General features: G+C 30.2%; 107 protein-coding genes and 2 pseudogenes (2 of these 109 cut by a window edge). 28 read left to right on the top strand and 81 right to left on the bottom strand.

What is annotated here, in order from left to right:
- From lgt to fakB1, 13 genes are all read right to left on the bottom strand, one after another.
- Positions 1-429, bottom strand: the 5' portion of a protein-coding gene (gene lgt / locus CD034_RS02395; RefSeq protein ID WP_002455612.1) for a prolipoprotein diacylglyceryl transferase. 414 nt of this gene lie to the left of the window's left edge; the window shows 429 of its 843 coding nt (coding positions 1-429); it begins with the start codon at positions 427-429; the stop codon falls past the left edge of the window.
- A 3-nt stretch (positions 430-432) separates the two neighbouring features.
- Positions 433-1,368, bottom strand: coding sequence for an HPr(Ser) kinase/phosphatase (hprK, locus tag CD034_RS02390; protein ID WP_002448148.1), 936 nt, complete (start codon positions 1,366-1,368; stop codon positions 433-435).
- Positions 1,369-1,546: 178 nt separating this feature from the next.
- Positions 1,547-4,387 (bottom strand): excinuclease ABC subunit UvrA, encoded by a 2,841-nt coding sequence (uvrA, locus tag CD034_RS02385; protein WP_049432226.1) that lies wholly within the window; start codon positions 4,385-4,387, stop codon positions 1,547-1,549.
- 7 nt (positions 4,388-4,394) lie between these two features.
- Positions 4,395-6,380 (bottom strand): excinuclease ABC subunit UvrB, encoded by a 1,986-nt coding sequence (gene uvrB / locus CD034_RS02380; RefSeq protein WP_002448241.1) that lies wholly within the window; start codon positions 6,378-6,380, stop codon positions 4,395-4,397.
- 268 nt (positions 6,381-6,648) lie between these two features.
- The gene (locus CD034_RS02375) at positions 6,649-6,876 is read right to left on the bottom strand and encodes a CsbA family protein (protein ID WP_002448072.1); all 228 of its coding nucleotides are present in this window, start codon (positions 6,874-6,876) and stop codon (positions 6,649-6,651) included.
- A gap of 5 nt (positions 6,877-6,881) precedes the next feature.
- Positions 6,882-7,529: a YfbR-like 5'-deoxynucleotidase gene (locus tag CD034_RS02370; RefSeq protein ID WP_002448191.1), complete on the bottom strand. Its 648-nt coding sequence runs from the start codon at positions 7,527-7,529 to the stop codon at positions 6,882-6,884.
- 208 nt (positions 7,530-7,737) lie between these two features.
- Positions 7,738-8,628: a CHAP domain-containing protein gene (locus CD034_RS02365; RefSeq protein WP_002448211.1), complete on the bottom strand. Its 891-nt coding sequence runs from the start codon at positions 8,626-8,628 to the stop codon at positions 7,738-7,740.
- Between the two features lie 220 nt (positions 8,629-8,848).
- Positions 8,849-9,962 (bottom strand): peptide chain release factor 2 gene (gene prfB / locus CD034_RS02360; protein WP_100066499.1). Its coding sequence is split into 2 segments (ribosomal slippage): positions 8,849-9,889 and positions 9,891-9,962, totalling 1,113 coding nucleotides; the frame shifts between segments, so codons are not numbered across the junction.
- A gap of 114 nt (positions 9,963-10,076) precedes the next feature.
- A complete protein-coding gene (gene secA, locus CD034_RS02355) occupies positions 10,077-12,614 on the bottom strand; it encodes a preprotein translocase subunit SecA (RefSeq protein ID WP_002448236.1) in 2,538 nt (845 codons plus the stop codon).
- Between the two features lie 462 nt (positions 12,615-13,076).
- The gene (hpf, locus tag CD034_RS02350; RefSeq protein ID WP_002448103.1) at positions 13,077-13,652 is read right to left on the bottom strand and encodes a ribosome hibernation-promoting factor, HPF/YfiA family; all 576 of its coding nucleotides are present in this window, start codon (positions 13,650-13,652) and stop codon (positions 13,077-13,079) included.
- A 60-nt stretch (positions 13,653-13,712) separates the two neighbouring features.
- On the bottom strand, positions 13,713-14,390 hold the full coding sequence (locus CD034_RS02345) for a ComF family protein (protein ID WP_002455616.1): 678 nt from the start codon (positions 14,388-14,390) through the stop codon (positions 13,713-13,715).
- Complete coding sequence (locus tag CD034_RS02340; RefSeq protein ID WP_141567920.1) at positions 14,383-15,639, bottom strand: DEAD/DEAH box helicase family protein; 1,257 nt, start codon at positions 15,637-15,639, stop codon at positions 14,383-14,385. The genes CD034_RS02345 and CD034_RS02340 overlap by 8 nt, the downstream gene beginning before the upstream one ends.
- Positions 15,640-15,771: 132 nt before the next feature.
- The gene (gene fakB1 / locus CD034_RS02335) at positions 15,772-16,638 is read right to left on the bottom strand and encodes a fatty acid kinase binding subunit FakB1 (RefSeq protein WP_002455617.1); all 867 of its coding nucleotides are present in this window, start codon (positions 16,636-16,638) and stop codon (positions 15,772-15,774) included.
- A gap of 140 nt (positions 16,639-16,778) precedes the next feature.
- Between fakB1 and CD034_RS02330 the strand changes: the two genes are divergently transcribed.
- The gene (locus tag CD034_RS02330; protein ID WP_103288098.1) at positions 16,779-17,420 is read left to right on the top strand and encodes a YigZ family protein; all 642 of its coding nucleotides are present in this window, start codon (positions 16,779-16,781) and stop codon (positions 17,418-17,420) included.
- A gap of 64 nt (positions 17,421-17,484) precedes the next feature.
- Here CD034_RS02330 and CD034_RS02325 read toward each other — a convergent pair whose 3' ends face one another.
- Positions 17,485-18,558: a glycosyltransferase family 4 protein gene (locus tag CD034_RS02325; protein WP_049418643.1), complete on the bottom strand. Its 1,074-nt coding sequence runs from the start codon at positions 18,556-18,558 to the stop codon at positions 17,485-17,487.
- A gap of 372 nt (positions 18,559-18,930) precedes the next feature.
- Between CD034_RS02325 and gdpS the strand changes: the two genes are divergently transcribed.
- The 4 genes from gdpS to pepT all read left to right on the top strand — a co-directional run bounded on the left by gdpS (position 18,931) and on the right by pepT (position 22,725).
- A complete protein-coding gene (gdpS, locus tag CD034_RS02320) occupies positions 18,931-20,001 on the top strand; it encodes a GGDEF domain-containing protein GdpS (protein ID WP_002448119.1) in 1,071 nt (356 codons plus the stop codon).
- A gap of 207 nt (positions 20,002-20,208) precedes the next feature.
- Positions 20,209-20,970: a threonine/serine exporter family protein gene (locus tag CD034_RS02315; RefSeq protein ID WP_002448186.1), complete on the top strand. Its 762-nt coding sequence runs from the start codon at positions 20,209-20,211 to the stop codon at positions 20,968-20,970.
- A gap of 16 nt (positions 20,971-20,986) precedes the next feature.
- On the top strand, positions 20,987-21,481 hold the full coding sequence (locus tag CD034_RS02310) for a threonine/serine exporter family protein (RefSeq protein WP_002448047.1): 495 nt from the start codon (positions 20,987-20,989) through the stop codon (positions 21,479-21,481).
- Between the two features lie 14 nt (positions 21,482-21,495).
- Positions 21,496-22,725 carry a peptidase T gene (gene pepT, locus CD034_RS02305; RefSeq protein ID WP_002448057.1) on the top strand — a complete coding sequence of 410 codons (1,230 nt, stop codon included), beginning with the start codon at positions 21,496-21,498 and terminating at the stop codon, positions 22,723-22,725.
- Positions 22,726-22,770: 45 nt separating this feature from the next.
- On the opposite strand, the gene CD034_RS02300 is transcribed toward pepT, so the two are convergent.
- The 3 genes from CD034_RS02300 to CD034_RS02290 all read right to left on the bottom strand — a co-directional run bounded on the left by CD034_RS02300 (position 22,771) and on the right by CD034_RS02290 (position 25,413).
- Positions 22,771-23,895, bottom strand: coding sequence for a glycerate kinase (locus CD034_RS02300; RefSeq protein ID WP_002449068.1), 1,125 nt, complete (start codon positions 23,893-23,895; stop codon positions 22,771-22,773).
- 204 nt (positions 23,896-24,099) lie between these two features.
- Positions 24,100-24,420 (bottom strand): bacillithiol system redox-active protein YtxJ, encoded by a 321-nt coding sequence (ytxJ, locus tag CD034_RS02295; protein ID WP_002449093.1) that lies wholly within the window; start codon positions 24,418-24,420, stop codon positions 24,100-24,102.
- Positions 24,421-24,546: 126 nt separating this feature from the next.
- Positions 24,547-25,413, bottom strand: a complete 867-nt coding sequence (locus CD034_RS02290; RefSeq protein ID WP_103288097.1) for an EMYY motif lipoprotein — start codon at positions 25,411-25,413, stop codon at positions 24,547-24,549.
- Between the two features lie 107 nt (positions 25,414-25,520).
- On the opposite strand from CD034_RS02290, the gene CD034_RS02285 reads away from it, so the two are divergent.
- The 3 genes from CD034_RS02285 (at position 25,521) to CD034_RS02275 (ending at position 27,398) form a co-directional block, all read left to right on the top strand.
- On the top strand, positions 25,521-26,036 hold the full coding sequence (locus CD034_RS02285) for a GrpB family protein (protein ID WP_002455622.1): 516 nt from the start codon (positions 25,521-25,523) through the stop codon (positions 26,034-26,036).
- Positions 26,037-26,129: 93 nt separating this feature from the next.
- Entirely contained in the window at positions 26,130-27,056 is a 927-nt protein-coding gene (gene murB / locus CD034_RS02280; protein ID WP_002455623.1) for a UDP-N-acetylmuramate dehydrogenase, read from the top strand.
- Positions 27,057-27,083: 27 nt separating this feature from the next.
- The gene (locus CD034_RS02275) at positions 27,084-27,398 is read left to right on the top strand and encodes a CHY zinc finger protein (RefSeq protein WP_002455624.1); all 315 of its coding nucleotides are present in this window, start codon (positions 27,084-27,086) and stop codon (positions 27,396-27,398) included.
- A 228-nt stretch (positions 27,399-27,626) separates the two neighbouring features.
- On the opposite strand, the gene CD034_RS02270 is transcribed toward CD034_RS02275, so the two are convergent.
- The 7 genes from CD034_RS02270 to nrdI all read right to left on the bottom strand — a co-directional run bounded on the left by CD034_RS02270 (position 27,627) and on the right by nrdI (position 35,185).
- Positions 27,627-28,661, bottom strand: coding sequence for a ferrated catecholamine ABC transporter substrate-binding lipoprotein SstD (locus CD034_RS02270; RefSeq protein ID WP_002455625.1), 1,035 nt, complete (start codon positions 28,659-28,661; stop codon positions 27,627-27,629).
- A gap of 106 nt (positions 28,662-28,767) precedes the next feature.
- The gene (locus CD034_RS02265; RefSeq protein ID WP_002455626.1) at positions 28,768-29,538 is read right to left on the bottom strand and encodes an iron ABC transporter ATP-binding protein; all 771 of its coding nucleotides are present in this window, start codon (positions 29,536-29,538) and stop codon (positions 28,768-28,770) included.
- Positions 29,535-30,494, bottom strand: coding sequence for an iron chelate uptake ABC transporter family permease subunit (locus CD034_RS02260; protein ID WP_002449066.1), 960 nt, complete (start codon positions 30,492-30,494; stop codon positions 29,535-29,537). Before CD034_RS02260 ends, CD034_RS02265 begins: the two co-directional genes overlap by 4 nt.
- Positions 30,484-31,452, bottom strand: a complete 969-nt coding sequence (locus CD034_RS02255; protein WP_002449086.1) for an ABC transporter permease — start codon at positions 31,450-31,452, stop codon at positions 30,484-30,486. The genes CD034_RS02260 and CD034_RS02255 overlap by 11 nt, the downstream gene beginning before the upstream one ends.
- 184 nt (positions 31,453-31,636) lie before the next feature.
- The gene (gene nrdF / locus CD034_RS02250; protein WP_002455627.1) at positions 31,637-32,605 is read right to left on the bottom strand and encodes a class 1b ribonucleoside-diphosphate reductase subunit beta; all 969 of its coding nucleotides are present in this window, start codon (positions 32,603-32,605) and stop codon (positions 31,637-31,639) included.
- A 113-nt stretch (positions 32,606-32,718) separates the two neighbouring features.
- Positions 32,719-34,824, bottom strand: a complete 2,106-nt coding sequence (gene nrdE, locus CD034_RS02245) for a class 1b ribonucleoside-diphosphate reductase subunit alpha (RefSeq protein WP_002488027.1) — start codon at positions 34,822-34,824, stop codon at positions 32,719-32,721.
- Complete coding sequence (gene nrdI / locus CD034_RS02240) at positions 34,787-35,185, bottom strand: class Ib ribonucleoside-diphosphate reductase assembly flavoprotein NrdI (protein WP_002449085.1); 399 nt, start codon at positions 35,183-35,185, stop codon at positions 34,787-34,789. Before nrdI ends, nrdE begins: the two co-directional genes overlap by 38 nt.
- Before the next feature lie 737 nt (positions 35,186-35,922).
- Between nrdI and CD034_RS02235 the strand changes: the two genes are divergently transcribed.
- From CD034_RS02235 to CD034_RS02220, 4 genes are all read left to right on the top strand, one after another.
- Positions 35,923-36,789: a DMT family transporter gene (locus tag CD034_RS02235; RefSeq protein ID WP_002449096.1), complete on the top strand. Its 867-nt coding sequence runs from the start codon at positions 35,923-35,925 to the stop codon at positions 36,787-36,789.
- Between the two features lie 10 nt (positions 36,790-36,799).
- Positions 36,800-37,300 carry a preQ(1) synthase gene (gene queF, locus CD034_RS02230; protein WP_002449091.1) on the top strand — a complete coding sequence of 167 codons (501 nt, stop codon included), beginning with the start codon at positions 36,800-36,802 and terminating at the stop codon, positions 37,298-37,300.
- Between the two features lie 283 nt (positions 37,301-37,583).
- Positions 37,584-39,089, top strand: coding sequence for an S-Cys-Gly-3M3SH uptake peptide MFS transporter (locus tag CD034_RS02225; protein ID WP_002449073.1), 1,506 nt, complete (start codon positions 37,584-37,586; stop codon positions 39,087-39,089).
- Positions 39,090-39,217: 128 nt separating this feature from the next.
- A complete protein-coding gene (locus CD034_RS02220; protein WP_002449080.1) occupies positions 39,218-40,141 on the top strand; it encodes a diacylglycerol/lipid kinase family protein in 924 nt (307 codons plus the stop codon).
- Between the two features lie 62 nt (positions 40,142-40,203).
- Here the strand turns inward: CD034_RS02220 and CD034_RS02215 are convergent, their stop codons facing one another.
- From CD034_RS02215 to CD034_RS02190, 6 genes are all read right to left on the bottom strand, one after another.
- Positions 40,204-40,740, bottom strand: coding sequence for a 5' nucleotidase, NT5C type (locus CD034_RS02215; RefSeq protein ID WP_002455631.1), 537 nt, complete (start codon positions 40,738-40,740; stop codon positions 40,204-40,206).
- A gap of 94 nt (positions 40,741-40,834) precedes the next feature.
- On the bottom strand, positions 40,835-41,890 hold the full coding sequence (gene hisC / locus CD034_RS02210; RefSeq protein WP_002449088.1) for a histidinol-phosphate transaminase: 1,056 nt from the start codon (positions 41,888-41,890) through the stop codon (positions 40,835-40,837).
- Positions 41,891-42,025: 135 nt separating this feature from the next.
- Positions 42,026-43,540: an ABC transporter permease/substrate-binding protein gene (locus CD034_RS02205; RefSeq protein WP_002455632.1), complete on the bottom strand. Its 1,515-nt coding sequence runs from the start codon at positions 43,538-43,540 to the stop codon at positions 42,026-42,028.
- Between the two features lie 3 nt (positions 43,541-43,543).
- Complete coding sequence (locus CD034_RS02200; protein WP_002449069.1) at positions 43,544-44,500, bottom strand: ABC transporter ATP-binding protein; 957 nt, start codon at positions 44,498-44,500, stop codon at positions 43,544-43,546.
- Between the two features lie 189 nt (positions 44,501-44,689).
- Entirely contained in the window at positions 44,690-46,468 is a 1,779-nt protein-coding gene (recQ, locus tag CD034_RS02195; RefSeq protein WP_103288096.1) for a DNA helicase RecQ, read from the bottom strand.
- 13 nt (positions 46,469-46,481) lie between these two features.
- Positions 46,482-48,362, bottom strand: a complete 1,881-nt coding sequence (locus CD034_RS02190; RefSeq protein WP_049418629.1) for an ABC-F family ATP-binding cassette domain-containing protein — start codon at positions 48,360-48,362, stop codon at positions 46,482-46,484.
- Between the two features lie 111 nt (positions 48,363-48,473).
- Here CD034_RS02190 and CD034_RS02185 point away from each other — a divergent pair, with 111 nt between their 5' ends.
- The gene (locus tag CD034_RS02185) at positions 48,474-49,292 is read left to right on the top strand and encodes a ZIP family metal transporter (protein ID WP_103288095.1); all 819 of its coding nucleotides are present in this window, start codon (positions 48,474-48,476) and stop codon (positions 49,290-49,292) included.
- Between the two features lie 291 nt (positions 49,293-49,583).
- Here the strand turns inward: CD034_RS02185 and ltaS are convergent, their stop codons facing one another.
- The 7 genes from ltaS to CD034_RS02150 all read right to left on the bottom strand — a co-directional run bounded on the left by ltaS (position 49,584) and on the right by CD034_RS02150 (position 56,266).
- Complete coding sequence (gene ltaS / locus CD034_RS02180) at positions 49,584-51,521, bottom strand: polyglycerol-phosphate lipoteichoic acid synthase LtaS (protein ID WP_002449089.1); 1,938 nt, start codon at positions 51,519-51,521, stop codon at positions 49,584-49,586.
- A 406-nt stretch (positions 51,522-51,927) separates the two neighbouring features.
- Positions 51,928-52,932 (bottom strand): 5-oxoprolinase subunit C family protein, encoded by a 1,005-nt coding sequence (locus CD034_RS02175; RefSeq protein ID WP_002449095.1) that lies wholly within the window; start codon positions 52,930-52,932, stop codon positions 51,928-51,930.
- Entirely contained in the window at positions 52,932-53,636 is a 705-nt protein-coding gene (locus tag CD034_RS02170) for a 5-oxoprolinase subunit B family protein (RefSeq protein WP_002449065.1), read from the bottom strand. The genes CD034_RS02175 and CD034_RS02170 overlap by 1 nt, the downstream gene beginning before the upstream one ends.
- Positions 53,637-53,677: 41 nt before the next feature.
- Entirely contained in the window at positions 53,678-53,884 is a 207-nt protein-coding gene (locus CD034_RS02165; RefSeq protein ID WP_002449078.1) for a hypothetical protein, read from the bottom strand.
- A gap of 53 nt (positions 53,885-53,937) precedes the next feature.
- Positions 53,938-54,546 carry an aminotransferase class IV gene (locus CD034_RS02160; RefSeq protein ID WP_103288094.1) on the bottom strand — a complete coding sequence of 203 codons (609 nt, stop codon included), beginning with the start codon at positions 54,544-54,546 and terminating at the stop codon, positions 53,938-53,940.
- Positions 54,547-55,689 (bottom strand): chorismate-binding protein, encoded by a 1,143-nt coding sequence (locus CD034_RS02155; protein WP_002449090.1) that lies wholly within the window; start codon positions 55,687-55,689, stop codon positions 54,547-54,549.
- Positions 55,673-56,266: an anthranilate synthase component II gene (locus CD034_RS02150; protein ID WP_002455637.1), complete on the bottom strand. Its 594-nt coding sequence runs from the start codon at positions 56,264-56,266 to the stop codon at positions 55,673-55,675. The genes CD034_RS02155 and CD034_RS02150 overlap by 17 nt, the downstream gene beginning before the upstream one ends.
- Before the next feature lie 331 nt (positions 56,267-56,597).
- On the opposite strand from CD034_RS02150, the gene queC reads away from it, so the two are divergent.
- From queC to CD034_RS02130, 4 genes are all read left to right on the top strand, one after another.
- Positions 56,598-57,275, top strand: coding sequence for a 7-cyano-7-deazaguanine synthase QueC (gene queC, locus CD034_RS02145; protein WP_002449071.1), 678 nt, complete (start codon positions 56,598-56,600; stop codon positions 57,273-57,275).
- Positions 57,272-57,691: a 6-carboxytetrahydropterin synthase QueD gene (queD, locus tag CD034_RS02140; protein WP_103288093.1), complete on the top strand. Its 420-nt coding sequence runs from the start codon at positions 57,272-57,274 to the stop codon at positions 57,689-57,691. Before queC ends, queD begins: the two co-directional genes overlap by 4 nt.
- Positions 57,691-58,407 carry a 7-carboxy-7-deazaguanine synthase QueE gene (gene queE / locus CD034_RS02135; RefSeq protein WP_049335036.1) on the top strand — a complete coding sequence of 239 codons (717 nt, stop codon included), beginning with the start codon at positions 57,691-57,693 and terminating at the stop codon, positions 58,405-58,407. Before queD ends, queE begins: the two co-directional genes overlap by 1 nt.
- Positions 58,408-58,515: 108 nt before the next feature.
- Positions 58,516-59,124 (top strand): hypothetical protein, encoded by a 609-nt coding sequence (locus CD034_RS02130; RefSeq protein WP_002449079.1) that lies wholly within the window; start codon positions 58,516-58,518, stop codon positions 59,122-59,124.
- 45 nt (positions 59,125-59,169) lie between these two features.
- On the opposite strand, the gene CD034_RS02125 is transcribed toward CD034_RS02130, so the two are convergent.
- The 9 genes from CD034_RS02125 to norA all read right to left on the bottom strand — a co-directional run bounded on the left by CD034_RS02125 (position 59,170) and on the right by norA (position 69,706).
- The gene (locus CD034_RS02125) at positions 59,170-60,153 is read right to left on the bottom strand and encodes a glycosyltransferase family 2 protein (RefSeq protein WP_049431241.1); all 984 of its coding nucleotides are present in this window, start codon (positions 60,151-60,153) and stop codon (positions 59,170-59,172) included.
- A 126-nt stretch (positions 60,154-60,279) separates the two neighbouring features.
- The gene (locus CD034_RS02120) at positions 60,280-61,119 is read right to left on the bottom strand and encodes an aldo/keto reductase (protein ID WP_049431243.1); all 840 of its coding nucleotides are present in this window, start codon (positions 61,117-61,119) and stop codon (positions 60,280-60,282) included.
- A gap of 112 nt (positions 61,120-61,231) precedes the next feature.
- Positions 61,232-62,602, bottom strand: coding sequence for a hemolysin family protein (locus tag CD034_RS02115; protein ID WP_002449560.1), 1,371 nt, complete (start codon positions 62,600-62,602; stop codon positions 61,232-61,234).
- Between the two features lie 892 nt (positions 62,603-63,494).
- Positions 63,495-65,465, bottom strand: coding sequence for a PTS fructose transporter subunit IIABC (locus CD034_RS02105; protein WP_002449586.1), 1,971 nt, complete (start codon positions 65,463-65,465; stop codon positions 63,495-63,497).
- 5 nt (positions 65,466-65,470) lie between these two features.
- Positions 65,471-66,391, bottom strand: a complete 921-nt coding sequence (gene pfkB / locus CD034_RS02100) for a 1-phosphofructokinase (protein ID WP_002449570.1) — start codon at positions 66,389-66,391, stop codon at positions 65,471-65,473.
- A 2-nt stretch (positions 66,392-66,393) separates the two neighbouring features.
- Positions 66,394-67,149 (bottom strand): DeoR/GlpR family DNA-binding transcription regulator, encoded by a 756-nt coding sequence (locus CD034_RS02095; protein WP_002449563.1) that lies wholly within the window; start codon positions 67,147-67,149, stop codon positions 66,394-66,396.
- Between the two features lie 148 nt (positions 67,150-67,297).
- Positions 67,298-67,753 (bottom strand): Cys-tRNA(Pro) deacylase, encoded by a 456-nt coding sequence (gene ybaK, locus CD034_RS02090; RefSeq protein ID WP_172457931.1) that lies wholly within the window; start codon positions 67,751-67,753, stop codon positions 67,298-67,300.
- A gap of 154 nt (positions 67,754-67,907) precedes the next feature.
- Complete coding sequence (locus CD034_RS02085; RefSeq protein ID WP_002449552.1) at positions 67,908-68,384, bottom strand: hypothetical protein; 477 nt, start codon at positions 68,382-68,384, stop codon at positions 67,908-67,910.
- Positions 68,385-68,542: 158 nt separating this feature from the next.
- Positions 68,543-69,706, bottom strand: coding sequence for a multidrug efflux MFS transporter NorA (norA, locus tag CD034_RS02080; protein ID WP_103288091.1), 1,164 nt, complete (start codon positions 69,704-69,706; stop codon positions 68,543-68,545).
- 223 nt (positions 69,707-69,929) lie between these two features.
- On the opposite strand from norA, the pseudogene CD034_RS11350 reads away from it, so the two are divergent.
- Positions 69,930-70,320 (top strand): annotated as a pseudogene (locus tag CD034_RS11350) (PPC domain-containing DNA-binding protein).
- Between the two features lie 255 nt (positions 70,321-70,575).
- Entirely contained in the window at positions 70,576-71,193 is a 618-nt protein-coding gene (locus CD034_RS02070; RefSeq protein WP_002449567.1) for a DUF1361 domain-containing protein, read from the top strand.
- A gap of 129 nt (positions 71,194-71,322) precedes the next feature.
- Here the strand turns inward: CD034_RS02070 and CD034_RS02065 are convergent, their stop codons facing one another.
- The 3 genes from CD034_RS02065 to CD034_RS02055 all read right to left on the bottom strand — a co-directional run bounded on the left by CD034_RS02065 (position 71,323) and on the right by CD034_RS02055 (position 74,182).
- Positions 71,323-72,696 (bottom strand): cryptochrome/photolyase family protein, encoded by a 1,374-nt coding sequence (locus CD034_RS02065; protein ID WP_077699590.1) that lies wholly within the window; start codon positions 72,694-72,696, stop codon positions 71,323-71,325.
- Between the two features lie 140 nt (positions 72,697-72,836).
- Entirely contained in the window at positions 72,837-73,136 is a 300-nt protein-coding gene (locus CD034_RS02060; RefSeq protein WP_002449572.1) for a hypothetical protein, read from the bottom strand.
- Between the two features lie 122 nt (positions 73,137-73,258).
- Positions 73,259-74,182, bottom strand: a complete 924-nt coding sequence (locus CD034_RS02055; protein WP_103288090.1) for a CobW family GTP-binding protein — start codon at positions 74,180-74,182, stop codon at positions 73,259-73,261.
- A gap of 222 nt (positions 74,183-74,404) precedes the next feature.
- Here CD034_RS02055 and mgrA point away from each other — a divergent pair, with 222 nt between their 5' ends.
- Positions 74,405-74,842: a global transcriptional regulator MgrA gene (gene mgrA / locus CD034_RS02050; RefSeq protein WP_002449577.1), complete on the top strand. Its 438-nt coding sequence runs from the start codon at positions 74,405-74,407 to the stop codon at positions 74,840-74,842.
- A 115-nt stretch (positions 74,843-74,957) separates the two neighbouring features.
- Here mgrA and CD034_RS02045 read toward each other — a convergent pair whose 3' ends face one another.
- On the bottom strand, positions 74,958-76,625 hold the full coding sequence (locus tag CD034_RS02045) for an amino acid ABC transporter ATP-binding/permease protein (RefSeq protein WP_103288089.1): 1,668 nt from the start codon (positions 76,623-76,625) through the stop codon (positions 74,958-74,960).
- Positions 76,609-78,252, bottom strand: coding sequence for an ABC transporter ATP-binding protein/permease (locus CD034_RS02040; RefSeq protein WP_103288088.1), 1,644 nt, complete (start codon positions 78,250-78,252; stop codon positions 76,609-76,611). Before CD034_RS02040 ends, CD034_RS02045 begins: the two co-directional genes overlap by 17 nt.
- Positions 78,253-78,539: 287 nt before the next feature.
- Between CD034_RS02040 and CD034_RS02035 the strand changes: the two genes are divergently transcribed.
- The 4 genes and pseudogenes from CD034_RS02035 to CD034_RS02020 all read left to right on the top strand — a co-directional run bounded on the left by CD034_RS02035 (position 78,540) and on the right by CD034_RS02020 (position 81,051).
- Positions 78,540-79,409 carry an undecaprenyl-diphosphate phosphatase gene (locus CD034_RS02035; RefSeq protein ID WP_002455649.1) on the top strand — a complete coding sequence of 290 codons (870 nt, stop codon included), beginning with the start codon at positions 78,540-78,542 and terminating at the stop codon, positions 79,407-79,409.
- A gap of 141 nt (positions 79,410-79,550) precedes the next feature.
- A pseudogene (locus tag CD034_RS02030) lies at positions 79,551-80,003 on the top strand (hypothetical protein); the annotation flags it as partial.
- Positions 80,004-80,026: 23 nt separating this feature from the next.
- A complete protein-coding gene (locus CD034_RS02025; protein ID WP_002449579.1) occupies positions 80,027-80,488 on the top strand; it encodes a YaiI/YqxD family protein in 462 nt (153 codons plus the stop codon).
- Positions 80,485-81,051: an LOG family protein gene (locus CD034_RS02020; protein ID WP_103288086.1), complete on the top strand. Its 567-nt coding sequence runs from the start codon at positions 80,485-80,487 to the stop codon at positions 81,049-81,051. The genes CD034_RS02025 and CD034_RS02020 overlap by 4 nt, the downstream gene beginning before the upstream one ends.
- Before the next feature lie 225 nt (positions 81,052-81,276).
- On the opposite strand, the gene CD034_RS02015 is transcribed toward CD034_RS02020, so the two are convergent.
- The 4 genes from CD034_RS02015 to CD034_RS11540 all read right to left on the bottom strand — a co-directional run bounded on the left by CD034_RS02015 (position 81,277) and on the right by CD034_RS11540 (position 82,965).
- Positions 81,277-81,822 carry a GNAT family N-acetyltransferase gene (locus CD034_RS02015; RefSeq protein WP_002449584.1) on the bottom strand — a complete coding sequence of 182 codons (546 nt, stop codon included), beginning with the start codon at positions 81,820-81,822 and terminating at the stop codon, positions 81,277-81,279.
- 100 nt (positions 81,823-81,922) lie between these two features.
- A complete protein-coding gene (locus tag CD034_RS02010) occupies positions 81,923-82,219 on the bottom strand; it encodes a hypothetical protein (RefSeq protein WP_002449559.1) in 297 nt (98 codons plus the stop codon).
- A gap of 154 nt (positions 82,220-82,373) precedes the next feature.
- A complete protein-coding gene (locus CD034_RS02005) occupies positions 82,374-82,751 on the bottom strand; it encodes an SA0632 family lipoprotein (RefSeq protein ID WP_002449557.1) in 378 nt (125 codons plus the stop codon).
- Between the two features lie 70 nt (positions 82,752-82,821).
- Positions 82,822-82,965 carry a hypothetical protein gene (locus CD034_RS11540; protein WP_330981606.1) on the bottom strand — a complete coding sequence of 48 codons (144 nt, stop codon included), beginning with the start codon at positions 82,963-82,965 and terminating at the stop codon, positions 82,822-82,824.
- 376 nt (positions 82,966-83,341) lie between these two features.
- Between CD034_RS11540 and CD034_RS01995 the strand changes: the two genes are divergently transcribed.
- A complete protein-coding gene (locus CD034_RS01995; RefSeq protein WP_002455652.1) occupies positions 83,342-84,031 on the top strand; it encodes a DUF1129 family protein in 690 nt (229 codons plus the stop codon).
- Between the two features lie 185 nt (positions 84,032-84,216).
- Here the strand turns inward: CD034_RS01995 and CD034_RS01990 are convergent, their stop codons facing one another.
- From CD034_RS01990 to CD034_RS01980, 3 genes are all read right to left on the bottom strand, one after another.
- Positions 84,217-85,437, bottom strand: a complete 1,221-nt coding sequence (locus CD034_RS01990) for a sugar efflux transporter (protein WP_103288085.1) — start codon at positions 85,435-85,437, stop codon at positions 84,217-84,219.
- Positions 85,438-85,483: 46 nt separating this feature from the next.
- The gene (locus CD034_RS01985) at positions 85,484-86,338 is read right to left on the bottom strand and encodes a LysR family transcriptional regulator (RefSeq protein WP_002455654.1); all 855 of its coding nucleotides are present in this window, start codon (positions 86,336-86,338) and stop codon (positions 85,484-85,486) included.
- A 92-nt stretch (positions 86,339-86,430) separates the two neighbouring features.
- The gene (locus CD034_RS01980; protein WP_002449585.1) at positions 86,431-86,988 is read right to left on the bottom strand and encodes a ribonuclease FAU-1 family protein; all 558 of its coding nucleotides are present in this window, start codon (positions 86,986-86,988) and stop codon (positions 86,431-86,433) included.
- 215 nt (positions 86,989-87,203) lie between these two features.
- On the opposite strand from CD034_RS01980, the gene CD034_RS01975 reads away from it, so the two are divergent.
- A complete protein-coding gene (locus tag CD034_RS01975; RefSeq protein WP_049418598.1) occupies positions 87,204-88,307 on the top strand; it encodes a 5-methyltetrahydropteroyltriglutamate--homocysteine S-methyltransferase in 1,104 nt (367 codons plus the stop codon).
- 108 nt (positions 88,308-88,415) lie between these two features.
- Here the strand turns inward: CD034_RS01975 and CD034_RS01970 are convergent, their stop codons facing one another.
- From CD034_RS01970 to CD034_RS01950, 5 genes are all read right to left on the bottom strand, one after another.
- Positions 88,416-88,907: a cupin domain-containing protein gene (locus CD034_RS01970; protein ID WP_049335017.1), complete on the bottom strand. Its 492-nt coding sequence runs from the start codon at positions 88,905-88,907 to the stop codon at positions 88,416-88,418.
- Positions 88,907-89,623: a YebC/PmpR family DNA-binding transcriptional regulator gene (locus tag CD034_RS01965; protein ID WP_103288084.1), complete on the bottom strand. Its 717-nt coding sequence runs from the start codon at positions 89,621-89,623 to the stop codon at positions 88,907-88,909. Before CD034_RS01965 ends, CD034_RS01970 begins: the two co-directional genes overlap by 1 nt.
- Positions 89,624-89,767: 144 nt before the next feature.
- A complete protein-coding gene (locus tag CD034_RS01960; RefSeq protein ID WP_002449574.1) occupies positions 89,768-90,127 on the bottom strand; it encodes a transcriptional regulator, SarA/Rot family in 360 nt (119 codons plus the stop codon).
- A 149-nt stretch (positions 90,128-90,276) separates the two neighbouring features.
- Positions 90,277-92,415 carry a helix-turn-helix transcriptional regulator gene (locus CD034_RS01955; RefSeq protein WP_077699608.1) on the bottom strand — a complete coding sequence of 713 codons (2,139 nt, stop codon included), beginning with the start codon at positions 92,413-92,415 and terminating at the stop codon, positions 90,277-90,279.
- A 301-nt stretch (positions 92,416-92,716) separates the two neighbouring features.
- Entirely contained in the window at positions 92,717-93,385 is a 669-nt protein-coding gene (locus tag CD034_RS01950; protein ID WP_002449555.1) for a Bax inhibitor-1/YccA family protein, read from the bottom strand.
- Positions 93,386-93,829: 444 nt separating this feature from the next.
- On the opposite strand from CD034_RS01950, the gene CD034_RS01945 reads away from it, so the two are divergent.
- On the top strand, positions 93,830-94,624 hold the full coding sequence (locus tag CD034_RS01945) for a LysM peptidoglycan-binding domain-containing protein (RefSeq protein ID WP_002488573.1): 795 nt from the start codon (positions 93,830-93,832) through the stop codon (positions 94,622-94,624).
- Positions 94,625-94,693: 69 nt separating this feature from the next.
- Here CD034_RS01945 and CD034_RS01940 read toward each other — a convergent pair whose 3' ends face one another.
- From CD034_RS01940 to CD034_RS01910, 7 genes are all read right to left on the bottom strand, one after another.
- Positions 94,694-95,698 carry an inorganic phosphate transporter gene (locus CD034_RS01940; protein ID WP_002449135.1) on the bottom strand — a complete coding sequence of 335 codons (1,005 nt, stop codon included), beginning with the start codon at positions 95,696-95,698 and terminating at the stop codon, positions 94,694-94,696.
- 14 nt (positions 95,699-95,712) lie between these two features.
- Positions 95,713-96,330, bottom strand: a complete 618-nt coding sequence (locus CD034_RS01935; RefSeq protein ID WP_002449132.1) for a DUF47 domain-containing protein — start codon at positions 96,328-96,330, stop codon at positions 95,713-95,715.
- Between the two features lie 261 nt (positions 96,331-96,591).
- Complete coding sequence (locus CD034_RS01930) at positions 96,592-98,481, bottom strand: FtsX-like permease family protein (protein ID WP_002488578.1); 1,890 nt, start codon at positions 98,479-98,481, stop codon at positions 96,592-96,594.
- A complete protein-coding gene (locus CD034_RS01925; protein WP_037556016.1) occupies positions 98,471-99,232 on the bottom strand; it encodes an ABC transporter ATP-binding protein in 762 nt (253 codons plus the stop codon). Before CD034_RS01925 ends, CD034_RS01930 begins: the two co-directional genes overlap by 11 nt.
- A 253-nt stretch (positions 99,233-99,485) precedes the next feature.
- Complete coding sequence (locus CD034_RS01920) at positions 99,486-100,526, bottom strand: sensor histidine kinase (protein ID WP_002449136.1); 1,041 nt, start codon at positions 100,524-100,526, stop codon at positions 99,486-99,488.
- Positions 100,519-101,193, bottom strand: coding sequence for a response regulator transcription factor GraR/ApsR (gene graR / locus CD034_RS01915; protein WP_002455663.1), 675 nt, complete (start codon positions 101,191-101,193; stop codon positions 100,519-100,521). Before graR ends, CD034_RS01920 begins: the two co-directional genes overlap by 8 nt.
- A gap of 14 nt (positions 101,194-101,207) precedes the next feature.
- Positions 101,208-102,131 (bottom strand): NAD(P)H-binding protein, encoded by a 924-nt coding sequence (locus tag CD034_RS01910; protein ID WP_049431266.1) that lies wholly within the window; start codon positions 102,129-102,131, stop codon positions 101,208-101,210.
- 93 nt (positions 102,132-102,224) lie between these two features.
- On the opposite strand from CD034_RS01910, the gene CD034_RS01905 reads away from it, so the two are divergent.
- Entirely contained in the window at positions 102,225-102,731 is a 507-nt protein-coding gene (locus tag CD034_RS01905; protein WP_049431268.1) for a GNAT family N-acetyltransferase, read from the top strand.
- Positions 102,732-102,865: 134 nt separating this feature from the next.
- Here the strand turns inward: CD034_RS01905 and CD034_RS01900 are convergent, their stop codons facing one another.
- The 11 genes from CD034_RS01900 to tarB form a co-directional block, all read right to left on the bottom strand.
- Entirely contained in the window at positions 102,866-103,933 is a 1,068-nt protein-coding gene (locus tag CD034_RS01900) for a YkvI family membrane protein (protein WP_002449130.1), read from the bottom strand.
- A 271-nt stretch (positions 103,934-104,204) separates the two neighbouring features.
- Positions 104,205-104,645, bottom strand: a complete 441-nt coding sequence (locus tag CD034_RS01895) for a hypothetical protein (RefSeq protein ID WP_227967701.1) — start codon at positions 104,643-104,645, stop codon at positions 104,205-104,207.
- A 178-nt stretch (positions 104,646-104,823) separates the two neighbouring features.
- Positions 104,824-105,204, bottom strand: coding sequence for a dihydroxyacetone kinase phosphoryl donor subunit DhaM (gene dhaM, locus CD034_RS01890; RefSeq protein WP_070715417.1), 381 nt, complete (start codon positions 105,202-105,204; stop codon positions 104,824-104,826).
- 219 nt (positions 105,205-105,423) lie between these two features.
- On the bottom strand, positions 105,424-106,215 hold the full coding sequence (locus CD034_RS01885; RefSeq protein WP_049431276.1) for an ABC transporter ATP-binding protein: 792 nt from the start codon (positions 106,213-106,215) through the stop codon (positions 105,424-105,426).
- A gap of 186 nt (positions 106,216-106,401) precedes the next feature.
- Entirely contained in the window at positions 106,402-107,235 is an 834-nt protein-coding gene (locus CD034_RS01880) for a YitT family protein (protein WP_049431279.1), read from the bottom strand.
- 513 nt (positions 107,236-107,748) lie between these two features.
- Positions 107,749-108,981, bottom strand: a complete 1,233-nt coding sequence (locus CD034_RS01875) for a NupC/NupG family nucleoside CNT transporter (protein WP_002488576.1) — start codon at positions 108,979-108,981, stop codon at positions 107,749-107,751.
- Between the two features lie 278 nt (positions 108,982-109,259).
- Positions 109,260-111,431: a bifunctional glycosyltransferase/CDP-glycerol:glycerophosphate glycerophosphotransferase gene (locus CD034_RS01870; RefSeq protein ID WP_080978170.1), complete on the bottom strand. Its 2,172-nt coding sequence runs from the start codon at positions 111,429-111,431 to the stop codon at positions 109,260-109,262.
- A 154-nt stretch (positions 111,432-111,585) separates the two neighbouring features.
- Entirely contained in the window at positions 111,586-113,313 is a 1,728-nt protein-coding gene (locus CD034_RS01865) for an ABC transporter ATP-binding protein (protein WP_103288083.1), read from the bottom strand.
- A 293-nt stretch (positions 113,314-113,606) separates the two neighbouring features.
- Complete coding sequence (tagD, locus tag CD034_RS01860) at positions 113,607-114,005, bottom strand: glycerol-3-phosphate cytidylyltransferase (RefSeq protein WP_002449131.1); 399 nt, start codon at positions 114,003-114,005, stop codon at positions 113,607-113,609.
- A 105-nt stretch (positions 114,006-114,110) separates the two neighbouring features.
- Positions 114,111-115,175 (bottom strand): glycosyltransferase family 2 protein, encoded by a 1,065-nt coding sequence (locus tag CD034_RS01855; RefSeq protein WP_002449133.1) that lies wholly within the window; start codon positions 115,173-115,175, stop codon positions 114,111-114,113.
- Positions 115,172-115,343: the 3' end of a teichoic acid glycerol-phosphate primase TarB gene (gene tarB, locus CD034_RS01850; protein ID WP_002449153.1), read on the bottom strand. Its footprint extends 923 nt past the window's final position; 172 of the gene's 1,095 nt are visible here — the last part of the coding sequence; its start codon lies beyond the right edge, outside the window; the stop codon is at positions 115,172-115,174. Before tarB ends, CD034_RS01855 begins: the two co-directional genes overlap by 4 nt.

The raw sequence follows: 115,343 nt of genomic DNA, 5'->3' as shown, positions 1-115,343 counted from the left end.
ATTCATAAAATTGCCCCATCGCCCTATACCTTGAGCTAATATAATGCTTGGTGCAACAATATCTCCAAGTTGAAAAGGATTAAGATTTTTCAATTTACATAGAATAATTCCAGTAATAAAGCCACCTATTAATCCACCGTGAATAGCTATCCCGCCATGCCAAATTTTAGGTATTTCTGATGGATTTTCCATATAATAAGGCCATTGAAATATAACAAAATAAATTCTTGCAACTAGAAATCCGAAAATTGCACAATAAAAAATAATATCTACTAATGTATCTTTATGTAATCCTATAGATTTCAAGCTTTCTTGAGCAATAAAATATCCAATCAATATTCCTACTGCAATAATAATTCCATACCATTTTATCGATAAAGGACCTATATCGATAGCAGTAGGATTGATATAATTCAAATTAAAAAACATATACTATATCCCTTCATTCTGATTCCCATTCTTGAGAATTTCTTCATTTAAACGTTGATTAAATTCTTCAGCTGTATTAATACCCATGATATTTAAACGATAATTCATTGCAGCTACTTCTATAATAACAGCAACGTTTCTTCCTGGTCTTACAGGGATTGTTTTTTTAGTTATTTCCGTATCTAAAATCTTTAACGTTTCTTCATTTAAGCCAACGCGATCATATAATTTATTCTTATCCCAATTTTCAAGATTTATATTTAACCGTATTTGTTTTTGGGTTAGAATTGACCCCGCTCCAAATAAAGTCATGACATTGATAATTCCTAGTCCACGTATTTCTAATAAATGTTCAATTAACTTAGGTGGTGTACCAATCAATTCGTCTTTCGTAATTTCGCGAATTTCAACATTATCATCTGCTACTAAACGATGACCTCGTTTTACTAATTCTAATGCTGTTTCACTTTTTCCGATGCCAGAGTCTCCTGTAATCAATACGCCTACACCATATACGTCTACTAAAACGCCGTGTAGAGAGGTCGTTTTAGCCAACTCATGTTCTAAAAATGTCGTTAATCGACTCATTAAACTTGTCGTAGCATCTTTAGAAACAATCAAAGGTGTCTCCATTTCTTGAGCCGCTTCAATCAGTTCCTGAGGAGGCTCTAATCCTCTTGTCACAATAATTGCTGGGGTTTCAGGACGACATAATTTTCTCATTCGTCCTCGTCTTTCTTCATCTGGTAATAAATTGTAAAATGATAATTCAGTGGTACCTAATAATTGAATACGATTTGCTGCATAATGAGAAAAATAACCTGCCATTTCTAAACCAGGTCTAGAAATATCAATATTTTTAATTGTTTTATTTAATCCTTTTTCTCCAGTAAATAGCTTCAGTTTTAATACTTTAACCAATCTCTCTGTCGTTAACATGAGTTCACCTCAAAATTCCCTTGAATTAATTCATCTCTTATCATATCAAAAATATAACAATATGTTATATAAAAAAGGAGTAGAAAATTATTTTTCTACTCCTTTTTTCAAAACCATTAAAATGATATTCTACTTCATTTATACTCTAAAAAAGCACTATCGCACATTAAATTCTATTTTATTCATCTCGCACTTTATCACGTTCTAACACTGTTTTTAAGTACTTACCTGTATAAGAAGCTTCCACACTTGCAATGTCTTCTGGCGTTCCAGTTGCAACGATAGTACCGCCACCTTCTCCGCCTTCTGGTCCTAAATCTATAATATAATCTGCTGTTTTAATAACATCTAAATTATGTTCAATAATAACCACTGTATCTCCATTTTCCACAAGGCGATTTAATACTTTTAATAATCGACTGATATCGTCAACATGAAGACCTGTAGTAGGTTCATCTAAGATATAAATTGATCGTCCTGTAGAACGTTTGTGTAATTCTGAAGCCAGTTTCACACGTTGTGCTTCCCCACCAGAAAGTGTGGTTGCTTGTTGCCCTAGAGTAATATAGCCTAATCCTACATCTACAAGTGTTTGTAATTTTCTATGAATTTTAGGAATATTTTCAAAGAAATAAGTCGCTTCTTCTACTGTCATTGCTAATACATCTGCAATATTTTTTCCTTTATATGTGACTTCTAAAGTTTCTCTATTGTATCGTTTGCCATCACACACTTCGCATGGCACATATACATCTGGTAAGAAGTGCATTTCTATTTTAATAATGCCATCGCCTTTACAAGCTTCACAACGACCACCTTTAACATTAAAACTAAAGCGTCCTTTTTGATATCCTCTAATTTTAGCTTCATTCGTTTGAGCAAAAACATCTCTAATGTCATCAAATACACCTGTATATGTCGCCGGGTTAGAACGTGGTGTTCTTCCTATAGGTGATTGATCAATATCTATAATCTTATCTAATTGATCAATACCTTTGATCTCATCATACTCTCCAGGTTTAACTTTAGAATTATTAATTGTTTGAGCTAATGATTTATATAACACTTCATTAACTAATGAACTTTTACCTGATCCAGAAACACCTGTTACAACCGTCATTACTGACAATGGAATATCTACATCAACATCTTTTAAATTATTACTTTTTGCACCTTTAATTGAGATTTTACGATTCGTAACTTCTCTGCGATGTTCCGGGACGTCAATACGTTTTTTACCGCTCAAATATTGACCAGTTAAGGATTTCTTGTCTTTCATTACCTTTTTAGGAGTCCCACTTGAGACAATTTCACCGCCATGATTACCTGCACCAGGTCCGACATCAACAAGGTAATCGGCTGCTCTCATCGTATCGTCATCATGTTCAACTACAATGAGTGTGTTACCTAAATCTCTCATCTCTTTTAATGTATTGATTAAACGATCATTATCGCGTTGATGTAATCCGATAGAAGGTTCGTCCAATACATAAAGCACGCCTGTCAATCGTGATCCAATTTGAGTAGCAAGACGAATACGTTGTGCTTCTCCACCTGATAGTGTTCCTGAAGAACGATTCAGTGTTAAATAATCAAGCCCTACATTATTTAAGAATGTTAATCTTGAAATAATCTCAATTAAAATTTGTTTAGCAATCGCTTTGTCTTGCTCTGATAACTCTATATTCTCATAAAATTTGAGTGCATTTTTAATTGAATATTCTACAACTTCGCCAATATTGTATCCACCAACATATACTGAAAGTGCTTCTTTACTTAAACGTTTACCGTGACATGTTTCACATGGAAGTTCAGTCATATATCTACTCATCATTTCACGTGTATATTCTGATGGTGATTCGTGATAACGTCGATCTATATTAGGGACTACGCCTTCAAATTTCATTTTTCTACGACGTGTGCCTCCATTTCGACTATGAAATGAAAACTCAATTTCTTTATCGCCTGACCCATTCATAAGAATATCTTTTTGTCTATCAGTCAATTTTTTATATGGCTTATCCATATTAATTTTATAAACTTCACATACTCGTTTTAATAATGTTGGATAAAAGTCGGAACTTGTAGGCTCCCAAGGTTCAATCGCACCTTCATTTAAAGTTTTATTAGTATCAGGAACAACCAAATCTAGATCTACTGTAAGTCTTTGACCTAATCCATCACATGTTGGACAAGCACCGAATGGGCTATTAAAACTAAACATTCTAGGTTCTAATTCACCTATAGAAAATCCACAAATTGGACAAGCATGATTTTCAGAGAATTTGAGCTCTTCTCCACCAATGACATCAACAGTAAGGTTTCCTTCACCTAGCTCTAAACTTGTTTCTATTGAATCTGCTAATCTTGTTTCTATTCCTGATTTTACAACTAAACGATCTACAACTACTTCAATAGTATGATTTTTATTTTTATCTAGTGCAGGAACCTCGTTTACATCGACCACTTCACCATCGACACGTAATCTGACATATCCCTTTTTGCCAATATCTTCAATTAATTTTTCATGGCTCCCTTTTCTATGTGAAACTAAAGGAGCTAAAATTTGAATTTTAGTTCTTTCTTCTAATTCTAATATACGATCTACCATTTGCTGCACGGTTTGCGATTCAATTTCGATTCCATGATATGGACAAAATGCTTTCCCCACACGTGCATATAATAATCGAATGTAATCATATATTTCAGTCACAGTAGCTACTGTAGAACGCGGGTTTTTACTTGTCGTTTTTTGGTCAATTGAAATTGCAGGTGATAGTCCCTCAATGGTATCAACATCTGGCTTATCCATTTGTCCTAAAAATTGTCGTGCGTAGGCACTTAACGATTCTACATAGCGACGTTGTCCTTCAGCATATATTGTGTCAAATGCAAGTGATGATTTTCCCGACCCAGAGAGACCAGTCATCACTATAAGTTTGTTCTTTGGTAACTCAATATCGATATCTTTTAAGTTATGTGCTCTTGCACCTTTAACTACGATACTTGGACCTTTCATGTAATAATCACCCTTCTGCTTTTAGTTCAAATAACATATCTCTCAATTCTGTTGCTCTTTCAAAGTCTAAATCTTTAGCTGCTTTTTTCATTTCTTTTTCAATATTTTCAATTGTTTTCTGACGTTCTTTCTTTGTCATTTTCTTAGGTACTTCAGTTTGTTGCTTTTCATTTGTTTCATCATTATCCACTGTAGCACTAATGACATCATGTATTTTTTTATTGATTGTTTTAGGAGTAATACCATATTTTTCGTTATGTGTCATTTGTATTTCTCGACGACGCTGTGTTTCATCAATTGCGTACTGCATAGAGTCTGTTATCTTATCGGCATACATGATAACTTCTCCTTTATCGTTACGTGCAGCACGTCCGATAGTTTGAATAAGTGAACGATTTGAACGTAAAAATCCTTCTTTATCTGCATCTAAAATAACTACTAACGACACTTCAGGTATATCAATACCCTCTCTAAGCAAATTGATACCTACTACAGCATCATATGTGCCCATTCTTAAATCACGTATAATTTCTATACGTTCAAGTGTTTTGATTTCAGAATGAAGATAATTCACTTTAATTCCTGCCTCTTTCATATATGTTGTCAAATCTTCACTCATTTTTTTAGTTAAGGTTGTGACAAGTACACGTTCATTCCTATCAATTCTTTCTTGAATTTCACTGAGTAAATCATCAATTTGATTCTTCGTAGGTCGAACATCAATTTTAGGATCTAATAAACCAGTTGGTCGAATAATTTGTTCTACCATTTTATCAGTATGTTCAATTTCATATGGACCAGGTGTTGCTGAAACATAAACGAGCTGTTTAGTTTTTTGTTCAAATTCTTCAAATTTAAGCGGACGGTTATCCATAGCACTTGGTAAACGGAAACCATGATCTACGAGTACTTTTTTACGTGCTTGGTCTCCATTAAACATACCTCTAATTTGTGGTAACGTCACGTGCGACTCATCTATCATTACAAGCCAATCATCACCAAAATAATCAAGTAAAGTATAAGGTGTGGAACCAAGTGGTCTTAATGTTAAATGAACAGAATAATTCTCTATTCCAGAACAAAAGCCCATCTCTCTCATCATTTCTAAGTCATAATTTGTACGTTGTTCTAGACGTTGTGCTTCTAATAATTTATTTTCAGCTTTCAATTCTTTTAATCGCTCTTCAAGTTCTTTTTCAATACGTTCAATAGCGACTTTCATTTTTTCTTCTCTAGTAACAAAGTGGGAAGCAGGGAATATGGCAAAATGTTCTCTTTCACGTATCACTTCACCAGTTAGATAATTTACTTCTCTGATTCTATCAACTTCATCGCCAAAGAATTCCACTCGGATACACATTTCTTCTCTTGAAGCAGGAAAGATTTCTACAACATCTCCTCTTACTCTAAATGTACCACGTTGAAAATCGATGTCGTTCCTTGAATACTGAACATCGACTAATTTTCGAAGAAGCTCACTTCTATCCATTTCCATTCCTACTCGAACGCTAACAACTAAGTCTTTGTATTCTTCTGGATTACCTAAACCATAAATACAACTTACACTTGCAATAATAATCACATCATCACGTTCGAATAAAGCACTTGTAGCTGAATGTCGTAACTGATCAATTTCATCGTTAATTGAGGCGTCTTTTTCGATAAATGTATCCGTTGATGGTACATATGCTTCAGGTTGATAATAATCGTAGTAACTCACGAAATATTCTACCCTATTTTCAGGAAAGAACTCTTTAAATTCACTATACAATTGACCTGCTAACGTTTTATTATGCGCTATAATTAATGTAGGTTTTCCAACTTCTTTAATAACATTACTCATGGTAAATGTTTTACCAGTACCCGTTGCACCAAGTAATGTTTGATGACGTTTACCAGCTTTAACACCTTCAACGATTTTTTTTATGGCTTGAGGCTGGTCCCCTTGTGGTTCAAATTCAGAATTTAATTTAAAAGGATGATGTTCTACCATTCTTTCAAGCGCCTCCTCAGTTTATTTTTATTAATTGTTTATTTCAGTAAAAATAATACTATTTATACTTATTTTAACAAAAAAGCGAATAAAAAAACAAACGTTTGTTCGCTTACGTTTGCCATCATTTTTTATACATATATAAAAGATGAGACACAAATATAAATTCATTTCTATATTTATGCCTCATCTTAATATGTTGACGTATTTTTATTAGATATGTATTAATAATATAAAACAAATGGTATAGTACTGCAATTTTTTTGGCTTAATCTTGATGTTTGTGAAATTCTAAATTATCAATAATCACATAACCAGCTAGGATAGATACTACATCTAAAAATATAATCCATTCATTATGAAAAAATCCTTTATACACTGAAGCGGCAATTAATATCAATGTTACAATAACGCCTACCCATTTACTTCTGGTAATGACACTAAATAAAATAACTAAGATACAAGGAAAGAAAGCAGCTAAAGTATACCATACCATTATATTCACTCATTTCTTCTTCGTCGTTCTAAGATTGTCATTGTTGTTTCACGTAGTTCAGCACGAGGAATAAAGTTTTCCGTAAGCATTTCCGGTATAACGTGATCAATAAAATCTTGTACTGAACTTAAATGATCAAATTGCATTATTGTTTCTAGGCTATGTTCATAAATTTCAAAAAACAGATCTTCCGGATTACGTTTTTGAATTTCACCAAACGTTTCATATAATAAGTCAATTTTATCAGCTACTGATAAAATTTGGCCTTCTAAAGAATCATCTTTTCCCTCTTGAAGTCTTTTACGATAAATATCTTGGTATGGCTTCGGAATTTCTTCATTAATGAACGTATCTACCATTTCTTCTTCGACTTGAGAAAATAACATTTTTAATTCTCTGCTTGCATATTTAACTGGTGTCTTAATATCCCCTGTAAATACTTCTGCAAAATCATGGTTAAGGGCTTTTTCATACAAGCTTTTCCAATCAATTGAATTACCATGATATTCTTCAACTGTTGCTAAGTATTGAGCTATTTTAGTAACTTTAAATGAATGTGCTGCAACATTATGCTCAAAATATTTGAATTTTCCTGGTAATCTTATTAATTTTTCAAGATCAGATAAACGTTTAAAGTATTGATGAACCCCCATAATGCGGTTATACCTCCTTATATTATTAAATAGAAATTATACTTGTATTTATTATATCAATCAATCGTTTAGTAAAAAGTTTTAATTGTGATAATTTCATAACTTTTATTTCTTTTTTTAAACAATACATTGCATTATTAATAACTAAAAAAACATCAACAAAACATAAGCTTTGTTGATGCTTTAACATTATAAATCCTTTGAAAATTTAATGTATAAAATTATAACTAGACGAATTATAAATTGTTCTATTTGTAACATCATTGAAATGACCATTCCAATTCATCTCTGAAACATAAAACGAACCATCATTGTTCACACGTTCTACGATGCCCACGTGACCATAATAACCCGCTGGTGTTTGGAAAACAGCACCTACTTCTGGACGATGATCGACCACTAAACCAGCATTTCTAGCTGAGCTTGCCCAATTATTTGCATTTCCCCAATAGCTCCCTACTGAACGTCCTAATTGTTGTCTACGATCAAATGCATAATATGTACAGTTACCAAAATAATAATGATTACCTTGGTTATTTAAAGCGCTATTATTATAATATACTGGTGCACTTACTGTTTCAGTATTGTAATTATTACTAGTAACATATGATGGAGACGCTACATATGACGCAGTTTCAGCGCTATTATAGCTTAATGGTGCAGTTTCAGTTTCACTTGAATAAGGCGTAGCATATACACTACTATCACTTATCAATTGACTTTCTAATGTTGCTGAACCTTTGTCACTTACTGCGATTAAATCACCAGGATGAATTAACGGTTTTACTCCTGGATTAAATGCATATAATTCATCTAATGTTAAATGATGAGCATTCGCAATGTTGTTTAATGTATCACCAGATTTAACTTCAACAATATCTTTATCAGGTACAACTATTGAAATATCTTTTTCAACTTCCTCATTACCTATATGATTTAATTTTTTTATCTCATCTGCAGTTGTAGAAAATTGTTGTGCCAATGCTTCTACATTTGTTTTTTCTTTAACAATGTGTGTTTGTTGTGCATGTGCTAACGTATTTAAACCTGTAATTGCTGCAATTGAAGCAAATGTTACAGTCATTGATTTTTTTAACATGTTGTCATTCCTTTGCTGTAGTGTATGCTTGTTCATTAATACTTTAGCATAAACAACATTAAAAAAGAGGAATGTTAAAACCTTGTAATATAAAGGTTAAATAACACTCCTAAATTAGTTTAAATTGATTAAATTAGTAATATTACAAGTCACGAATTACATTTTAAAGTTAGATTTATTTAGATTTTAAAATTTTATTTTTTATTAATAAACAACTCAATCAATCATTTTGTGACATCGTTTGTCGTAAATAAGCTTCTATAAATGGCGCAATATCTCCATCCATTACTGCATCTACCTTAGCAGTCTCTTCATTTGTACGATGATCTTTTACCATAGAATATGGATGGAATACATACGAACGAATTTGACTACCCCATCCTATTTCTTTTTGTTCACCACGAATTTCTGCCATTTCACGTTCTTGCTCTTCTAACTTCAATTGATATAATTTAGATTTCAACATTTTCATTGCAGCTTCACGGTTCTTGATTTGAGAACGTTCATTTTGGTTATTCACTACAATTCCGGTTGGATGGTGAGTAATACGGATTGCAGACTCTGTTTTATTGATATGTTGTCCACCTGCACCTGATGCTCTAAATGTATCTACTGTAATATCATCAGGATTAATTTCTATTTCTATCTCATCATTATCAAATTCTGGTATAACATCACAAGAAGCAAATGACGTATGACGTCTTCCAGATGAATCAAAAGGTGAAATTCTTACAAGTCGGTGTACTCCTTTTTCTGCTTTTAAGTAACCGTAGGCGTTATGACCTTTAATCAATAATGTAACGCTTTTTACTCCCGCTTCATCACCTGGTAAATAATCGATGGTTTCTATTTTAAAGCCTTGTTGTTCACCATATCTTTGGTACATTCTTAATAACATGCTAGCCCAGTCTTGAGATTCGGTCCCTCCAGCACCAGGATGCAACTCTAAAATAGCATTATTTGCATCATGTGGACCATCTAATAATAATTGTAATTCAAACTGATCGATTTGTTCTCTGAATGATACAATATCTTGTTCTAAATCTTCTTTGATTTCATCATCATATTCCTCTTGAAGTAATTCCCATGTTGCATCCATATCTTCTAATTTATGATTGAGCTCATAGTAACCATTAACTATCGATTTTAATGCATTATTTTTATCAATAACATCTTGAGCTTTATTTTGGTTATCCCAAAAGTCTGGTTCTGTCATCATTTCTTCATATTCTTGAATATTTGTTTCTTTATTTTCTAAGTCAAAGAGACCCCCTAATTTGTTCTAAATCATTATTATATTCATCAATATTACGTTTGATTTCTGATAATTCCACTATATATGTCTCCTTTATTTATAAATTCTTTAAATAAAATACGAGATCGCGACAAAAGCTTTTAAATGATAAGCAATATACGTCTCGATCTCGCCTAATTATAATTACTTGATATTAATCTTCTTTACCATGGCAATTTTTATATTTTTTACCACTACCACAAGGACAAGGATCATTACGTCCGATTTTTTCACCTTTTACAATAGGTTGTTTTTTTGCTTTTTCTTTGCCATCTTCAGCAGATACGTGTTGTGCCTTGCCAAAATCTGTTGTTTTTTCACGTTCAACTTGTTCGTCTACTTGAATAACAGATTTTAATATATATTTAGACGTATCTTCTTCAATAGCTTGCATCATTAAGTCAAATAACTCGTGTCCTTCATTTTGGTAATCACGAAGTGGATTTTGTTGTGCATATGAACGTAAGTGTATACCTTGGCGTAACTGATCCATTGTATCAATATGGTCAGTCCAATGAGTATCAATAGAACGTAATAAAATCATACGTTCAAATTCAGGCATTTGATCTCCAATTTTTTCTTTTTGGCTTTCATAACCTTTTTCAATTTTAGTCCATACCACTTCAAAAATGTCTTCAGAATCTTTACCTTTAATTTCTTCTTCAGTTAATTCTCCTTCTTGAATAAACACATCATTAACATAATTTATAAATGGTCCATAATCAGGATTATCGTCTTCATCGTTAATATAGTAGTTAATCGCTCTCTGTAAAGTAGTACGCATCATCGCAATAACAATTTCTGAACTATCTTCTGAATCTATAATGCTATTACGTTCATTATAAATAATTTCACGTTGTTTACGTAATACTTCATCATACTCGAGAATACGTTTACGTGCATCAAAGTTATTTCCTTCAACACGTTTTTGAGCTGATTCAACTGCGCGTGAAACCATTTTAGATTCTATTGGCGTTGAATCATCCATACCTAAACGATTCATCATTTTTTGAAGTCTTTCAGAACCAAAACGAACCATTAATTCATCTTGTAATGATAAGTAGAAACGACTATCCCCTTTATCTCCTTGACGACCTGAACGACCACGTAATTGATCATCAATACGACGAGATTCATGTCTTTCAGTGCCTATTACTGCAAGGCCACCTATTTCTTCTACGCCTTCACCTAATTTAATGTCTGTTCCACGTCCAGCCATATTAGTAGCAATAGTAACTGCACCTTTTTGTCCTGCATTGGCTACAATTTCAGCTTCTCTTTCATGATTCTTCGCATTTAATACATCATGACGTATACCGCGTTTTTTCAATAAATTTGAAATGTATTCACTTGTTTCTACTGCAACAGTACCTAATAAAACTGGTTGTCCTTGTTTATGTTTTTCAACCACATCGTCTACAACTGCATCAAACTTTCCTTTTTGACTAATATAAATTAAATCAGACTTATCTTGACGTTGAACAGGTTTGTTCGTTGGAATTTGAGTTACTGTCATATTATAGATATTACGGAACTCTTCCTCTTCAGTTTTAGCAGTCCCAGTCATTCCAGCTAATTTATTATACATACGGAAGTAGTTTTGGAAAGTAATTGAAGCCATTGTTTTAGATTCATTTTGAATTTTCACGCCTTCTTTAGCTTCAATAGCTTGATGCAATCCTTCAGAAAAACGACGTCCAGGCATTGTACGACCAGTGAATTGATCTACAATTAATACTTCTCCATCTACGACCATGTAATCGACATCGCGTTGTAAAGTCACATGTGCTCTTAAAGCAGTATTAATATGACTAATAATATCTACATTTTGAACATCATATAAATTATCAATTTTAAACATTCGTTCTGCTTTATCTGCACCTTGTTCTGTTAAATGAACAGCTTTTGTTTTTTCATCATATTTATAATCTTCATCCGCTTTTAACATCTTAGCAAAAACATTCGCTTGAGTATAAAGAGACGTTGACTTTTCAGCTTCACCTGAAATAATTAGCGGTGTTCTTGCCTCATCTATTAAAATAGAGTCAACCTCATCAATAATAGCAAAATGTAATGGTCTCATTACGCGTTCTTCCGCATAATTCACCATATTATCTCTTAAGTAATCAAAGCCTAATTCATTATTTGTACTATAAGTAATGTCTTTTGCGTATGCTTCACGTTTTTCTTCAGTAGATTTGCTATTTAGATTTAAACCAACTGTTAAACCTAAAAACTCATATAATTCAGCCATTTCTTCACTTTGAACACTAGATAAGTATTCATTGACTGTAATAACATGAACGCCTCGTCCTGCTAAAGCATTTAAATACGTTGGCATTGTCGCAGTTAATGTTTTACCTTCACCAGTTCTCATTTCTGCAATATCGCCTTTATGAATAGCAATACCACCCATAACTTGGACTTTATAAGGTGACATGTTAAATACACGTTTTGCACCTTCACGTACTAATGCAAATGCTTGTGGTAAAATTTTATCTAAATAGTCATTTTGTTTTTTTACATCTTCAATTGCTTGTGCTTCTTCTTGAAATTGCTTTGTTTTATTTCTGATTTCTTCGTCAGTTAAAATCGCCATTTTTTCCTCTAAAGCAAGTACTTCATCAGCTTTTTTACTTAAACGTTTCACTTCTTTCTTATTGCCGTCAACAATTTTTGATAAAAATCCCATTATGTTCGCTCCTTTAGCTAAAAAAACTGTTTGGCCTACAACAATTTATAATATCATTTATAAGTTCAAATTTATACTTAAATACTCATATAAACGATATGCTTAATTGTGTACAATAATTACTTTTATATTTAAACTTTCTTTCTATTTCAAAAAACTTACTATCCTTTAATTTTTAATTACCTCATTACATTAGCATAGCATGATTATACCGTCCATGAATAAGTGTAAAATAGCTAGTTGATAGTAGCTTCATACTCATTCTTCACATTGTACGATACATATAATATTTATTATTCTCTTCTAAATAATAAAAGTACCTGGGACATCAACTTGTCTCAGGTACCTTTAAACAAGGGAGTAGTCATTGACTGAATTGAATACGTGCCTATGTCATGCATTTTCAATTCTAGTCATAGCTCCTCTCATACTTAAACTTTCGTAAAGAACGTCTACATTCAACTATTCAGTTGTTTCAATCAGACCATATTTACCATCTTTACGTCGATACACAATACTTGTACCATCTGTTTCACGATCTGTAAAAATGTAAAAATCATGCCCTAATAAATCCATTTGTAATACTGCTTCTTCAGAATCCATTGGTTTTAAGCTAAACTGTTTAGAACGAATAATTTCTATTTCATTCTCATTTGATGATTCAGAAGTCGCTTCCACATCCTCATTCACTACTGTTTGTTGCTCAGCAATAAATGGTTCTGGTTCTCCATTATCTCTATTCTTACGATTCACACGCGTTTTATATTTACGAACTTGACGTTCTAATTTGCTTGTAACTAAATCAATGCCTGCGTATAAATCGTCGTGTCGTTCTTCAGCTCTCAATGTAACATTTTTTAAAGGAATTGTTACCTCGATTTTAGTAGCTGAATTTTGATACGTTTTAACTTTTACATGTGCAACTGCATTTGGCACATTATTAAAATAACGTTCAAGTTTACCAATTTTTTCCTCAATATAGTTGCGGATAGCATCTGTAATAGTGAGGTTATCTCCATGAATTTCAAATCTAATCATAGTTATCTCTCCTTTAACCTCTAATATTGGTATTCTTACTATTATAATATCATGTTTAAGTCATCTTGAAAACGCAAACACTTTGAATTTTCTGACTTTTTTATTACATAATACACTCCCCGCATAATGAACTGTCAAACCGGTAGTATAGATATCATCAATCAGTAAAATATTTTTATTCGTAATATCTATATTTTCTTTAAGATAGAACGGATTGTCAGCTTTAAATCGCTCTCTTTTTCCAAGTCTTGATTGCTTAGGTCGTGAACGTGTCCCTAATAATTCTATATAGCTTACCCCCATTTTGTCCAAAACAGTGGTTACTGGATTAAACGTTCGATGTTCATCTCTTTTATAAGGGGATGGGATAGGGACAATATAGTCATATGACGTTTTAGGCAATGTTAACTTTGAAGCTAAAACCTCAGCTAAATAGTAATCCTTCATAAATTTGTAATGATGAATCGTTTCTTTCATTATTCCATCATATTTATATTCACAATACAGTTGTGACATTAGAGTAAATTGTTGATTGAGACATTTACAGTCTAAACATTCATCACTTGCTTTTATTTTATAATTAAGACATCTTGTACATCTTTTTTTATCATTGATATCAAGTTTAATGGCTTGCCATTGTTTTGTGCATGTTTCACAAAATTGTTGTGGTGATTTATAAAAATTAAATATAGATAGTTCTTCGTGAATAGGAGTAGCACACTGAATACATTTATTCATCAATCCACCCTCTTTGAATCCCTAATTTATTCATTTTTGTAATATCTTTTTTAGCCATCAACATTGATATACTCACACCTTCATGAAGAAATAATACCTTTCCTGTGGGAGCTTCTTGTTTACGTCCAACTCTTCCAGCAATTTGTACTAATGCAGCCTTTTCAAATGTATCTGCATTAATTACGATAACGTCTAATTGAGCCATAGTAAATCCACGTTCTAAAATTGTTGTTGTAAAAACAATTCGATGTTTTCCTTCACGAAGTGCTTTCACTTTTTCAAAACGTAAAGCATCTTCACTTGAAATACATATCAAATCTGAAAATATTTTTTTATAGTATTCGGATATCTTAATCATATTTTCTATATTATTAAAAAATACTAACGTAAATCTTTTATGTTCAATCTGATTTAATAACATGTACTTTAAAAAACTTTGAGTACGATTCATATTTAATTTAAAATATTTAAATTTTGGAACTGGTAATGGGTGTCTATGAAAGCGAGCAGGTAACTGTATAATGCGATGTTTTGGTATTTGATGCAGTAAATGTCTAGGTGGCGTTGCAGTCATATAAATCAATGTAGATAGCGGTTTAGCCGCTTGTTTAATAGCATTTTGTAGATGATGATCCATAGGAAGCGGAAATGCATCAACTTCATCGACAAAAATAACTTCAAAGTGATTTTTAAATCGATATAGTTGATGGATAGTACAAATTACAAAATGTCCGTTATATTGTTGTTTACTTGATTGATGCAATACGTCAATATTTTCTTTCAAAAAAACTTCTTTAATACGCTGGCTAATCTCTATTACTACATCTACTCTTGGAGAGATGACTGCTACATTAAATCCTCTTTTACGTGATAAGCTAATACCCTCATATATCATCTCTGTTTTTCCTGCACCAGTTACCGCATATAATAGTAAGTTTTCACAGTTTTCTATAGCAGATAAGATTTTTTCTGATGCATAACATTGCTGTTCAGATAATTTAAAAGATAATGTATATAATCCCTCTGATTTAACATTTTTACTTTTAATGATTTTATATTCAGTAATATTATCCATTCTTCCTAGATGTATACATTGTCGACAATATATTACTTCTTTATTAAGAATAGAGGAAAAATATTGATAGAAATGAGCACTATCTTCATTACCACATTGAATACATCGATATCCTTTTGAACTCTTTACGATACCTAACGTTTTCTCACTGATTATTTCATCTTTTAATTCTATTTCTGAAGATACTAATCTTCCATAATATTTAATATTTCATCACTTCCTTATTAAAATAAAAAAAGTCTAATCGAAAAGGAGATGGGTACCTTAGCCCTCCATGTTCTCACTTTTAACGATTAGACCTTCATCTTATTTGATTACAATTTTTCTTGGGAAATATCCAACTCCGATTCCACCTGAACCTAAATGAGATGCAATGACTGGTCCATATTCACAATATTGAATATTAATGTTTGAATATTTCTCTTTTAATTTAGCACAAAAATCTTTACCCTCTTTTGTTTTATCTCCATTAATCACAAACACTGTTACATCATTAATATTTTTCGCAATATCAAGTGCATGTTGTTCTATAGAATTATAAGCTCGCTTACGTGTACGTACTTTTTCTAAAGGATGAATTTTTCCATCTTCTTCAAACTTAAGCACTGGCTTCATTTGTAAAAGTGTTCCAATCCATGCTTGGGCACCAGTAATACGACCACTTTTTTGTAAATTTTTTAAATCATCAACAAATAAGTATGCACCTGTATCTTTACGAATAGACGTTAATTCCTCAATAATTTCGTTAGGGGTTGCTCCGTCTTCAATCAATTTTAATGTATAAATCACATAGCTGCCTTCAACCATAGAAGCTAATCTTGTATCAAATGTGTGGACTTGAATGCCATCTACCATTTCACCTGCTTGTGTTGCTGATTGATAACTCCCACTAATACCACTTGATAAATTAAAGACGATAACATCTGTATAACCTTTATCTCTCAATTCCTCGTAGTTCTTTATCCATTCACCAATAGCTGGTTGACTTGTTGTAGGAATTGTTTTAGATGCGGCCATTTTTTTATAAAAAGATTCTTTTGAAAGATCTGGATGTTCAGTAAATGTTTCTCCATCATCAAATGTTACACTCAGTGGTGCAACTGGTATCTGATATTTTTCAATAATATGTTTTGGCAGATTCGCAGTAGAGTCTGTCATTACTGCAATTTTCATAATCGTCCTCCTCAATTATACTCACCAGTATTATAAATTATTTTAATAAAAAAGGAAATTCATAATCAATTATTTATCTAAAAGAAAACAAACGTGTATAATAAAATTCATATTAATCATATCGTGGAGGTATTTATCAATTGAGTGATCGTGTTATTACTATAAAAAAAGAACATATTATTGAAAATACAATTAATAAATCTCGATTTATTGCTCATATCAAACCTGTTTCCTCAGAAGATGAGGCTAAGATGTTTATAGAAGAAGTAAAACAAACTCATAAAGAAGCAACACATAATTGTTCTGCATACACTGTTGGCAATCAAATGAATATACAAAAAGCCAACGATGATGGAGAACCAACAGGAACAGCAGGTATTCCTATGCTTGAAATATTAAAAAAACTGGATATTCACAATGCTTGTGTGATAGTTACTCGGTATTTTGGTGGCATTAAACTTGGCGGTGGCGGATTAATTCGTGCATATAGTGGTGCAGTACGAGATGTGATTTACGATATCGGCCGTGTAGAATTAAGAAATGCTATTCCCACTACTGTTACCATTAATTATGACTTAACAGGTAAATTTGAGTATGAACTTGCTTCAACTTCTTTTTTTCTAAGAGACAAAGTTTACACTGATAAAGTGAGTTATAAGATTGATGTTGTAGAAACAGAATACGATTCATTTATCGAATTTTTAAACCGTAATACAGCAAGTCAATATGATTTAGAAATAGATACACCTAAGCAATTACCTTTTGATATTGAAACAAATTAATTAAATTACAAAAGCCAGCAAACGCTTAAGATTGCTGGCTTTTGTAAATAAGTGAATAAAAATATTATTTATGGTTTGTCTTATGGCGAGATGCATCGTCATTTTTTTTAGAAATTAAATTAAGAATAGGACGATAACTATCATCTATTAAACCAGTAAATTCAACGATGAGTTCAATTGTGATGACGATTAAGATAAACATTAATAATACACCTAATGGTTGAGATAAATACAATATAATACTCGATAAACTAAACATAATCGCAATAGAGTATATCAGTAATACTGTTTGACGATGTGTATATCCTAATGCAAGAAGTTTATGATGTAAATGTGATTTATCTGCTTGCATAATGTGTTGACCATTTCTCACTCTTCTAATCATTGCAAATAAGGTATCAATAAATGGTACCGCTAAAATAACAATTGGGAAGAATAAAGAAATAAATGTGATATTTTTAAAACCTAGTAAGGATAAAAAGCCAATAATAAATCCAATCATTAATGCTCCACTATCGCCTAAAAAGATTGTAGCAGGATGGAAATTAAAGAATAAGAAGCCAAGTAACGCGCCAATCAGCAAACTACAAATCATAATGATAAATACATTTCCTTGTAATATAGCTATGAAACCAATGGTAGTTAAACCAATAACTGACACACCTGATGCCAAACCATCTAAACCATCTATTAAATTTATTGCATTTGTTATTGCTACAATCCATATAATTGTAATCGGTATACTTAAAATACCAAAATGAATGGTTGGACCAATTGGAAAAGAAATAAAATCTATGGTAATCCCGTAAAAAACAACAACTGATGCCGCTATAATTTGTCCAATTAACTTTAAAATTGGCTTCAAATCATAAATATCATCAATGATGCCTACAAAATACATAATAATTAAACCAATTACCAAAGGTTTAACTGCCCTCTCTATGGGATGGCCTAACCATAAACCAATAAGAAATGAAAGTAGTATGACAGTACCTCCCATGACTGATACTGGTTTTGTATGTACTTTTCTATAGTTAGGTCGATCTACTAAATTAAATTTAAAAGAAACCTTTATTATAATAGGCGTTATTATTAAACTGATTACCAATGTTACAACAATAAGTAATAAAGTATACATCAGTTCACCTTCAATATATTCCTGTTATTTTTTCATCTATACTATTTAAACAATTATTATCAATTTTTTAAATTAGACTATAGTAGTATATATACTTTTTCAATTTTATATATTATTAGTCTGTTTATTTTCTTCGTAATAATCTATTCATTAAACAGACCACTTTTAATCATGTATCATAAACTAATTAAAATTAATTGTAAATTTTTTGTAAAGATACGTATTTTTTATATCATATCATTTTGTTATAAATTTGAACATGAAAGTCTATCTGAAATTCATAATATATATTTTATAACAAACAACTTAATGACAAATAGTAAGTTTTCACTTACAATTACTAATGGTTAATTTAAAGGAGTCGATCCCAATATGTTTGAAGCAACTATTTACAATATTGCCGTTATGGTAGCTGGAATTTATTTATTCCATCGATTACAATATTCAGAAAATAAAATCATGATATTTTCTAAAGGTTATGTCACAATTTTAATGACTTTGGTGGCATTACTAATAACAGCTTACCCTATTCCTTTTCATCATCAATATCTTATTCGTCTAACTTTTGTTCCGTTACTATTCCTTGGTCGCTATACAAACGTCGGTTACACTTTTATTGCCTCACTTATCATAAGTCTAGTGGATATATTTTTATTCGGAAATTCATTTTTTTATAGCGTCGTTCTTATTATAATAGGTATTATTGTTAGTTTAATTGGGCCGTTTCTTAAAAAAAATGATATTATTGCTTTAATTATTTTAAATGCTATCAGTATTGTTATTATTTTTGTTTTATCTATCTTCACAACTTTATATGATTTAACTGAATTAATTATACTTATACCTATTTCATTCGTACTAACGATTACTTCTGCTGTTACCTTTGTTGATATCTGGCATTTCTTTTCGCTTGTTACACGGTACGAAAATGAGGATAAGTATGATTATTTAACAGGTTTAGGTAATGTAAAAGAATTTGATAGACATTTAAATAAGATTTCTCAAAAAGCCGAAATAGAACATACTAGTCTCGCACTTTTACTCGTTGACATTGACGGATTTAAAGATGTTAATGATACATATACTCATAAAGCAGGAGACGCTGTACTAAAACAAATGTCTCAATTGCTTAAAAATTATGTACCACATCAATTTAAAATCTTCCGTAATGGCGGTGAAGAATTTTCTATTGTCATCTTCGATTATTCTTTAGATCAAAGTGTGAAACTTGCTGAAAATATTAGGATGGCAGTCGAAAAATCTTCGTTCCATTTACCTAATAAGGAAGTTATAAAACTATCTGTATCTATTGGCGTTGGTTATTTATCTCCAGATGAATATAAATCTCAACGTAAAGTATTTAAAGACGCCGATGATATGGTCCATGTAGCTAAAAAAGAAGGTCGTAATCAAGTAATGTTTAATCCTATAATTAAATTATAGACGTTACGATTTAATTTGAGATGGAACGTGGAATTCGAAATGAATTCTGTTGCATCTCTTTTTTATACTCTTTTAACATCTATATTATTTATTTGTTATTCTACTTTTAAAATGACTGATTTAGTAATAAAGTATTAATACAAGCGAAGAATATTATAGATATACACGAAAATCATTATATATTTTAATTATTGTGGGGGTGCTTTTATGAATAATTCAATCACTATTATCGATGAAAATAAGGTGATTGATGTTGTATTAATAGCTGGTCGCATTCTCTTAGAATCTGGAGCTGAAACTTACCGTGTTGAAGATACTATGAATCGAATTGCTCACAGTTATGGTTTAAATGATACATATAGCTTTGTCACATCGACCGCTATTATTTTCTCACTTAATGATCGAACAAATACAAGGCTTATAAGAATTAGAGATCGTACTACAGATTTAGAAAAAATTGCTCTTACAAATAGTCTTTCTAGAAAGATTGCTAAAAATGAGCTAACCATTGATGAAGCTAAATCAGAACTGATTCATCTAAGTAAAGCTTCATTACAATATTCTTTTTTATTGAATTTTTTTGCTGCGGCAATTGCATGTGGCTTTTTCTTACTCATGTTTGGCGGTGTTGTTTCTGATTGCTGGATTGCTATTTTAGCTGGCGGCGCTGCGTTCTTAACTTTTAGCTTTGTCCAGCGTTTCATTCAAATTAAATTCTTTTCTGAATTTGTAGCATCAGCAGTAGTCATTACAATTGCTGTTACATTTACTAAACTAGGCATTGCTACAAATCAAAATATTATAACAATTTCTAGTGTTATGCCCTTAGTGCCTGGAATTTTAATTTGTAACGCTATTAGAGATTTAATGGCTGGCGAGCTACTTGCTGGAATGTCTCGTGGTGTAGAAGCTGCACTAACATCATTCGCTATTGGTGCAGGCGTAGCGATTGTTTTATTAATTCTTTAAGAAAGGCTGTTTATGTATGTTATTTTATCTATTTCATTTTGTTATCAGTTTTATTTCGACGGTACTTTTTTCTATTATATTTAATGCTCCTAAACGACTTTTGCTTGCTTGTGGATTTGTCGGCGCCTTAGCTTGGACAATTTATCAATATACCGTAGATATGGATTTAGGAAAAGTTGGCGCTGCTTTTTTAGGTAGTTTAATTCTTGGTTTATTAAGTCATGTGATGAGTCGACGCTATAAAAGACCCGTGATTATCTTCATTGTGCCAGGTATAATCCCTCTTGTTCCTGGTGGTACAGCATATGAAGCAACACGATTTTTAGTATCTAATGACTATACTCATGCTGTGAATACATTTCTAGAGGTCACATTAATTTCTGGTTCAATTGCTTTTGGGATATTGGTAGCAGAAATTCTCTACTATATTTACACACGTATTAAGCAATTTTATGGTAAAATCAAAGGAAAAACGTATAGAAAATCTTACAATATGAACAATAGAGTCTAAGGGGATGTTTCGTTATGAAAGTACAGATTATAGATAGATTATCAAGATATGTAAAAATAGATACACAATCAAATCCCGAATCGAAATCGACGCCTTCTACTGAAAAACAATGGGATTTATTACATTTATTACAAAAAGAACTGCAAGACTTTGGATTAGAAACAGAATTGGATAATAATGGTTATCTGTTTGCCACTTTAGAAAGTAACATAGAAAAAGAAGTTCCTACGGTCGGTTTCTTAGCACATGTAGATACCTCACCAGATTTTAATGCGACAAATGTTAATCCTCAGATTATAGAAGATTATAATGGTCAACCTATTAAATTAGGTCAAACAAATCGAGTATTAAGTCAAGATGTATTTCCAGAACTTAAAAAATTAGAAGGTCACACTCTAATGATTACAGATGGTACATCTTTACTCGGTGCCGATGATAAAGCAGGTGTTGTAGAAATTATGGAAGCAGTAAAATACTTGCAGACTCATCCAGAAATTAAACATGGTCGCATACGTATAGCTTTTACACCTGATGAAGAAATAGGTCGTGGTCCTCACAAGTTTAATGTGGAACGCTTTAATGCCGATTTTGCCTATACTATGGATGGCAGTGAATTTGGAGAATTACAATTCGAAAGTTTTAATGCAGCAGAAGCAACAATCACTGCCCATGGTGTAAATGTTCATCCTGGTTCTGCAAAAAACGTAATGGTTAATGCTATTGGATTAGTACATCAATTCCATAGTCTACTACCTGCTAATGAAGTACCAGAACGTACAGAAGGTTATGAAGGATTCTATCATTTAATGAAAATAGAAGGAACAGTTGAAAAAGCTTCTTTACAATATATTATAAGAGATCACGATAGAAAATCTTTTGAACTTAAAAAGAAAAAACTTTTAGAAATTCGTGATGATATTAATATTCATTATGAAGGTTATCCAGTAAAAGTAGATATCGAAGACCAATACTATAATATGGCTGAACAAATTAAGCCACATCCGTATATTATTGATATTCCTAAAAAAGTATTTGCAGATTTAGAGATAAAACCAAATACTGCGCCTATACGTGGTGGTACTGATGGTTCTCAGCTTTCATTTAAAGGTTTACCTACACCTAATATTTTTACAGGATGTGGAAACTTCCATGGTCCATTTGAATATGCTTCTATCGATGTAATGGAAAAAGCAGTACAAGTGATTATTGGTATTGCTCAAGAAGTAACACAATATGAAAAATAATAAATAAAAAAAGTTTAGTTCATTCTTTGAACTAAACTTTTTTATTTATTTTATTCCCTTAGCTGTAGTTTTTAATAATCGTAAAGCTTGAACTGTATAATGTCTAATTTGAAGACCCATTTTAAAATCTGTGTATGTTTTCGGCATTTCAATAAATGTATTAAACATGGCTGTTACGCGATGATGATTAAATATATCAAACTTATCATTAGTCGCACAAATTGCAATAGATGGTTTGTGATATTTTTCTGTAAGTTCCGCAATAGTCAATGTGGTTGTTTCAAGCATATGATCTTCTTCTTTTAAACCCTCTCCAAAGATAATTAAATCTGCCTGAGATACTAACTCATCTAAATGTGTAATTTGATTTACTAGTTCATGACTCGTTAAAATTTCTGTGTTGTATAATGCTTTCAACACCGCAGCTATACCGCCACCGGCTCCGCCACGTTCAATAGGTCCTAAAGCAATATGTAATTCATTTTTCATAATCTCATTTAAGTACCAAATTAAATTATCAATTTCCACTGCTTTTTTGTGTGGAATTTGATGGTTATAGCTTAATTTCATAATTTCACTATTTTTTCCATACAACTTACTAGAAAAATCCGTCATCACTTGTAGTCTGACATTTTCCAATGTACTAGGCAGTCCAGAAATGTCAATATGACGAATGAACTTAATCATTTGTGCGCCTTCTCGTGCGTCAAGTTCTCTATTTTCATCATCATAAAATTTAGCTCCTAAAGCTTGTAGCATCCCTACGCCACCATCAAAACTATCCATACCACCTAAAGATATAATAATATGATCTGTGTCCTTGTTTAATGCATCTAAAATAACTTCTCCTAACCCAAAACTAGTACGTTGTTCAATTGCTTTATGACCTTTTGAAAATAAATTACTTTCAATAATTACAGTACCTTCTTCAGTTTGTCCATATATCGTTTCAATCTCATTCATATCGGCATCATGAACATTCACTTTATATTTTGTACCTGAGTGCCAAAGAAATACTGAATTTAATAATTCATGACGTCCGTTAAATAAAGGTACCTGTACAATATCTGCATGATCAATTTGACTTGCTATTGCCTCTTCCACATAACGATTCGCTTGATAACTCGAAATAATACCGTTAAATTCATCCATGGCTACTAAAATTTTCATTCTATTTTCACCTCATGCCACTTTCTATCTTTCTTAAATTCATACGTTATAACTTCACTTTCACATTATACATAGGTTCATCGCATATTTCATTTTTTACATTTTATAAATATAAAAGTCATTTAAAGTGATAAAAATGTAGATATAATAAAGAGCTGGTAACAAAAAATGTACCAGACTCTTAAATCGATATATTTATCTTTCTTACTCTTCAGCTTGTGCTAATGTAGATACATTAATATCACTGTGACTTGCATTCCATACAGCTTTTCCATCTACAAAATAAAAAGCTTGTGGTGATTCATGTTTCACATTTGTCTTTTCAGCAATATAATCAGAAAGTTTTCTTTCTTCTTGAACTACTAGATAATATCCATCTATGTCTCTTTCATATAAAAACTTATTAAATTGATCAAATGCTGCAGCTGAAATTGGACATGTGTCACTATGTTTTAATACAAATACATCGTTATGTTCTTCTAATACTTGTTCAAACTGGTCAATCGAACTCAGCTTTATAGCCATTCTATTCACCTCTAAATTTTTTAACTTTGTCCCTTTTTTTAAATTAAACTTCTCAATGGCTACAATTATACACATTTCATCATATAATGTTAACCAAAAATTTAAATTTAGGTTTTATTCGTTTTGCTATACTTTTTCTAATTTTGTTTTAAAGTTGTGATTTCCCTTACTTAAATCTTTACCCGTTTTAGGTAGTTTCTCAACATTAATTTTTGAAAGTTGATCTTCAATCTTAATAGTTGTTTCACGTGTCTCATAATAATTAAGTAAATTATAGTACATTTCTATCGCATTTTTACGAGCATTGTTTACATGTGAATCTGTAATATTAGTCTGATTTAAATCTTTAATCTGTTTTTGTATCAGTGGTTTTATATGCTCATTAATTGCTTTTGAAGTAGGATAATTATCCTTTTCTAAATATTTTTGAGCAGTTTTTCGTAAATTACGATTATTGTTTTCAATTTTAGATTTTAATAGATGTGCATTTTCTTGATTATTTGTTTTACGTATATCTTTTTCTACTAGTGCTCTATTTATTTCAAATGAATGTGTATAATTTAGAATTTTTTCATTTTCCACAACTGATTGATTATATAAATCTACAAATGATTTAATTTCATTTATAGATTGATGTTGCTTACTCACATGATTTAAATAATCTTTCTTTAATTGACGAGTTTTATTTGTCTTAGCCGGAAGATGTTTAGCTTCTTTTTCATACTCTTTAAACTCAGGCACTAAACGGTGATTTATATTTTTCTGTAGTCGTTCAAATGACTTTTTATTTTTATCTGTTGTATCGGTTTTACTTATATCATTTAAACGGTTCAGCTCTAATTGATTCATCACTTTTTCCACGCTTTTTTGCTTGGTCTCTACTTTAGATAGGTGTTGTTTGAAGCGATTTAAATCTTCGTTATTATTCTCACCACAACCAGAAAGTATCAAACAGTATAGTGAACATAATGAAAGTATTATTAATTTTTTCATTTTTGCACTCCTAACACCCGTATTATACATAAAGTTATTTATATTGAAAATAAATTATGTTATAGTATTTCAGAATTTGTATCATTATTTAATTGAAGGAGTTACATATGTATGCATCTGTTCAATCATTTATAAATTGTACCAACGTCAATGATTATCATCAGTTGTATGAAGACACTAAAGCTCTGTTATTTAACTTGTTAGATTCTCCAGTAAAATTCACACAACATATCGGGGGAACAAAACATTTTTCTTATCCCACAGAACCGATTTTAGATGTTTTAGTTGGAGTCAATAATCTCCATGATATTACCTCTCTTGATGAAAAGAGATTGAATTATGTAGGCTTTTATCGATTACACCATCCTTATAAAAAGAAAGTGATGATGGCAAAATTTGATAATATGATCAATCTTAAGCAAATAATACGATTACACATTATTCAAATAGATACGCCCTTATTCACTCAATATTTAGCTATAGATCACGTACTGTCTACACAAAAACACGTAGCACAGATGTTTTCTAATCAGAAAAATGAATTTATCAATTTAAATTCAACAATCCGATACTACGAAAACCAAAAACAGAAATTTTTTGATAATTTGTATCATACACTTTAATGATATACAAATTGTTTTAAACTCTTTTAGCAAAACATATGTAAAGTTGCTATAATAAAGTTTAGATTATAGAAGAGAAGAAAGGATGTACTTATGTTAGAACAAGAAGACATCTTAAAAGATTTAAAATCTTTAGTACCTGACAATATTATTAAAGTTAATGAACCGTTAAAACGTTATACATACACGAAAACTGGTGGAAATGCAGATTTTTACCTTTCACCTATCGAAAATGAACAAGTACAAACTATCGTACGTTATGCTCAAGAACATCAATTGCCTGTTACATATTTAGGGAATGGTTCAAATATTATTATTCGCGAAGGCGGTATCAGAGGTATTGTGATTAGTCTATTATCCCTTAATCATATTAATGTCTCAGATGATGCAATTATAGCAGGAAGCGGTGCAGCAATTATAGATGTATCGAGAGCGGCAAGAGATCACGTTCTTACCGGCTTAGAATTTGCTTGTGGCATTCCTGGTTCTGTTGGTGGTGCTGTTTATATGAATGCAGGCGCCTATGGAGGAGAAATTAAAGATTGCATCGATTATGCTTTATGTGTAAATGAACACGGCGATTTGATACAACTGACTAAAGAACAATTACATTTAGACTATAGAAACAGTGTCGTTCAAAAACAACATTTAGTAGTTCTTGAAGCAGCATTTACTTTAGAACCAGGTAACTTGAACGAGATTCAAGCTAAAATGGATGATCTTACAGAACGTCGTGAATCTAAACAACCACTTGAATACCCGTCATGCGGTAGTGTATTCCAACGTCCTCCAGGTCATTTTGCTGGAAAATTAATTCAAGATTCAAATCTTCAAGGTCATCGTATTGGTGGCGTAGAAGTCTCAACTAAACATGCTGGATTTATGGTAAATGTCGATAATGGTACAGCAACAGATTACGAGAATTTAATTCATCACGTACAAAAAGTCGTGAAAGAAAAATTTGATGTTGAATTACATCGTGAAGTTCGAATCATTGGCGAATATCCAAAGTCAGAGTAAATTCTCAATGTAAGGAGATGTGAAACAATGCCAAAAGTTTATGGTTCTCTCGTAGACAATGAAACACGTTGTATTCACTATCATACATTGCTTGACATTATAGCGATTAAATTTAAATGTTGTGAAAAGTATTATCCTTGTTACCAATGTCATAACGAACATGAATCTCATAACATTCAGCGTTGGTCAGCAGAAGAATTTCATAAAAAGGCGATACTTTGTGGAGTTTGTCAAAATGAACTCTCTATTCATGAATACATGATGACTGAAACTTGTCCAAGTTGCCAAGCACATTTTAATTCACGTTGTAAATTTCACTATCATTTATATTTTGAAATTTAATACTTAATTTAAATGATATATAGAATAACATATAAAACAAAGTATTTTGACGAGACTCTTGAAGGAACGGCTACAGACTAAAGTTGTCCCCTAACAAAGCGAGCCAACCATACGAAGTATTGTAAATAAAGAAGCCAGTAAATGAATTTATAATAAACTCATTTACTGGCTATTTTTCTAGGATGTATGTCCCACTCTTTTATTCATTCTAAACTTAGTATCCTAGATTTATTTTTTAGTTTTATCAATTACTTTTTCTAACTCATCAATTTGTTTTACTGTTGTTGTTGTTGAACCTGAAGCAAAGTACCATAATTTAGGGTCTAATTCATAAACATTGTTATTTTTAACTGCTTTTACATCTTTAATAACATCATTTTTTAACACTTGTTTAGCTGTCGATTTTCCACCCACAACTGATCCACGATCCATTGCTAAAATGATATCTGGATTATGATTACTGATATATTCATTATTAATATTTTGACCATGTGGACTTATTTTAACGTGTTTATCCGCTGGTTTAAAGCCTAGCGTATTAAATACTAAATCACCAAATCTTCCACCTGGACCGAATGTAGAAAGTTCTCCTTCATTAACTAAAAGATACATTACAGATTTATCTAAATCCTTAGTTTGTTTTTTCATATCTGAAATTTTTTGATCTAATTTTGTATTCATATCTTTTGCTTTATCTTCTTTGTTGTAAATTTTACCTAGATTTTCTGTATTCTTTTTCATATCTTTAATATAATGATCTTCACTTGCACCTACATAGACAACTTTAGCTTTAGGCGCTGCCTTTTTAAACTCATCTAGATTTTTCTGAGTGGCTGCTCTACTTGAAATATAAATAACATCCGGTTTAGCTTCAGCTATTTTATTGAAATTTATTTCTTTTAAATTACCAGTATTAATATATTTATCCTTTTTAAATTCACTTAGAAAACTTGGTAAAGATTCATTATTTTCACCTTTTGGTAAGCCTTTCACTTTATCAGCTACACCCATTTCTTTTAAAACATCTAGTGCTCCATAATCTAGAATAACCGCGTTCTTAGGATTTTTAGGCACTTTCACAGTGTTACTAATTTTTTTACCCTCATTACTACTTTCGTCATTTCCACTTGCTGAAAAGCTATTTTTAATTGAAACTGTATCTTTTGAATCATTTTCATTATTTGATTTATTACTAGAATTATTACTACACGCTGATAATACTAAAGCTAAAGTTAAGACTAAAAATAAGACTGTTTTCTTCATATGTATTTCTCCTTTTATAAGTTAACTTTGGCACTCAATTTTTCAAGTATTTACTTTTATATTTTCTAAGCATCACCCCTTTAAATATAAAAATATTTATCTCATTTTAAAAGATAACCTCATCATAGTATAAACAAATACGTTGGCCTCTAATTTCTTCTACATGAACATCCATTTCATATAAATCACTTAACACATTTGTTTCAATCACACTATCTTTTGGGCCAGATTTAATAATTTCACCTTTCTTTAGTGCAACAATGTAATCTGAATAACAAGATGCAAAATTAATATCGTGGAGTACAATAACAATCGTTTTATTTAAATTGCGACACAATGTTCGAAGTGTCTGCATAATTTGAACTGAATGTTTCATATCTAAATTATTTAACGGTTCATCTAACAAAATGTATTCTGTATCTTGAGCAATTGTCATAGCAATATACGCACGTTGTCTTTGTCCTCCAGATAGTGTTTTTATATTTCTATCTTTGATTTCCCTTAGATGTAGTAAATCAATGGCATATGCCACTTTCTCATGATCTTCTTTTTTCATTCGACCTTTTGAATAAGGAAAACGTCCAAAATTTACAAGCTGTTCTACAGTGATATTCATATCAGTATGATTTGTTTGTTTTAAAATACTTAACTTTTTTGCTAATTCATCGCTTTTATAATCATCAATTAATTTATTTTCAATATTAATTGTACCGTTCTCATATTCAAATAACCGACTTACTGCTGATAGAAGTGTACTTTTTCCTGCACCGTTTGGACCTATCAAAGAGGTTAACTTACCCTTTTGTATATCAACATTTATATCTTTCAAAATAGATTTACTCTGAATTTTTTTATCTAAATTTCTAATCTGAATCAATCTTCATTCCTCCTTTTAATAAGTAAGTATATGAAGTAAATACCTCCAACTAAATCTATAATAAGACTAAATTCAGTGGTAGCTTTAAACATATTTTCTATAATCCACTGAGCTATAAATAAACTAATCCAACTTATAAGAATCGTTGCGGGTAAAATATATTTATGTTCATATGTTTTCATGAATTCATGCGCTAAATTGACTGTTAATAATCCTAAAAATGTAACAGGACCTACTAAAGCAGTAGATATTGATACTAATAAAGCCACTAAAATTAATAAAAGTTTTGTCATTTTTTCATATGATACACCTAAGTTAATAGACTGATCTTTCCCTAGTAATAACACATCTAAATAAGGTCTTAATATAAAAGCAATTACAATTAAAATAATTAAAAGTATACTTGAAATAAGAACAAGTTTAGAATTAGAAGCGTCAAAACTTGCAAACATCGCACTTTGAACGGTTAAAAAGTCATCTGGATTCATAATAAGTTGAATAAATCCAGTGATACTACGGAAAAATGTTCCTAATACTACCCCAACAAGTAAAATAAAATAAACCGAAAAATGTCCTAATTTAAACATGCCTTGAAATAATACTAAAGAAAAAAGAACCATCACTACGAGAGTTAGAAGAAAATTCAAATAAGTATTTGTCACTACACTGGCTTGTGTACCTAATAAGAACACAGGCAAGACTTTAATAAATAAATAGACTGAGTCTAATCCCATAATTGAAGGAGTAAGTAATCTATTCGCAGTGATAGATTGGAAAATAACAACTGCCGTACTAATAGATCCACCAACAAGTAAAATTAAAACTAATTTTCTTATTCGACTTTCAAACTGATATTGAAAAATTTCAAAATCCAAACCTACTAGTAAGTAGAAAGCAGCCATGCAAATTGTAAAAAGAAAGAGAATTAATATTTTTTTATTAGCACTAATTTGCATAATTATTTCTACCTTTCATCAATAAAACTAAGAAAATAATCGTTCCAAATACTCCTATTGTTAAACCAATATTTATTTCATAAGGGTAAACAATTAATCTACCAATAATATCGGAAAACAATACAAATATAGAACCTAGCATTAATGTATGAGGTAATGCATTTTTCAAGTGGTCGCCTCTATACATTGAAATAATATTAGGAACAATTAAACCTAAAAATGGTAATGTTCCAACTGTCACGACAACTAATGCTGTCAATGTTGCAGTGATTAAAAGCGCAATATTTATAATTTGTTCATATTTAACACCTAAATTATGACTAAAATCTTTGCCCATTCCAGCAATCGTAAAGTGATTGGCAAATATATAAGCGATAATTAATAAAGGAATAGCTAAATATAAAATTTCATAACGGCCGCTTGTAATAACAGCAAAATTCCCATTCAACCAATTATTAATACTTTGTAGTGCATTCGTTCTTAATGCTATAAAAGTGGTAAAACTTGAAACAATGCCACCAATCATAATACCTAAGAGCGGGACAAAAATAACTTCTTTCACTTTTATAAAATTGATTAGTTTAACGAATAAAAATGTTCCTCCTAGGCTTAATGCAACTGCAAAAGTCAATTTGATCAATATATGACCTTTTGGGAAAAATATGAGTGAAAGTAATATTCCTAATTTTGCCCATTCCATTGTTCCAGCTGTAGTAGGACTTACAAATTTATTTTGCATCATCTGTTGCATAACTAGTCCTGCTAAAGCAAGAGAACTTCCAGATAAAAGAATACTTATAGTTCTAGGAATACGACTAGAAAATAAAATATTTTTCTGATTATCTGACAAATGAAAAAGATCAGTTATTGATAATTGACTTACGCCAATAAATAAAGAAAGTATACTTAATATCACTAAAATGATTAATAATGTATAACCTTTGAATAGAAACTTCATTCGTAATGCTCCTTAGTATATATACCATTTCCATTGAAAATGATTATCATTTAACTATATATTAAATTGTCATAATAAATTTTTCAATAGTAATACTAATATTCTTTTATTTTTTATAGAGAAATTAAAAAAACTAATTGCAGTGATGATTCTACAATTAGTTTTTCTAAAATTAGTTATTATTCTAATCTTCAAAAATAAAATCTTCGTCTTGTAAAGCTTCCACGTTAAGTGCTAATGTATAGCCGTCTCCTTTTACTGAGAAAAAGTCATGATTTTTTGTTGATGTATCTAATGCGTTTTCAATAATAGGATTAAACTCTTTTTCTTCAAAATAAGGTTCAAATCCTAAGTTTGATAAAGCTTTATTCCCATTATATTGTACATAATTTAAAACATCTTCAGTTAAACCGATATCATCATATAACATATGTGTATACGATACCTCATTTTTATATAGTTCTTCTAACAACTTATACATTTCTTTATCAGCTTTTTGTTTTTCATTTTCTGATAGCTCATTACGTAAACTTTGAGCATCTAAACCGGTAAAAACTCCATGAATTGATTCATCAAGTAAAATTTTTCTAATAATTTCACCAGAAGTTGTCATTTTTCCTTGACCCGCAAGATAAAGTGGATAATAGAAACCAGAATAGAACAAGAACGTTTCTAAGAAAACACTTGAAACTCTTGCCATATATTGATCAAAAATAGAGGCTTCTTTTCCCCAAAGTTTATGATAATTAGAGATAATTTTATCAGATTTATATTTTAAATGAGGCTCTTCAATTACCCAAGTATCTAATAGATAATTTGTTTCACTAGATGGAAGTAACGTTGTAAAAATATGTGAATAACTTTTAGCATGAATTTGTTCCATCATTTGCATAAATGAATAAACTGCTTTTTTACGTAAATCCGTTGTATGTAGCATAATTAATGGCATACCATCATCCGCTTGATGTGTATCTAATCCAGTTAAACCTGCTAAAGCACGTTTAAACGTATTTTTTTCATCCTCTGTTAGTGTCTTCCAACTTGCTATATCCTTTGAAACTTTAAATTCTGTTTCTACCCACATTTGTGAAATGTTTTGACGCCAAAACATATTTGTCATATCTTCTTGAGTATTCCAATTGACGGCCTTCATTAATAAAATCCTCCTCTATTTATTAACCATTACATTATTTAAGAGGATAAGATTAAAATGCTTCTCTATGAGAATAATTTAATCTTTCCTCTAAATATTTATTTCACTATTAATTAAATTGCACAACTTGTACATTCTTCAACACTTAATAATTTATTACGTGTATAGTATAAAGATTTCAATCCTTTGTGATGTGCGTATACGTATAATCGTGACAATTCACGTGTTGAAATTTCAGAATTAACATATAAAATTGTTGAAATCCCTTGGTCCACATGTGTTTGAATTGTTGAAATTAAATCTATAAGTTTCATTTGATCAGTATTAAATGCTGATTTATAGTACCACATTGTTTCAGGTGATAAGAAAGGCATTGGATAAAATGTTTCAGCATTTCCATACGTACGTCGCTCAATTTGATCTACGATTGGCATGACCGAACTAGTTGCATTCTGAACATATGAAATACTTTGAGTTGGTGCAATAGCTAATCGATAAGCATGATATAAACCATATTCTTGTACTTGTTGTTGTAATGATTTCCAGTCTTCTGATGTAGGAATTTGCATATTAGCAAATAATTCTTTTACTTTTTCAAATTGTGGCACGAACTCTTGTGATGTATAAAAATCAAAATATTTGCCACTTGCATAATCTGATTTATCAAAATCTTGATATGCTTCTCCACGTTCTTTAGCAATTTCCATAGAACGTTCAATTGAATAATAGTTCATCATCATAAAGAAAATATTAGCAAAATCTTTGGCTTCTTCAGATTCATAGCCAATTTTATTTTTCGCTAAATAGCCATGTAAGTTCATTACGCCTAAACCTACAGAATGTAACTCATTATTTGCTTTTTTCACACCTGGTGCATTTTGAATATTTGCTTCGTCACTTACTACTGTTAATGCATCCATTCCAGTATGTACTGAATCTCTGAATTTACCCGTTTCCATTACATTCACTATGTTCAATGAACCTAAATTACATGAAATATCACGTTTAATTTCATCTTCAATTCCATAGTCATTAATAATAGACGTTTCCTGTAATTGGAAAATTTCAGTACATAAATTACTCATTTTAATTTGACCAATATTTGAATTCGCATGTACTTTATTCGCATTATCTTTAAACATTAAATATGGATAGCCTGATTGCAGTTGTGTTTGAGCAATCATATTCAACATTTCTCGTGCATCTTTTTTCTTTTTAAGAACATTAGGATTAGCTACAAGTTCATCATAATATTTTTCAATATCAATATCGTCTAATGTCACTCCATATTCTTGTTTTACAGTATGAGGTGCAAACATATAAAAGTCTTTACCTTCTTTAGCTAAATCAAAGAATTTAGATGGAACAATAAGACCAGTGGAAATTGTTGATAGACGTAAGTCTTCATCGGCATTTACTTTTTTAGTATCTAAGAATTCTTCAACATCATAATGGAAAATGTTTAAATATACTGCTCCAGCTCCAGGACGTTGACCTAATTGATCAGCATAACTAAATCCACCCTCTAATGCTTTTGCTACAGGTAATACACCTTTAGCTACGCCTTTAATACCTTTAATTGCTTCACCACGTGCACGTAATTTAGATAAATTGATAGCCACGCCACCACCAATTTTACTTAATTGTTTAGCAGTAGAATCTATGAAATTAATTGAGTTTAGACTATCATCAACTTCTAGTAAAAAACATGAAACAAGCTCTCCACGACGTGCGCGTCCTGCATTTAAAAATGTAGGTGTAGCAGGTTGATAACGTTGTTCAATCATCGCTAAAATAAATTGTTTAGCTTGTTCTTTATTACCATCTGCTAAATATAGAGCAACTATAGCAACATGTTGATTATAGTCTTCTAAGTACTTAGATTTATCATTTGTTTTTAAAGCATAATCTTTATAAAATTTGCTTGCAGACATATAACTAGCAAATTCAAAATTAATAGATTTTGCGAATTCGATAATTTCTATTAAATCTTCTTCGCTATACTTCTTAAATACATTAAAATAAAAATGATTATCTACTAAGTAATGTAAACGTTCAATTTCGCTATCAAAATAAATTGTTTTATCGCTAATTTCTTCTAAGTAAACGTTTAAAGCTTCTTGATCTTTCTCAAGATTAAAAAAGCCATTGTCTTTACGTTTAGTTACTTCATTGTTTAATTCAATATGATTGTACTTTTTCTCGTCCATAATCTTCATTGAAATGCCCCACCTTATCTCTAAATTCGATAACATCTTTATTTGTACCTTGAACCTCAAATTTCATTAATAAAGGCACATGGTATGTTTCAGAAATTGTTCGACCTGCTTTCGCAAAGTTTTGTCCCCAGTTACGATTACCACTAGCAGCAACAGCACGTATATAGGCATGATTAACTTCTAGAAAAGACTGTACTTCCTTAGGAACTTCACCAAAACCAATTGTACCTGTAACTAAAATATAAGGTTCTTCTATACTATCCTTACAATTGTCTTTATTGATTTCTAATACATTTTTAATTTCACTACGTTTTATAAATCTTCGTACATTTCCTGAAAAAGAGAAATAAACTACTTTCATAGGAACGCCCTCTTTCGACAATCTTATTAATTAAAAAGAAGTTCTCTTAGTCTTATAAGAAAACTTACTTTTAGAACGAATATCATTTCGTTAACTTAATCAAGCTAATACTACATATTGTGTTTCTAATTATTAATCTTTAAAAATCATTATTTGTAAATCGTTCATGTAAATAGTGTAGATTCCGAAAAAATCAACCCAAATAAGTGTGAAATTGCTACTAAAATGAATTATTCATACAATCTTTCTATTTTCCTCAAACACAACATATTGTGTCTCAATTCAAAACCCAACACTATATTCTGTGTTTCATTATACATAAATGATATCCTAATTAAAAGTTAATATTTGATGTCAAATGTTCGTGAAATCGGTTAAAGGTGCATCATAGCTATATTAAAAACTAAGAAAATTTTATTTTAGTTTTTTTAAGGTATTTCACTTGATTTTTTGCCTACCATTACTAAACCTTATTTATTCGGGATTTCCAATACATAAGAATGTAAATCGTAATATATTGTTAACCATTTATTAAAAAAATAACTCATTTTTTATATTAAAAGCCGAATAAATTTCTATTTTACGAATTAAAAATTTAGAGTATATCTAACCATATTAAGAACATATGTTCGTTATCATTATAATTTTTCTTTTTTATCTTTGCAAGTACTTATGCATCCACAAATAAATTATGCTAATATATAGACGTTAAATTTTTATAAATGAGGAGATATACTTTGAATCCTAAGGTAAAAGGTATCATTGCTATTTTAATTTCTGCTATTGGTTTTAGTTTTATGTCTGTTTTTTTTAGACTAGCCGGAGACTTACCCGTATTTCAAAAATCTTTAGCAAGAAATTTGGTAGCCATGTTTATTCCATTATTTTTCATAATAAAATATAGGCAACCTATATTGGGTAAAATGAGTAGTCAACCCCTTTTAATGACTAGATCGACGTTAGGTCTTATAGGGGTATTATTAAATATTTACGCTATTGATCACATGGTGTTAAGTGATGCTGATACTTTAATGAAACTTAACCCTTTTTGGACTATTTTATTAAGTTTAATATTTTTAAAAGAGAATATTAAAAGGTATCAAATTATAGCTATGTTAATTGCTATTTTTGGTATGTTATTCATTGTTAAACCAGAATTTTCTTCAACTATGTTCTCTTCTTTAGCCGGTTTATTCTCAGGTATCTTCGCTGCATCTGCATATACTTGTGTACGAGCATTAAGTAAACGTGAAGCACCTTATACTATTGTATTTTATTTTTCATTATTTTCAGTCATCGTTCTGATTCCATTTTCTATTGCAACATATGAACCGATGACAAAGTTACAAATTATATATTTATTAGGAGCTGGATTATCAGCGGCAGTAGGACAAATTGGTATTACATTAGCATATAGTTTTGCTCCAGCAAAAGACATTTCTATTTTTACGTATGCTTCTATATTATTTACTGCATTATTTGGCTTTATATTATTCGGAGAAACACCAGATTTCTATGCATTTATAGGTTATATCATCATTATTGGCGCTAGTTACTTTATGTTTGAAAAAGCACGTAGACAATCTAATACATCTAACAATTAGGAGGCAAATTATGACACAAGGTCGCAATAAAGAAGAATTACAAGATATTACATTATTAGGCAATCAAAATAATAAATATGAATTTGACTATACACCCCAAGTACTCGAAACTTTTGATAATAAACATCAAGGAAGAGATTATTTTGTAAAGTTTAATTGTCCAGAATTCACTTCTCTTTGCCCTATCACTGGACAACCCGATTTTGCTACAATTTATATTTCATATATACCAAATATAAAAATGGTAGAATCAAAATCACTAAAATTATATTTATTTAGTTTTAGAAATCATGGTGATTTTCACGAAGATTGTATGAATATTATCATGAATGACTTAATTGACTTAATGGATCCTCATTATATAGAAGTATGGGGTAAGTTCACGCCACGTGGAGGCATTTCAATAGATCCATATACAAATTATGGTCGTCCAAACTCTAAATATGAAAAGATGGCCGAACATCGTTTAATGAATCACGATATGTATCCTGAAAAAATAGACAATCGATAAAATGTTTTTAACTCCTTTTATTTTTACTAATGTAATATAAAAGGAGTCATTTTTATTCTAGTTTTTTTTAATAAACTATTGCGATTTATTAAATTAAAGCGTATTTTAATATTATCGTTGAAATTTATAAAGATATAGGTCTTTTATTTTTATAAGTTATTATATTTTATTTGACTGAAAATTCTAAAAATTTATATTTTTAAGAAATTTTTGTAAAACTTAATTGTACAATCTTATTTACATAGTAATCAGTCATATTAGGAAAGAAAGGAGTGGGATGTTAATGGCAACAAATAACTCCCATGAACAAACAATTCAATCAATACCACAGAAAGGATTTTTCGGTCATCCTAGGGGATTAGGTGTGCTCTTTTTCGTAGAGTTTTGGGAAAGATTCAGTTACTACGGTATGCGTGCGATGCTCATATTTTATATGTATTTCGCAATACACCAGAATGGATTAGGTATTGATAAAACTACAGCAATGTCAATTATGTCAGTATATGGAGCACTGATTTACATGTCTTCTATTCCTGGCGCATGGATTGCTGATAGAATTACAGGCACACGTGGTGCTACTTTATTAGGTGCTGTACTTATTATTATTGGACATATCTGTTTAAGTTTACCATTCGCCTTATTTGGTTTATTCTCATCAATGTTCTTTATTATTATCGGATCAGGTTTAATGAAACCTAATATTTCAAATATTGTAGGTCGTTTATATCCTGAAAATGATACACGTATTGATGCAGGTTTCGTTATTTTCTATATGTCTGTTAACTTAGGTGCATTAATTTCACCTATCATACTGCAACATTTTGTAGATATACGTAATTTCCATGGTGGCTTCCTTCTTGCAGCTATTGGTATGGCATTAGGTCTTGTTTGGTATTTATTATTTAATAGAAAAAATTTAGGTAGTGTTGGAATGAAACCTACGAATCCACTATCTAAAGAAGAAAAGCGTAAATATGGAATGATTATCGGTATCATAGTAGCAATTGTGATTGTCGTATTATTAGTTACATATTATACCCATACACTTTCCTTCGATTTAATTAGTAATACTGTATTAGTTCTAGGAGTAGCTTTACCAATCATTTACTTTACAACTATGCTTCGTAGTAAAGACGTTACCGATGGAGAACGTTCTCGAGTAAAAGCATTTATACCTTTATTTATTTTAGGTATGTTATTCTGGTCAATTCAAGAACAAGGTTCTAACGTTTTAAATATTTATGGTTTGGAACGTTCTGACATGCAACTCAACTTATTTGGTTGGACAACTCGATTTGGAGAAGCTTTGTTCCAATCTATCAATCCATTATTTATTTTATTATTTGCACCAGTTATTTCTATGATTTGGTTAAAAATGGGTAAAAAGCAACCTTCTTTAGCTATTAAATTTAGTATTGGTACATTACTAGCAGGTTTATCATACATTCTAATTGGATTAGTTGGTTTAGGTTATGGACATACACAATTCTCAGTTAACTGGGTTATTTTATCATATGTAATCTGTGTTATTGGGGAACTTTGTTTATCACCTACAGGTAATAGTGCTGCTGTTAAACTTGCACCTAAAGCATTTAATGCTCAAATGATGAGTGTATGGCTATTAACAAATGCTTCAGCACAAGCAATTAACGGTACATTAGTAAAATTAATTAAACCACTTGGTCAAACTAATTATTTTATTTTCTTAGGCACAGTTGCTATTGTTATTACTCTTATCATTTTAGTTTTCTCACCTAAGATTACGAAAGCTATGAAAGGTATTCACTAATTAAATACAAAATAGTAAAAAATACTTCTAGTTATAACATATAGAAGTATTTTTTACTTATATATTTAAAATTATAAAATTCAGGGTAATTATTTATAATATAATTTTAAATGAAAGTAGGTTGAACTATGGAGCAACAGTATAATCATGGGGTGTTATTTTACCATGAACATAGCGGACTTAAAGATATCTATGATGGATTGGGAGAAGTCGCTAAATCACTAACTCAGTTATGTAAGCATCTTTCAATACAATTAAGTGAAAATGAAGGTAACATTGAAAGATATTGTAAAGAAATAAAAGACCATACTTATAGTAATGATATCGATATCGTTTTTATATTGGGAGGAGACGGTACAGTTAACGAATTGATTAATGGTGTAATGAAATATGATCTAAACCTTCCTATAGGTATCATTCCAGGTGGAACATTTAACGATTTTACTAAAACATTAAACTTAAATCCTGACTTCAAAAAAGCTAGTGAACAATTGTTGTCTTCACATGTTGAGTCATATGATGTTATGAAAGTAAATGATAATTATGTACTTAACTTTGTCGGGCTAGGACTTATGGTGCAAAATGCTGAAAATGTTCAAGAAGGACGCAAAGATATCTTTGGAAAATTAAGCTATGTTGGTTCCACTGTAAAAACACTCATGAATCCCGACCATTTTGACTATACAATGACAGTAGACGACAAAGAATATAAAGGAAATACGTCTATGCTAGTTATAGCAAATGGACCTAATATTGGTGGCAGTCGCATTCCACTTACAGATCTTTCTCCACAAGATGGAAAATTAAATAGTTTTATATTTGAACAACAAAGTTTTAGTATTTTAAACGATATTTTCAAAAAAAGAGATAGCATGAATTGGAATGAAATTACCGAAGGAATTAATCATATTCCAGGTTCTCACATAACATTACGCACTGAACCAACTATGAAAGTAGATATTGATGGAGAAATTAATTTAGAAACACCTATCACTATTGATGTGTTACCTAAAGCAATCAATATCCTTACTTTTTCGAATGATGAGAAATAACAACTATATCATAATCAAAAGGTATGTATGATTGCTTCAAGCTTCATACATACCTTTTTACTTTAATTGTTATTTAAAAACATTGCTTCTACATCTTTCCAGCCATTCACTCGTTTAAAACGTGTTTCATTTATATTATGTGCAGCCGTAAAGATAATAGGTTCTCCTTCGAAAATTTGAAGCTGACGAGGATTATCATCTATTAAATAATCTGTTTTAACAATATTTTTTCTTCCACAAAAAATAAAATGCTGTGGATCTAAAAATGGAAAATATTCTAATAACCATTCATATTTATCATGAAATGAAGTGGGTACGTCCATTGCCGCTGTAGCGATATATACATCATAATGCTCATTAAGTTTTTCTACTGCCTCTTGAGCATGTGGTATCACTTTAAGATGTCTAAAAAACTCTGGCGCTCTTAAAATATCTCTTACTAACCCATCATGTTCAGGAATCACATGGTTTAATTTGTGACCATTTAATGATTCCATTGTAATTCCTAATTTAGTTTCAATATTAACTGCTTCAATAATTGCACCTAAAGTATCTGCTAATACTTCATCCATATCTATTGCTATAGATTTACGTGCCATGCTATCACTTCCTTAGTTATCTTTTGCACATTTTCAAAGTATAGCAAAAAACCTTTAATTCGTCATGAATCGTAATTAAAGGTTTTTCATTAGTTTAATAATTAAATTGTTTTAATACTTCAATCATTTTATTATTTTGTTCTTCAAATCCAATTGTAATACGTACTCCATTAGGAAATGGTCTAGTGATACAGCCAACGTTTAGTAATTCATTATACAATGCTTGTGGCTTATCTGTTACTACAAATACAAAGTTCGTTTGACTAGGTAAAAAGTGTTTACTTTGTTCAATGTCATAAAACTTTTCACGTTCTTTTGCATTTTTTTTAGTAATCTCTTTTAAATAATCTTGATCCTCTAATGCTGCAATCGCTGCATATTCTGAAATTCGTGTCACATTAAATGGTGGACGAATGATATTCCATTTTTCAATAGCTTCATTTGTTGCCACAACATATCCTACACGTAAACCTGCTAATCCATATGCTTTAGAAAATGTTCTTAATAAAAATGCATTATCAAAGCGTTCTTGTAGTTTTAATGTATCAGGATAATCTTCAGCAGTGACGAATTCGAAATACGCTTCATCAATTAAGACTGGCACATGACTTGGAACACGTTCCAAAAATGACTCTAATTCATCATGACTAAAATATGTACCTGTAGGATTATTAGGATTACATAACCATACTAATGAGGTATCAGAATTAACCTCTTTTAAAATGCCTTCCAAATCAAATCCGCCATTTTTTAACGGTACTTTTACAACTTCAGCTGATTCAACAATCGCATTATGATAATATTGTCCAAAAGTAGCTTCACTTGTCACAATTTTATCTCCTGGTGTTAAAACTGCTCTAGAAATCATAAGTATTACTTCATCTAAACCTGCGCCAAATAAAATTCGAGATTCATCAACATTTAAATGCTTACTAATTGCTTTTCGTAATGATGGAGAGCCTGTTTCCGGATAGTAGAATAACTCATCTAAGTGCGCTTCAATTGCTTCTTTTACACGAGGTGATGGTCCATATAAATTTTCATTCGATGCTAGTTTATATAACTCACCTTCTATACCAAATTTTTCTTTAAGTGCTTGCGGTGATAACCCAGGTTGATATGCCGATAATTGTTGTAGTTGTTTTTTCATTTATGATCACTCCTATATAAATTAAGTTACTTTCCTTTTTCACTTATTAATTAAAATAGTACCATAAATTATCGATTTATACTTTATGTGTTAAAAAGCTCATAGATAAAATGTATCTATGAGCTTTTTACAAATTTAATGTGCCAATCCTTCTTTTTCTAAATATTGTTTAGCAACTTTATATGGATCTTCATTTTTCACTGTCACTTTATAATTCATTTCTTGCATTTGTTCATCCGTAATTTTATTTGATAATTGATTTAAAGCTTTTTTAATTTCCGGATGTTCTTTTAGAAACTTTTCTTTAAACATTGGAGCACCTTGATAAGGTGGGAAAACATGTTTATCATCTTTAAGTACTACCATATCATATTGTTTTAATTCAGCATCTGTAGAATACGCATCAATAAGATTAATGTCGCCTTTCTCTACTGCCGTATAACGTAGTTTAGGTTCCATTTGTTTAATATTAGAAAGATTCAAGTTATATTTTTTAGCTACTGCTTTATAACCATCATCTCTATCTTTAAATTCCATAGTAAATCCTGGTTTAAGTTGACCTTGTACTTTACGTAAATCACCAATTGATTGTAAATTATATTGTTTAGCAAAATCTCTTTTAACAGCTAAAGCATAGGTATTATTATATTTCATTGGTTTAAGCATCGTCATATCATATTTTTTCTCTAAACTTGCTTTAGCTTGGTGATATACATCAGCTTCTTTTTTAGATTTTAGATCCTCTTTAGTAAGTTCTCCTAGTACTGTACCTGTAAATTCTAAGTACCCATCTATATCGTCTGATTTTAACGCATTAAATAAGAATGAGGTTTTACCCATACCACTTTTAACGTTAACTGTATCATGTGTTTCCTCTTCAATTAATATTTTATACATATTCGTAATAATTGAAGGTTCAGAACCTAATTTTCCTGCCATAGTAATCGTTGCACTTTTTTTACCAAAGAGTGGAACAACAATAACAAGTAAGATAATTAATAGAATAATACCTAGTGTAATAAGAAGTTTTTTATAAGATAATTTCGCCATATAACGCAATATAAAATCAAATAAAATAGCTAATAATGCAGCTGGAATAGCGCCAATCAATATAAGTGCTGTATTGTTACGATCAATGCCTAATAAGATCAAATCCCCTAATCCACCTGCTCCAATTAATGCAGCTAATGTAGCAGTACCAATAATAAGCACCATAGCTGTACGTATACCTGCCATAATGACTGGCATTGCAATAGGTAACTCGACTTTAGTTAAACGTCGCATTGGTTTCATACCGATACCTTTGGCTGCTTCTGTTAGAGAAGGCTCTACTTCTTTAATACCTGTATATGTATTTCTTAAAATAGGTAATAGCGCATATACTACTAATGCAATAATTGCTGGAACTTTTCCTATACCAAAAATTGGAATCATTAATCCAAGTAAAGCAAGGGATGGAATAGTTTGTAATACCGCTGCGATATTCATTACAACTTCAGATAAACGCTTTGTTTTAGTTAAAGCAATACCAAGTGGTACTGCAATTAAAATTGCGATAAATAAAGCAATAAAAGAAATTTGTATGTGCTCAAAAATTGTTCTTAGTAATTCTCCTCTACGATCATTGAGCGTTGTTAAAAATTCGTTCATGTTTTAACCCTCCTTATCATTTTTAGATAGATAGTCAAAAACATCTTCTCTTCTTAATAATGACTGTGTTAAAGCATGATTATTTTCTACAATGACTGCTTCATGTTTAGCAAGTATCTCGTAAATATCTTGAAGTTTCATACTATCTTTTATAATTGGGTATCCTTGTTTTTCGTCATATTCAGTAAGTGTTCTTGTAAGATTTAGATCGGAGATTTTTGAATTATTGATATCTTTATGCAAGTGATCGCCCATAAACTCTCGAACAAATTGATTTCTAGGATGCTCTTGGAATCCTTCAGGTGTGTCAATTTGTTCAACACGACCATCATTTAATAAACAAATACGATCTCCTAATTTCATTGCTTCTTGTATATCGTGTGTTACAAAAATAATTGTCTTTTTAATTTTCGTTTGTAATTCTAATAAATCATCTTGTAATTTTTCTCTACTAATGGGGTCTAACGCACTAAAAGGTTCGTCCATTAATATTACTGGAGGATCAGCTGCTAATGCTCTTACCACGCCTACACGTTGACGTTGTCCTCCCGATAATTCATCTGGTTTACGATCTCGGTATGTATTTGGATCTAATCTAACCATATCTAATAATTCATCTACACGTCGATGAATATCTTTGTCTTTCCACTTTTTCATTTGAGGAACTTGTGCGATATTTTCTTTAATCGTCATATGCGGAAATAATGCGATTTGTTGTAGTACATATCCAATATCCCAACGCATCTCATAAACTGGATAATCACTCACTGGCTTATCTTTAAAATAAATGTATCCTTCACTTAACGGTATTAATCGATTAATCATTTTTAAAGTAGTTGTTTTTCCACAACCTGAAGGTCCGATTAAAATAAAAAATTCTCCTTCATTAATTTTAAAACTCACATCATCAACTGCAACATTCGTTCCATAACGTTTTGTTACATTTTTAAACTCTATCATCTTGTCACCTTCATTTCCTTCACATCACTATAAAATTTATATTGCTTATTTTCTATTAAATCATGTTTATTGATAAATTCATACTTAATAGATTTAAATACTAATTATTTTTTAACAATAAAAAATAAAACAACTTAAAACATTTTTCTAGCTTCTAAGTTGTTTTATTAAGTCATATTTAATTTTTTGTTAGATATTCGTTTTATATGATTGGATTGTTTCAAGAAATTTAGGACAATAATGTTTTAACTTATAGCTTCCTACACCATCTATCGCAATCATTTCTTGTTTAGATTCTGGTTTACGTTTAGCAAACTCTTCTAATGTATAGTCAGAAAAAATACTCACAGGCGCAATATTCAACTTTTCACTTAATTGACGGCGAACTTCTACTAATTCACTATATAAAGCACGATCAACGCCTTCTATTGTATTAATGAAAACTTTTTCCTTACTTTTATGTTTAAATGGCGTCGTATACACTGTGACATCATTATTCAATAATTCTTTCACACTTTCATCACACGTTAGAATTTCATTATATTCATTTAAAAAGCCTTTAAACCGTAACTCATCAATTAAATGACTTAACTCTGAAGTAGTATAGTCTTTCATCAATCCATGTGTTGTAAGTTGATGATAATGATTGTATTTAATATAATCACTTAATTCTCCACGTAACACTTGAATAATAACATGATAGTTTTCTTGTTGACGCATGCGTGCGATACAACTAATAATCATTTTTGCTTCATTGGTCATGTCATAAGTTTTATTTTGTTGAATGCAATTACTACATTGACCGCATTCCTCTAGACGCGCATTCGGTTCAAAATAATGTACAATTGTCGCTTCTAAGCACTTTTTCGTTTTAGTATACTGAATCATTTTAGTTAGTTTCTCGCCCATTTTATCTTTATAATCATCATCTGCTTGCGAAACAGTAATAAAATATTCATGTAATCCTTTATCTCTTTCACTAAATAATAAAATACATTCACTTTTTAAGCCATCTCGTCCTGCACGACCCGCTTCTTGATAGTATGATTCAAGATCTCCAGGCATGTTGTAATGAATAACATAACGAACATTAGATTTATCAATACCCATTCCAAATGCATTTGTTGCGATAACAACGTTAATACGATCGTATACAAAGTCATTTTGAGCTTCTTCTCTTTCTTTATTTGTTAAACCTGCATGATAAATAACAGAAGCAATATTTATAGATTCTAGAGATTCTTGTAATTCTTCTACTTGTTTACGCGTAGAACAATAAATAATACCTGCTTGATCTTTATGAGCTTTAGCATATTCAATAACAAATTTTTGTCTTTGATATGTCGGATTTACTTTAAAAATGAGATTACGTCTTTTGGTACTTGTTTTAATTTCATCTTCTTTTCGGATATTTAATTTTTCCATAATATCCTGTTGAACTTCGGCCGTAGCTGTAGCTGTAAGAGCTACAATCGTAAAATCTTGAGGTAGTGTAAACACTTTGTTTATGACGCTTTGATAACTAGGTCTAAAATCATGTCCCCATTTTGAAATACAGTGAGCCTCATCAAATGCAATTAAGTTAATATCAATTTGACTAAGCAACTTTAAAAAATAGTTACTTTCAAAACGTTCAGGTGCCACATATAAAAATTGAATGCCTTCAGTGATTAACTTATTTTCAATCTCAGATTGTTGTTTTTTATTTAAACTACTATTTAGATAGGCTGCTTCGATACCCATTGCTTTTAACTGATCCACTTGGTCTTTCATTAAAGAAATCAATGGACTTATTACTATCGTTGTACCACCTAACATTAAACCAGGCACTTGATAACATATTGATTTACCACCACCTGTAGGCAAGACACCTAATACATTATGATGATTTAATATTTTAGAAATTATCTCTTTTTGACCTGGTCTAAACGTATCATAACCAAAATAATGTGACAAAGTTGCTTCCATACTTACATTCCCCTTATTGCTCTTTTATTTCTTCTAATTCACTCCATCTCGTGATGTCTACATCATATGATTGCTCTAGATGTTCTTTTTCTTCATTTAATTCTTTTATTTTAGCGTAGTCAGCGCTCGCTTCTACCATTTCAGTATCAATCTGCTCTAGTCTATGTTCTGTCGTTTCAATACGTTCCATTAGGGCTTCATATTCACGTTTTTCTTTATAAGACAGTCCCGTCTTTTTACGAACGTTTGATTTAGTTTTAGGTTGTTGAGCTTGTTTTTCAAGTATATCCTGTCGATCTTTTTCTTTTTTATAGGCCTCATAATCTTCGAATGTTCCAATAATACGTTCTAATTGGCCATCGTGAATATACCAATATTCTTGTGCTACTTTATTTAAAAAATAACGATCATGACTTACTGTAACTACTGCCCCTCCGAATGTACTAATGTAGTCTTCTAAAATTGTTAATGTTTCAGTATCAAGATCATTGGTTGGCTCATCAAGTAACAGAACATTAGGTTGATGAACAAGCAATCTTAACAAATATAATCGTTTTTGCTCTCCACCTGATAATTTATAAATCTTTTTACCATGAGTAGCACTCGGAAATAGAAATCGCTCTAACAATTGAGTAACTGAAACTGAAGTACCATCTTTTTCTTTTGCCACTTCACTTTCTTCTCTCAAATAGTCAATCATACGTATGTCTCTATCCAAAGTTTCTTCTGTTTGTTTAAAATAAGCTATTTTTACAGTTTGGCCAACTTTTAATTCTCCAGAATAATCAGTATCATCTTGATTTAAAATATTTAACATTGTCGTTTTCCCTGCACCATTTGGGCCAACAATACCAATTCTTTGACCACTTTGAATAATTTCAGTTACATCTTTGAATAATATTTTATTTTGAATCTTTTTCGTTAAATGATCTAACTCAAATACTTGTTTGCCTAATCTAGAATAAGCAAGATTGAGTTGACCTTTATCTTTTTGATGATGAGATTGAACTTCTGTCTCTAAATCATTAAATCGATTAATTCGAGCTTGTTGTTTTGTCGTTCTTGCTTTTGCGCCTGTACGCATCCACGCAAGTTCTTGTTTATAAAGTGCTTTTTGCTTTTCTTGTTGTTTTTGTTCAATCACTTCATTTTCAGCTCTCATTGCAATGTAATCTTCATAGTTTCCTGGATAAGATTTAAGTTTTCCTCTATCTAATTCCACAATACGTGTAGCAATCTCATTTAAAAAATAGCGATCATGTGTCACAAATAAAACTGTATGTGGATATTGCTTAACATAGTTAATTAACCAATTAATTGATTCAAAGTCTAAATGGTTTGTAGGCTCATCTAACAATAACAAATCAGGTTGTTCAATAAGCGTCTTAGCTAAGACAACACGTTTTTGTTGTCCCCCTGATAATTCTTTAACTTTTTTAGTCGTATTATTAATACCTAATTTTGATAAAATAGTTTTAATTTCAGCATTGTAATCCCATGCATGGTGTTGATCCATAAGTTCTTGAGCTTCCATCATTTTTTTAAAATTCGCATCGTTTTGATGTTCTGTATATATAGTCACAGCTTCTTCATATGTTTTAATAATACGTAAAGTATCTGTATCGGAACTTAGAACAGCTTGAAATACTGTCATATCACCATTTAAATGTTGCTTCTGTGAAGAATAACGAATGCGATACTGATTAGGATGAGTTATATCGGCTGAAAAATCTTCATCTAAACTACCAATGACTTTTAATAAAGTACTTTTACCAGTACCATTTATACCTACAAGTCCAATTTTTTCATGTTCAGAAATAGAGAGATTTAAGTCATCAAAAATAACTTTATCAGCATATGATTTATTTAGTTGTTCTATTTTATACGCTTCCATATTTTTACTTCCTTTTTAATATCGAAATTTCAATATATTTCTGATAAGCTTAATTCAGTTCTATATATTATACACCTTTTTAATGCTAAATGATATAAGGAGAAAATAGATATGATAGACTTTTTCGAAAATTTACCACCTTATCTTCAAGCACTTAGTGCCGGTATTATTACTTGGTTATTAACCGCTTTAGGTGCTGCATCAGTCTTTATTTTTAAGACTGTAAACAAAAAAATTCTAACTTCTATGCAAGGTTTTGCCGCTGGAATTATGATTGCTGCAAGTTTTTGGTCTTTATTACAACCTTCCATTGATTATGGTACAAATGGTCATTTACCTGCTTGGTTACCTGCTGCGATTGGTTTTATTCTAGGTGGTGTGTTTATTAGAGGACTTGATGCAGTCATTCCACATATACACCAAAAAATCGGTGATAAAAGTCAATATCGAGAAGGCGTTAAAACTTCTTTAAGTAAAAATGCTTTACTAGTATTAGCTATCACTTTACACAATATTCCTGAAGGTTTATCAATTGGTGTAGCATTTGGTGGAATTGCAACTGGAAATGGACAAGCTACCTTTTTTGGAGCCCTTGGTTTAGCAATTGGTATTGGTATTCAGAATATTCCAGAAGGAGCTGCTTTGTCCATGCCGATTAGAGCCGCTGGTGCAACACGTTTTAAAGCATTTAATTATGGTCAAGCATCAGCAATAGTAGAACCTATTTTTGCAACTATAGGTGCCATTGCAATTATTTTTATCACTCCAGTACTACCTTATGCATTAGCTTTTGCAGCAGGAGCAATGATTTTTGTAGTTGTAGAAGAGCTTATTCCTGATTCTCAATCGGGTAATAATACAGATTTAGCTACATTAAGCTTAATGCTTGGTTTTGTAATAATGATGATATTAGACGTATCATTAGGATAATTAAATTAAAGAATAAGCCTGAGACATAATAAATTGTTTTAGGCGTTTTTTATATATTGGCAGTCAATTCTAGTCTCGGAACTCCAACATAAAAATTTTCAATAAGAAAGTCTACGTCTAACGCAAGTTAAGAATACGTTGCCACAATAAAACGACGAATTCAAAATGAATTCTGTCACACTCCCTTTCTTTTTTGTTTATTTTTAATGCAACTATAAAAAACCCGTAGATAAAACTTATCTACGGGCATTTAATATAGAATGTTTATTTTACACACTCTCTAATATTGAATTATTTTTGATTTCCATAAGGACCTATTTTGTAGTCATATTTTGACGGATTAATTTTTTTGAAATCTGGATTATTGTAGAATCTGAATAGGTCACCATTTAATACGTCGTCACTCATTTCTAAATCTTTTTCCACCTGTTTCTTATTTTTTTCTAAATCTTTAGGTGGCGTTGTTATTAATTCATTATTTTTATTTGAATATACTTTACCATTCACAAATTTATAATCTTTTGTGATGAAATCACCATTACGGAATGGAATCACATCATTATGATCTTTAGATAACATATCTGTACCCAACATTAAATAATTCTTCGAGTCAATACCAACTAAATGTAAAATAGTAGGCATAACATCCACTTGTCCAGCATATGTTTCATCTACAGTCCCATTTTTACCAGGAATTTTTAACCAAAAGCCAGTACGATTTAAATCTGTGAATTTAGCTGGTGTAATTTGCTCACCCAGTAATTTTTCCATTGCATTGTTATGGTTTTCAGAAATACCATAATGGTCACCGTAAATCATAATAACTGAATCATCATATAATCCTTTAGTTTTCAAATCATTAATATACTGTTCTAAAGCTTGATCTAAGTAATGCGCCGTTTGAATATATCCATCTACAGTAGAATCGCCTGTATTCGGCTTATCAATACTTGCATCTTCTGAATTTAAAGTAAATGGATAATGGTTAGTTAATGTAATTAAATGGGAATAAAAAGGTTGTTTCATTTTAGATTGATATTCTGCTGATGCTTTAAAGAAAGGTTTATCTTTTAACCCTAAGTTCACGACATTTTCATCCGACATATCGTAATATGTTGCATCGTAAAATTTATCTATACCAAAATGTTTATAAATTTGATCACGGTTCCAAAATGTTTTGTAATCCCCGTGCATAACATCAGAAGTGTAACCTTCTTTTTGATCTAAAATTGCTGGTAAAGATTGATATGTGTTATCTCCTTTTAATGAATACGCAGATCCTTGAGGTAAACCATATAAACTATTATCCATTGTAAATTCTGAATCAGAAGTTTTACCTTGTCCTGTTTGATGGAAGAAGTTTGGATAATATCTAAAGTCATCGTTACCAGTCGATAATTTATTTAAGAAAGGTGTAACTTCCTTACCATTTACTTTTTTATTAATTAAAAATGTTTGAAAACTTTCCAAATGTATTTTTATGATATTTTTCTTCTTAGCAATACCATAATATTCAGGGTTTGGTTCCGTATTTTTTTGTTTCGTATAATTTAAAACACGAGTTAAATCATCTTCAGAAGCCAATGCTTTTTGTTGATTGTTTTGAATCGTTTTAACACCATCATATACAGTAAAATTATATGGTCCTAAATATTTAACTAAATATTTGTGATCAAATGTACGAGTTAATAATTCAGGTCGATCAGTTTCAGCAAAAGCTAAGTTTAAAAAGAACAATGCAATTGATGCTGCCATCACTACTGGTACAAACTTTTTACTAAATACACGTTTGTCTAACCAACTTCGTTTAAAAATTAAAATAAACAGATATACAATCGTATCTAAGAAATACACAAAGTCATACCATTTAAAAGAGGCACTTACTGCGCCCCCCATCGATTCAACGTTACTCGCTTGATTTAATGTACTAAACGTTAAAAAGTCTGAGAAGAACCTAAAATAAACAACATTAGCATAGAGTAAAAATGTTAATAAGAATCCTCCAATAAAAATAAACCAATATGCTTTCTTACCTTTAAAGAACAAAAAGATACTTAAAATAAGCGCGATTAAACTATATGGATTCATCAATAGTATTAAATTTTGAACTAATCCTTTAACACCTAAAGAAAAATCTACATAGTATGAGAAATACGTTTTCAAGGTTACTGTAAATACAGTCATTAAGAAAAACGCAAAAAGACTTATTTTTCTTTTGTGTAAACTCATGAATGTTTCCTCCGTTTATAGTTATTCAAATACGGCCATTTACAAATGCTATTTTTAAAATTTAATATATTTTAAAAACAATAAAATTTTTAATTATCATTTAATAAAAGAACATTTTTTATCACTACATTTAATTGTTAACTATTTATTAAAAAAATACGAATTTTGTAATATTTTTGTAATAATACTTCATAGTTCAATATATAAATATAAAGTATTTTTACTTATTTATCAAGAAAAAGCTCAAGTTCAGCCTTCCCATTTATATACCTAATCATTTCTAAACTGTTAAACTGATTGATATATTATAACGCCTAATCTATTCAATTTAATCAGACTATAGTCCTATACCTTTACATTAAAAAATATCATTAAAATATTAATGTTCAATATTTTGATGATATTTTTATTTTAACATTTCTAATTGCATTCGAAATTCGATACCATGAAATAATTGATTCGTCCAATTACTAAACTTCACAGTATTTTTTTCAGCCGTTTCAATATCTATAAATTGAAATTTCAAACGAGATCCTTGTGGTTTTTGAGCTAGTTTAGTCAAATGATAGCTTGCTATAGTACCTATTTGTGGATAACTTCCAATAGTATAATGATCATTTAATAAAATAATAGGTGTACCATCACGTTTTACTTGAATAGTGCCCTTTTTTACTGGTTGATACTCAGGCATATCTTCATAATAGGCTTTGATACTAGGACCCTCTAGTAACATCCCTACACGATTAGACTTATTCGTTACTTTGTACTCTCCATGTACAAATGTTTGTTGTGTATCAGTATCAAAATCATTTGTTCCTTTATTAGCAATGACATGAAATACATCAGAAACGTAATTAAACGATAAAGCATAACCATCAATTCCCCAACTTGTTGTTCGCTGATGTGCTAAATTTTCAAAAAGTTTACGATGTCGTGATGTATAATCACGTTTCATTTCAATTTCATCGCCTTCTTGAATTGTTCTCCCCTGAAATCCTCCAACACCAATATTTAAATCTGTTGAAGTTGAATTTAACCAAGAATCTAATTTAAATCCTCCTCCAATAGCTAAATAAACACGGGATGTTGTACTCGTTTCTTTGAAAGACAATACTTCTCCTTTTTCTACTAAATACAATTTATAAGGTTTAATTTTCATATTTTCTGTACACGCTTCAAAGTGATGACCTGTTAAGGCAATTAAAGTAGGCTCTGTGAATCTAATTTTCGCCATAATATGTGTCATTTCTAAAGTTGCTTCGTTTTTATCATTTGCTACAAGACGATTCGCAATTTCATGTCCTAATGTATCTAATGCACCGCCAGGGATGACTCCCTCATATTCATACCCTTGGCGTCCAAAGTCTTGGAACGTGCTAAAAAGTCCAGGTTTTTCTATTATGATTGACATTATTTAAAATCTCCTAATTCAGTATCATTTGGGTTTTTAGGATGAAATAAGACATTATCTCCTAATTTTAATAAATTAAAGTGATCGCGCTCTGGTGAAAATAATTTAATTGGGGTATAGCCAATGACTAACCAATCGTTATAAGTATCTGTCGTTACAATGCCACATTTTTTCCCTTCAATAATGACAGAACCTGCAGGCACTCTTTTTTTCTTCTGACTTGTATGATTAACATATAATTTTTCATTCATTCCTGTTAAATAAGGAAAGCCTGGGGAGTATCCCATCATAGAGACAAAGTAATGTGATTTTGAATGAAGTTGAATAAATTCCTCTTTAGATAGACGATAGTATTTTAATAGAGCCTCTAAATCAGGTCCAAATTGATCACCATAAACCACAGGAATATTATGAAAATGACACGCTGTTTGTTTATTTTCGATATGTTCTAATTCAATTTGAATTGAATTTACAAGTGCCTTCATATATTGAAATGGCGATGAAATATTATAATGCTTAATCATATCTCGAGCATCATAACAAATCATCATACTAGACTCTGTAGGTACAATATCAGTGATGAAAGGTAAGTCTTTATTTAATAAATGTGTACGTACAGCAATTAAATTTTTAGTTACATCTTCAGCGACTTCTTGTTCAATATCTATAATAATCGCTTGGTCTCCTTGACTATAAATTTTCATTATTGCACCTCTTATTACATTCTAAATTATTTGAATCTATCTTATTGATGATAAAATAAATTTAATAAATGCGTAGCATATGGCATGATGGATTGAATTAAAAGATATACTAGTACAAATTGAAACAACACAGTCATTGTTCCTACAATGCGCGGTAGCATAATTAGATTATGCTTCAAATATCGATTGATTATATATTTACTTAAACTATTGAGTAATACGATAAGTATTAACCATAATAATGTCATAACCTTCTCCATTATTAACTAAATTAAATTTCACAATATCTATCAATTGTATTTTATATATAAATAGATACCTGAGCAACTTCACGTAGACTATTCAGTAAATAAACTTCTACTTCTTCATTTTCCAGTTTGATCATTAATTCATCTTTAGTATAATCTTTCACCTTAAGTTTATGATTTTCTAATAAACTTTCTCTCATACATCCTCGTAAAAAATCTTTATTATATCGTGGCGTATAATAGTTTCCATTTTCTTTAATCATAATATTTCCAATATCAAATTCTAAAATTTTGCCACTATCATCATACAGTAGTATCAAATCTGTTTCATGATTATGCGTTAAATATGCTCTTTCTGTTGTTTTATTTATAATGAATTTTTGTGGATAATCACTGTTAGATTTTTTAAAATGTGCAGTAAAAATGTCTTTAGAAGATAATGGCTGAATAACGTGAGTGAATTGTCCATCTTTATCAATTTCTACTTTCAAACGATATAAGCGGTCATTATAATTTTGTTTTAAATTTTCAATATAACTATACCAAGCATTCTCTGAAAACTGAAAACCTAATTGTGAACAAGAATGACATAGTCGACGCGTATGATAGTTTAACCTTGGTATATGACCATGATTAAGTTGCATTGTTTCAAATAATTTCAATCATAACTCCTCCAATATTTTGGTTTTGTCTCGAAATTCTTGAATTTCATTTAATGGAACAGAATCAATGGTAATTCCCGCACCTACACCGTAAAGAGCCATATTATTTCGATATTCTACTGTTCTAATTGGAATGTTAAAAATCATTTTATCATCTGGTAACAATAAACCTATTGTGCCGCAATAAATATATCTTGGACTGGTTTCTAAGTGTTTGATATAAGTCATTGTACTTTGTTTAGGCGCACCAGTGATCGATCCACATGGAAACATTGCTGTTAAAATCGAATGAAGAGATATAGCATCTTCTAGTTGCCCTGTTACCATACTTGTCATTTGATATACGGTTTGATACGTTTCAATAAAGAACAATTTATAAACCTCGATGGTTCCAGTTTTTGAAATCCTTGACATATCATTACGTAATAAATCAACAATCATTACATTTTCTGCTCTATCTTTATGAGAATACATTAATTTTTCATAATTCAACTGATCTTCTACACTAGTTTTCCCACGTGGCATTGTTCCTTTCATCGGCTTACTAACAATCACGTTTGCTTTATCGTTAAATGTACCTTTTTGAAAAAATAACTCTGGAGAAATTGACGCAACTTTTACTTCTTCAGTATCTAATAAAGCTGTATAGCCACCGTTATTGTTGTGAGTCAAATAGGTATATAACATTGAAATAGGATAATGCACTTTACTGGATAAACGAGTAGTATAGTTAACTTGATAAGTATCTCCTTCTGTAATAGCTTCTTGTATTTTAATAATTTTTCTTCTCATTTGTTCGTCACTTTCTTGGAATTGAAAGTGATGTACTGAATGATATTGTATATTGTCCTTATTATTATCAGAGTTTAAGGGTTGATTAAAAGCGTATGCAGCAGCATATACTTCTTTTTCTATTAAGTGATACGTTTCTAATTGATTATTAAAAAATGGCGCTGATTCATAAGTTAAATATAACGCTACATAATGCCCCTTTGTCTGTTGTTCTTCAGCAAATTGAATAACTTCACCTACTTCTTCTAAAGAATAGGCAATTGATTTTGAAATATATTGATCAAATCGCAATTGATAATCGATGTAGTCATCTTCGTTAGTATAATAACGGTAATTAAACGTAATATTCATGTATTTTTCCTACTTTCTCTATAAAGTATTGAATCTGCTGATGACCATATTCACTTAATATAGATTCAGGATGATACTGTACTGCAAAAATAGGTAGGGTATCATGTTCAAATGCCATCATAATACCTTCATTATTTGTAGCTGTAGTATTTAATTGAGAAGGTAATTGTTGCCTATTAGCAATTAAGGAATGATAACGCATGACATTAAAATTTTGAGGTAAATGTTTGAAAAGTCCTTTGCCTGTATGGATTATAGGTGTTGTATGACCATGAACAGGCTTTGGTCCATGAATAATTTCTCCTCCATAATATTCATAGATGAGTTGAAACCCTAAACAGATACCTAATATAGGTACCGATGAGGCATATCTATCTAAAACGCTTTTTAAAATTGGATAGTCACTTGGTTTTCCCGGACCTGGAGAGATGACAATAGCCTCAATTGTTAATTCTTCAAGTAATGCTACAGTCACTTCTGTTACCTTTAATACCTCTACACAATGAGAGGTTTCTATTTTTATGTAATCAATCAAGTTATATGTAAATGAATCATTATTATCTATGACTATAATCATAATTATTCCAACCTTCAAAATAATATATTTAAAATACAATTTTTATATAAGCGCTTACTTTAATATTCTATAAACTAGCACTTGATTTTAAGATATGAATATATTAAGCTATCTATCGTATAATTCGAATATAAAGAGGTTCCTAGCTGAAACCCTCTATAAAAAACTAGACCTTTGTAGAAATATTTATATATACTTTTTAATGTACATATGTTCTACATATTTTAAGTCTATCTTTTTATAGAGATAGGCTTTTTTTATATTTTATATCAAATGTTTTCATTCTATTTCATCATAAATTAAAAATATTAACTTTTAAAGGAGAAACGTTATGCCAAACAGTGTTTTGAATTCTGAAAAAGCAATTGTTGTGTTTAGTGGTGGTCAAGATAGTACAACCTGTCTTTTCTATGCCAAAAGACATTTTAAAGAAGTTGAACTTGTCACATTCAATTATGGGCAAAGACATAATACAGAAATCGAAGTAGCTTCTAAAATAGCAAAAGATCAAGGGTTGAAACATCATATTTTAGACATGTCTTTACTATCCCAACTTACTCCAAATGCATTAACAAAACATGACATGACAATTGAGACAGGGGAAGATGGTATACCAAATACTTTTGTACCTGCTCGTAATTTATTATTTTTATCATTTGCTGGGGCTCTTGCCTATCAAGTGAATGCGAAACACATCATTACTGGTGTATGTGAAACAGACTTCTCTGGTTACCCAGATTGCCGAGATAGTTTTATTAAATCTATGAATGTCACACTTAGTTTATCTATGGATAGAGATTTTGTTATTCATACACCCTTAATGTGGTTAGATAAAGCGCAAACTTGGGAACTCAGTGATGAATTAGGTGTTCTCAATTATGTGCGTCACAATACGCTTACATGCTACAACGGTATTATTGGAGATGGATGCGGAAAATGTCCAGCTTGTAAATTAAGACAACGTGGACTTCATCAATATTTAGAACAAAAAGGAGATGCGTCATTATGATACAACAAGTTTATCCTACAGTGAATCACCCTTATACATTTGAATTAAATAAAGATTTCAATTTTTCAGCAGCACATTTTATTCCTAGTGAAGATGCTGGAAAATGCATGAGAACACATGGACATACTTATTTTGTTAACTTAACTATTGTTGGAGATGCACTCGACCATAATGGATTTTTAATTAATTTTAGTGAATTAAAACGATTGGTCCATGACCAATTTGATCACTATTTATTAAATGAGTTACCTCAATTTAAAGATAAAAGTCCTTCTACTGAAATTGTGGCACAGACAATTTTTGAAATCGTACAAGCTCATCTTAACAAGTATGACAATAAACCTAAATGTGTACAAGTTTATTTACGTGAAACACCATCAAGTTATGTTGTCTATCGTCCAAAGGAGATTAAATAATGCCTTCAAAAATACCAGTTTTAGAAATTTTCGGACCTACTATTCAAGGAGAAGGACGAGTTATAGGACGAAAAACAATGTTTGTCCGCACAGCAGGATGCGATTATCGTTGTAGTTGGTGCGATTCCGCCTTTACGTGGGATGGTAGCGCTAAAGATGATATAGAGTTATTAACTGCTCAAGACATTTATGATCGTTTAAAAGAAATTGGCGGTAATCAATTTGATCATGTCACTATTTCTGGAGGTAACCCTGCATTAATCAAAGGGATTCAAGATTTAGTAGATTTATTTGAAGAAAAAAATATTTTTACGGCATTAGAAACCCAAGGCAGTAAATTTCAACCTTGGATGCGACAAATTAACGATTTAACAATTAGTCCTAAACCGCCAAGCTCTAATATGGTGCCTAATTTAGAAATATTAGATAGTGTCATAGAACAATGTATACCATCAACATTGAACTTGAAAGTAGTTGTTTTTGATAAAGAAGATTATCAATTTGCTAAAATGATTCATCATCGTTATCCTAATATTCCATTTTATTTGCAAGTAGGAAATCCCTATTTAGATGATGATGTTGAATATCATACCGAAAAATTACTTGGTCGCTATGAAACTCTTGTAGACACAGTAATGAATAGCAGTGATATGAATCATGTGTATGTTTTACCTCAGTTACATACATTGTTATGGAGTAATAAGAAAGGTGTATAATTAGTAAATTATAATAGAATAATATTTATTAAGTGTTTTGAAATGATTAAGTTTATTTTAATTGCTATAATATTTTAATGAACTACACACACGTGATAGGAGTACAACATGATTATATATGTATTTATTAATATAGCCATTACCATATGTGTTCTGGGCTTTGATTTATATCGGCATCATTTCAAACAACTAACGTTTAACTCCGTTCTATTATCCATTGTTATCAATGCTATTATTAATAGTGTTGTGATTGAAAAGTTCAATTTTATAACATTTGCTTCAATTATATTTTTCTTAAGTTGGACAATCTTACAATATTATTTAAATCGTAAACATATATACTTAATGATTTCAGAGTATAAATCTCTTGCATTCATTTTTGCAATTATGATTAGTTGCTCATTATTTATCACTTTTGAATCTAGCGACCAATCAGTCTATATGTCTATTCCTTATTTAGCTCCAGCTATATTTATCATAGGCTTAAGCATTGATTTCATAAGTACTTTTTCAAAAAATGAAATGAATCATCTTAAATTTTTGAGTAAGCTACAACACCCTATTATGATTGGTCATACAATTATTATTATTTCAATTATACTTTTGACTTTATTAACATCATTTTGGTATATCTTCATAATTATTTATGCTTTATTTGATATATATTTATTATGGCAACTAAAACATAATAATTTTGAAAATGACTTAAAAAAATAAACATGTAAGAAGCTATGATGTAAGAGCTTTTACATGTTTATTTTTTTATTGATAAATTTTTTCTTTTTCTGCAACTACTTTTTCAATAGGTGTTTTTAAATTGGAAGCTTCCACAATATATTTTGGTCTTTGTTTTACTTCGTAATAAATTCGCCCAATATATTCGCCAACGACACCAATAGACATTAACTGAATGCCACCTAATAACAATACAGCTGCTATTGTTGTAAAGTAACCTGGATGATTAATTCCATTCATTAAAATACCTATTAACAAATAAATAATATAAATGATGCTTAATCCAAAGATAAACATTCCAAGATATATCATTGCTCTCAGTGGTTTATTATTAAATGATATTAATCCATCAATCCCATAATTTAATAACTTGGTAAATGTCCATTTAGATTCTCCAGCTTCTCGTTCTACATTTTTATAAGTAAAGATCTTTGTATTATACCCTATCCATTCAAATAATCCTTTAGAAAATCGATTATATTCATTTAATGAAACAATCGATTTAACTGCACGTTGACTTAATAATCGAAAATCGCCTACACCATCACTAAATTTAATATCTTCGACAAAGCTATTAATGAGCTTATAGTACAACTTTGACAATGTTTTACGTGCAATATTTTCACCACTACGATCTCGTTTAGCGACAACTTGATCAAAACCTTGTTGATATATTTCAATCATTTTAGGTATAAATTCCGGAGGATGTTGTAAATCTCCATCAATCATTACGACTGCATCAACATTCACACTGTGTTGAAAACCAGCAATCATTGCTGCTTCTTTACCAAAATTTCGACTAAAAGAAATATATTTAACATGTTCATCGTATTCCGCTAAATTTTGTATATGCTCAATCGTATTATCTTTACTACCATCATCAATAAATAACAAGTCATAATAATAACGACGAGTTTTACTATTCTCCGTCAAAATTTCAGTCAATCTATCGTAAGTTTTTTTTACGACTTTACCTTCATTGAAGCAAGGTATAATGACTCTGATTTTCATCTAATTACATCCTTTTCTACATTCTTTCTAATATTGTATCAATAAAATCAATAAATATTCTACTAATAACCATGTAATTAACAAATAATTAATATTAACTCTAGCTTTTGTAATAATTAAACTATATTATTTTAAATCACCTATTGCTACATCATCTGGATCTTTACCTTGACGTGCATTTCTATTTAAACTATCAATTTCCGCAATCTCAGTAAGTTCTAAATTAAAGTCAAAAATATCATAATTTTCACGAATACGAGATGGGGTTTTTGATTTAGGAATAATAATTCTGTCATGGGCTAGATGCCAACGTAATACAATTTGTGCTGTTGTTTTGTCATATTGTTCTGCTAATTTTGTAATTACTGAATCATCTAATAATCCTCGATTTCTCATAAGTGGCATCCAAGCTGTGACAGTAATATCATGTTTATCACAATAATCTTGTACATCTTGTTGATTAAAATAAGGATGAACTTCTATTTGATTAATTTGAGGTACAATAGTTGTCTCTTTCATCAATGTTTCTAAGTGATGGGGTTTAAAGTTACATACACCAATCGCTTTAATTTTACCTTCATTATATAATTTTTCTAATGCTTTATAAGATTCAATATATAAGCCATCTTTTTCACATGGCCAATGAATTAAATATAAATCTAAATAATCCAATCCTAAGTTTTCTAAAGATTTATTAAAATATTCTAATGTATTATCATATCCTTGATAATCATTCCATAATTTAGAAGTAATAAATACGTCTTCTCTCGCAATATCACTGTTGTTTAAAGCTTTACCTAGTGCTTGTTCATTACCGTAAAAATAAGCAGTATCAAATGCACGATATCCCGTTTCTAATGCTGTTTGTACTGCGGTTTCCATCTCATCATCTTCCATTTTATAAACGCCTAGTCCTACTTTAGGCATTGGGTAACCATTATTTAACACTTGTGTATCATTTATCATTTATGCCACATCCTATTCAATATATTTTTTCAACTAAAAATTAGCATAACTTAATTTCTTTTACGCATACAAATAAAGACACTTAGGTTTACATACCCAAGTGCCTTTATTTTTATTCATCCGATTCATGTTTATGATCGTGATTGTCTTCTTCCTCTTCATCACTAATCACAGGTCTTGTTTCATTAAATTGGTATTTAAGTACAACCCATACCAATTGGTGATTATCCATTTCAGAAACAATCCATCGATCGTATTTTGTATCTATATAGTCTTCAACTTGAAGATTAGTATTGTGTGCTTGTAACCATCCACCTATTGTATCGATATCTTCAGAATCTTCAAAAGTGATATCAAATTTTTCATGTAAATCATCAAGTAAGACACGTCCGTTAATTTGATATATATCTTCCTCTAATTTAACAATATCATTTATTTCATCATCATCAAATTCATCTCTGATTTCACCGACAATCTCTTCAAGAATATCTTCCATTGTTAGAATACCGGCAGTACCACCATATTCGTCAATAATAAGACTAATATGAACATGTTCACGTTGCATTGAAACTAATGCATCGCTAATACGAGTTGTTTCTGAAATCATAGGTAATTCATGAATATAATTAGAGATTTTAATTGTTCTACCTGAAGCATATTCTGTTAAAAATTCTTTTACATTAATAAAACCTTTTATATGGTCTTTATCCCCATCTTCAGTAATTGGATAACGTGTAAATTGATGTTCTTTAATCGTGTCAAGTAATTCGTCAACATTAAATGGTTCGTTTAACGTTACCATTTGTGTACGTGGAACCATGATATCTTTCGCATGTCTTTCGTCAAATGAAAAGATATTTTGCATGTAATTCAGTTCTGTTTGATTAATTTCTCCACCATTATAACTATTATTAATAATGATTTTAATTTCTTCCTCAGACATTGCATCTGCTTGCGCATCAGGGTCAACACCAAGCATTCTAATAATTACTCGTGCCGAACCATTCATTAACCATATTAATGGCTTCATGACATTACCAAAATAATATAATGGTCTAGCATAAGTTAATGCTAATTTTTCAGTATGTTGTATTGCTATTGATTTGGGTGCTAACTCACCTAACACTACATGTAAATAAGTTACAACAATAAACGAAATCACAAATGAAATGGTTGTAGTCACTGCACTTGGCAAATGTAATAGATTAAAAAGTGGATGTAATAGTTTTTCGAATGTCGGTTCACCTAACCAACCTAAACCTAAAGATGTAACTGTAATACCAAGTTGACATGCTGATAAATAATAATCAAGATTAGCAATCATCTTTTTAACAATTTTTGCACTTCCATTACCTTCATCAGCAAGTTGTTCAATTCTTGTTGAACGTACTTTTACTAATGCAAATTCAGATCCAACGAATACGGTTGTTAAAGCGATTAATAGAAAAAATATTACTAAATTAATTATGGTCACTGTTTCCAATTAGTTCCCTATTTCTAGGGATTCACCTCCAAATATTATGTGTCTCTAATGAGTAACACGAATTTAATACGTCATACTTATCACCGTTATAAACGCATGTTAAGACCTTCCCATTAAGACACCCCCAAAAAAAATGTATTACTTTAATATTACCATATTTCTATACTAAATGGTTAAATAAGAATAAGAAAGCTTTTAACATTTAAAATCATTTAAAAAGCATTATATAATGATTTTCTTACTACTATTTCATATATACTTCAATAGTCCTTGTAATAAATTTTTAAGAAAATCAGAGAAATGATATGTGAGGAATTTTTAATTAAATGCTATAAAAGTACAATAATACTCCAGGATGGTTATTTGTTTCTTAAACTCAAATTCCCATTTAAACCCAATCTGTAGTAATAGTCAAGTCCATATATATCTATGTCTTTTTAATTATATACTAACTATATAATAAAAGATTGGACAGAATTCGTTAATCCCTTCGATAATGTAACCCCAGCTTTCGTTGAACGTTGGGTTTCCCAGGAAACTCTTTTTGCTGAGGCCCCAACCCCAGCTTTCGTTGAACATTGGGTTTCCTAGAAAACCCTTTTTGCTGAGGCCCCAACCCCAGCTTTCGTTGAACGTTGGGTTTCCTAGGAAACCCTTTTTGCTGAGGCCCCAACCCCAGCTTTCGTTGAACGTTGGGTTTCCCAGGAAACCCTTTTTGTTGGCACTCCACCCCAAATTTCTTTGAACATTGCTTTTTTACAAAGATTTCGATGCTAGTACTCCTTGAAATAATCTTGATACAACACGTTTTCAATTCAATGACCAAATATCAATATATAAAAAAATGCCTGAGACAACTCATTATGTCTCAGGCTCATTAAATTAATGTTTATTATTCATCCATAGATTCTGAAGCTTTAATTTCTTGTTCTGTTAATTTTGGTTTCAGTAAACCATAAAGTACTGCTGAAACAAGTGTACCTATAATTAAAGCAATGATAGTTTGGATAATATGACTAAAGTCTGTGGCTGCTATAACGATGATACCACCATGAGGTGCATTAATTCTTGAACCAAGTCCTAATGCAATCGCTCCAGCAACACCTGAACCGACCATCATTGATGGAATCACACGTAATGGGTCAGCAGCTGCAAAAGGTATAGCACCTTCTGTGATGAATGATAGACCCATAACATAGTTAGGTACGATTGAGCCACGTTGCTCTTTTGTAAATTTACGTTTAAAGATAAACATTGCTGTGGCAATTGCTAATGGTGGAATCATACCACCAACCATTGCTGCTGTTATTGGTGCAGCATTACCTTCAGTTAAAGCTGCTGTCGCAAATACATAAGCTGCTTTATTGAATGGACCCCCCATATCAATTGCCATCATAGCTCCAATAACTAGTCCTAATAGCATAATGTTAGAACCAGATAAACTATTTAAACCATTTAATAATAGATTGTTTAACCATGCTGCAGGTGGATTAAATACATAAATCATTAATAATCCAGTAATTGTCACACTTAATAGTGGATAAATTAATGTTGGTTTTAAACCTTCAACTGCTTGAGGTAAATTACGAGTAATATATTTGATACCTTGTGTTAAATAACCCGCTAAGAAACCAGCAATAATACCACCGATAAACCCAGAGCCACCAGAAATTGCTAACATACCGCCAACTAAGCCAGCTGCAAAACCTGGTTTATCTGCAATACTACGAGAAATGAAACCAGCTAAGATTGGAATAATTAATGCAAAGGCACTCTTATTACCAATATTCCACAATTGTTCTGCAAACGCATTGTGTTCAGGACTTTTTGGATCAAATGAGTTGGCGCCAAATAAGAATACAATCGCCATTAATATACCACCAGCAATAACAAGTGGTAACATATTAGAAACACCATTCATTAAGTGTTTATAAAATGCTTTACCTGGACTTAATTTTTCATCATTACTATCTTTATCTGTATTTTTTTGTCCACCATGTGCTTTAAATGGTTTTCTACTTGTATCAAGTGCTGTATTAATTAACTCTTCAGGACGTTTAATCCCGTCTGCTACTGGAACCTCAACTACATTTTTACCATCGAAACGATCTGTTTCTACATGAACATCGGCAGCTACAATAATCCCAGTTGCACGTTCAATATCTTGTTGAGTTAAATGGTTTTTAATACCACTTGAACCATTTGTTTCAACTTTTATTTTCACTCCCATTTTTTCTGCTTGTTTTTTCAAAGCATCACGGGCCATATACGTATGTGCAATACCTGTGGGACACGCTGTTACAGCTAAAACGTAAGGTTCGTTAGCATTATCATTCGCTGATGCGCCAGTTGTTGCTTGTGCTTCATCCTCTTGTTTTTGAGCTTCTTTTTCTTCTTCTTTAGTTGCTTCATCATCAGCATCATCAATAATACGAAGTATTTCTTCTTTCGAATTAGCCTGTAATAGATTTTCTCTTACTGTATCGTCCATTAAAATGCCTGACAATTTAGCTAATGCATCTAAATGTGTTTGTGCGCCACCCTCTGGTGCTGCAATCATAAAGAATAAATGCGCAGGTTGACCATCTAAACTTTGATAGTCCACACCTTCTTTTGATTTACCAAAAGCAATCGCAGGTGATGTCACTGCTGCTACTTTAGCATGTGGAATGGCTATTCCTTCACCAATTCCCGTTGTACTTTGTGACTCACGATTATGAATCGCTTCCTTAAATTGAGCTATATCGCTTAATTTACCAGCTGAATCTAATTGATTAACTAATTCATCAATGACGCCATTTTTATCACTAGCTGATAAATCCATAGCAATAGTTTCTTTAGTAAGTAATTCTGTTATTCTCAACTCTATCACTCCCCATCAAGTACAGAAATTGTAACTTGTGACTTGATTTTTTCTATATCTTCTCTTAATGCTAAGTCATCATTAAATGCCGTAGCCGTACCTGAAGCTACTGCTTGGCAAAATGCTTCTTCAAGTGATAGTCCCAACTCAAGACCCGCTACCATACCTGCAACTGTACTGTCACCAGATCCTACTGTATTTACAACTTCACCTTTAGGATTTTGGGCTTTAATACTTCTTGTCTCGTCAACATATATGGCACCATCTCCACCTAAAGAAATAATGACAGATTGAGCTCCATTTTTTACTATTTCTCTACCATACTTAACGACATCTTGATCTGATTTAATTGTGACATCAAACATTTCTTCTAATTCATCTTTATTCGGTTTAATAAATAAAGGATGATATTCTAACACTGTATTAACTAAATCTCTTTCAGCATCCACTACTAATTTTGCACCTGTTTCTTGAGTGATTTTTGCAATTTGAGCATAAGCATCACTCGGAATACTTTTTGGAACACTTCCTGCTACAATGACAGTGTCCTCCTTAGAAGTATGTCTAATCTGATTTAATAATGCTTCAAACTGCTCAGACGTCACATTCGGACCAGGTGCATTAATTTCAGTTTCATCGCCGGATTTTAATTTAACATTAATACGAGTATCTTCATTTACTTTAATAAACTCCGTATTAATATCGCTTTGTTCCAAAATGCTAGAAATAAATTCCCCAGGAAAACCTCCAGCAAATCCTAATGCCGTAGATGAAACATCTAAGGTTTTCAAGACGCGAGAAACATTAATACCTTTTCCACCAGCAAATTTGTATGTTTCTCTAGCTCTATTAAGCCCTTTTAGCTCAAATCCATCAGTAAACATGATGTAATCAATAGATGGATTAAATGTCACTGTATATATCATAATTAACCTCCTAAAAAGTGGTATTTCTCTTTGTATTCGTTGTAGCGATTATGATGACGTAATTGCTCAGATACGATGTACTCAACATGGCATGCTTTGGTTGAGACATGCGCAAAATATGTTTCATCTAATTTTGAATGGTCTAATAAAACATAAGATGTGGTTGCTTGATGTATTGCTCTTTCTTTAATTAATGCTTCTTTTTCATCTGGTGTGGTTAATCCATGATTCAAATCTAAGCCATTCATACCTATGAAAGCTTTATCAAAACAATAACGTCTTAAAACTTCAAGGGCACTTGCTCCGACAGTAGCAAAAGTGGTAGCTTTTACTTCTCCACCAATCATCAAGGTTTTAATACCTCGATGAAGTAATCTTTCAACGTGAGACAATCCGTTTGTAACCACTACGATATCTTGTGCTTTTATAAATGGAATCATCTCAATTGTAGATGAACCTGCATCCATAAAAATATAATCATTATCTTCAATGAGCTGAGCTGCCTTTCTTCCAATTTCTCTTTTTTCTTTTAGATTTGTAGACAGTTTTTCAGATAAAATAGGTTCTTGGTTTCTATGACTATTAAGTGTTGCACCACCATGAACACGTTGAAGACGTCCAAGTTGTTGTAACTTTGATAAATCTCTTCTTATAGTTGAAGCACTACAACCTGTTCGTTCAATTAACTCTTGGAGTGATAAAAAATCTTTTTTCTTAAGTTCTTGTAAAATTAAACTTTGTCGTTTTTCAGAAATCATCTTTAACACTCCTTTACAACTTTTATTATAGTGTTCACGCTTACATATTTCAATCAAAAATTATCAAAAACGTTCAAAAACGTTCAAAAAAACCGAAAAATTAACAGAGTGTTCACAATGTATATCATTGCTCACTCTGCTAATACATTTAATGTTGAGTAATACGTGCTGTTTGTGCCTGTGTAACTGCAATTAAATCATTAGGTTCAAGTATAATTTGCATGCCTCGTTGACCACCACTCACATTGATTTTGTCTCGTGATAAAGCTGACTCATCAATAATCGTTGGAAACGAATGTTTCATTCCTATTGGAGAACACCCTCCTCTTATATAGCCAGTAACTTTTTTTAAATCATCCATCGGCATCAAATTAAGTTTCTTTTCACCTATGACATGTGCCGCTTCTTTTAAGTCTAATGTTTCACTAACTGGTATAACACATACAAAATGATCATGATTAGCATTTTCTAACACTAATGTTTTATAAACGTCTTTCACATTCGCATGCACTAATTCCGCAATTGTTTCTCCATCTAAATGTTCTTCACCTATTTCAAATGTATTTACTGAATAATTAATCTTAGCTCTATCAAGCATTCTCATTGCATTGGTTTTCTTATGTTTCAATGTAACACCTCATTTATCTTCTTTATATATCTAATTTTACTACTCTTTGTGACAAATAAAAAATAGAGTAAGATAGAAACCTTTAGATTTCACTTTCTTACTCTGATTTTACATTACATTTTTATTTAACTTAATTTGCAGAAATTATCTCAACTTTACCCACTTTATTAATTGTTATATCTTCAGCTTTTTTGTTTTCTGGATACGCTTCAAAAGTGATGGCTTGATTAGTTTCATTCAAACCCTCTAACTTTACAGGCTGTTTATAATTTTGTTGCATATAATTTTCAACTATCGTTTTACATTCCTCTGTTGAGTATAAATATTTTTCTTGAGCTTTCTCAGTCAACCTATAATTAACGTTTTGATTTTGACGAATATCTGCTTTGTGTTGCGTTTGATTTTTCTCAGAAGCTTCGGCGGTGTGATTGCTGTTTATATTTAATATATTTTTAGTTTCGACAATACTTCCGACTTTTGAAAAAGTAGAAATTGTTCGATGTACCTTAGCTAAGGCATTTTGATTCGTTGCGATAAATAATAGAAATGCCAAACAAATTGATAAAATGATAGCTACCACACTTAACAATATATTTTTTAAATTCATCTCCTTACCCACACTTCTCTTTGAATTTTTTTATATCTTAACATACAAATATAGATAAAATAATTCAGTAGAAGGCAATTTAAAATAATTGTAATCTTTGTAACAGTTATATTACCTAACGACTTTTTATTGTTACATTTCTATTATATAAAACTTATTTAATCACATCTGCTACGATTTAACTGTAACTTTTTCTCTATGAAAATAATTACTACCCCAAATAACATTACAATAATAGACATATATAAAGGAAATTCAATATTAACATCAAATAACGAGCCTGCTACCAATGGGCCTACAAAATTACCCATACTTGTAAATGTAGAATTAAGTCCTCCAGCAAAACCTTGTCGATTACCTGCTATATTTGAATAATAATTAGTTAGCGCTGGACGAATTAAATCAAATCCAATAAAGACAATAAAACTAATTAACATAATTGACCAGTAACTATGAGCGATTATAAGACTAAATATAACAATGACAGAATATAATAATGCCCAAGTAATAAATGTAAGTTCAGTGGTATATCTCATAAATTTATCAAAAAAGAAAATTTGGAATACTGCTCCTGCAACACCACCACCTACAATAGCAATTGAAATATCGCCAGGTGTGTAGTTTGCTTTCGCTGAAGTATATAGAGAAAATAACGTCTCAAAAGAAGACAAACCAAAAGCAAGTACAAACGTTAAGATAATTGGAGTAATAAAAACACCCCATTGGATTTTAGAAAGTTCTTTAGTTTCAAAGTGAATATGATGACTTTTCGCTGTATTTTGCGGTTGGCGAATCAATATTACAGATATAACAAACGCAATAATACCTAATGCACCTGCAAAATAAAATGGAAGACGATGTGATACTTCTGCTAAAAAACCACCAATTCCTGGTCCTAAAATAAAACCAGAGTTAATAATTGCAGACATATAACCAAAATTTTTCGCTTTATCTTTAGCTATAGAAATATCTGCAATCATTCCTGTTACACCAGGCATGACCATCCCTGCACTAAAACCACCAAGTATTCTTGATACTATTAGAAGTATAAAAGAATGACTCATAGCAAATAAGAATTCAGAGATTGTAAAAAATACTAATCCTAAACAAATAATTAATTTTTTACCCAATTTATCAGCTAAACTTCCTCCAAAAGGAGAAATAATCATTTGAGACAATGAGAAAATAGCTACTAAAATTCCTAAATCGCTTCCTTTTAATCCTAAATCTTTCAAATATACTGGAAGAACAGGAATAACAAGGCCAATTCCAACGAATATTAAAAATATATTAAAATATAATGTAAATAATTGTTTTTTCATGAAGATCACCTCTCTTTTATCTATAATTAAATACGCTTAATGAAATTCATCTAATTCATATTCTGAGAAAAGTTAAAAATTCTAAATTTTTCATCTTTCATTTAGATACTATTATATATTATTTTTTATTTTAAAATATACTATCTTACTTAATAGTTTATTCAAAGTATTTTAAATTTATGTTATATATAATTAAATTATCCTAATTATAAAAATGAAGACAATAAGATGCCCAAAAAATGGACAACACTCTCTTCTTGTTTTAGAACATGGAGAAGATATTATAAAAGAGGTTACTTACTTTGCTCAACATTAACATATTAAATTTGATTCAGTGAGTGGTATCGGAGCTTGTGATGAGATCGTGTTAAACTATTATAATTTAGAAACAAATGAATATGAAAAAAAGAAATAAATGAAACATTAGAGTGAACAAGTTTATTAGGGAATATTTCTCGTATTGATAATTAACCATTTGCACATTTACATGGTACATTGGTTCTCAATATTTTGAGACGTTAAGTGGACATTTAACAAAAGCTGTGATTTCAACAACAAGTGAAATTTTCATTACGATGATTGATTGTGATATCAATCGAACGTTTGACTCGTAGACTAGACTCAACTGATTAAAATCGTAAAATTTCTCTTTCAATCAAGATTAGAAACCTCAATTCAACCGCTTCATTACAATATGTTATCACTTTTATTTAACATCATTGAGATTCTTTTCTTACAGATTACACATCTATTTTACAATTATTAATGCTTCTCTAACTTTTATTATTCTACCTTCTTTTTTCTTGATTACTTCGACTTTAACCTTTACTATAATAATTCAACTAAATCGTTAGAAAGTAGTGCATATTATGACTTCACGTTATATTGCAAGAATCTATTTTATTATTCTTTTTGTAATATCATTATTTGAAACGCGTGTATTTAACTTTGTAAGCTTAAATTTATTTTTAGCTTACATTCCACTTGAATTATGTTTCTTATTAGATTTATTTAAACCTAGAAAAAAGTTTGAATGGCCTATATTTATTATTTTTGCTCTTATTTTTATTTTATTAGTACCCAATACATTTTACATGGTTACTGATCTTATTCATCTCAATCAGTTTACATTTGATTTTTACGTCCAACTTAATTTAATAGAATGGTTATACTTTACTTTCTTACTGCTAAGTGTATTTTTTGCGATTTATTGCATGGCTCTCATATTTGTTCATTTATCTCATTTCACTTCAAAGCTATGGTTAAATCGATGTTTATTAATAGCACTTATGTTTTTAAATGGTTTAGGAATATTTATGGGTAGATTTTTGAGATTTCATACTGTTCATTTAATTACCCGTCCATTTACTATTATCATAGAAGTCATTAGTGCCTTAAATGGTAGTAGTTTAATATTTATTTCATTAATGATGCTACTTCAATTTGTCATTTTATTATTCATTAAAGGGATAAGAATGGCACATTGATATATTTCTATTTAATACAGTCTATTCATGTAGAAAAATTTTATAAGACGTTTAGTTATGTATTTAAAAAAGCTAGGGGTGGGAGCATGAACTCAATTTGAACTCTGTTTCCTTTCCCTAGCTCTTTTTTTATATATTTTTAAATATTGTCATCACATGTTCGCGCGCAACTTTATGATCTACAATTGGTTCAGGATAATCTTTACCTAATTGTATTCCTTTTTTTACTAATTGCGTTTGATGTTGAAATGGATGATGTAAGAATTTTGCGGGCACATGATCGAATATAGGAATATATTTTTTGATATATAAAGCGTCTTTATCAAAACGTTCGCTTTGTCTAGTAGGATTAAACATCCTAAAATACGGCACAGCATCTGTCCCAGTTGAAGCTGACCATTGCCAACCATGTACATTTGAAGCTGCATCATAATCGATTAATTTTTTCCTAAAATAATCTTCGCCCCAAGCCCAATCAATAAACAAATCTTTAGTTAAAAATTGAGAGACTACCATCCGCATGCGATTATGCATAAATCCTGTCTCATTTAATTCATTCATAGCAGCATCAATAATAGGAAAACCAGTTTGACCTTCACACCAGCGATTAAACTCTTCTTTGTTATATGACCATTGTATAGTACGATATTTTTCATTAAATGCTTCATGTGCAATATGGGGATATTGAGCCATAAGAACATAATAAAACTCACGAAACATTACTTCTCTAATAAAACTTTCGTAATTATTTTCATTTTCCTCATATCCTTCTAATAAATCTGTAATAATTTGTTTAATATCTATCAGACCATATGCTAGAACAATACTTAATTGACTAGTGAGTATTTCCGGAAGATACTCTCTATCCTTTTTATAGTTTTGAATACTATGATTTAAATAATCTTTCCAATTGTTTAACGCTTGATCTTCTGATTGTCCATCATGATGATAATCATTAGTTATCGTTTGTTGTGATTGGCTACATTTATTAGCGATATCACTTAATTGATATTGATACGGAGAATGCTGTCTAAGTTTTGAACGGTGTGCTTTATAAAAACTTGTAAATACTTTATATGGTTGTCCTTGCTGATTCATAGTGTTACTTGGCTTAAAATAATGATTAACGTTAATAGTTATTACGGGTATATCGTGATTTTTAAACGATTGTTTTAAGTGGCGAATATCATATCTTTCTTGATGATAACTCATGATATCGCCAGCCATAACTATTTCTTTAATATCATGTTCAGTACAAAACATACCTAGTTCACTGTAATCGATGACATATGGCTCTATATGATGTTCTTTCAACTTATATAAAAATTTTTCTAAAGTGCCATAATAATAGTTTGCTTTTTTATCTGTACCTTTCTCTTCAAATGTTTCCTTAGGAATTATAAGATAGCATTTATCAAATGCATCTTTTTGTTGATTAATATATTCGAATAATGGATTATTATTTATTCTAAATACTCTATTGAGAATGACGCCAATATTCATATTTTCACTCCTAGACTGATGTTTGTTAATAATTTAACTACCCTATTTATCTTAAAATTAAAAGGAGTGACTATAGAATTCAATACAAATTCTAAAGTGACTCCTTTCACTTAATTTATATAATGTGATTAATACTTTTATTAACCAAATATTTCTCTATTAAGTCCAAAAACGTATAGTAAAGTAAAGAAAGTTGCTGCACTTAAAATAGTTAAAATTAGCGTTAATATGAGTGTACGTTTGTACTTATTAATAAATGCGATAAACAATATTCCTAAATTATAACCAAAGAACAATCCAAATAGTGCCATTGTGATTTTTATATTTGTAAAAAAGATATTTAACAATAGAATAATAATTGCAAAAATTAAATATGGGATTGTAATCCACTTAAACTCAAAGCGAATTTGTTTAGTGCGTTTATCTTCATTATGATTCATTAATATATCCTCCTTATTCTATTATAAATGATATATTTTTTTATTCTCATGACAAGACTATGACATATTTATTAGAAATTTAGAATACTCATAACCACTCCCATAACAATTAAGGAGTCATTTTAAGTAAATTGAATCATTTCTAACTGGTTTTTCAAACGTGTTGTATCAAGCATTTCACCAATAATAACAATAGTTAATGGAACTTCTCTATCAGTTATTCCATAAGTAGGTAATCCCATTGAAAATTGAAATTCGTATGTTGAATCCGACTGATCTTTAAATTTTACAAATCCTTTTAATCTGAATACTTCATCTGGCAAACGCATTATAAATTGGTAAAATAATTGTCGATCAATAGGAGAACTAAACGTATATTTCATAGATTGTACATTATGATGGTGGACATGAACATGCCTATTAATATCAGCAGCTTTATTTTTCACTACTACATCATCTAATTTACTATATGTAGTCACGTAAATCGTTGCTTTATTATTAATAGAAACCAATTGTTTTTTTATATTTTCTAATTCTACTTGGGTCACTAAATCCATTTTATTAAGAATAATTATATCACTATATTTAATTTGCTCTTCCATTAACTCATTCGTCTCTACCGTATATTTCATTCTATTATTAAATCTTAACGCATCAACAAGGCCTATTATTTTAGGAATTTCCACGTCATTAACTATTGTTGGATCTTGACACGCTGCAAAGACTTCTAAAGGATGTGCAATTCCAGTCGATTCAATAAGAATGTGTTGACTTTCACCTTCTTTAATAAGTGATTGTAATTGTAATACTAAATCATTATTTAAGTCACAACATACGCATCCATTGATTAATGATTTTATAGTAATATCTTCTTCGATAAGTAAACTATCAACGTCAAAAGAACCGAATTCATTCATAATAATCGTTATTTTCTCATCTTTTTTTAATAATTGGCGTATATAATTATTCAAAAGTGTAGTTTTACCACTTCCTAAAAAGCCACTAATTATTGTAATAGATATTTTTTGTTTTTTATTATTTATCATTTTAAAAACTCATTTCTATATAAAATGTATTTGAAATTAATATTATAAAAATGTACGTTAGATTACACTTGATTAAAATAGTGTTTTCTTCTAAAATTTAAGCATACTTTAATTTTAGCATGGCATTGAAATGAAGTGTGTGATAATTTATATTTTACACAACATAGACGAACTTTAATCCGAAATAAAGAGAAACGGATAAATGTCTGGAGGAGAACTTTAATGTCTGAACAACACAATTTAAAAGAGCAACTTTGTTTTAGTTTGTACAATGCACAAAGACAAGTAAATCGCTACTATTCAAACAAAGTCTTTAAAAAGTACAATCTTACTTACCCACAATTCTTAGTTTTAAGTATTTTATGGGAAGAATCCCCTGTAAATGTTAAGAAAGTAGTCACTGAATTAGCTTTAGATACAGGTACAGTATCACCCTTACTAAAAAGAATGGAGAACGTTGATTTAATTAAACGGGAACGTTCTGAAATTGACCAACGTGAAGTATTTATTCATCTTACTGAAAAAAGTGAAAATATTAAACCCGAATTAAGTGATGCATCTCAAAAAGTTGCCATCGCTTCTTCTTTGAGTAACGATGAAGTCCATGAACTTAATCGTCTATTAGGTAAAATTATTACTGCTTTTACCGAAAACAAATAATGTGACATGCTAGTACTAAACTAATTAAAGTTATTCATTTCAAAATGTAATTTATATATTTATCAATAGTAGAAAACCTGAGATCATTTTTTAAAGCTATCTCAGGTTTTTTATTTTATAATTTATTAATATGAATCATGCGATTTAAATAACCCTTATTTTGACTTAATGATACATAATCTCCGTACTCAACAACCTCACCTTCAACCATTACGATAATGGTATCGAAATATGGAAGTAAGTCTAAATCATGTGTAGCAACAACTAATGTTTCTGCTTGCTTGTTAATTTCTTTCATTACATTGGTCGTATTATCTTTATCAAGCGCTGTAGTTGGCTCATCTAATAGCCAAATGTTAGATGATTTTAAAAATAAACGTGCTAAAGATAAACGTTGAATTTCACCGCCAGATAAAGAAGTTCCATCTAAAGTCAATTGCGTGTTCAAATTTAAGTAACTTAAATTCAACATATTTAAAACATCGATTAAGTTTTCATCTTTTTGATTAGATAATAAATTTTCTCTAACAGTACCATCAAATATTTGTTGGGATTGTAATAACGCATTGATTTCATTATATCTATCGTTTTCATTAATTTGAGTAATAGATTGTCCGTATAACTCAACACGACCTTCTTCTATTTCATATAATCCACATAGCAGTTGCATTAACGTACTTTTCCCTGAACCAGAAGGTCCAATGATAGCTACTTTTTCACCTTTATGGATGGTTAAATTAATATCGTTTAATACTAATGTTTCTTGATTAAAATATTTAAAGTTTAGATTAGAAATACTAAATACAGGTTCTTGTTTCGTCTGTACAGTTAACTCAGGTGTAGTGATCGAAGAATGAAACACCTCATTAATATCTGTTAACGCTTGATCTGTATCTGCTTTATAATAAGCAAAATTACTCATTGGAATAGCCTGTTCGAACAAAGTTAAAATCATTAATATCATACTCGTTACATATATAACATCTAAATATCCATGTTCAATTTGTACCACGGCTAAAGCTAAACTTAAAAAAATCGTTATAATAGAAATGAGATTCAATATATAATCATAAAATGTTAAAAAACGATTTTCTTTAGCTTGTAATCTATCATAGTATTCTAATGACTTAACGACTTTCTTTTTATATGCATCTTGTTGATTAAAAGTAATTAACTCTTGATAACCCGCTTTATAATCATAAAACTCACCTAACATTTTTTGTTCATGAGTAGTAACTTGTTGTTTAAGTATGCGTACACGCTTAGCACTTAGCCATGGTATAATCCATAAATAAAATAGCATACTTATGACAATTAAAATAGCATGAGCAATACTAAAATAAATTAATGCAACAGCAACAATTAGCGCAGTTAAACCTATTACAAAAGGAGGATAATATACACGTAAATATATATTTTGTAGTGCCTCTACTTTATTGACCATTCTTGAGATTAAATCGCTCGATCTAAATTTACGATAAATATTAGGCACTCTTGGAAAAAGTTGCTTTACAAACTGTACTCTTATATTCCTTAACATTGTAAATGTAGTTCGATGGGATAATAACCTTTCAACATATCGCGTCATAGCACGTAAAAATCCAAATAATTTTACAGAAACGACAAGTATCATCAATGCGTAAATAGGCATGCCTAGTGCACTTTGAGTTACCATATATCCACTTAAAAAGAACATTGTAAGTGCTATTAGGCTTCCAGTAATGCTTACTAATATTGCTAAAAATAAATCTTTATCTAAATGAAATTTAATATGTGGTTTCATCTTTATTCACCACCTTATTTAATTGCGTAGAAATTCGATTATCATCTTTAATAAGATGACCTTCTTTTACATATAAACGTCGGGTTGCACGACGTATAGTCGAATTACGATGTGCGATTGTAATTGTGGTAGCATGCTTAAAGTTATGCTCTAATGTTTGTTGAACAACACGTTCAGTTTCAATATCTAAACCTGTAGTAGGCTCGTCAAATATTAGAATACTTGGACGTAGTAATAGTACTCTACAAAGTTCTATTCTTCTCATTTGACCCCCAGATAACATTTCCCCACCTTCACCAATTACAGTGTGAATTCCTTTATTTAAGCTTAAAATCTTTTCTTTAAGTCCTACTGTTTCTAAAGTTTGTAAAATTTTTTCATCTGAAACCTCATTAAACATTGTAATATTATCTTTAACAGACGCTGAAAAAATATATGGCCGTTGGTTTAACATACCTATATCTGTAACTTCAGAATTAAATATAATGCGACCTTTTGTAGGTGTTATCATTTGCTGAATAAGATTCGCTAATGTGGATTTTCCAGCGCCACTTGGACCAACAATTGCAATTTTTTCTCCTTGATTGATCGAAAAAGTTATATCTTTTAAGGCATATAGAGTCGTATTAGGATATTGATAACTTACTTTATCGAAATAAATTTGATTTTGCTGATTCTGATTTATGGTAGGCGTGTTGATAATTGATTCTTCAACATTATTTAAAAAATCAAAAATAATATCACTTGCTCCTTCACTTTGTTTACCAGTATGGAAGGCTTGACCTAAATCTTTAATTGCATTGTAAAATTCTGGCGCTAAAATAATCGCAATTACAGCAATTTTAAAGTTGATATGGTGAAACACGACTAAACTTAATGTCGCTTCTAGTGCAATTAAACCAATACCTAACATACTTATAAACTCAAGCATAAGGCCAGATAGAAATGCACTTTTCAAAATTTTCATCGTTAAATCCCTAAAGCGTGTGCTCTCTTTATATATGTGATTTTCCGTTTCCGTTGTTCGTCTAAATAGTCTTAAAGTAATCAAACCTTTAGCTATATTTAAAAAGCGTTGGCTAAATTGATTTAAATACGTCATTTGTTCTTTGGATTCGTCTCGTGTTTTCAAGCCAAAAATAATATAAAATAATGGAATAAATGGTGCAGTAACCGCCATAATAATAGCAGTATTAAGATGTATAAAACACATTACAATAATAATGACGAAAGGTATGCACATAGATTTAAACACTTGTGGCAAGTAATTATTAAAAAAGGGTGTAATTCCATCTATAACTTCAGTTAAAATGTTTGTTTGTACGCCAATTGAAGCTTTAGACTTACTTGTTACTATTTTTTGACGAAGGTCATGTTTAACTTTGTAAGCTAAAATATCACCTAATCGTTGATTCAACATATTAAACGTTACTCTCAAAATTAATACGATTAAAATAGTAAATAACAATGGATAAATAGCTGAAACCTTGTGGTACAAGACTTGATTCAAAAACCTAGCAATTCCAATATTTTGAATCACTACACATATGGCTAACAATACACTAATCATCCCCATAAAAATTGGAAATAATTTATATTTAAAGACTAAACTCATTAAATTTTTCAAATTTCTTCACCTAATGCTTTATTATAGAAGCTTGATCACAAATAATCATTTAATTGATTTCAAAGTTAAGTGACAATATTATGTCATTTCTTTGAATTAATCATCTTCCACACAATACAACAAAATAGTTTTTTTATTTCAAAACAACATGACATTATTGTCATATCCACCGGTAATTATTAGTAAATTATTATTTCAATATGCTATGATAATAAAGTGAATTTTTTAAAATAAAACATTTAGCATAAATGAAAGTTCATTTTTTACATAAAAGAAAGAGGTTACTTATGATAATTATTGAATTTATTAAGGCGTTAATTTTAGGTATTGTAGAAGGTCTTACTGAATTTGCTCCTGTTTCATCTACAGGACATATGATTCTTGTAGATGATATGTGGTTACAATCGTCTCAATTTTTAGGTTCTCATTCAGCTTTTACTTTTAAAATTGTCATTCAACTCGGTTCTGTGTTTGCTGCTGCATGGGTGTTCCGTGAACGTTACTTCGAAATGTTACATATCGGAAAATACAAACATGTTGCTCATAGTGAGGGAATGCGTTCTAAACCTCGCCGATTGAACTTACTCCATGTATTAGTAGGTATGATTCCAGCTGGAATTTTAGGTGTTCTTTTTGATGACTTTATTGAAGCGCATTTATTTAGTGTACCCACTGTAATGATTGGTTTATTCATTGGTGCTATTTATATGATTATTGCTGATAAATACAGTACTAAAGTAAAGCACCCGCAAACAGTCGATCAAATTAATTATTTCCAAGCATTTGTCATTGGTATTTCTCAAGCAGTTGCAATGTGGCCTGGTTTCAGTAGATCTGGATCAACAATTTCTACTGGGGTATTAATGAAACTCAATCATAAATCTGCTTCTGATTTCACGTTTATTATGGCAGTCCCAATTATGTTAGCTGCAAGTGCATTATCATTACTTAAAAATTATCAATATATTGATCTTGCACATGTCCCATTTTATATTATTGGATTCTTAGCAGCATTTATTGTCGGTTTAATTGCAATTAAAACGTTCTTACATTTAATTAATAAAGTGAAGTTAGTACCATTTGCGATTTATCGAATCGTACTAGTTATTTTCATTGCTATTCTTTATTTCGGATTCGGTATTGGTAAAGGTATTTAATGATATCACACTAAAATTCTTTTTGAATTTTAGTGTTTTTTTATAAAAAATTTAGATAACTATTTTAATCTAGTGCAATCGTTTGAATTCCTGTATCATAGGGTAATGAAAGAGAAAGAAAATTTTATGGGGGCAACGAGTATGGACAAAAAACAAGTTATTAAAACAGCAATTAACGTGTTACCGATATTTATCGTACCACTAGTTGTAGAACGTAAAAAAATTAAGTCTCATCCAGATGTTCAAAAAGCTTCGCATGCAACTTCACATGCTACACATACGGTAGCAAATAAGGCATCTAGTGTTAAAGATTACTTTGGTGGTAAAAAACAAGAGTTCGATAATAAGCGTGAACTCAAAAAAATTGCTAAAGAAAATGATCCTAAATATATTAAGAAAAAAGGATCAAAATTAGCTAAAAAGAACCATAAACAATCTTCTAAATTAGAGAAAAAACTTCAAAAAAATATTGATAAACGTCATAAAGAAGAAGAAAAAATTCAAAAACATAATGAAAAACAGCGAATTAAAGAAATGAAGAAATATGATAACTATAATGCTGACAGTATTATTACTCAAGATAAAGCGTTACATTCAGAAAAGGTTACAAATAAATAATGACAACCATATTTGTTGATGGTGATGCTTGTCCAGTCGTTAATGAAATTATTGATTTAACAGCTGAGACAGGCTTTTTTGTTACGATTTTACGGAGCTTTAGTCATTTTTCTCATTCTCATTATCCAAGTCATGTAAATATACTATACGTTGACGATGGACCAGATGCAGTTGATTACAAAATTATACAACTTGTAACAACGAGTGATATTGTGATTACTCAAGACTATGGATTAGCTAGTTTATTACTAAAGAAAGCTAGAATTATAATGCATCATAAAGGATTTATCTATAACGAAAATAATATAGATATATTACTTCAACAGCGTTATAATAATGCACAAATTAGAAAACAAGGTGGACGTCATAAAGGACCCTCCCCTTTTTCAAAAGAAGACCGACAGTATTTTTGTGATGTTTTTCAAACCTTACTTAATCAATTAATGGAGGATACAAAATGAAACGTATAGCAGTATATTGTGGAGCAAGTAAAGGGAATAATCCCATTTATGTTAAAGAAGCGTATCAATTAGGAAAATATATGGCTGAACAAGGTTATGAACTCATTTTTGGAGCTGGTTCAGTAGGTATCATGGGCGCTATTCAAGACGGCGTACTAGATTACGGAGGCCATGCAATTGGAGTGATGCCTAAAATGTTAGATGAACGTGAAATTACTAGTCAAAAAGTAAGTGAGCTCATTCTTGTAGACTCAATGCACGAACGCAAAGAAAAAATGACTGAATTAGCAGATGCTTTTGTTATGACACCAGGAGGAGCTGGTTCTCTTGAAGAATTTTTCGAAATGTATAGCTGGGCACAAATTGGTATACATCAAAAACCAATCGGCATCTTTAATTTAAATGGATTCTTTAATCCGCTTCAAACTTTGATTGATCATATGATTGAAGAAGGTTTTATCGATAAAAAATATAAAGCGTTAGCACCTTTATATGACACTAAAGAGGCTCTAATTGATGGATTACTTAATTATAAACCTCTTGGTGTTAGAACCTATGATTGATTAATACTATAAAAAAGATGGGCCAACGAATTCTTTTTGAATTCGTTGGCCCATCCTGGTTTCGGCACCCAAATGTAGAGACTTTCGTGTTGAGTGTTTCTATATTTAGGTTTAGGACTAGCAATAAATTTGTTTTTTATCGTCACATTTTTTATGTAGCCCATGACTTTTAATATGCTAAAAAACCTCTGGGGTTTCTATCTATTTTCTAGTCTTTATTAATATTTATATGTTTAACTTTTTTTGATATCTTACATGTCTTTTAAGTGGATGATATTTACTTAGTTCAGGTAGTTCAAAATAATCAAATAATGACATTCCAATTTTTTCCATTACTTTTCGAGAGGCCAAATTGCCCTCAGCTGTAAGACTAAATACTTCTTCTATGCCTTTTTCTTTTGCATACTCTAAAACAGCCATAGCACCTTCAGTAGCAATACCATTCCCCCATACTTCAGGGATAAGTCGCCATCCAATTTCATATATAGGTAAATTTTCAAAAGGATATTTACTATCTTTTGGTAAGTAGTTTAACCCTATATATCCTAACCATGCTCCTGTCTCTTTAAGCTCAACAGCAAACAGCCCAATTCCTTTTTCCTTTAAAATGTCATCCATTTGTTGCATATCTAATTCTGAACGTCTATAACTTAATAGACTTGGAAAATAGCGTCTTACCTGAGGATTTGCATTCATTTTTTGAAAAGATAATAAATCTTTTTCTTCCCAATCACGCAATCTCAATCTTTCTGTTTCTATATAAACAACCATTTATCCACACTCCATTACCCAAATACAATTATGAAAAAAGTGTGACATGGAGTATATAACCATAACACACTTCGTTTCGTTCATTTTGATTAAAAGATTATTAATTTTTTGAAATGTAACTTATTAATTCGATATGTACTGGAATCTCTTTTAACTTATTACGTTGATTTTTAGGTGCTACAAATGTTGCATCGATATAATCATTACGATGATTAAGTTTGAAAGTAGCTACAAATGTATCACTTTCTGATTCAAAATTTGGCAAGTGTGCTACAACACGTTTAATGTCTCCAGTTGAATGAGTTACTGTACGTCCAGTAATATTTTCAATCTCTTTACCTAATTCTGGAAGTGTAATGTCACGTCCCTCTAAGATTTGAAAATCATGTTCATGCATAGTTATCTCTCCCATACTATAAATTATGTACTGAATTTTATTATTATATTTTTAAACTTTATTTTCAAATATATGGATATTATATTCAAAATGTATTTAAATACTATTACCCTTCTTATTCTATCGCCAAACCTGTAGCCTTTTAAAACCTATATTAGTTACTCTTTGTAGACGAACTAGAACTTGTATTATTATTTGATTGTTCACTATTTGAGTCACTACTTCGTTCTTCAGTACTACTAGAACTTTCATTTGATAAATTCGTTTGTTTTGAGTTATCCTTTTTGGATTTTTCAGTTTCTTGTTTAACTGATTCTTTGGCAACAGAACTATCTACTTCTTTTTGTAACTTTTCTCGTTGCGCATTGAGCTTTTCTTTTTGTTTCTCTAGATTATTTTTTTCATTTTTTAAATCTTTATTTTCTTTTTCTAGCTGTTTAATATCATTTTCTAAAGATACTTTTTCTTCACTTTTACCACATGCTGACAATATTAAAGTCGCTAATAGTAAAAGTACAATCCACTTCTTCATATATTTCTCCTTTAAATATATCAATAACACTTATTTTAACATGAAATGTGGCTTGATTCATTTTATTATTTTAAGTCTTTTCGCATTTGTTTATTATTGGCCTCCACTGTACTTTCGATAGAATGAGCATTTTTTCTATCGCCCATTGTTCTAATGTCAGTTTTAAATTAGTAGCTATCCCACTGTTTAGAAAACGAGGGTGTGTATATAACATTTCAATCGTTACCACTTTCGTACTCGTTTCAAATTGATCTCAAGTGAAAGCAAAAGGTTCTCTAAAATCATGGTTTAACTCAATAACATAAATAATATCTTGGTTCATTTTTAATCTTCTCTCAAACATTTCTTGTCTTAATGCTATAGAAAGTGTTGTAGCATGATAATTTAATGCACTTTTTCTAAGTAATATTCATGAATACGTGCAATATTCTCAATTAATTGATAATTAGTCATTGAAAGAACTCTCTTTTTATATTCTCCCTATTTATACATTATATTCTTTACATAACTATGATATGATTATTCATATTTAATATGTAATAATCAACTTTTAAAATTTTTAAACATTTTTATTTTTAAGGGGATAATAAATGAAATCGACTGCAACATTAGCCCGTGAAAACAACGTAAAATCAATGCGTTTAAATAATACGGATCGAGAAATTTTTGAAAACTATATGACTTATATTAGAGCAGATTTACGTGTAAATCCACATGATAGTGAACTCATGCTCAATCGTATTTTGAAAGAGTTACTTGCCGCAGAGAAGGATGGAACTTTAGCTCTTGAATTTTTCGATCATGATCCAAAAGCACATGCTAAAAAACAACTTAAATCCCTACCAAATGAAACAATTAAAAATATTGTTAAATCTATTTTTAGAAATTTTATCTTTTTAGTGGGTATATTCTTTTTCTTTAAAGGGTTTATAGGTTTTTTTATTCCTGATAATCATAATGAAGTATATTTATATACCTTTCCCATTACGCTCTTCATTGGTTTAGCTATTATATTTCTCTTTATTTTAGTCGTTTTTAAAACTGTTCAATTACAGTGTTTTAATAATTCGCATTGGATTTGGTGGTTTAATTACTGTATTATCGCATTACTAGTAGTAGCACTGTTTTATGTGTTTTTTATTCCACAGTCATTTTTGGCATATGGACCTAGTATTCGAATTAATAATTGGGCTTTTATTATCATCTCTCTAATTATTACACCTATTGCTTTCTATATAGAACATCATTTTGTTGATGAAGATTCAAATACTGTGTTATAAAAATATTAAATAAGAGCCTAGAACATTATTCTCAGAAAAATAACAACTCATTGTGCTATATATAAACAAAATAATTATAAAAAAGACCCTTTTTCTATTATTTCAATAGAAGAAGTGGTCTCTTTCATTTGTCGAAGGATTTAATGTCCTAGACTTTTATTTTCATACATCATCATTTCTATTAATTATTGTATATTCATACTTGAAGATGTAAACTTTTGATCTTTAGTGAACAATATTAAAATCATCCCAATAAAAATAGATAAGGCAGAAACATAAAAAACGTTTTCTAATCCGACCCAATGACTCATTACGCCCCCTAATAAGTTTCCACATAATTGTCCTATTACCATTGCATTAGCAAATAAAGTCGAAGCATAACCAGGAAAGTCAGGTAATATATCTTGGAAATAACTAATACCCAGTCCTAATAAAATCGCTAAATAAAATGCTAAAAATACTTGTCCTATCATCATCATATATATATTTTCAAATATACCAATACTAAAATAGAATAGACCACCACTTATGGCTCCTAGTATAAGCAAAGTGCGTGTAGATAATTTGGATGCTAAAATCCCCAATATAACCATAAAAGGAACCTCTAAGCCGGCACATAAACTTGCTAAAGTACCTACATAACCTTCTCGTTCTTTCAAATATTCTGTAACGAATAATGGCATATTCATTGTATACATCCACTGACCAATATGTAGAAGTATAAAAGCAATAAATGGAATAAATAAAGTTTTATCTTTTAACATATTAGGTGCAGTTATTTCAATACTAGCAGTATCTTTAACTTGGTCGTTTATAGTCAGATTTAAATCCTTATAAAAGAATATTTGTAACAACAGTGTAAATAATAAAATGATAACCGTGCCGCCAAATAGCCCTGCATAACCCATAAATTGAACGAGGTATGCACCAATGAGTGGACCAAATAAAAAGCCAAAAGAGAACATTGATCTTAATACAGTATTAGCAAATTTCGCATTATTTCTTGATGAAGACGCATTAATAGATTCTCTAGCGGATGCATATAATTGGGGCATTGCAGGTGCGAATAATCCTTGAAATATCGCATATACTATAATAAATAGCCATATATGATGTATGTAAAAATATATAGAAAAACTAAGTGCCCCCATAAATAGTGCGCAAATAATAAGTATTTTCCGATTAAGATGATGTGTATCTGAAAATCTAGCAACAATCGCATTTACAGTAAATTGACTTACTGCAGCCAAAGCCAAAAGCACACCAAACTGATTTGTCGACATTCCTAGTTCTTTTGTTGCGAATAAAACAAAGTATGGCACTGTAATGGCAATACCCATTCCTAAGAGCATCATATTAATAAGAAATAATTTATAGTTTTTAATATGCAATAGTGCTGAAAACATATACTATACCTCTATTCTTCTTTTAAATTGCAATATTGATTAACTATTATTTAGTAAAATTAAGCATTAAAGATACAAAAGCATCAACTTGTGGTAGTTGCAATATACTACTATCATAACTCATATACGTTGAGCGGATTAACGGAAGACCATCAATGTTGACTTTTTCAAATTCAAATACGTGATGATCAATATTCTTCATCATTATTTCTGGAAGAATAGTTACGCCTACACCACTTATTAGCATTTCTTTACATGTTGCCACTTGATCTACTGTAATAGTAGCATGATAATCTTGTCCAAATTTTTCACTATACCAATGATTAATTTGATTTATATATATTGGATCTGCTTGAAATTCAATAAATGGTAATTTTGAAACATCTTCATGACGTTCTTTTGGATAAATAAAATAATGTTCATCATCAAATAAATGGATATTTTTTAAATTCATTACTTTATTCCCTCTAGTAATTAAAAGGTGATAATCTCTATGATTAGACCTAATTTGCTCTGTTGAACCCACTTGAACCTGTATTTCTACATTAGGAAATTGTGTATTATACAAACTCAATACACGGGGCAATATTGTTTGTCCAATTAAAGATGAACATCCTATAGATATGGTTCCATTTACTTCTCCTATATGTGCTTGTATTTTATCGAAAAACATTTTTTCTCGATTCAACATATCACGTGCATGTTCGATGATCATTGCACCTTCTGTAGTAGTAATCAATTGTTTTTTAGTACGAATAAATATTTCTACTCCAAACGCATGTTCAATTGTTTTTAAGCGTTGCGTGACTGCTGGTTGTGATATATATAAAATTTCAGCAGCTTTTCTTAACGTTTTCGTTTCATCTAATGTAATTAATAATTGATAATCTTCAATTTTCATAGCTTCCCCCTTATGTTTATCCACGAATACGGCTATGATGGTAAATAAAATTGATACTATTTCATTATTGTTTTAGTACTAAAGAAATATAATTACGCTTTCTTATGCTTATTTAATTTACCTATCATCTTTTTATAACAATGCATAATTCGATGATGTATCTCTGCAAAATTGTCATCAATCTCAATCATCAATTGATGCGCGATAATATAGGCTTCATGGAATTGTTTCTTCGTAATTTGTCCATTTTTCAAAGCTAGTTCTAAATCATGTTCATCTACTAACTCATATTCACCAGTAGATGGTAAAACCAGCACATCTAAAAATAAATCTAATGTTCTCGCGTTCCCTTTTTGAGTAATATTTTTAATGTTAATATCAAAATAGTACTCTAATGGATTCCCCTTATCATCAAACATTGCAGTAATACTATAGCGTTTTTTTTCCGGCAGAATTTGTAACCATTTATAGTTATTATCTACTACAACTACATTTTGATCGACCACCGTCACCTCTAAAGGCTCACGCACCTTTTTCATCGTGACCAAGCCAATAATACCTTTAAACCTATTATTATTTACCTTAACTTCTATGTAATCACGTTCAATTAGGCGACGCCAGTGACGTTTATCTATGTATTTAATTTTCACAAAGCCACCAACTCCTTGTCATTATTATATTAAACTAAGTAAACCATGTCATCTTATGGCATGTTTTATTACTTTTAACATATAAATTATTTAAATTTTCAATTTCATTTTACTATAACTATTAAATTTTTAGGTAAAATTGACAAAAACACTAAGTTTTGATAGTTTTATTCTATATTATCTGAAAATTCTAAATAAAAGGAGCGTTTTTAATTATGACAGTTAGACCTTTTCGAGCAGATCACGTGGGAAGTTTATTACGTCCTAAGCGCCTAAAAGAAGCACGATTTAAATTTAATAATAACGAATTATCTTTAGATGAATTAACACGTATTGAAGATGAAGAAATCGAACGTATTATTGAAAAACAAATTGAGATTGGTTTACATAGCATTACAGATGGAGAATTTCGTAGAAGTTGGTGGCACTTTGATTTTCTAGAGAATATTAATGGCGTTGAAGGATATACTCCTGATCATGGATTAGAATTCGAAGGTGTAGAAACACGTGCACATAATGTGAGAATTGTGGACAAAGTATCATTTAATCCAAATCACCCACACTTTGAACACTTTAAGTTTTTATATAAAAAAGTGGCTGGTCGCGCAACTGCTAAAGTATCAATACCTAGTCCAAATCAATTGTTCCATCCTAATATTTTAAACGAAACGATTTATCCTAATATAGAAGATTTTGCAAATGATATTGCAAAAGTTTATCATGAGACGTTACAAGCATTTTATGACTTAGGAGCACGCTATATTCAATTAGATGACGTATACTGGGCTGGTTTAACTGACGGTACTCAAAAAGTGAGAGGTCGTCAACGCTCTGAAGATGAAAAACTAAAAGCACGTGATTTAGCCTATAAAGTGATTAATAAAGCTATCGAAGGACTACCAAATGATTTAATTCTGACTACTCATATTTGTCGTGGTAACTATAAATCAACTTGGGCAATTTCTGGAGGATATGAAGCCATCGCCCCTTATCTATTTAAAGAAAATTTAAATGGTTTCTTTTTAGAGTATGATGATGAACGTTCAGGTGATTTCGAACCGCTTCGTTTCTTTAATGACAATGCTTATGCAGTTCTAGGACTGATCACCTCTAAAACAGGTGAATTGGAAAATAAAGAAACAATTAAAAAAAGAATTAAAGAAGCAGAACAATATGTAAATATTGACCATATCTGTATTAGTCCACAATGTGGTTTTGCTTCTACAGAAGAAGGCAACGCTCTAACTGAACAAGAACAATGGAACAAATTAGCCTATGTTGTAGAATTAGCTAATGAACTTTTTGGCACTGCTGAATAGAAAATGGTCAGAAATGTTGTCCTCTATCTCTTTTTAAAATAAATCTTTTTAAAAAAGACACTTCATTAATGTAGTTATACTTAACTCGATTAATGAAGTGTCTAATTATTAATACTCAATGTTTTTCAATGCATATTTTTGAATCATTCGGCGATATTGTGGATATGCTTCTGTCAACTCATCTTGTGTGAATAATTCAAAATACTTAAATTCAAATGCAGGTTGACACATACAGCCTACTAAACTATAACCTTCCGAATGAGGTACACTCGAAGCAAAAATGGTTCCTTTGGGAACAACATATTGTAGTACTTCTCCATGGTCTACATTTGGACCTAACAAGACACTACGATATTGGCCATCTTCAGTTAACATATGTATCTCTAGTGATACACCAGCATGATAATACCATACTTCATCAGCATCTATACGATGAAAATGCGAAATATCATCTGCTTTTAATAAGAAAAGTATACTACTAAAAGATGCCCTTTCATCTTTCTTTACACCCTCCGGTCGAATAGTTTCTTTATAATATCCACCTTCTGGATGAGATTCCAAGTCTAACGATTGTATCCAAAACGAAGCCGTGTGTTTCACTATTTTAAGTCCACATTATGGAAAACATTTTGAACATCTTCTAAATCTTCAAGTGCATCAATAAGTTTTTCAAGTGTTGCTTGATCATCTGCTGAAAGTTCAATATCAGTCTGAGGTAACATTTCAAACTCTGCAATTTTAAAGTCTTCTACACCTGATTGACGTAGTGCCTCTTGTACTTGTGCAAATTGATCAGGTTCTGCATACACAATCGTCAAGCCATCTTCTTCAATAACGTCTCTTACATCTACATCTTGTTCCATCAATGTTTCTAGGACGTCATCGGCAGATTTTCCTTCGACACCAAACGTTGCAGTATGGTCAAACATATAAGCCACTGAACCAGATACACCCATATTACCACCATTTTTTCCAAATGCTGCTCTAACATCTGATGCTGTACGATTCACGTTATTAGTTAAGGCATCTACAATAAGCATAGAACCACTTGGACCAAATCCTTCATAACGTAGATGGTCATAATTTTCATCTCCACCGCCTTTAACCTTATCGATGGCTCTATCTATAATATGATTTGGAACAGAATATGTTTTTGCTCTTTCTAGCACAAGTCTTAATGCTTGATTTGATTCAGGATCTGGCTCTCCTGATTTAGCTGCTACATAAATTTCTTTACCAAATTTTGCATATATTCTACTAGTATTTTTATCTTTTTGGGCTTTTTTTTCTTTAATATTATTCCATTTACGTCCCATATTGTCATCTCGCTTTCTTACTCAATAATACTTATTATATAGTATTAATAATTTATTGTCTAAATTGAAAAAAACGTTACTTCCTTATAAAAAATAAAATACTGACAAAGCATCCCCTTGTCAGTACTCTCCCAATTCATTTAGTTAATTATCTAAAAATCTTTCTACATCATTAAATAAAGCATTAAATTGATCAATATTAGATTTGTTCATATAGATAAAAATTTTACGTTCATCTTCTGTTGATCGAACTTTACTTAATTTCTCTTTTTCTATTAATCTGCGTATAGAAACAAGTAATTTTGTTCTACTTAATTCTAGTTCTTCAATTGCAACTTTTAAGAATGTTTGCATTAAAATTTGATCGTCTGCTGTGTATTCATAAGCTAATTTTAATAAAGCTAAATCATTTAAGGTTAGTTTGTATTCTTTCTCTATATATTCAGACAACGCTTTATATTGTTTATAGATTTTCAGCAAGCGATTTAATTCATCGTTACTCAAGCATTTGCACCTCCAATAAAAGCGAACAATTCAACATATATTATCCTTTAATTTTGGAGTTCTGTCTTTTGCATTTGTTTTGAATTTTTTGTTAAATTTACCAACAAACTCAAATATTGTTGTGTAAAACTTTTTTGAGATGAAATTTATTATTTATATATCTCAATTATATAAAGCCCGTTATAATCAAGTTTAATTTGTAATGCCTCTTTATTAAAGTTGTGTTCTCTAATTTTAAAAGAAGGATGTAATAAACGATTTACTTTCTTCAAGAATGTTTTAGACCATTGATAACGATTACGTATGTCTTCAGTAATAATATGATTAATATTGCCGTTATAATCATCAATCTGTTGAATTTTTATAAGATGATTTTTATTTGTCTTATGTTTAAAATCTACATATATATCAGTTTTTTCATAATTAGCATTTCGTGATTCACTTTCTAGAACACGCCAATCATATATAAATAGTATGAATTTATTTTCTTTTTCAATCACTATATAATGATCTTTAATGTATTTTGGTTCTTGACTAAGCGTCATGATATGTGCCATCATTGTTCCTAATATTGTTTTAAAACCTTTTTCATCAAAAAGATGTAAAGCATTAAATTGATGACTATCCTGTCTAAAATTGAAACCAATACCGTCAAAGTGTTGAGCTGATTTAATATTTGTTTCTACAATTAACGGGGCACTACTATTTAAGTCATTATACTCACTATTTAAAAACACATGATTTTCAACGTTTAAAAATATGATTCTTTGATTTTCTAAATCAATGTGATTTAAAATTTCACGTATATTTTGATAATGTAATATATTCTTTACTAATAAACGATTATTACCTTCTATTAAATAGGGTTGATTTAGTTTTGAATTATCAATAAACAGAAATTGGAAATTCACTCTTTTAATTTGCGATTCTAAAGTTTTAAATAAAACTGGATTATTTAGCAATTTGCTAATTTCTAATCCAAAAGAAAACCGATTTGTTTTATGTTGTATTTTTAATATCATACGATAAATGGCTTTTAGATCAATCTTTTCTAAATCAAAAACAATACCTAATTCATGATTTACATTTACTTCAACTTGGTGTATTTCAAGATAATCTAATACATTTTCATATGTCATTTCAAGAAAGTTAATTAGGTTTAAATCCTCAAGTTTAAAACTTATATTTAGATTTTTTCTAATAATATATTCAAATATTCGCTGAAGTTCTTTAACAGTGAAGTGTTCTTTTATTTCCTTCATATCCACTCTTACATAAATCATTAATGATGGACTCTCGTCAAGATAATCTATATATTTCTCTAAAAATAACAGTTTTATTTCTTCAATCGTATTGATTTGTACTACACATTGATAAGGTTTGATAAACGTATCTAATTTTGCATCGAGATATATTTTATGTTCTGTTTTCTTTTGATAATAATATTGTTGTGACAGAATCATATCTCTTATATTTTGTAGACTATCATCAATATGAGTTTCATAATCCATAAAAATCATTTTTTCATATTTATTACATGATCTATACTCATTTGGTGTCATTCCCATATAACTTTTGAACGTTTTAGAATAACTTGATGCATTACTAAACCCTACTTTTTCGCTAATTAAACTAATCGTATCATCTGTTTTCAATAATAATTCAAATGAATTTGCAATCTTCAAAGTGTCTACATAAGTTTTAAAACTAATATTTAACAACTGTGTAAATTGTGATGATAAATTAGATTTAGATGTAAATAGATTAGATGAAACGTCTTTTAATGTTAATTTCTTTTCAATATTTTCATTAATATAGTCTAATACTTCACTTAACTCCCCATAATAAGCATAATTATATTGATCATTAGCAATATCTATTTCAACACTACCTTGTCTTCCAATAATTTGAACAATGTCAACTATGTATTTGTTATCTTCTGAAACAGATTTATGATTAATATGATTCATTGTTATCTGTAATAATGCTTTTTTTATTGCATTAATAGATTTAACTAAATTAATTGAATATTTATAATCAAAGAAATTAAATCCTTCTTCTTTAAACCAATCACTTGCAATATAAATCATTAATGTTTTCTCATTATTATTAATTGAAAAAATATCTTTATTGTTTATGACGTAGATATCATTATTAATCGTCACTTTTTTGGCAAAATGTTGAATTTCTAATGAACCTTCTATTGGGAACAGCAATATGATACCATCTTGACAACGTGTCATTTGATATTCATGCTTAGTAAGTACGTGAAAATACCCATTAGACATATACTAACCTCTTTCTAATCTTGGTAGTCCTTCTTTTAATGTGTTTATATAAAAATGCTAATTTATAAGTGTTTAAATGTAAATCTATCACAACATTAATACTAAATCAAAAATATGTATAAAATTAAATTAAGTTTGATTTTGTATTAAATATATTTCATAATTATTTAAAAAAGATGCTCTATAATTGCCTTCTTACTTTAATAAAATAAACAGCTTAGACTACTCTTTATTTAAAATGTTTTGAAAACAATATGAGAACATCTTTTCTAAATATTCAACTTATTATAAATATGAATGTCTAGTTTTTAAAGCGGTTTGCTAAATTCAATATATCTTTAATGATGTTTAATAAATTAAGAAATAAATTAAACCCCATTTCTCTTGACGTAAATCTACCATGTTTCATGCGATTAAAATCAAATAATGTATATAGTAAAAACAAGACTAAACTAACCATTGTAATAACGATATGGAATATTGAATTATGAATAAATAAGCCAACTAGACTAGCAATAATAAGGGCAATTAACGTTACAAATAAATATTTACCTAAGCTAGAAGCATCATGAATAACAAAATACCCCAATATTCCAAATACAATGAATGCTATAATGGCTAACAATATATTTTTATAAAAAACCTCTGCTCCTAAATTTTGCATATACATTGAAAATGTTGCATACGATAATAAACCAATAATAATAGCATAGATATGCGAAATAATAAGACCATATTTACGTGCTCTTTTAATAAATAACGTCGCTAATACAATGACAAATAATGTAATTGATAAAGGACGTCGCCATTCTACAGGCAAATATTGACCTAAATAACAGCCAATCCCAAAAATAAGCCAATAATATGTAAAAAATAGCCAAACTTTACGATATGCATGGTTTTGTCGAGTATTATCTTTTGAACGTACGCTCTGATGTTGATGATTTACTAAATTTGAAGAACTTGACATCTTATACTCCTCTTTTAAATAGTGTCTTACAAATATTGTACAATATTTGTTGGGAATACAAAAATAGTATAATTTATTTACTTTTAAGTAAGCATCCTATCAAGAAAATATAAAAATTATTACAAGTTTAAATCATTAAACACAATTCAACCTACTTCTTACATGATACGTACTTGCTTCAATTTTACTATAAGAAATATTACAAATTTCTTTTTAAAAAAATTTAATTTTATCTAAATAAAACTGTTAAAGACTACTGTATCAAGGTTTTTATCTATTTACAAAAAATAGTATTACTTTTAATAATATTACAAGATAATAACAACCCACATATTCTTATATTTTTTTGATAGTATATGCATGTGATATAAAAAGATGAATTATACAAATTTAACAATATTAAATTCTAAAAATAAATTTTAAAATTCAAGGAGGATACGTAGTTTGAAAAAGTTAGCTTTTACGTTGTCTATTGCGTCAGGCGCTGTAGCATTTTTCTCTCATCATGCTGAAGCATCAACACAATATACTGTTCAACCTGGAGATTCCTTATGGAGTATTGCAAACAAATACAATATGCCTGTTGATGAGCTTAAACGAAATAATCACTTAAATGGTAATTTAATTTTTCCAGGACAAGTACTAACTATTAATGGATCATCTACTACTACATCAAGTAGTTTATCAAGTAAGGCTTCTACTACTTATACTGTTCAATCTGGTGATTCACTTTCTCGTATCGCTAATAAATATGGAACTTCAGTTACTGACTTAATGAATGCAAATAATTTTTCAAATTATTTAATTTACCCTGGTCAAATAATAAAAATTCCAAGTAGTTCGAGTACTACAAACTCATCGTCTACTACTGCTTCTCAAAGCACTGGTTATTCTTCACCAACCTTTAACCATCAAAATTTATACACTGCTGGTCAATGTACGTGGTATGTATTTAATCGTCGCGCTCAAGCTGGATCACCCATTAGTACATATTGGTCTGATGCTAAGTATTGGACTTATAATGCTGCTTCAGATGGTTATATTGTTAATCATACCCCTACTGTTGGATCAATTATGCAATCGACTGCTGGGTATTATGGCCATGTAGCATATGTGGAGCGTGTGAATCCAGATGGTAGTATTCTAATTTCAGAAATGAATTATACATATGGGCCTTATAATACAGATACTCGTGTGATTCCTGCTTCATTAGTTTCTAGCTATAACTATATTCATTAATATGATTCAAACCACAAAATAAGCTTGAGACATGTTTATGTCTCAAGCTTATTTTGTGGTTAATTTACCTTAAAGAAAAATATTTAAAATCCAAAATATAATTGCTGCTAAAATAGCAGAAATTGGCAACGTAATAATCCATGTAATAATCATACGTTGAGCCGTATTCCACTTTACACCTTTTGCACGATTTGACGCACCTACACCTAAAATTGATGACGATACAACATGTGTAGTAGATAATGGGAAGTGTAATGATGAAGCAACGAAAATCGTTAATGCTGAAGATAAATCAGCAGCTGCCCCATTAGCAGGTCGTATTTTCATTATATTTCCGCCTACTGTTTTAATAATTTTCCAACCACCAATTGCAGTTCCTAGACCCATTGCTGTGGCACAAGCAATTTTAACCCATAATGCTGGTTCCACATTCGTTGGATCTTGTAAATTCGCTACAATCAAGGCAAGAGTAATAATACCCATTGATTTTTGAGCATCATTTGTACCATGTGAAAATGATTGAAGCGCTGCAGTAAACATTTGGAAAAAGCGGAAATTACGATTTGCTCTCGTAAGATTCGCATTTTTAAAAACAATTTTAACAATTGTATACATGATAAAACCAACACAAAATGCGATAATTGGTGAAATAATTAATACAATGATAATCTTAGTAAAACCTTGGTAATGTAATACTGTAAACCCCTGTGCAGCTATTGCAGCTCCAGCAATAGCGCCGATTAAGGCATGCGATGAAGAACTTGGTATACCATATAACCAAGTAACCAAATTCCAAACAATAGCAGCAATAATAGCCGCTAATACTACTACTAGACCATTTTGTAACTTAAATGGATCTACAATATCTTTAGTAATTGTTCCAGCTACCCCTGTAAAAGTAAGTGCACCTATAAAGTTCATAACTGCAGCTAGAAAAATAGCTGTTCTTGGTGTCAATGCACGTGTAGAAACCGCAGTAGCAATTGCGTTTGCTGTATCATGAAAACCATTGATAAAGTCAAAGACTAGAGAAAATACAACGATAGCTATAGTGATGACTAATACATATTCCATAATTTAAAACTCCCTTAGCTATTTTTCATGATAATTGTTTCAAAGTTGTTAGCAACAGCTTGACATTTATCAGCGATATTTTCTAAGCTTTCGTAAATATCTTTAATTTTAATTAAAGTGATTGGATCTGTTTCACTATTAAAGATATGTTTAATTGATTGTCTTAATATACCATCACAATTTGTTTCAAACTCTTTAATATTAATTGAATGAATTCTCATGTGAGATAATTTTTTATCAACAAGTAAACCAACTGCTAATTTCATTTCAGCGACAGCTTTTTGAATATTGTCAACAAATTCAGCCATATATTCATCAGTATATTCAATTGAATACATTTCAAACATTCCAGATGTTTCTTCCATTGCATCAAGTACATCATCGATTGCATTACACAATGATAGAATGTCTTCTCGTTCGATAGGAGTGATAAATGTTTGATTTAAGTCGCTAATGACCTTGTGCATAAGTTCGTCACCATGTGACTCGTACGTTTTAATGTTATCAGAATAAGCTTTTAAATCTAAATGGGTATTAAAATCCATTTTCCCGAATTCTACAGCTGCACGGTCCAGATTAAATACCATTTCTTCTAATTGAACCATAAACTTATCCTTTTTCTTAGTGAACATTATAATGCCTCCATTTTAGCGATTGCTATCAATCACACGTTTATTATTTAATTTAAGACAATTTAAAAATGAGCTACATTTACAATAGCTTATTTTAAAACATTATTTAGAAAGCTTTTGTAAAGTTTATGTAAATATAATGTTATACCAATTACGATACACTTCTACTTAACACCTAATTTGTCTCTAATTGAAAATATCATAATTTTTTCATCTCTACAATAAATTTACAAATTCTTTACAAACTCGAAATATTCTCTCTTAAATTGAGTGATTGATTGTTCGCTTAGAATGATTATAAGCAATAAATGCAAACATACTATATACTATTGTATAAATAATCATAACTATAAAAATGGACATTTGATTTGTAAATCCTATAAATTTCATAAATACAAGTGCTGCAAAATATGCATGCAGCAAAGCAATAGCCAAAGGTAGTCCAAAGTTAAACGCCACTTTCAATTTTAGACCTCTAGCCATGTCTTTTTGAGTAAAACCTAATTTACGTAATATTGAATAATTTTCTAATTCATCTTCAGTTTCATCAATTTGTTTAATATAGATAATACATCCAGTTGCTATAAGAAATGCAATACCTAAAAAAGAACTTACAAATAATAAAATTCCTGTTAAACTTGAAATTTCGCTTGCTATCTGACTTCTAGTTTTTAAATTCTGATTCATGTGATTGATAGTCTTTTCTAATTTAGGTATATCTTTTGTATGTTTTAAATCAAAACCATGTTGAGAAATGATGTCCTTATTTTTAACATGTTGTTTTATAAATTGATAATCCCCGTTATTAAGCACGAGTGTCGGTCCACCTAAATCTACACTCTCTTTAAAATAAACTTTATGAATCACTTTTTGAAGTTGAACTTTAGTATGATGTCGCTTCGTGCCAATCATTGTTGTTCCGTGTGGCCGATGTTTAGTTAATTCAGGAATAACATCTTCTGGGATAATTAAATCTGCTTGTCCTTTTTTCAAAGAAATATTTGAAAAGTAATCTTCACTTGTTATAGTCACCGAATAAGGTCTAGCTGCATTTACATCAAATAGATGATCTTTATATAAATGCGTGTACACTACTTGCTTATAATTATAGTTATATGCAATATGCTGTTGCTCTAATTGATATTTTAACTTCTCGGACAAGGTGTCGTTATTCGTTGTTACTTCATACGGTGATTCTAATAAAATTTCTTTACTTAAAGATCCTCGACTAATTGCTGCAAAACATAGGACAGATACAGTAATAGCAGAAATAATAGAAATGATTGTTAAAGAAAAAGCATTCTTTCTAATCCTAAACATTAATGAAGAAGTGAAAATAACATCATTTACAGTTACATTTCCACTTTTAAATGATTTAATTATTTTTAATATTAGAGACACTGAACTTCTGAAAAAGAAATAGGCTCCGATCACAGTTAAAAATAAAATAATAAAAGGTAATACGATATCATCTAATAATTCAACAAATCGTGTGGATAAATAATATCCTGCCAAAATGAAAACAATACCTAAAATTCCTAGAATAATTTCTCCAAATGTAATATGTTTACCTGTTTCATCTATATATTCTTCAGACTCCATTAATTGTGTAACAGAATATTTATTTAAGAAAATGATAGCTTGAAGAATAATTAAAATATATGCAATGATTAAAATAAATAAGGTTTGAATTATAGCGTCTACACTAAAAATAAGCGATACCGAAGTATGTATACCTAATAATTTCAATATAATCATAAGTAAAATTTTAGACCCAACAATCCCTATAATCATACCTAAAACTGCAGTGATCAAGAAAATAAACAATTGTTCTAACATAAACATATAAATAATACTTACTTTATTTAACCCCATAATCTGTAATAGTCCCAATTCGTAACTTCGTCTTTTAATAAAAAGAATATTGGTATACATAATAAAGACAACGATGATTATAAATAGAAAATAACTTCCTATTTTAGAACCCTCTCTAATAATAGATAAAGACTCATGTATATGGAGATGATGAACATATTTAATCGTAATAAAACTAAAATATAAAACAGTACTAATGACTAATGAAAACATATAAATAGCATAGTGCTTAATATTTCTTAGGAAATTTCTCCAAATAATATAGCTAAAACTCATAAACCTTGCCACCTAATATACTTTGGGCTCTTAATATTTCTTCATAAAATAATTGTTTATTATCTTGTCCTTGATAAATTTCAGTAAATATTAAGCCATCTTTCAACATTACAACACGATTAGAAAAACTTGCTGCAAGTGGATCGTGTGTAACCATGATAATAGTTACATCATAGATTTTATTTATTTTTTCAAAACGTATGAGTAAATCTCTAGTGTTCTTAGAGTCTAAAGCCCCTGTTGGTTCATCCGCAAAAATAATTTTAGGATATGTAATAAATGCACGCGCTGCAGATGTTCGTTGACGTTGTCCCCCTGAGATTTCAGACGGATATTTATCACTAATATCATATATATTAAGCGCTTCAGTAATTTGTCTATAACGTTTATTCATTTCTTCCTTATTTAATTTAAGTACTGATAAAGGCAACATAATATTTTCTTTTACAGTAAGTGTGTGTAATAAATTATATTCTTGAAAAATAAATCCAATATCTTTTTTTCTAATTTCTGATAGTTCCCTATTTGATAACTTTTCCAATTGTTTTCCATTTAGTATGACAGATCCTTGTGATAAATAATCTATTGAACTTAAAACATTAAGTAATGTTGTTTTACCAGAGCCAGAAGGTCCCATAATTGAAACAAACTCTCCTGTTTCAATGTTTAAATCAATACCTCTTAACACTTCTTGTATCGTTTGTTTTGTCCCATATGTTTTAACAATTTGCTTTGCTTGTAATATTGTCAATTTAGAATGTCCCTCACTATAATATATTTTAACTATTGAATGATATAGATGAACCTGAGACGTCATTATAAAGTCTCAGGCTTCACCCAATGTTCTACTCATTTATGACACTAAAATGATATTTCCATACGCTTAATTTATGTATTTACTTTAAATATTATATAAGTTTTAGTTCAAACTTTTTATAGTAAAGTCCAATATCTTATTTCTATAAAGCGAACAATTATACTTATACTCTATTTTAACAACACTATTATGATAGACTTAATTTCTCTTGTGACATTCTTTCTATGACTTCGTTTTGAATAGGGAACGTTAAAATAAATGTTGTTCCTTCTCCCACCGTCGACTCGACCTCTACTTCAATACCTAATGGATGTCTTACACTTTCTACTAAGTATAAACCAATTCCAGAAGAAGTTGTTTCATTACGATTTGCGGTAGAAGTATAGCCTCTTTCAAAGATACGTGGTAAATCTTTAGCGCTAATCCCACGTCCATAATCAGTAATTTCTAAAGCGATATGGTCTTTTTTAGCTAACGATCGAATAACAATATCTTTTCCTTGAGAATATTTCAAAGAATTAGATAAAATCTGTCTAATCATCATGCGACACCATTTTACATCTGTAAATACTTCTGGATTCGTATCAAATTCTAATTCATAGCCAATACCTTTAACTTGACTGATATGACGAGTAAGTTGAATTTCTTCTATCACTAAACGTTTTAATGGTACTTTTTCGAAATACATATCTCTATTTTTAGATTCAAGACGTGTTAAATAAAGTTGCTTGTCTAATAATTCATTCACTCTTGACCATTCATAAAGTAAGGCTTTCTTACGTTCCATATCTTCAGCTTGATCAATTAATAATTTCATTGCTGTAACAGGTGTTTTAATATCGTGAACAAATTCAGTTAACGATTGTTCCGACGCTTGTATATGAATTTGTTGTTCAGTAGCTCTTTCTTTGTGAAACAATAATTTACGATATAAATAGTCCACCATTTCTTGTTGAAATGGATTCTCAGCTAATTCTTTGTGTTTAATTTCTTCGATTTCCTTATTATTATAAAAATGTTGATATAATTTTACTTCTCTTAAAAAAGTAAAAACAAGAAATATACAAGTCAAACCTATATTTAATAGGACAATGTATGCTACACTTTCAATTGCCATGTCATAGTCTATATATGCCATCCCTAAAAATACAAACTGTAAAAATATAATCCAAAATATCCAATTACTTCGTGTTTTAAGAAATAGCCAAAACCATTTCACATTACTCATGTGCCATATATCCTTTACCTACTTTTGTTTCAATTTCTGTTTCCATACCGATCTCAGATAATTTTTTTCGTAATCGATTTACATTGACTGTTAATGTGTTATCACTAACAAACGCTTCGTCATCCCATAACGCTGTAATTAATGTATCTCTAGTCACAATTTGATTTTGTTTTTGAATTAACATTTCTAAAATAATCATTTCAGTTTTAGATAAATAAATGATTTTATCGCCTTTTTGAATACTATCTTTTGAAAGATCGACTAGTGCATCTTGCCAATTTAATGTACGTCTTTCTTCTACGCCAAATTGATATACGCGTCGATAAATTGCTTGTAACTTCGCAATTAGTACGTTGGTATGAAAAGGCTTTTGCATATAATCATCTGCACCTAATTCCATACTCATCACTTGATCCATAGGATTATCACGTGACGATAAAAATAAAATAGGCACATTAGACACTTGTCTAATTTGACGACACCAATAGAATCCGTCATATTTAGGTAATTGCACATCCATTATAACGATTTCTGGCTGAACATTATGATATGTTTCCATTACGTTACTAAAATCATTGACACCATAAACAAAAAAATCCCAATTTTCTAATTCTTTCTTTAGTTGTTGAAAAAGCGTCTGATCATCTTCTACTAATAATATTTGCATATGTTTTCATCCTATCACTTTGTATATTTCATTTTTTCTCCTGATTGCATACGTCCATTGAAATGCCTAATACGACAATCAATTTCAAACCCTCTCATAATTAAACTTTGTACGGGAGCTTGAAAAAAATAATAGAGTGGCCATAACAATTTAGGAATATAATCATATAGTTGAACAATTACTAAACGCGTTCCTTTAATTTGACGAAATTCCAATTTCCCTTGTTTTTTAGAACGTTTTTTTATAATTGACCCGCCTACTAAATTAAATGTAATTAAACGATTATCATTTACTTCTTTTTTCATTACTAATAGAGGCTTACACTCGTTACGAGCATATATTATATATCGATTTTCTATATATTTCGTGTGTAAAAATGTACCACGTGTATCATTCAGCCATTTAAAAAAATAAGCGACTAATTGTTCCAAAGACCATTTCCTAGGTAATATCATTCTTAATGCTGTCCGTATATCATTATATTTAGACATTTGTAACTCAACATTAATATGAGAGCGCTTGATATAGGTCTCAGTCGTTTCTACAGGAATACCATAGTTTTTTAAACACTGGATTGTCTCATTATCAAAGCGACTCCCCCTTACGTACAAAATTTTATTTATTCCTTGTTGTGCTGCTGCCCTTGCAAAATTATCGGCTGCAATGAGATTTAAATCACGTGCCGTTGCTTGAGTAAGCTTGGCAGAATTTTTATTAGGATCTAAATAAAATACTGCAATATTCATCCCTGACATTGCTGATTTAACATCTTCATAATTATAAATATCTTTTTTTAGCCATTTTATATTATGATTAAATTCTTTTTTTGTATTTGGATATTTAGATAAAGCAAACAAATTTGCATCATTTTCTATCGCACTACTAATATTCTTACCTATATATCCACTACCACCCGCTAATAATACATTAGGTTTCATTATTCTGTTACTCCTTTTTAAAATTCTAAATATGTATATTTTTTAAATAATTGGTATAATGTATGTTATATTACTATCTCAGGAGGAAGCCGAATGGCTCATATTATTCGTGAAATTAGTATAAAAGATACTGAAGCTTTGACAACATTATTAACTAAAATATATGATGAGTCTGATTATACACTTTATAATCCTGGAGAATTTAACCCTAGTGTGTCTTCTATTAGTAACCTTCTAGAGCGCATCATCACTTCTCCGAGAAATACCATCTATGTAGCTGAAGAAGATGATCAACTCGTTGGATGTATATTCGTCACTACTGAAAAATACGAGCGTACACAACACGAAGCAGTTATTACACTTGGCGTTACTAAATTGTATCAAAAAAAAGGTGTTGGACTTGCTTTAATTAATGCTGTTGAAGCTTGGGCTCTTAACCATAATATTAAACGTCTTCAAGCTTCAGTCGTTCCTGAAAATACACACGCAATCATGCTACTTAAAGGCGCTGGATTTAATATTGAAGGCGAACTTAAAAATAAATTACTGATCAACAATCAATATTTTAATAAATATATTATGGCTAAATTACTACTTTAATTACAATATGTATTATACGCTACGTTCAAAATGCAAAAAAGCAATTCGTGTTAATTACACGAATTGCCTTAGACTGTCTATGAGTTATTTAACTTTGTAGGCAGTTTTTTTATGGAATATTTATTTTATCAATTTTAAGCAATGTGATCTTTGTTATCACTTTTACGTAAATAATATTTAATAAGCACTGCTACTACAATAAATAATCCAACTACGCCCATAATGTTATATAAGAAGTTGATTAAGTCTGCAAAACCAACGAAACTTAAAATAAAGGCTGCAATCATCATAATAATAATAAATATATGATATTTTTTACTGTATGGCTCAGTGAAACGTGCAGCAAACGAATAAGTCAATCCTAAAATAGTATTATACATTACTGCTAACATAATCACTGTTAAAACTAATCCAAGCCATGGATGAATTTCATTCGCCAATTTTAAAGTTGGAATTTGTTCATTTTTAATTTGTGGATATTCTGATTGTAGTGCAAAGTTAATCAGTGCAAGTAAAACAGTATACACTACACCGCCAAATAAAGCACCGGCACCAGATACTTGACGTTTAGATGCATCTCCACCAATCGCTACAACCGTACTAAATCCTACAGCAAAAGCTAATCCACCGTACATTAATCCTCTAATAATACCTAAGAATAAACTTGGGTGATCTACTGTACTATTAACTTTACTGATAGAGATACTTCCAGCAAATAGATAATATATAGCAATAAGAACTACCATGACAATCAAGAATGGTGTAACGAAACCTAACGCTCTTACGATCTTATTAAAGTCTAATAATAGTGTTAAATAAATAACGACCGTCATAATTAACGCGCCAAGCCATGTAGGTATACCAAAACTTTCTTCGAACGTTGCGCCTGAACCTGCAATCATTGTTACAGCAATTCCAAATAAGAAAAAGACTAGAATATAATCAAAGATTTTACTAAATTTTTCACCAAATAAATATTGTAATGTTGATTCATGATTTGTTGCTTCAAAAGCCGTTCCAATTTTAGCGACTTGTCGCCCTATAAATCCTAAAATTAATCCTGATATTAACACGCCAATATATGACCATAGACCATAAGGCGTGAAGAATTGCATTACTTCTTGCCCTGTAGAGAATCCTGCGCCTACTACAATCCCCACATAAGCAAAACCTATTTTTATAGATTCTTTATTCAACCCCATGTATTGATTAACCTCCTTATTTTTGACACATTCAAAATTATAACGTACTAATAATAATATGCAACAGTGCATAAACGTTGTGAGACAACGCTTATCACTTCTAAGTACTAGCATTAATACTCTTACAAACAATTTAAAAATTTTAATATTTATAATAATTTGTCACAAAAATTATATTTGAGTTACTAAGTAAAACATTATTAAAAAAAGTTAGATAAACTGAATAACCATGGCTATTCATTATCTAACTCTCTTATTTCACTATATTATTTTATTTTGAACTTCCAAATTTCTTTAATTCATCAAAATTGACTATAACATTATCCATACGTTTAGCTGAATCTTTTAACACATTTCTTGCTACATGATTATTAGGATCTAATTTTAAAATTTGTTTAGCTACTTTAAACGCTTCAGAATCTGAAATAATTGGGTCGGGTATAGCATATAATAATAGCATTTGAAGCAAACTTTTTATTTCCTTACCATTTGTTAACTGAATAGAAGCATCTGCATGATAATATGCCGCTTCTAAAGCGCCTTCTACTTCACTCAAAGGATAGACTAATAATAAAAATGCTAAATCATGTAATTCTGCTGTTTCATTATCCTTCATCATATCTAATATACAAGTATAAAACATAATGTTTTCTTGTTCATGAGCACATGATATATATACTTCTTCGAATTCCATAAAATCAATATTGGACATTATATTTTTAATTTCTTTAAATTTGCCGTTCAGAACGTAAAATTTAATATCTTCTTGTAGCGTAATGTCCACCTACTTTCGTCATCAATATCATGCTATTTATTTTATCATATTCATTTTGGATAATCATTTTATAACCTTTTTTTTATATAAAAAAAACATCAAAATTCATCATTACTTATTTAAATGCTGTAGACTTAAATGAAGATCGATTCACTTCTTGAATCGCTTCATTAGCAGTTTTACCAACACTTAAAGACATTGCTGCTGTAAAGCTTCCTTCTACAATGGGTGCATTTACTTTGTAAATATGATACTTACCTTTATACATATCAATTGCTAAATCAATATTCATTTCTGATGATCCTAAATCATAAAAACATAATGCATCATCATCTAACTGATTAATCAATTGTTCAATCTCATCATATGAAGTTCCAATTTCACCGTTTACTCCACCATAGGCAATCACATTTATGTCATTTGTCATTTTATTTAATAAATCTTTAGTTCCCTTAGCTATATCTTCACTATGACTAATAATAACTATAGTTGTCATCATTTCAACTCCAGTCAATCAATTAAATAACGAAATTAATTTTTTATTAAAGTGAATCTTAATCAGCGTATTTTCATTATAAAATAACTTATCTGAAAGCGCGAATATTTGTGTATCAGACAAAATATTAGTCATTGACTGCCTATATATTAAAAATGACTGAGATAGGTATCCAACATCATAATAATTGTAGCTATATTGCTGAAGTTATAATGGATCTCACCTTTTTTCAAGTAAATTGTAAGTGACTAAAAGTGGTTTCCCTGTTCTAGGATCTTTTCCTAATACTGCATCTATATTAAACACACTTTCTAATATCTCTTTAGATATGACTTGGTCAGTAGGTCCATTATCTATAATTTGTCCTTCTTTCATGATTAACAAATAATCCGAAAATCGAATTGCCTGATTGATATCATGTAAAACCATAACGATCGTACACCCTAATTTTTTATTTAAATGTTGCACCAATTGTAAAATTTCTAACTGATGAGAAATGTCTAAGTACGTTGTAGGTTCATCAAGAAAAATAATATCTGTTTTTTGTGCTAAAGCCATTGCTATCCATACACGTTGTCTTTGTCCTCCACTTAAATCATTAATCGATTGATGACGAAATTCTGTAATGCCTGTTACGTCTAATGACCATTCAATTTCATCTTTATCTTTTTTAGATAATCGTCCAAATCCTTTTTGATGAGGAAAACGTCCATATGAAACAAGTTCTTCAACGGTTATACTATCAGTCACTGTTGGAGTTTGAGGTAAAATGGCAATTTTTTTGGCTACTTCTTTTGTAGATTGATGTTGAATGTTTTGATTATCAAGTAATACTTCTCCATTTTTCACTTCAATCAGTCTTGAGAGTGCTTTTAATAATGTAGATTTCCCACAACCGTTCGGTCCAATAATTGATGTGATTTTACCATCACGTATTTGAACATCTAATTCTTTTATAATTGTCGTATTTCTATATCCTATATCTACTTGAGAGGCATTTAAACGATTCATATATAGGCCCTACCTTTGTACAAAAAATATTTACGACATCTATTGATAATCGTTCTCAATTAATTATTACTAGTATACCATTTATACACAGTTTTGACTATTCTTTTTACTATGAGGCGATTATAAAAAATAACCCTAAAAATCTGAGATATACATAAAACACCTCAAATTTTTAGGGACCCTTTTTTATTCATCGATTAAAAAACCATTTCCATAAACATCACGCACGTCATGAATAACCAAGAAAGCATTCTTATCTATTTTTTTTATAATTCGTTTGGCACGAGTTACTTGAGTTTTAGCTACAACAACATACAAAACGTCTTTTTCTTCTCTACTATAATAACCATGTCCATTCAATATAGTAAGACCTCTACCAACTTGTTCATCAATGGCCTTAGCTACCTCTTCAGGTTTGCTAGAAATAATTGTCATTGCTTTTTTTGTATTAAGTCCTTCAATAACATAATCCATTACTTTCGTGCCTATATAAAGTGAAATCACAGTTACCAATGCTTTACTTAACGGTAGCACTGTTAAAGAAATGGCTACTACAATTAAATCAAAAAATAATAATGCGTATGCTGTACTAACATCTAAGTATTTATTAGCTATTCTTGCTAATATTGTTGTTCCAGCTGTAGTCCCACCTGCTAAAACGATTATTCCAATACCTAGTCCAACACTTGTGCCGCCAAATACTGCATTGATGATGACATTACCTGTTTCTACGTACCATGATTCTGTAAGACTTAAAAAAACAGAAATAAGTACAGTAGCAATAATTGTTAATATCGTACTTTTTTTACTTAAAAATTTATACCCAATAACAATCAATATTGCATTAGCAACGAAATTAGTGAGCGCTGGTGAAATATGAAAAGCGTAATATAATACAATAGCAATACCTGTGACGCCACCTTCACCTAAATTACCTGATATAACAAATGCATTGACCCCTGCTGAAAAGATAAAAGAACCTAGTATAACTAAAAGTATATTTTTTATATTTTTGTTCAAAAACACCCACTCCTTTTACGACTATAACGATTAAAATGTTAGCACAGTCTCATCATTTCCTACAATATACTTTTAAAAATTAAATGTATTAATAAATGTTAAATATCTTAAAATATAAAGATTTAATTTAAATATGATACATAGTCATCTTTAAATCTAATGTACTAATAAAAAATACGTGTAAATTTTCTGAATTTTTTGTTTACTTATAAATATTAGTTTGCTATACTATGTATAACTTCTTAATTACAAGAAGTTATCTCCTTTGTGTTGTTTATAGTAACAAAACAAATTTTGCTCGAAGTACTGTGACAGTACCTAGTCCTTACCGTTACAAGTACATTAATATTCATTTCCCATAAAAACCAAGTATATAAAGTGTCTCCTCACTTTGCATGCTTGGTTTTTATCATGCAATAAAATGAATAATAAAAATAGGAGTGACATAGAATTCTTTTCGGATTCAATGTTCACTCCTAATAGTTACTATAAAATGATTTAATTTTTAATACCTTACCATGCAAATAAACCAACAAATGCTGCAGTAAGTAGTGAAACTAAAATACCTGATAATAACATCATCGGTACATATTTTGAAACAAAATCTGATGTTTTCTTATCAACTATACCCTTTAATGTACCAACAATCATCCCAATTGTAGAGAAGTTGGCAAATGAAACTAAGAATGTTGATATCACTGCGCGACGATGTGCACTATATGTATCAATTACTTTTGTAATTTCACCCATAACTACAAATTCGTTTGTGACGATTTTTTTGGACATCTGTTGTGCCACTATCCATGCCTCGCCCCATGGTAAGCCAAGCAATAAAGCAAATGGATACATAAAGACACCTAAGATTTGGTTTAAACCAAAGCTACCTTTCAGACCCATCCAACTGCCTACTAATCCAGTAATCAAATTAATAAAACGATCTAAAAAATCAGCCAACGCTACAAAACTAATAACAAAAGCGATAATAATTAATACTAATTTACCCGCATTTAATACTGAATCTCCTAAAAATGAGAAGAAAGGTTGACGTTCAATTTTTTCATCATTATTAATGCTATAGATAATATCTTCTTTTTCTTCAACAGTGACAGGATTTAAAATAGAAGCCACAATAATTGCATTAATAATATTTAAAGGAATCGCCGTTAACACTAATTCACCAGGAATCATTTGAACATAGGCACCTACAATAGCTCCAGAAATAGAACTCATTGACATCATTGCAACTGTTAATACACGCATTTCATTCATACGCTTAAGTTGTTCGTTAGAGACTGCAAGCGCCTCTGTATTTCCTAAAAACATCATTTCGATACCAAAGAATGATTCAAATTTAGGTTGACGTGTGATTTTCGCAAGTACAAAACCAATTCCTCCAATAATTTTAGGAAGAATATTAAAATACATAAGAATATCAAATAGTGGAACAACTAATAAAATTGGAAATAATGCACTCACTGCCATATCCATTTGTTTACCACTTGTAAAACTACTGAATGCAAAACCTGTTCCAGTATGAGCTGATTGAATAATCCAAGCAATGGCAGCTGCTAAACCTTCAACAATTGATCTTCCAATTTGGAAATATACAAAGAACCATGCTAAGAATACATTTAAAAGAGCTAAGATTAATATAGATTTCCATTGAATATGTTTGCGATTCCTAGAAAATAAAACTGCTATTCCTAAAAATACAAGTAATCCAATGATATTTATTAGTAAAAACATAAGACACCTACCCACATTTTAAAATTAATATGTATCACATTACCCTTAAATAGAACCGTACTATTTTCATAAAATGACAACTAACGTTCTGTAAAAAGTACATTTAACATTATACCATGAGAAAATGTTCGTTAAAATAACATATTTAATAAAATAGTTGTCTATTTCTTTTTTTGTTATTTATCATAAACACCATTTAAACTTAATACGGTTATATAGAAAAAGAATGGGAAAACGAATTTAAAGTAACTATTTCCCATTCTTTATATCATTTGATTTTATGATTCATTTTCATGAATATCATTATTAATATAGTCTGCTATAAATTGAGAAGATTGACCTTTTTCAATTGAACAAAAATCATTATAGAATGCTTCAATTTTATCTTTATATTTTTCTTTATGTGTATCTAAATGTTTTAATTCTTCAGCAAGTTTAAATTCATCTGTAATAATTTCTCCTGGTAAATCTTCCATATAATTCATATAGAAGCCACGAAGACCTTTATCGTATTTTTCAATATCATAAGCAAAGAAAAATTGAGGACGTTTCAAAATACCATAATCAAACATCACTGACGAATAGTCAGTAATAAGCGCATCAGATATTAAATATAATTCTGAAATATCATTATAATTTGAAACATCAATAGCAAAATCATCGTATCCAGTTAGATCTAATGCATTTGCAATAAGATAATGCATTCTTAGTAAAATGACATATTCATCTCCAATTTGCTCTTTTAAATTAGCTAAATTTATTTTCAAATCAAATAAATATTGACCTTTTTTAACGAATTCATCATCTCTCCAAGTTGGCGCATACATAATAACTTTTTTATCTTTCGGTAAATTTAAATCTTTTTTAATTTGTTCTATATACTCAGTATCATTTTGTCTTGTAACTAATACATCATTTCTTGGATAGCCAATTTCCCAAATTCTTTCTTCATCCATCCAAAAAGCAGATTTAAAGATATCCGTAGAATAACGATTTGGAGATACTAAATAATTCCAACGAGATGCTTCTGTATAAAAATTCTTTTTATAATTTGCTGTTGTTGTTCCTGGCATTCTTACCACTTTCATATCATTTGCTAAACGTTTTAACGGTGTGCCATGCCAAGTTTGAATATACACTTGATTCTCTTTTTTATTTAAATACAATGGTAATCGAGCATTTGAAATCCAGTATTTCGCTTTAGCATAGGCTTCATAGTATTCTTTGGATCCTTTTTTCACTTTAGTTGCATTTCCAGGAATAATATTGTTATTAGGCTTAGAAAAGACCCAAATATAATTATATTGTGGATAGTGTTGTTGCATATATTCATATATGTACTTTGGACTATCACTGTAATTTTTGCCACCAAATGACTCAAATACAATCGTATGTGGATCTACTATATTTTCATTATCTGTAAGTTGATATTTAGCACGTTCTTTCATCTTACTGTTTGTAAGAATACTTTTAAATAAACGTGTTTTTTTACGTAATTCATTCACATATCTTGCATTCTCAATGTCATCCATAGATAAAAACATGATTTCTAGATTATATAACAACTTACCATCTTTAATGATATTCCATTTTAGTGCTTTTACTACTTTAACTAGAGTGTCCTCTAAAGCAATATATCTTGCTTTAATATCTCTAAGCGAAGGATCAAACCCTTTTTTAATTTCATTTTTCATTTTTTGGACTAAAAATTTCTTAACTTCTTTATTTGTAGTTCTTTGCATAGCATCAAAGAAACTATTTGTATAGTCTTCAAATTTATCAATAAAATCTTGATCACTTAGTGTATTACCATTAAATGGATCATATACTTCACCACGATAATAAAACGGAAAATTAACAATTCTAACAAAATGTTCAGCATATTTCAGATACTCTAATACAAATGAATTATCAGTAAAAATGCTTAAATCTTCATTAAATTTAATGTCATGTGCTTTAATAATTGCATTTCTAAATAAAATATTACATACAGTTTCTTTTCTTAAAATTGAATTAGGATATGAATGGTGTGATCGATACTGCAAACGTATCTTATCCTTGTCTACATATTGAGGACGTTGCATTGTAAATTTGTGTATCGGCGCAATTAATGTATCTAAACCATTGATATGATTTAAATAATATTCAATAGCATATGAGGCTAATTGATCATCCGCATCTAAAAACATCACGTATTGACCTTCTGCTGAGTCCAAAGCAATATTTCTAGCATGTGCATGACCAGTATTTGTTTCAAGTTGAATAAACGTCACATCTTTATCATAAGATGCTAACGTTTTATTTAAGATTTGTGTTGAATGATCCGTAGAACCATCATCTACAATAATAATCTCAAAATCTTGATTCCTTTGATTTTTTAAGCTATTAATACAATCTTCAATATATTCTTCACTATTAAAATATGTAATAATTATTGATAGTTTATTCAATATCATTCTCTCCAATTTTATTTATGTTTATTCAATTAATTTTTAAGCAATGGGTTTGTGTACTAACTATATCTTATCAGCCTAAGATTTTTTCATCTACACTGTAAAATTATATATTACTTTATCATCGTGATATTTAGATGTTCAATATCCATTATTTATTTAAATTTTGTGTAGTCACAAATTGATGATATTTCTCATGATATTTCATTAATTCGTCATGTGTACCTTCTCCCGTCACACGTCCTTGATCAATAAAAATAATTTGACCTGCTTTTTTAATCGTAGAGAGACGGTGTGCAATCACTATCGTTGTTCTACCTTTCATCAATACTTCTAAAGCTTCTTGAATTTTTTGTTCACTTTCACTATCAAGATTTGCAGTAGCTTCATCAAGTAACAGTATATCTGGATTTTTCACAAAACTTCTAGCGATATCAATACGTTGTCGTTGACCCCCAGACAGTTTTAATCCACGTTCGCCCACTAATGTATCGTATCCTTCATCAAATTGCATAATAAAGTCATGACAATTCGCTAATTTTGCATATTTAATTAGTTCTTCATCAGAGACAGTACGGTTAATACCATATAAGATATTATCTCGAATTGTTCCTGTCATCATAGAGTTTGACTGCATGACATATCCAATTTTGCTACGCCAATTCGTAATTGGAATATCGTAAATACTTTTATTACCATATGTAATATCACCATTATCGATATCATACATACGTTCAATTAAATTAAAAATAGTGCTTTTCCCAGAACCTGAAGGACCAACAAACGCACTAATATCGCCCTGAGGTATACGAAATGATATATGATCAAGAATCGTTTTTACATCATATTTAAATTCTACGTTATTAAATTCAAGTGCTCCATTCTCAATGTTGATATTAGCAATGGGGTTTAACTGTTCCATCGGTTCCACGGGTTCTTGCATAATTTCATAAATACGTTGACTTGCGCCTATAGCTTTTTTGTAATCAGTAACTAGTGTAGATAAGTTCATAAGCGGCATAGATAACTGCATCACATAAAAAATCATAGCTATTAAAGCACCTGCTGTAATAGCACCAGTAGCAATTCTAATTGCACCAAATCCTAAAATAATGGCTATCATTAATAACATAATCACACTTGAAATAGGTTGAATAATCGCTACTATTTTTGCCTGTCTTAAACCTAATTTATATATTTCATTTAAGTTATAATGTGCATTATTTAATTCTTTTTGTTCAGTATTAGAAATTTTTACTAAACGCATTTCTGTCAATACACGACCTAATAATCCACTAAAATTGGCAATTTCTGCTTGGGTATGTTTTGAAATTTTTTGCATACGTCTTCCAAGTGGAATCATAATACCCATAAATATTGGAATAGCTATGAAAGTCAGTAAAGTCATTTGCCAGTCCATAATAAACAGCATAATAATGGAACCAATCAATGTGATAATAGCTGGTAGTAATTGTGGTAATTTTTGAGAGATAAAATCGTTAATGACCTTAGTATCATCAGTTAAACGACTCATCAACTGACCACTTTCATTTTTGTCAAAAAATGGCATTTTCAGTTTAATCATATGCTCCCACAGTAATGAACGAATGCCATAAATCATTTTTTCTCCAATTTTACTTAAGAGATAAATACCTAAACCGCTAAGTAATGCATTAATGATAAAGATACTTGCAAATAGAACGACAATATTCCAATTAATATTATTAGTAGAAAATTTATCTACTAAGCGACCTGTAAACAGTGGAATCAATAATCCGCTAAGACTTCCTAACGAAGAAATGATAACAGCAGTTATTATTAAAGCATAGGGCCAAGACAATCGTTTAAATAGAAAAAATAATGGATTGTGTTGTTTCATAAATAAACCTCTTTAGTCATCAATTTGTATTTGTATTTTTGATATTATATTTAGTATTTATCCTAATTTAAATGTATTTTAACTGGTAATTCGGTTGTTCTTAGTATAGCATTTTATTTAAAATGTTTTATTACATAAAAATAGGAGTGCCCTAGAATTCGTTTTGAATTCACTGTTCACTCCCAAAAAGATGGGTCAAATCAAAAAATTATTGTTATCTACTTGATTTAACCAATGATTGAGACATAGCTAAACTTCTAAGGTGTCTATATGTGTCTTTAATAAATTATTATTTATTTTGCATCTTTTCCGTATAGCTCTTGTTTAATTTTAGTTGTTGAAATACCCTCAGTGCGTTTTAGATATACAACTTCACATTTGTCTTTTAGGAAGTCAAATTTACCTTCCCAGTCATGGCCCATAACAAAAACATCAACATCATAACGATCAACGTCTGTTTCTTTTTGACCCCATCCATCTTCTGGAATCACTAAATCAACGTAACGAATAGATTCTAACATCATTTTACGTTGTTCAAAATCATAATAAGATTTTTTATTTTTAATTTGGTTAAATTCATCTGTTGATAAAGCTACAATTAAATAATCGCCCATTTCACGAGCTCTTCTTAGTAATTCTATATGACCATAATGTAATAAATCATATGTACCATATGTAATGACTCTTCTCATATTTCCTTTCTCCTTTACAAATTTTTAACATTAATTAATAATCTTAATTTAGCATAAATATATTTAACATACCATTAATTTTATATTGACATGACTTTTCATCATTTACTTATTCATCATACGTTTCAATGATTGCTTTCCACTAAATACTAATTTTTTAGGCATTATTTGGGCTTGAAAACGTAAAAAACCAGGTCGCCCAATTCCTACCTCAATAAGTGTATGTCTCCATAACTCATAGGTCTCACGTGTCCAATGAGTCGCACTTTGCTCTACGGCTTGTACTATTCTAAACAATGCTTCTCCAGAATAATTTGTATGTTGCATATCTCTGATATATTGAGTGATTTTGTCTATAATTTGAAGTGTCACTTTACTGTATTTTATTAAATAAGCTTGAATGAGATAGCTGACAATTAAGTCATCCATTCGATAACTATAATATGCTTTTTCTTTGACAAGTAATAACATATCCATGACTTCACGTCGAACTTTTCTAGCATCTTCTAAGTAAGATATAAATGTATCTGCACGTTGATCTGTAATAGAACCTTCTCGCTCATTGTATCCATATACGATAAAAGGAACTAGCTGGATATCCCTTGACATTAAATAGGCACGAGTGACAAATGTATGTTCTTCACAAAATACTACATCTTCATCAAATCTTAGTGTATTAAATTTAGCTTTGAATAACTTGCCACCTGGTCCAATAGATTGAAGTATTTCTGGCGCTTCTGCTAAAGAAACCATTGCTTCACGATGAATGTCTTCGTGTGTTGGAATGACTTTCCAGTCACCATGCATCCCTCTACCGATTTGCCCAATCACAATATCTAGATGATCATTTTTCTCATAATATTGAATCATTTGATCCATTTTTCCAGGTAAAAATTGATCATCTGCATCTAAGAACATAAAAGCATCGATATCATCTGACATTGCAGAAAGACCCATATTTCTACTTTTTGCCGCTCCTTGATTGTCTTGATGATAAACAATGAGATGTTTAACTTCTTTTTGCAATTCAGTTAACACTTGTTTTGTACGATCTGTTGAACCATCGTTAATACAAATAATTTCTACATCATGTGTTGTATCAATCGATTTAACTGCTTTTCGAATTGTATTTTCAGCATTATATACTGGAATAATAACCGCTAATTTCATTCTTTCACCAACTTTTCAATAAATTTTAATACGTTTTCTAAGCTTTTTTCACTATTATATTTATGCCAATGTTTAAATAATGGTTTTATTTCTTTTTCATTATATTTAATCTTAGTTACTAATTCATCTATATGTTTCACTTTATAAAATGTTGGAATATCGCGATAA

It is taken from the genome of Staphylococcus hominis subsp. hominis (genome assembly GCF_002901845.1).
Lineage (GTDB): Bacteria > Bacillota > Bacilli > Staphylococcales > Staphylococcaceae > Staphylococcus > Staphylococcus hominis.
Note: the sequence above shows the minus strand (reverse complement) of the source record. Positions and strands in the feature narration are given on the sequence as shown.

Excerpts from the sequence above, each read along its gene's own strand:
- hprK (WP_002448148.1), bottom strand. The coding sequence starts at position 1,368 with ATGTTAACGACAGAGAGATTGGTTAAAGTATTAAAACTGAAGCTATTT.
- uvrA (WP_049432226.1), bottom strand. The coding sequence starts at position 4,387 with ATGAAAGGTCCAAGTATCGTAGTTAAAGGTGCAAGAGCACATAACTTA.
- uvrB (WP_002448241.1), bottom strand. The coding sequence starts at position 6,380 with ATGGTAGAACATCATCCTTTTAAATTAAATTCTGAATTTGAACCACAA.
- CD034_RS02375 (WP_002448072.1), bottom strand. The coding sequence starts at position 6,876 with ATGGTATGGTATACTTTAGCTGCTTTCTTTCCTTGTATCTTAGTTATT.
- CD034_RS02370 (WP_002448191.1), bottom strand. The coding sequence starts at position 7,529 with ATGGGGGTTCATCAATACTTTAAACGTTTATCTGATCTTGAAAAATTA.
- CD034_RS02365 (WP_002448211.1), bottom strand. The coding sequence starts at position 8,628 with ATGTTAAAAAAATCAATGACTGTAACATTTGCTTCAATTGCAGCAATT.
- secA (WP_002448236.1), bottom strand. The coding sequence starts at position 12,614 with ATGGGATTTTTATCAAAAATTGTTGACGGCAATAAGAAAGAAGTGAAA.
- hpf (WP_002448103.1), bottom strand. The coding sequence starts at position 13,652 with ATGATTAGATTTGAAATTCATGGAGATAACCTCACTATTACAGATGCT.
- CD034_RS02345 (WP_002455616.1), bottom strand. The coding sequence starts at position 14,390 with ATGAATAAATGTATTCAGTGTGCTACTCCTATTCACGAAGAACTATCT.
- fakB1 (WP_002455617.1), bottom strand. The coding sequence starts at position 16,638 with ATGAAAATTGCAGTAATGACAGACTCTACTGCGAATCTGCCAAAACAT.
- CD034_RS02325 (WP_049418643.1), bottom strand. The coding sequence starts at position 18,558 with ATGTATACTTTATTACTTATTGTTGTAACATTGGTAATCAGTTTAATA.
- gdpS (WP_002448119.1), top strand. The coding sequence starts at position 18,931 with ATGTTTGAAGCAACTATTTACAATATTGCCGTTATGGTAGCTGGAATT.
- CD034_RS02315 (WP_002448186.1), top strand. The coding sequence starts at position 20,209 with ATGAATAATTCAATCACTATTATCGATGAAAATAAGGTGATTGATGTT.
- CD034_RS02310 (WP_002448047.1), top strand. The coding sequence starts at position 20,987 with ATGTTATTTTATCTATTTCATTTTGTTATCAGTTTTATTTCGACGGTA.
- pepT (WP_002448057.1), top strand. The coding sequence starts at position 21,496 with ATGAAAGTACAGATTATAGATAGATTATCAAGATATGTAAAAATAGAT.
- CD034_RS02300 (WP_002449068.1), bottom strand. The coding sequence starts at position 23,895 with ATGAAAATTTTAGTAGCCATGGATGAATTTAACGGTATTATTTCGAGT.
- ytxJ (WP_002449093.1), bottom strand. The coding sequence starts at position 24,420 with ATGGCTATAAAGCTGAGTTCGATTGACCAGTTTGAACAAGTATTAGAA.
- CD034_RS02290 (WP_103288097.1), bottom strand. The coding sequence starts at position 25,413 with ATGAAAAAATTAATAATACTTTCATTATGTTCACTATACTGTTTGATA.
- CD034_RS02285 (WP_002455622.1), top strand. The coding sequence starts at position 25,521 with ATGTATGCATCTGTTCAATCATTTATAAATTGTACCAACGTCAATGAT.
- murB (WP_002455623.1), top strand. The coding sequence starts at position 26,130 with ATGTTAGAACAAGAAGACATCTTAAAAGATTTAAAATCTTTAGTACCT.
- CD034_RS02275 (WP_002455624.1), top strand. The coding sequence starts at position 27,084 with ATGCCAAAAGTTTATGGTTCTCTCGTAGACAATGAAACACGTTGTATT.
- CD034_RS02270 (WP_002455625.1), bottom strand. The coding sequence starts at position 28,661 with ATGAAGAAAACAGTCTTATTTTTAGTCTTAACTTTAGCTTTAGTATTA.
- CD034_RS02260 (WP_002449066.1), bottom strand. The coding sequence starts at position 30,494 with ATGCAAATTAGTGCTAATAAAAAAATATTAATTCTCTTTCTTTTTACA.
- CD034_RS02255 (WP_002449086.1), bottom strand. The coding sequence starts at position 31,452 with ATGAAGTTTCTATTCAAAGGTTATACATTATTAATCATTTTAGTGATA.
- nrdF (WP_002455627.1), bottom strand. The coding sequence starts at position 32,605 with ATGAAGGCCGTCAATTGGAATACTCAAGAAGATATGACAAATATGTTT.
- nrdE (WP_002488027.1), bottom strand. The coding sequence starts at position 34,824 with ATGAAGATTATGGACGAGAAAAAGTACAATCATATTGAATTAAACAAT.
- nrdI (WP_002449085.1), bottom strand. The coding sequence starts at position 35,185 with ATGAAAGTAGTTTATTTCTCTTTTTCAGGAAATGTACGAAGATTTATA.
- queF (WP_002449091.1), top strand. The coding sequence starts at position 36,800 with ATGACACAAGGTCGCAATAAAGAAGAATTACAAGATATTACATTATTA.
- CD034_RS02225 (WP_002449073.1), top strand. The coding sequence starts at position 37,584 with ATGGCAACAAATAACTCCCATGAACAAACAATTCAATCAATACCACAG.
- CD034_RS02220 (WP_002449080.1), top strand. The coding sequence starts at position 39,218 with ATGGAGCAACAGTATAATCATGGGGTGTTATTTTACCATGAACATAGC.
- CD034_RS02215 (WP_002455631.1), bottom strand. The coding sequence starts at position 40,740 with ATGGCACGTAAATCTATAGCAATAGATATGGATGAAGTATTAGCAGAT.
- hisC (WP_002449088.1), bottom strand. The coding sequence starts at position 41,890 with ATGAAAAAACAACTACAACAATTATCGGCATATCAACCTGGGTTATCA.
- CD034_RS02205 (WP_002455632.1), bottom strand. The coding sequence starts at position 43,540 with ATGAACGAATTTTTAACAACGCTCAATGATCGTAGAGGAGAATTACTA.
- CD034_RS02200 (WP_002449069.1), bottom strand. The coding sequence starts at position 44,500 with ATGATAGAGTTTAAAAATGTAACAAAACGTTATGGAACGAATGTTGCA.
- recQ (WP_103288096.1), bottom strand. The coding sequence starts at position 46,468 with ATGGAAGCAACTTTGTCACATTATTTTGGTTATGATACGTTTAGACCA.
- CD034_RS02190 (WP_049418629.1), bottom strand. The coding sequence starts at position 48,362 with ATGGAAGCGTATAAAATAGAACAACTAAATAAATCATATGCTGATAAA.
- CD034_RS02185 (WP_103288095.1), top strand. The coding sequence starts at position 48,474 with ATGATAGACTTTTTCGAAAATTTACCACCTTATCTTCAAGCACTTAGT.
- ltaS (WP_002449089.1), bottom strand. The coding sequence starts at position 51,521 with ATGAGTTTACACAAAAGAAAAATAAGTCTTTTTGCGTTTTTCTTAATG.
- CD034_RS02175 (WP_002449095.1), bottom strand. The coding sequence starts at position 52,932 with ATGTCAATCATAATAGAAAAACCTGGACTTTTTAGCACGTTCCAAGAC.
- CD034_RS02170 (WP_002449065.1), bottom strand. The coding sequence starts at position 53,636 with ATGAAAATTTATAGTCAAGGAGACCAAGCGATTATTATAGATATTGAA.
- CD034_RS02165 (WP_002449078.1), bottom strand. The coding sequence starts at position 53,884 with ATGACATTATTATGGTTAATACTTATCGTATTACTCAATAGTTTAAGT.
- CD034_RS02155 (WP_002449090.1), bottom strand. The coding sequence starts at position 55,689 with ATGAATATTACGTTTAATTACCGTTATTATACTAACGAAGATGACTAC.
- CD034_RS02150 (WP_002455637.1), bottom strand. The coding sequence starts at position 56,266 with ATGATTATAGTCATAGATAATAATGATTCATTTACATATAACTTGATT.
- queC (WP_002449071.1), top strand. The coding sequence starts at position 56,598 with ATGCCAAACAGTGTTTTGAATTCTGAAAAAGCAATTGTTGTGTTTAGT.
- queD (WP_103288093.1), top strand. The coding sequence starts at position 57,272 with ATGATACAACAAGTTTATCCTACAGTGAATCACCCTTATACATTTGAA.
- queE (WP_049335036.1), top strand. The coding sequence starts at position 57,691 with ATGCCTTCAAAAATACCAGTTTTAGAAATTTTCGGACCTACTATTCAA.
- CD034_RS02130 (WP_002449079.1), top strand. The coding sequence starts at position 58,516 with ATGATTATATATGTATTTATTAATATAGCCATTACCATATGTGTTCTG.
- CD034_RS02125 (WP_049431241.1), bottom strand. The coding sequence starts at position 60,153 with ATGAAAATCAGAGTCATTATACCTTGCTTCAATGAAGGTAAAGTCGTA.
- CD034_RS02120 (WP_049431243.1), bottom strand. The coding sequence starts at position 61,119 with ATGATAAATGATACACAAGTGTTAAATAATGGTTACCCAATGCCTAAA.
- pfkB (WP_002449570.1), bottom strand. The coding sequence starts at position 66,391 with ATGATATATACAGTGACATTTAATCCATCTATTGATTACATCATGTTT.
- CD034_RS02095 (WP_002449563.1), bottom strand. The coding sequence starts at position 67,149 with ATGATTTCTGAAAAACGACAAAGTTTAATTTTACAAGAACTTAAGAAA.
- ybaK (WP_172457931.1), bottom strand. The coding sequence starts at position 67,753 with ATGAGAATGCTTGATAGAGCTAAGATTAATTATTCAGTAAATACATTT.
- CD034_RS02085 (WP_002449552.1), bottom strand. The coding sequence starts at position 68,384 with ATGAATTTAAAAAATATATTGTTAAGTGTGGTAGCTATCATTTTATCA.
- norA (WP_103288091.1), bottom strand. The coding sequence starts at position 69,706 with ATGAAAAAACAATTATTTACATTATATTTTAATATATTTTTAATATTC.
- CD034_RS02070 (WP_002449567.1), top strand. The coding sequence starts at position 70,576 with ATGACTTCACGTTATATTGCAAGAATCTATTTTATTATTCTTTTTGTA.
- CD034_RS02065 (WP_077699590.1), bottom strand. The coding sequence starts at position 72,696 with ATGAATATTGGCGTCATTCTCAATAGAGTATTTAGAATAAATAATAAT.
- CD034_RS02060 (WP_002449572.1), bottom strand. The coding sequence starts at position 73,136 with ATGAATCATAATGAAGATAAACGCACTAAACAAATTCGCTTTGAGTTT.
- CD034_RS02055 (WP_103288090.1), bottom strand. The coding sequence starts at position 74,182 with ATGATAAATAATAAAAAACAAAAAATATCTATTACAATAATTAGTGGC.
- mgrA (WP_002449577.1), top strand. The coding sequence starts at position 74,405 with ATGTCTGAACAACACAATTTAAAAGAGCAACTTTGTTTTAGTTTGTAC.
- CD034_RS02045 (WP_103288089.1), bottom strand. The coding sequence starts at position 76,625 with ATGAAACCACATATTAAATTTCATTTAGATAAAGATTTATTTTTAGCA.
- CD034_RS02035 (WP_002455649.1), top strand. The coding sequence starts at position 78,540 with ATGATAATTATTGAATTTATTAAGGCGTTAATTTTAGGTATTGTAGAA.
- CD034_RS02025 (WP_002449579.1), top strand. The coding sequence starts at position 80,027 with ATGACAACCATATTTGTTGATGGTGATGCTTGTCCAGTCGTTAATGAA.
- CD034_RS02020 (WP_103288086.1), top strand. The coding sequence starts at position 80,485 with ATGAAACGTATAGCAGTATATTGTGGAGCAAGTAAAGGGAATAATCCC.
- CD034_RS02015 (WP_002449584.1), bottom strand. The coding sequence starts at position 81,822 with ATGGTTGTTTATATAGAAACAGAAAGATTGAGATTGCGTGATTGGGAA.
- CD034_RS02010 (WP_002449559.1), bottom strand. The coding sequence starts at position 82,219 with ATGCATGAACATGATTTTCAAATCTTAGAGGGACGTGACATTACACTT.
- CD034_RS02005 (WP_002449557.1), bottom strand. The coding sequence starts at position 82,751 with ATGAAGAAGTGGATTGTACTTTTACTATTAGCGACTTTAATATTGTCA.
- CD034_RS11540 (WP_330981606.1), bottom strand. The coding sequence starts at position 82,965 with ATGTTATATACACACCCTCGTTTTCTAAACAGTGGGATAGCTACTAAT.
- CD034_RS01995 (WP_002455652.1), top strand. The coding sequence starts at position 83,342 with ATGAAATCGACTGCAACATTAGCCCGTGAAAACAACGTAAAATCAATG.
- CD034_RS01990 (WP_103288085.1), bottom strand. The coding sequence starts at position 85,437 with ATGTTTTCAGCACTATTGCATATTAAAAACTATAAATTATTTCTTATT.
- CD034_RS01985 (WP_002455654.1), bottom strand. The coding sequence starts at position 86,338 with ATGAAAATTGAAGATTATCAATTATTAATTACATTAGATGAAACGAAA.
- CD034_RS01975 (WP_049418598.1), top strand. The coding sequence starts at position 87,204 with ATGACAGTTAGACCTTTTCGAGCAGATCACGTGGGAAGTTTATTACGT.
- CD034_RS01965 (WP_103288084.1), bottom strand. The coding sequence starts at position 89,623 with ATGGGACGTAAATGGAATAATATTAAAGAAAAAAAAGCCCAAAAAGAT.
- CD034_RS01955 (WP_077699608.1), bottom strand. The coding sequence starts at position 92,415 with ATGTCTAATGGGTATTTTCACGTACTTACTAAGCATGAATATCAAATG.
- CD034_RS01950 (WP_002449555.1), bottom strand. The coding sequence starts at position 93,385 with ATGTCAAGTTCTTCAAATTTAGTAAATCATCAACATCAGAGCGTACGT.
- CD034_RS01940 (WP_002449135.1), bottom strand. The coding sequence starts at position 95,698 with ATGGAATATGTATTAGTCATCACTATAGCTATCGTTGTATTTTCTCTA.
- CD034_RS01935 (WP_002449132.1), bottom strand. The coding sequence starts at position 96,330 with ATGTTCACTAAGAAAAAGGATAAGTTTATGGTTCAATTAGAAGAAATG.
- CD034_RS01930 (WP_002488578.1), bottom strand. The coding sequence starts at position 98,481 with ATGAGTTTTAGCTATATTATTTGGAGAAATTTCCTAAGAAATATTAAG.
- CD034_RS01920 (WP_002449136.1), bottom strand. The coding sequence starts at position 100,526 with ATGAGTAATGTGAAATGGTTTTGGCTATTTCTTAAAACACGAAGTAAT.
- graR (WP_002455663.1), bottom strand. The coding sequence starts at position 101,193 with ATGCAAATATTATTAGTAGAAGATGATCAGACGCTTTTTCAACAACTA.
- CD034_RS01910 (WP_049431266.1), bottom strand. The coding sequence starts at position 102,131 with ATGAAACCTAATGTATTATTAGCGGGTGGTAGTGGATATATAGGTAAG.
- CD034_RS01905 (WP_049431268.1), top strand. The coding sequence starts at position 102,225 with ATGGCTCATATTATTCGTGAAATTAGTATAAAAGATACTGAAGCTTTG.
- CD034_RS01900 (WP_002449130.1), bottom strand. The coding sequence starts at position 103,933 with ATGGGGTTGAATAAAGAATCTATAAAAATAGGTTTTGCTTATGTGGGG.
- CD034_RS01895 (WP_227967701.1), bottom strand. The coding sequence starts at position 104,645 with ATGTCCAATATTGATTTTATGGAATTCGAAGAAGTATATATATCATGT.
- dhaM (WP_070715417.1), bottom strand. The coding sequence starts at position 105,204 with ATGACAACTATAGTTATTATTAGTCATAGTGAAGATATAGCTAAGGGA.
- CD034_RS01885 (WP_049431276.1), bottom strand. The coding sequence starts at position 106,215 with ATGAATCGTTTAAATGCCTCTCAAGTAGATATAGGATATAGAAATACG.
- CD034_RS01875 (WP_002488576.1), bottom strand. The coding sequence starts at position 108,981 with ATGTTTTTACTAATAAATATCATTGGATTACTTGTATTTTTAGGAATA.
- CD034_RS01865 (WP_103288083.1), bottom strand. The coding sequence starts at position 113,313 with ATGAAACAACACAATCCATTATTTTTTCTATTTAAACGATTGTCTTGG.
- tagD (WP_002449131.1), bottom strand. The coding sequence starts at position 114,005 with ATGAGAAGAGTCATTACATATGGTACATATGATTTATTACATTATGGT.
- CD034_RS01855 (WP_002449133.1), bottom strand. The coding sequence starts at position 115,175 with ATGAAATTAGCGGTTATTATTCCAGTATATAATGCTGAAAATACAATT.